This window comes from Niallia taxi (assembly GCF_032818155.1).
Lineage (GTDB): Bacteria > Bacillota > Bacilli > Bacillales > Cytobacillaceae > Niallia > Niallia taxi_A.
Window position 1 is genome coordinate 2,609,499 of sequence record NZ_CP102589.1, and the last position, 114,144, is coordinate 2,723,642.

Genomic DNA, 114,144 nt, shown 5'->3' on the forward strand with positions numbered 1-114,144 from the left:
CAGCTGATTAAACAATAACAAAACAGTTCCTGATACGAACAAGCCTGCCAACAAATTGACAGCGACAATATACGGCAGGTTAGTCGAAAGCACCGTCATAAATGGAGTAGTTGCCATTCCTATCGAAACAAGAACAAGCATTTTAGAATGGCTATGCTTTTCTGCCATCCTTCCCCACCATTTAAAGCTGACAATTTGTCCAATTGAATTGGCGACCGCAAAAAGGCTTACCCATAATCCTGTGGCACCAGCGTACTTGATTTGATAAATACTGAACAGTGACCAGCACATTTGCCAAGCAAAATTAAAAAACAGGCTGCATAAAAGAAAATATAAAAAAGGTTTATGCTTAAAAACAGACAAGCCGAACAATGAATTATTAGCAGCTGCCACTCTTGCCTTTTTCGGTTCAACATGTTTTTTCAAGTAGGTTATTTCTAATAAACCACACACAAAAGCAGCTATAAATAACAGCTGGTATGGCAATGGATTGCCTGCGTCAAATAGCTGCAGGAATAAACCGACAATAAAGGTTGAAATCATTGCTACAACGGTCATTACTTTATTACGTGTACTAAAAAACACATTTCTTCTCTGCTCCGAAACGATATCTGCAATCAATGCTTGCCAGCTTAGATTGGCAAAGGAAAATGGTAAATTCATCAGTGCCACAAGCAATATGAAAGTCCAGCTTTGCATAGAATCAGGCAGAAAAACAACAAGCGCCATGGCAAGTAAAAATATTCTTGCCATCAGAAAAGAATACACCGTAAACATCTTTTTACTTTGAAGCTTATTCATAATGATGGAACCGATAATCATTGCAAACATTCCAACAAATTGAGGCAATGATCCAATCAAGCCGAGCTCATAATTCGAAACACCAAGAACACTTATAGCGAAAAGAGGAAAATAATTATTAGATATATTAAGAATTAATGTTGTGTATACACCATTCTTAATGCTCCATTTTTCATTAGCGCTATTTACCTGTTCATGCTCATCCATTTGTTAATCATCCATCCTTTTATTCTTTTTTTCTTTATTAATTGAATAATACGAAAATTATTTCGAATTCTGAACTTTTTTCCAATAGTAATCTTACTCCCTTCTAGTAACGGTTACAAGCTTTTTTTTGAAAATTTACAGTACTTTTTTTCCGCAAATAAATCGGTCAAAAATTTAATAAAAAAGCTTTTTTAGTTTTAGATAAAGCAGCCTTAAATGTAAATAAACGAAATGGATTTATCGTGATAGGAACGCTTTAACTAAAAGTGCTAGTGCTTTTCTTTACGCTAGCTCAATAGCCTAATCTTAATGAAATTTCAATACGAAGGCTCGCCAATTTGCAGGCAAAAGAAAAGCTGCTTACCGAGTTGGTAAGCAGCTTCTTTTTATTCGCCAGATTCTGTTTCTGATTTTGTTTCTGTTTCTGTTTCTGTTGCAGGATCTGTTGTGGAGTCATCACCGTTTTTTACATAGCTGTAATCGTCTCGATTAATCGGTGTGAATCCTTTTGGTGTATAGAATCGAAGTAAATCTTTACTTACGATTGCATCAGATGTTTGCAGCTCTGCAGCAGCATTTTCAGCCTGCTTTGTACATTGAGCAGCATCTAACAGGTCACCATTGTTCGTATCATAGCAATTATCTCCGATTTTTGTTACTGTCGGAGATACATAATCTCCGTTACGGAAAGGAATTGTTTCACGATGATCTTTTGACAGCAAATCAGATCCGATTTGCAGATAATCCTTCGTATCAACACCTAACAAATGAAGAACTGTCGGCATCACATCGACGTCACCGCCGTACTCGCTGACAACCTTGCCTTCCATGCCAGGAACATGGATAAACAATGGAACACGTTGCAATTGAGAATTCATTAACGGTGTTATTTCATCAACACCCATTACCTTCGCCATTGCAGTATTGTGGTTTTCAGAAATTCCATAGTGGTCTCCATACATTACAACCATTGTGTTGTCATATAGGCCTGATTCCTTCAAGTAGCTGAAGAATTCCTTAATGGACTCATCCAGATAATGCGCTGATTGGAAATAGTCGTTTACAACAGAATCTCCAAAGTCACCAGCAGGGAAATCTGTATCCCCTTCATCCATTTCGAACGGATGGTGATTAGACAATGTTATGAACTTCGCATAAAACGGCTGTTGAAGTGATTCCAATAACGGCATACTTTCCTTGAAGAAAGGAATATCCTTCATACCGTAGTTCTTTGTGTTTTCTTCAGACATGTCATAGTATTCTGCATCAAAGAAATAATCATATCCAATTGATTTATACATTTCGTTTCTGTTCCAGAATGTTTTGTAGTTACCATGTAAAGCCGCAGACACATAGCCCTTAGTCTTCAGGATAGCTGGAGCAGATTGCAATGTGTTTTGTGCTTTATTCACAAAAACAGACCCTTGTGACATTCCGTACAAGGAATTATCCATCATAAATTCAGCGTCAGATGTTTTACCCTGACCCGTTTGGTGGAAGAAGTTCTCGAAGTAAAGTGTGTCTTGCTTACCTACAAGAGAATTCAAAAACGGTGTTACCTCTTCACCATTCAACTTGTAATTAATGATAAAGCTTTGCAGTGATTCAAGTGAAATATAAACGACATTTTTTCCTTCTGCCTCTCCGTAATAAACGGAATTCGGCTCTGCAAAATTGGCATTAATATAGTTTTGAACCTCTGTAATATCACTGCTGTCAGCAAGAGCTCGTTGGCTCTCAGAGCGAGCATTTTGCACGACATCATATACTGTGAAGTTGTATGCGCCCAAATATTTAACCAAATAGTTGCGGTCAAAAGATCTGCTTAATAGCTGTGGACGATCTGCTTCTGCAAGGCCAAGGTTAATGATAAACACAAGGATTGCTAATGCGAATACAGATTTAGCAGCTCTGCGATTTTTTTGCACTTTAGGTTTATAAACCTTCGTTGCCAGCAATACTATTAGTACGATGACATCAAGGAAATATAAAATATCGGTAAAACGCATTAGCGAGTTTATACTGTCGCTAAGCTGTCCGCCATTCACCTTAACCTGCATAACAACAGGAACAGTGATAAAGTCTGTAAAGAAGCGGTAATATACGATATTGGCATAAAGCAATGCGGACATGATTCCGCTTATGACAACAATCATGACCGATTGAGCCTTACCTTTAATAAACAAAGCAAGTCCAATAAAGAACAAGGCAGAGCTTAATGGGTTTAAGAACAGAAGGAATTGCTGAAGTGCACCTTCCACTCCAAGACTAAACTCAACCTTATAAGCAATATACGTTTTCATCCAAAATAAAATAATGGCGATTAAAAAGAAAGAAGAATGTTTAGAGAAAAATTTCTTCATTAATTCTGCTGTACCTTTCAATCAAATTCACCTCAATTCAAGTTTTAGCAAAAAATCCACCGATTTTTCATTTGGCTATCACAAATAGCCATCTTTTTAGTTTTATAGTTTTTGTGTTTTAATTCCTGTTTTAGTAAAAGCCAAGATTCGCCATAATCGAGATGTGTTTTGCCTTTACTTTCAAAATAACGTTTTAAATTATATCACAGGATGATTCAAAGAGAAATAAATAAATATGCCTCCATTTCCACATATAACCTCCACATAGTGTTTACAAAAAGCATATAAATTCTTCAAATTAAACCCATCTTACAATAATTACAAAAAAAATGCTAGTCAAAAACTATAAGTAAAAAGAATCAAAATCTTTATATAAATTAACTCTATTTCTTTTATTTAAAGAGACCAATTTCTCAAACTTTGTTTGCCCTTTTCTTTTCAAGTATAATAAAGGTGAAACCAAACAGGAGGAATTAAGCATGCTTAAATTGAATCAAACTGAGTTTTTGCAGTCCTTGGAGAGCTTACTGAACATCAGCAGCCCTTCAGGTAACACAGTTAATATTATTAACTACATAGAAGACCAATTAACTGGAGAAGGAATTGAAACAAGAAGGAATAATAAAGGCGGGCTTATTGCAACAATTCCAGGCAAAACCGCTGACAAGCAAAGAATGCTGACAGCCCATGTTGATACATTAGGAGCTATGGTAAAGGAAATTAAAGCTAACGGCAGACTTCGCCTCGATCTAATAGGCGGTTTTACCTATAACAGTATTGAAGGAGAAAATTGTCTGATTGAAACAACGAACGGAGACGTTTATACTGGCACAATCCTGCTTCATCAAGCTTCTGTTCATGTATACAAAGAGGCAAGCAAGGCTGAGAGAAATCAGGCAAATATGGAGGTCCGCATTGATGAGCGTGTCGCTTCTGCAGAGGATGTCAAGAAGCTTGGCATTGCAGTTGGTGACTTTGTTTCCTTCTATCCAAGAGTGGAACTAACTAAATCCGGCTTTATTAAATCACGGCATTTAGACGATAAAGCAAGCGTTGCAATTCTGCTTGAAGTGATGAAGGCCTTAAAGACTTCTAGTGAACAGCTTCCATATACTACACATTTCCTTATTTCCAATAATGAAGAAATTGGCTATGGCGGAAATTCTAATATCCCAAAAGAAACGGTTGAATATTTAGCAGTCGATATGGGGGCTATGGGAGATGGACAATCCACAGATGAATATACTGTTTCTATTTGTGTGAAGGATGCGAGCGGTCCCTATCATCTTGGCTTACGCAAAAAGCTCGTTAAGCTTGCTGCTGATAACAACATCCCTTATCAGCTTGATATCTATCCATATTACGGTTCAGACGCTTCTGCTGCCATAAGATCTGGTCATGATATTATCCATGGACTGATTGGCCCTGGAATTGATTCTTCTCATGCTTATGAAAGAACTCATTTCACATCTATTGAAGCAACTGCAAACTTGATTTATGCCTATGTATGGAGTGACATGCTAAAATAATTTCTATCAACAAAAAAACAGCGGCAATTTACGATTGCTGCTGTTTTTTATGGGCGTTCACCATTTTGGAGTTCCTTAATACTTAACCCGAAATCCATTTGGAAATGGGGGTAATCCTTAAAGCTTCTCCAATCTCCACCCCACTCAAATCCTAATGACTTAGCAATTTCGACAACTTCCGACCAATCACTTTTTGCATTGCCGTTGCCGTCATAATCCATGTCCCAAATAACTTCCCCGTTAAGATTCATAAGCGCAAAATCAATGGCGAGACCATAGTTGTGATAGGATTCTCCGCCCTTAGCATTTGTGACAACATCACCAGATGCTGTCCTACCTTGCGCATATAGCTTATCCTGTTCCTCTGAGCTTCTGAAATCTGCTGTTATAACTATATTAATACCTTTATCCGCAGCTAAGCTTATCAGCTCATCTCGTTTATTGGCAACCGTCTCATGAAGCTCTGTAGGCATAGGAGTATCTTGTTGTTGGTCAATTTTTTGTTCTTCTTTCCAATATGCAATAACAAAAATAGATAATATTAAACAAACTAAAAGGAAGCTAGCAACATTCCTTCGCTTTCGTTTTGGTGTCTTCTTCAATGAATCTCTCCCTATTTCTTCTATAATATACTTGCAAAAGCCCGATCGATAACTTTAACTTTCTATTTATACATGTCTGAGGAAGCAAGTTTTTTCGCCTCAAAGTATAAAACCTGAATAAACTTTTTCGTATGGATTTTGACTTGTTTTGGTGAAATGAATTCTTCATTACGCAGTTCCGTCATTTTACATCTTATCGTCGAAAAGTCAAAAAACTTTGTTGCGTAATTTTCAAATTTACCATTTGTTGACTCGCTCAAGCCAATGTTTGCCCAATGTGTTATTGATTGGTTGATTGCTCTTCTCACACGCTGTTCACTTGCTTTTGTTTCTCGATTCACTTCTAAAGAGGAAGCTGTATCTCCCAATCTCATGATGGAGAGCTTTTCAAAAAGCTCTTTTAATGAGGGAAAATGGAGGTCAAACCCATCATTTATTTCATGCTCATACAAGTATTGCACCATTTCGAGCAGATCTTTACTGCCATTTTCTCCTATTATACCAAGTTCTGACAACAAAAACTCAGCAGATTCGACAATTTTCACCCCAACTTGAGTAACACCATTGCTTTGTATGTCCTGCTTATGTGTGCCCATTAACCCATTTAGGGAGCGTCTGATATTATTTACGGTTTTTTCAAGTTGTATCGTTTGTATCACCTTATGAATTACCGCAACCAATTCTTTTTTATTAATCGGTTTTGTTACATAATAGTCGATACCTTCCGTATATGCAGCACCAATTAGTTCTTTTGCTTCAACCTGGGAAAGCATGATTACCTTTCCTTTAAACTCACCATTCCAAGATTTTATTGTTTCAATACCATCACTGTCCGGCATCAGCAAATCCATGATGACGATATCAATATCATAAAAACTTAGAACATTGCTTGTTACCTGACACCCTGACTCAGCTTCACTAACTACCGTTCCCAGCTTTTCACCTTCAATGATATGCTTTAATACAGAACGAACCGCCCCATCATCATCCACTAAAAAAAATCTCATTATTATGCCCCTTTTTCCATTTTACTAAAAAATGATTAGAAATTTCAGCTGTCAGCACTTCTAACCAATAGCCCATATAAACGCTTAAATTGCATATTCCTTATTCCACTAGCACAAACTTATTACAAAGCAAGGAATCATATAAGTCGCTTTTTATCAAAATAGTACTACAAATTTTCATTTTTTGGGTATTTTTTTATTTTTCACATAATTCAGATGGTAGCTATTTTTGCTTCCTGTTCATTATAACAGGGTATAAATAATGGGCATGTGCTAAATATCACACTCGTGATATAAGCCCCATGCCCATCTTACTCTTGAAAGCTTCTTTCTTTATTAGCAAAAGGTCAATAACGTGTGCAAGGAAGCATGCTGATATAGAAAGGAGTTCTCATTAAATTAGAAGAACGATTTTGCGCCTAAATAACGGCTTTTCCAATAGGAATTACTCATATCAGTAATTGTAACACCTGTCGATGATCCTGCATGAATAAACTTATTATTCCCCATGTAAATACCTGCATGGGAAGGACCTGATGTTGTTTCATAAAATACAATATCTCCTACTTCTGGTGTAGAGACTGCCGTCCCAGAGCTCCACATTGTTGCAACAGTTCTGGAAATGGATAAGCCTACTTTGCTGAAGGAATAATTAATAAATCCACTGCAGTCAAATCCAGATGGTGTACTTCCGCCCCATACATATGGAACACCAATATACTTTTGTGCTTCTGCAATCAAAGCAGATGCTTTAGAAGATTTATTTTGCGTTGGTGCAGCAGTCGTACCACCTGAAACAGGTGCTTTTACATTCAGAACTTGTCCAACGAAGATTGTATTAGTGGTCATATTATTCCATGTCTTTAACTGGTCTACTGTAATGTTAAACTTTGATGAAATGAACCATAAAGAATCGCCGCTTACTACTTTGTAGGTTGCTGAAGTTGAAGCCGTAGCCTTGCTTTGCGAACTAGTAGATGTAACAATCATCAACGATTGACCAACTTTAATTGTATCACTCGTTAAACTGTTCCATTCTTTAATTTTCGCAGTAGTTGTATTATATGCTACTGCAATTTTCGACAAAGCATCTCCACTCTTGACTGTATAATGGATATGCGCAGGAAGCAATGTTAATTCTTGTCCAACCTTAATAACTGTATTACTCAATTTATTGTACGCCGTAAGATTGGCAACTGAAATATTATTGGCAGCAGAAATCTTCGTTAATGTATCACCTGATTTTACAACGTACTTCTTTTCGTGAGCACTTGCAGTTGTCTGAAATCCGGCAAAAATAATCGTTGCTGTTGCACAAACAGTAAGCAGCTGTTTTTTCATGTAGTGGCATTCTCCTTTGTGTGTGTTGTACTGTCTCTGACTCTTATTCTAATAACTAGCTTGCTAGATTCCTATGCATAAAAGCTGGATGAATTGGTCTATTTTTCCTTATTAAAACCAAAAGACTTCATTCGCGCATAATTACCTATTAAATACAGTAGAATAAGCCTAGTTTTTTTCCATAACAATCATCTGTTTCCATATATAAGAATGGAAGCGGCAAACAAAAAAAGTAATCCTTTTAAACACAATGGTCCAAAAGGATTACAATCTATTAAAATAAATGATGAAATTGAGTCGTGCTTCCGTTTTGGCCTGATATTACTTCTAATTGCACATCAATTCTTTCCTTTAATTCAGGAACATGTGATATAATTCCGACCAATCTGCCTGTACTTTGTATTTCCATTAATGTTTCAATTGCTTGATCCAATGATTCAGGGTCCAATGTACCAAAGCCTTCATCAATGAACATCGTTTCTAATGAAACTCCGCCGGCATATGATTGAACCACATCTGCTAAGCCTAATGCCAATGACAAGGCAGCCTTAAAGCTTTCTCCACCAGATAATGTTTTCACATGTCTTTCTTGGCCAGTATATTGGTCAAAGACAAGCAGCTCCAATCCGCTTTGCACATTTCCCTTAGAGCGGTCTTTTTTTCTGATGAGCTTGTATCTGCCACTAGTCATCTTCACAAGCCTGCTGTTAGCTTCCTGTAAAATATCATCTAAAAATGCTGCTAAAACATATCTTTCAAACGTCATTCTATAAGTGTTTTGACCTCTAGTAATGTCGTATAAATGGCCAATAAGCTTATAGCTTTCCTCGAGCTCTTTCATATCGCTGTTAATTTTCTTTACCTTAGCCATTATTTCTTTATTGTCCTTTTCCTTAATCAGCAGGTTAGTATGCTCCTGCTGCATAACAGCAATTTCTTCATCAAATACTTTTCGTTGAGCTAATAATGATTCCATATCTGGCGTCTTCACATCTCGAAGTATCTCCTCTAAGTCGCTGTATCGATCAGAAATAGAACGATATTGTTCTTTATATTGCTGGATGCTGTTTTGCAGTGCTTCAATTTCGCCAGCAGGCAGCTTTGCTTGATGAAATTGTCCGTAAGTGGCAAAGCCCTCACTTGTCATTTTTTCCAAGAAAATTTTCCGTTCGGTTTGCAGGTTTGCAGCAATATCCGTATGCTGTTTTTCCAGGCTTTCCATTACACCAAGTTCCTTCTGCTGTTTTGTCTTTAGTTCTTGGAGTGCTGCCTGTGATTTGCTGTACAATTCCTCCAACGTTGCAAATTTTGACTTGGATGCAGCGAACTCCTGTTTAAAGCTTTCGGTATTTCGAAGATTTTCTGGAACAGCATTCTTCTTCGTGTTAAGCGCTGATTCCAATTCTGTCTTTTTGAGAATCAAATGATGGCTTTCTTCTATTGCTTTTTCAAGTTGGCCATTGTTTAATTCGATTGCTTGTTGCAATTCAACTGTTGCTTTATCTAACCTTTCAAGCCTGCTCGCAGCCTCCCCAAGGCTTCGCTGTACCTGCTCAAGCTCCTCTACCTCACGAGCAACTACTTGCTTCAACTCAACAGCAGACCAATTAGCAGCATCCGCTCTTATGGATTGCAGCTCTTTACTGCCTGTTTCCAGTTGTTCTGCTAAAAAGCTTATTTGAGAATTTATTTGAACTAATTCTGTTTCTGCAGCAGTCTTTTGCTTCTCGATGGTAGCTGCATCACCCTTGGCGCTTTTAATATCTTCCTGTGACGGGATATGAACATTCTTACTGCTTGCAGGAGCTGGGTGATGGTTACTGCCGCAAACAGGACATGGTGCATCTTGTTCCAGGCTTAAGGATAAATGGTAGGACTGTCCAGTAAACCAATCGTTTTCAAGCTTTTCCACTAAAGATTTTGCATCCTCAAATCGGGCAAGAATATTAGCTGAAAGCTCCTTTTTCTTACCAGCTATTTTTGTTTGTTCTGCTAGTCTTGTTTCGATTGAAATCTGTTTATCCAGCTTTTCCAGGACATGCTTTTTATCTGCCAAAAGCCCCTTATTTTCTAGTAAGGAGATTTTGCTGCTTTCAAGCTCCTGTCTGATTTCCTTATATCGCAGCAAATCCTTTTCGTGCTGTTCCTTGTTTTTCAAAATTGATTGCTTGTTTGCTTCTTGCTCCATTATTTGCGCAGATGTTTTAGCAACAGCTTCCTCAAGCATGGCAAACTGTTCAACATCTTTTTGAATAGTTTTCAAAAAGGAAATATAGTCGGACAGCTCTTTTCTTTCAAGCTCCTTATCTGCTTCACGTTGAAAAGCTTTTTCTGCTTCTACCATGTTTTCTGCGATTTTTTCCAACATTACAGCTAATTGCGTTTTTTCCTGCTCACATTTGTCCAGCTGCTTCTTCAAGTGATGGCATATTTCCTCCTGCTGTGTGAGCATTGCAGCTTTTTGGGCGAGAAGTGCTGCTTTTTCATTTGCATTCACCATTTCACGCTGTTCCTCAAGCCTATCCTTTTGCAGCTTCAGATCGTTCTTCAGCTTCATTTGCTTTAATACAGCCTCTGCCTCAAACACTTTATTATTAAGATCATCTCGGTCCTTATTCTTTTTTTCAAGTTCTGCCTTTAACTCTTTTGTTTTTTGTGCCATCATCTCGATTTCTTTTTCAAGCAAAGGCAAAAGAACAACATCGTTATCATTTCCTTCTTTTATCAGGTTGTAAAGCTCCTCGACAAATATACTGGAGATATTGGCTAAAGCAGATTTTCTCATTAACAGCTGCTGTTCCACATTTCTCTTCAGCTCTGATGATTGGTCTTTAAGCTTATCTTCCATGTATTTATATATTTCTGTGTGGAAGAGCTTCTGGAGAATTGCTTCCTTTTCCTTACTGTCAGAAGTCAAAAGCTTTCTAAATTCACCTTGAGGTATCATGAGAATTTGCCTAAATTGATTACTGTCTATTTGCATAATCTCTTTAATTTTTTCTTCCACATCTCTTATCGAGGAAGCGATGTTTTTTAATTCTCCGTTTCCATCATAAACATACAGCTCTGCTTTGGCACCGATTGTAGTGAAACCATCGCCTCTTTCTTTCTTCTTGTCTTGCTGCGGCGATCTTGTAATTAGATAGCGCTTGTCTCTTAACTTGAAATCAAGACTAACCTCTGTTAATAAGGAATCTGCCGCAAACTGACTTCTCAGCTCAGGTCCGTTTCTGTCTTCTCCACTTGCTTTTCCATATATCGCATAACTGATTCCATCAAAAATCGTCGTTTTTCCTGCTCCTGTTTTACCAGAAATCACAAACATTGTCCGAGTTCCGAGCTTTGTAAAATCAATTGTTTCTGTTTTAGCATATGGGCCAAATGCTTGCATCGTTAATTTCAGCGGTCTCATTTTAATGCCTCCTCCCTTCTGACTTTGTCGATAACATTACTAATTATTGTTCGTTTTTCCTCTGTGAAATCAGCAGTTGTCATTTCTTCATAAAAGGACATAAATAAATCCAGTTCTGTTTTGCGCTTATGATCTTTTTCTTCTAAAGATGTTTTTTTCTTCTTGTCGATATTTTCCAGTTTCCTTTCCAGATGCAGCACATTCGGATAAACCTGTCTCAGCTTCTGTATAGGATCAAGAATCGCACCCTCATCTAATATAGTAACTTTTAAATAGTCGTCTATTTTTTGCTTGTTATAAAATGCTGGATCCAGTAACTCGTCCATATATCCTTCAAGCTCTCTCATATCCTTTTTTGGTGTAAAGGAATGGTATCGCTCCGTGAAAGAACCTTTTTCATCTACTTCAATAATCGAAACTGATTTTCGTTGCTTTGCTTCTGAGAAGGAATATTTCATTAATGAGCCAGAATACTTTACGGTAGGATGATTTATGGCATCAGGACTATGAAGATGACCTAAAGCAGTATAAGAAAAAGGTGCAAATAACTCTGCTCCTACACATCCTGAACCTCCAACAGACAGGACTCTTTCTGAGTCAGATGTTTTGCCTCCAAGAACAAAACTATGTCCAATTAAAATATTGGGCTCATTCACACTAAGTTGATCTTCTATTTTGCCAACAATTGCTTTCATCGCATCATGATGACTAACGATGGATGAATCGCCAAGAAATTCTCTCACTGTTACTGGCTCACAATAAGGAACTAAATAAAAGTTAACGCCATTCATATTAATTGACGTAAGACTGTTTTCTATTTTTCCATTTAAGTAAAATTTATTTTGTTTATACCATGAGCTTCCGAATGACAGTCTTTCTGCACTGTCGTGATTCCCTGATACAGCAAGGATTGGAATATTCAGTTCTACGTTGATGGTATAAAGTATTTCATCAAGCAAGTTCACTGCATCTGTTGGTGGAATGGAGCGGTCATATAAATCTCCGGCAATTATAACAGCGTCTGGCTGTTCTGTTTTTACAAGTTCTACGAATTGATTAAGCATATGTCTTTGGTCCTCTGTCATATAAAGACCATGTACTAGCTTTCCAAGATGCCAATCTGCAGTATGAATAAATTTCAAAACTATCACCTCAAAAAATAAAATATATATATATATAAAGTCAATTATTTCAACAAAAGCATTGAGACTATTTATCATTATAGCAAACTATTATGTATAGAATGGAGTTTAGTTTTGATGATTCCAAAAAACGCCAAAAGGGATACCTATTTAATAGGTATCCCTTTTATTTATGTTGGTCGATTATTTTTTAACGACATTAGAAGCTTGTGGGCCACGAGCGCCTTCAACTACTTCGAATTCAACTTCTTGTCCTTCTTCTAAAGACTTGAAGCCTTCTGTTTGAATTGCAGAATAATGTACAAATACATCATTTCCGCCTTCTTGCTCGATAAATCCAAATCCTTTTTCTGCGTTAAACCATTTTACTTTACCGTTGTTCATGAAAATATCCTCCTATAAGCTAAAAAAAGCTTTACTTAAAATTACCATTTTATACCGCATTCTTATTACGATTGCCAATCTTTAAAACTATGAAAATAGGCAGTAACACTTAAATACGTTACCTAACGGTTAATGTAAATTTAACATTTTTAGTTATTATTGTCAATAGAAAACCCTTTCATTTTTCAGATAATTAGTTTTGTATATGTTATCCCTTCATTCTATCCGGCAAACTATCAATTGATAGAATCATTAGATCTAGGCGGGTTTCAATCCGATATAACAGATACAAGCATACGACGATTGGAAACCCTGCTTCGCTGATAAATGATAACCATTCAGCCATATTATTACTCCTTTTTTTGTTTTTTCAGTTATTTACTTAATAAAAGGGACAGCAGAAAAAACTGTCCCCCCTCTGCTTATAGTTCATATTCTGTTACATTTCGTTCAATTACACGCACACCCTTAGCAGCAATTAAATCACCATTAGCAGTTGTCAAAACATCTGCAGCAATGATTGTGTCCATAGCTGTTTTCATCGTTTCCATGTCAACTGGCTCTAAAGGCTCCCCCAACGTTAGTTTTGATTGTTTTCCGTTTGCAGCAATAAAGGTTAATTCCAGTGTTTTCGTCATTTAGTCCACCTCCTATTTTTTTAGCTTAGATTATCTCGTAATATCATAGCTCTCATGCTTTGTCACAGAATGAACAGGATATTTCACGATTGATTCAATGGAATCTGCAGCCTGGATAATTTGGTCTGGAGCAGCTGTTGCCTTGACTAGATTAAAGGTTTTACTGATAAGTTGCGGGTCCCCGTTCTCCTTCACACCATTTTGAAAATATAGCTTAATACTAGTCTCTTTCAATAGTGATTGTGCCATTTTCCATCACCTCCTTTCCCCTTCTATATAGAAAAGAAAAGAGATAATGGACAGGTAAAGACGAAAGGAAAAATGTATATTAAAATAAACTCTTACTTTAGGTATGCGAACATACGTATGAAAGCACTCTTTCATAGAATATATTATCAAAGGATCTAACGGAGGGAAGCAAACATGGAATTGGAATTGTTGAAGGCATATATTAATGAGAATTATTATATTTTTATACCAGTTCTATGGGTGATAGGATATGCTCTAAAACAAACACCGCTGATACCAAATTGGCTTATTATTTGGATTTTGCTGGCATTTTCCATTATTCTCGGTACTTGGACAAATGGTTTTCACCTATCAACTATTATTAACGGCATTTTAGTTACAGGAGTCGCGGTATTAGGACATCAAATGATGGCGCATATGCCATTTAAAAAATAATAATTATTTTAAAGAAAAAGAAGCCTTGTGCTTATTAGGAAATCTTTAAGCAGCACAAGCCTTCTTTTTTATATTATTCATGGTTATAGAACAATTGTTATAATAAACTTCCTTATCGATAAAACACTATCTTTGAAAGTTTTTTGTTTACCTTACATACCCATTTTATTTAATTGCTTTGCTAACCTTCATCTTCTTCCCTTTAATCGTTGCATTTTCCATCGCTTGGAGGACTAATGATCCTTTTCCATTTAAAATATCAACATAAGACATATTATCGTGAATCGTAATTATGCCAATGTCATCAACCGTAACACCAGGTATTTTCGCAATAGTTCCAACAAAATCTACTGGGCGAATTTTCTTCTTTTTCCCGCCATTAAAATGGAGTTTAATAATATCTTGATTAATTCTTGCAGTTTTATTATTCTTTACCACTCTACGGCCACTGATTTTCTCATCAAAAGCAGCTTGCCCGCTGGCAACTGCCTGTTTTGTTGGTGGTTCCATTTCAGTCAATTCAAAGCCAATATAATTTTGGATTGCTTTAAGGAATTTTCCTTCATATGGTGTTGTAAACGAAATGGCTTTCCCTTTTTTACCGGCACGACCAGTTCTGCCTGATCTATGGACATAGCTCTCTCTTTCCATAGGTATGTCATAATTAACAACTAGTGTTACATTATCAACATCAATTCCTCTAGCCGCTACATCTGTTGCGACAAGATAGCGGAAGTTCCCCATTTTGAAGCCATCCATTACCGCAAACCGATCTTCTTGCTCTAAGCCGCCATGAATTTTTTCACAGGAATAATTTGCTCTTTCCAATTCTGAGAACACAGTATCAACGTGCTCCTTTGTGTTGCAGAAAATAATGCAGCTATCAGGATTTTCAATAATAGTTACATCTTTAAGCAAGGAAAGTTTTTCTTCTTGCTTTACTTCTATTTTATAATGATCAATTGTGCTAGTTGTTACCTCATTTGAAGCGATTTCGATGTTAACAGGGTCTTTCATATATTTATGACAGAGGCCTTCCACATCCTTAGGCAATGTCGCAGAAAATACCATTGTCACTCTATTTGTAGGGAGTTCCTCCATAATTGCTTCCACTTCGTCAATAAAGCCCATATTTAGCATTTCATCTGTTTCATCAATAACAAGATACTTTATCTCGTCTAATACTAATGTTCCTCTTTCGATATGATCCATAACACGTCCAGGTGTTCCGACAACTACATGTGTTTTTTGCTTCAATTCTTCTTTTTGTTTGGCGAATGGTTCTTTTCCGTAAACTGCCATTGCTTTTATCCGTTTAAATCTACCGATATTAGTAATATCCTCACGAACCTGAGCTGCTAGCTCCCTTGTTGGTGTTAGAATTAAAGCTTGTGGCTTTTTTTCTTCCCATTTAACCATTTCACAAATAGGGATACCAAAGGAAGCTGTTTTCCCACTGCCTGTTTGAGACTTCACTACTAAATCATGGTCTTCTAAAGCAAGTGGTATTACTTTGTTTTGAACTTCTGTAGGGTTCTCATATTTAAGTACAGAAAGTGCTCTTTTTATTTCATCACTTAATTGATAGTTCTCAAAGCTTATATTACCCATAAAAAAACCTCATTCTTTAAATTATTCGATATATATATAGGATTCTCTTTAACAAATAGGTTATGCAAATATACATATCCTTTTATTATACTTGAAAGATGGGTGAAAAAGCTGCTATTTCCATTTTAAAAATAATCCGATTTAGTTCCTTTTGTTTTTTACATATATGATCAAACACTGAAACAAAACAAAATAGGTTCTATTTAAACAGAAAACACCAAATAAAAAAACTGAACTATGCGATAAACTAGTTCAGTTTCAACCTAAATTAACTTATTTTTGCTTCATCCTCTTATGTTGGTTATTTATTAAGCGTAGCTTTTTGTAATAATTGATCATACTCTTCCCAAAACTCTATATACATTTGTTTATCATAGTCATCAAAGAACGCTTTTGCTGGTGAAGTCTCAAACAGTTGTTTTGCTTGTAACGCAAACTGGAGTATTTGTTGTTTATAATACTCTTTATTTAATTCAATCTGTAAATTTGGATAATGTGTTGCTTCGTCGGAGCTTGTTGTAGTAACCTTAACGAAATCTGATAGTAGTACTTGGTCATTAGTATGCTTCACAGACCAATTGATAGAAATTGGACAGCCCATCATTAAGATTGCACCACATCCATGAAAAATTAGCCCTTCCTCATTATCCAGGTTATTTAAGTTGCAAATATAGTCTTTGTTAAGTGTTCTTAATAATGCTAGGGCAGATTCACTTACTCCCCATTCCTCATCTTCGCCAGATTGGGTGATTATGGTATCATTCACCTGTAAATATATTTCGCCATGAGAACATAAATCATAGTCGGACGAAGACTTATCTAGCCAATATTGATTCATAATTTTCAGCTGGAAATTGTTTTTCATATGGCACCTCTTTTTTCAGCTATTTCCTACCTATAATTATTATGTGTCGGGTTAAACACATCCTCATGTGTATATCTCACTAATGAGAAGTTATCGACGTTGTAATGACCATGCAATGTTTCGTTATGATGGAGAATTATTTGCTCAGCCGTCAGAATTGCTGAATCTGATGTAGAATGTCCGTCACCAACTAGCGTTACATCAAAGTGATTTACCGTTGCTGTTCTTACAGCCGTATCCACACAATGTTCTGTCTTACAGCCCATCATTATAATATGCTCCACCTTGTTTTCATTTAAAGAGTGCAGTAACGGAGTGTCATAAAAAGGGTTTGTTGCTTTTTTATCAAAAAGCAGGAAGTCGACAGGTAAATTAATATCTGTATGTATTTGAAAACCTGGTCCTTGTCCACCTGCAGTATCCATGTCTCTAATAAAAATAATTAATGCATTCGCATCAATAGCCTTGTTTATCACCGTATTAATATTATTGATAAGTAAATCTTTTTCCGGTACACCTTTCTCTACAAAAGATCCGTCTATTAATTCTTGTTGGGCATCAATAATAAGTAATGCTTGGTTCAATGTAATTCTCCCCCTTTAAAGGAATATATACTATTATTTTACAATACTTTTCTTCAACCTTACAAATTCTGTTAAAATATAATAAAAGTTTTTTAGGAGAAACAAATATGGTAAAAAGGAAACTATGCACATGCCTTATAACTTTATTAGCAGCTGTATTTTATTATTACTGCTTTTCAACCGCTTGATATATTGTTTTATGAGGAAGCTATTAAGCAAGACGATATTATTGGGGATCTCTTAACCTGTTTATTGTTTATTGGCTGTGGTTTATTATTTTATTGGTTACCTATTTCGATTCTAATAGAAAAAATTACTAATAAAATTCAAGAAGGAAGGATTGCTTTTTCCTTTGTATTGTATGCTTATTTTTGCTTTCTTCCATTTTTTATCTTATGGTTTTTCACATTGTTCTCCTTTACCATTTCCATTCTATTTTTCATTATTGGTGAGTTATTAAAATATTACGACAGAAAAAGACAGAAGGAGGTAAGTATGTTTTAAACACCAAAAAACCTTATCCATCTTTGGATAAGGTTTTAGCTTGTTTTTAATTGTGCAGCTAGTTTTTTATAATTAAGCAGCATTGCTATTCTCCATGGTACGATCATGGAAAAGGCAAGTATCCAGAACATACCGCTTAGTGCACCGACATCAATGGAGCTGCTTAATATTATTTTAGCAACGATGCGTACAGCAAGTAATCCAAATAAAATAAAAACAAACGCTTTTGATCGTTTTAAATAAATATCATTCTCTTTTATCTCAAAGCTTGATGTTTTAATCAGCAAGATGGAGAACAGCATTCCAATAATGCAGGATTCTAATATTTCCGTTTTCGTAACTGCAAATACTGGGAATATAAACATGAGTGCCCCAGTGCTCATCATGACTGGCGGCAAAATGATTTTTTTTGCTGATACTGGTTTTTTGGCTGACTTCATCCGGACAACCATTAGTAATGTCCCCATAAACACAGCTATAATTGATGAAATAATGACTGATGCCATTGCTCATCTCTCCTTTTATCTGAAGCAGTCTTGAAACTGCTGATGATCATTTTATCCTATTCTATATTAACAAAGTTTATCTATTTTTAAAAGAAATAAAAAACGGATATGATTTACATCATACCCAAAACTCTAAAACATTAGCTCAATACTCTATTAATAGCTTCTAATACCCTGTTTTCATCAAATGGTTTTACAATAAAATCTTTAGCGCCTGCTTCAATTGCTTCGACTACCATTTTTTGCTGTCCCATCGCTGAACACATGACGACTTTGGCATTTGGAAATTCCTTTTTAATTTCCTTAACTGCTTCGAGTCCGCTCATTTCTGGCATAGTAATGTCCATTGTGACAAGATCCGGGTCTAATTCTCTATACAGACGAATTGCCTCTAGCCCGTTTTCTCCCTCTCCAACCACTTCATGGTTTGCTTTGCTTAGTATGTTAAAGAGTGTTAATCTCATAAATTTTGCATCGTCTACAATTAATATTCTTGCCATAGCTGTTCCTCCTCAACAAAAAACGGACAAAATACTTTATCACCTATTTAAATGCACCTTAAACAATATAACGAAACTTCGTGATCTTTTCAATTACTATTTTGTTTAGTTCAGTGATGTAATTACTTACCTATTATTATACAGGAAAGTAAAAAATTTAAAAGCCTCGGAAGCCGCCAAAGATTGGCGAAAGCACTCGAATTATGACATTTAGCCCATTAAAATACAAAATAATTCCCATTATTATCATAAAAACTCCTCCAATTCTCATAAACGACCTGCTGTATCGTCTAATTAGTGGAGTGCTGCCAATGAAGAAGGATAGCAGCAGAAATGGGATGGCAAATCCTAAAATATATGCCGACATATAGAGAATACTAGATGCAGGATTTGTGCTTGCTAAATATAAAACTGCTCCTATTATTGGTCCGGAGCATGGTGTCCAGCCAGCAGCAAAACTAATCCCAATTAAAAAAGAACCGAAAAAACCTGCAGGTCTTTCCCTAAAGGAGAATCTCCGTTCCTTCATTAAAAATTTCGGACGAATAATCTCTAAAATTATAAGACCAAAAAGGATAATAATAATAGAGCCTGCTTTCCTTAAAAATTCCATATACTCTCCAAAAAGCGTCCCTATTAACGAGGTACTGAATGCCAATGCAAAAAATATCGTAGAAAATCCTAATAAGAAAAAGACTGTATGCAAAAGGCTATTTTTATGACGCAAAACAGCATTATTTTTTATACTGTCAACAGACATTCCTGTTATATAGGAGAGAAATGCCGGATATAGCGGCAGACAGCATGGCGAAAGAAAGCTTAAAAACCCCGCCCCTAATGATATGAACAAATTTATATCACTCATCTTATCCCTCCTCCTAACTCCATCCATATACTATATGACAAGCATTCTGTATTATGATATCTTTGCTTTTTTTGCATTTAATTCCAAAAGTCGTTATAATTAATTTATAGACATGCATAGTAATCAATATTTTTTAATAAACCGTTAAAAAATAGATGCTACTTTTGATGCCTAGATCCGCCGGCATATAAACAATCAACCTTTAAGTGCGACGAATCAGAAAGCTAGAAAGGACATATACCATGTCAAATCAACAGTTGATTTTTTTAATAGAAAAAAAAAGAGAAACCTTATTAGAAGTCGCAAAATTACATGGTTTTGCTTCTCCAATTGTGATAAAGTGCAGTCAAGAACTTGACGTACTAATAAATAAACTAATGGAGGATTCCCCTAAACAAAAGGAAACCGCCAATTAATAAATCCCCTTTCTAATATAGAAAGGGGATTTATTAATAACGTAGGCAATAATTCAGTAAGATTATTCCCCCGGCAATCGCATAATACGACAAAATACTTTACTATTTTTGTGACAATATGTACTTAAGAAAAGAAAAAAGAGGATGGGACAAAACAAAAGATAAACTTTCTAAACAAGAATAATAAAATTACATCTAAATTTGAAGCTTGTGACTATATATGATATTAGATTGTTTCATTACGCTACCGACACTCGCTTTCCGCGGGGAGGAACCTGAGCCTCCTCTATTTCCCTTAGTAGTCGAGTGTCCTCCGCTCCATTTCACTATGATTTTTAATTATAGTATTAATACTAAAAACGTAAAAAAAAGAACTATTTAATCGACGGTTGATTAAATAGTTCTTTTTTTTTAACATATTCACATAATTATGTCCCATTCTCTCAGCTCTTAAAGCGTTTCCAACAAATTCAAAAACACTACTTTTTCTGATTACCAATCGCTTGTGATTCTCTCTCTTTCATTCGGTGCTTCTTCAACAGAAAAACTTAAAACTTTATCAAAATTAAAGTACTCACCTGAAACCGAGTCTTGAATCCATTGATTCTTCAAAATAAAACCAGTGGCATTACTTAAATGATTATGTCTAATTATTAAGCTTCTTCTTTCATTATCCCCATAAGTAAAATAAACAATATATTCTTTCATATAGTTGAATACACCTCCTATACTATAACTATTCGGCAATATAACAAACAATTCCTTCTTAATAACGAACAAATCGATAAATTTGTTGGAGTTAGTGTACGGACGATTTATCAATTAATTGATCAAAAGGAAGTACTCGAATGACTATGGAGGGTGCTGCATGCAATAAAATATAGATGAAGAAAAAAGAATGGGTTAATACTCTCCTAGTATACCTTTTTAAGCAAAAAAACCACTTCTTCCAATGGTTTAGCCCAATAGAAGAGGTGGTTTTTAAATTGTTTCAATGATAGTTAAACCAAATCAAAGCTTTCTTTGAAGTAAGTTACAATCTATCTTAATGAAAATGATGAATCTCAAACACAAATCAAATACAAGTGGTTAAAACCCTAATATATCATCGGGTTTTAAGCGCTTTTATTTGCCTTGTTGTTTGTTCATAGCAGCCATCATTTGATTGATTTTCTTTTGGGATGGTTTCATTCCCATTTGCATCATCATCATTTTAAGCATTGATGCATAAGGGTTTTTAAACTAATTTAAAACTATTTACCTGTTGAGAAAAATATACCATTATTTTTAATGATTGTCTATTCAAATAAAGATAATTTGAAGTTTTTTGGTTAATCCTTTTTCCTTCTATATTAATAGAAGAAACTAGGTGTTGGTCTAATTATTCTACTTTCGGCTTACCTTTATCCTCCCTTTCATTTCCTTTGTCTTAAAGAGGAAAATAAGTTGATGATCAAAGCGAGATAAAAGTACTTAATATATAGTAACATTTGAAATATCTTATGTAAAAAGTCCTATCTATATTAATACTTTTTTGTATAATAAAGTAATGGAATAAGAGAATATAGAGATGGAGTAAATTATGAGTACTATAATTAGATGTATAAACTGTAACCGAAAAAACAGGATATATGATACTAAAAAAATCAAATCATTACAAAATATCAAATGTGGTTCTTGTAAGTACAGTATCTTCAATTTGAGAAAAAAGTTCACTAGATATTGCGAGTATTGTAAATCAAGGCATGAAGCCTTGGGAAACGGATATTATTCCAAATGTCTAAAATGTAAAATGCCACTTGTGGGCAATTACGCAAGTGAGGAAATAATTTGTGATACATCGTGTTATTACTGTATGAAGAAAGTAGAGTATACATCATATAGTTCATATTTAACTACTTTAAAAAATGAAAAATGTAAAATTTGTAGTAAGTATATATTTTATATAGAAGGTGAAAAAGAGATTTCGAAAATAGATCAAATGAGCGGTATTGAATTTGAGATTTTTTTACAAACTTTATTTATGAATTTAGGTTACCAAGTTGTGAGGACTAATTCTAGTGGCGATCAAGGGGCTGACCTAATTATAAATAAAAATGGAAAAAGGATAGCCGTCCAAGCAAAGAGGTATAAAAATAAAAAAGTAGGGAATAAAGCTGTTCAGGAAGTACTTTCTGGTAAGTATTATTATAATTGTGATGAAGCGTGGGTAGTAACTAATTCGAACTTTACTGATAGCGCATATAATTTATCTATAAAAACTAATGTAGAATTAATTAGTCGATTAAATTTAATGGAGTTAATGTTAAAAAGTGCAGATAAATAATCAGAAACTAATATCTTTTTATATCAACGAATGTAAACTATATTGGAACTTATTTCTATATGGTTTATAACATGAAAAGAGATACCATTTTAGAGGTATCTCTTTATTTTTTAGCTATTTAACTGTTACTGAAACAGCTTTACCTTTGTTACCTGCTTTATCCTGTACATAGACAGATAACTTTGTGTTTTTCTTTTGTGCAGCTATTTTAACAGTATAAGCACCTTTGCTATTTACTGTAGCTTTGCCTAATTGTTTTGATCCTTTGTATACATAAACAGTTGTGTTCTTCTCAGCTTTACCTGTCACAGATTTAGACTTACTTGTAACTTTGTTTACTGAAGCTTTACCAGGAGCAGACTTATCTATATTTGAAACTTTGACAGTCTTGGATGTCACGTTACCAGCTTTATCTTTTACTTTGAATGTATATGATCCATTTTTAGATACCTTGTACTTTGTACTGGAGCTTTTAACAGTTTTCTTATTAGGTAATGTAATATTTTCTATATTGGAGGAATCACTACTAGTTATTTTGACTTCAACATCTTTATTGGTTGCTTTAGTAGTAGATACTGAACTTTCCACTTTAGGAGCAGTCTTATCAATATTAGTTACCTTAACTGTTTTTGATTTAATATTTCCTGCTTTATCAGTAACCTTAAAGGTATATGAACCATTTTTTGTTACTTTATAGCTTGCTTTGTCGCCTTTTACCTGTTTACCATTTGGTAATAAAACATAATCAACACCTGTTTTAAAAGGGAAAGATGAAAACCCATTTTCTTCATCTTTACTTGTAACAGAAATAGTGATATCTTTGTTTGTTGGTTTACTTGTAGAAAGGCTACTAGTTATTGATGGAGCTGTTTTATCAATGATAAAATAAGCATCAGTCGCATTTCCTGCTTCATCTTCAACTACTAAATGGTATTTACCCTCTGCTTTCAAATTATAATTTTGAGGTAATCTATATTCAGCCAATACATATTCACCGTATCTGTAAAATGAAAGCGAAGCTCTATCTTCGCTAAAACTAATAGTTACATCTTTGTTGTATACTCCATTATTGACTACACCACTAAAAGTTGGGGCAGTTCTATCAATAGAAAAGGTAACGTTTATCCTACTACCACTAGGTTCATAAATTTTAAGTATATATTGACCTTCTTCAGTTATTGTTTCTCCACTTTCAAATTCATAACCATTTAGTAAAGCATTACCATTAAAAATAGGAGTTACGCTGGTAGTATATCCTTTGTTGCTTTCAACGTTCTTATATCCATAATCAAACGATACGTTATTTGTTATTCCAAGCTCATCTTTCGTATAAATTTTTTGATTATCCACTCTATCCATAGCAGACAAACTAACGAAATACCATTTTCCTCTTGGATCATAAGTACTTAAAGAATAACCGCCTTCGTAATATGCAATTTGTTCGTCTTTATCATACACAGCTTGCAATTTAATGTTGAAAGAACTTTCTAAGGGACCCTTGAAACGAGCATTTATGGTATCTACTCCTGATATATCATCAGTGACATTTGCTCTCACATGTATCCAATCACCATTATCAAGAACTTCCTTATCAGGTAATTCAATTTCAACATCACTAACTAGTGGTGCATTGACATCTGGAGCTGCATTTGAGCTATTTGGTTGTAAGAATATAAAAAAACATACTAAACCAAAAATAAAACTCATTAATTTAAACCTTGGTGATTCTCCCATAAATTGAACCTCATCTCTAATATTGTAAATGCATTAATATATTACCATTTTCACAGGAAATTGTAATTACTTTCCTTACAATATTTTTCTATATTATATTACATTACCAATTTCCTTCAATACATTCAATATCAATGGACTAACCTGAATCAACACATACCCTAATCCAGCCCTTGTAATCTGAGACCAAGCCTTATCAGCCTTATCAAACATGAAGTAAAAACAAGAACCTACTATTATTACTGAAGCAACTGGAAAGGACAATGCAACAAGTACATCTAAAATGGGATCTAAAATATGAGCTAATGCGGATATTGTTTGTTCGCCCATCCATTCACCTGCTCCTACGGGTATTGCTTCGGTTGAAGGTGACGCAGCGAATGCAGGTTTAGCCATAAATAACGGTATTACTATTGATGTCCCTACACGTTTCATTATCTTTAAAACTTTTCTTTTTTCCGTTTTTGGAAATAAGTTTTCTTTCTTCTCCTTATAACTTCCACTCATGAACTCATTAAATGCGATAGCTTGCATATTAATCTCTCCCTCATAGTTGTTATAAAACCTTGTTGAGCAAACATTATCCTGTATGGTAATCAACGATCAAATAAAATCAGCAACAGTAAACACCTGTATATTTAAACCTTTGTGAAGTTCAATCAATTCTTTCCTTCTATGTTCTGTAGTGGTAATCCATATGAAGTGTGGAGCCATCATTCCAAAAGAATTACGCTGTCTTAATATCCGATACTTTTCAATTTTCTTTTCATTCCGTTTCATTGTCTGAGTATTATCAACTTCTACAATACAATGAGCATCACCTTTCATGAAAACAGCATCTGCAACACATTTAATTTCTTCCTTACCAGATACACTTTTACTAATTATTCTTCGTTCATTCAGCCATGTTTTAGGGCATCTGAAAGCAATATACAAATGATTCCTCATGATATAATGCTGAACGTTACCTGTACGCTTTCTCACCTTATTACAGTCAACTAATTCCCTGCCCTTTGCATTTAAGTAATAAATGTATTCTCCATCCTTGATAACATTTAAGTACTCTTCCATCTGCTTTAGTACTCGTTGAGCATTCCTGTCACTCTTTAAATCATGTATTCTCTGAATCTGACTCCTAGTTAGAAAGTCCAGCATCTTCAAAGATCGTAATATACTTTCCTGTCGATTCATCTTCTCCAGTTGTTTTTGATTCATCTATGATTTCACTCCTTGATTTGAAGTTAATCGTAATATGTGGCTTTATTATGGTGTCAATGAATGAATTGTCTATATATGGTGACTGTACAATCCTTTCTTGGTCAGATTGATAAATTCCCCTACCTGGTATACCAACAGGTAAATCTTCAGCACCATTCTTATCTAATACAACTCCACTTTGAGTTGCCGTTTTTAATTTAAAACATAATGCGGCACTGGTATTTGCCTTAACTTGACTAGGAAAGACCGATGCTAAAGGATACTGTGTGCAAAATATTAAACGGAATCCAAGTCCTGCACCTATTCTTGCGATTTCTCCAACCAGATACTGTGCTCTGTCTCTTTGAACAGAATCAAATCCTGTTATTTCAGCTCCTTCATCAACTATTACCACATGGCGCTCTTTCCAGTTTGCTTCTTTAATGTCTTCCCAACCATTTCTTAAAAATAACTCCTGTCGTCTTATCAATTCCTTTTCCAATGCTTCAAGAGTTTCTAATGTTTCATTTGCATTTTTAGCTAAGGATTTGACTTGTTTGCAATTTCTATATCTCGCAAAGGACAACCCGCCTTTTAAATCCACTAAACTTAGGCTTAAATTATCTGGTTCATTATGAATTAAAGTTGTTACTACATTCTTTAGAAATACTGTCTTTCCATAGCGTGTCATTCCGGCAACAAGTAATATTGGCATCTTTTCAAAATCGTGTTTAATGAATTCCTTATGTGTAAATCCTATAGGTACTTCCCAATTCTTCACCCTTTTTAATATGGATTTATCGTAATCAACTCTATCCGCTATTCCGTGGTCAAACACTCTCATGCGTAACATTCCGTCATATTCCATTTCCAATTCTTTTTTTAAATCCATTCTATAATCCAAAATGTCCTTTATTTGTTTGGACAAAGTCTTATCAAATTTAAGTCCCTTGAATCTTTGTAATTCAATTTGTCTTTTGCTTTTATTATTAAGTCCATCCTTAAACACACTATAAGCCTTTTGGAAATCCTCAAATCCTAAACCATATGGAACTTTGAAAACATACTCAGTGTAATTGAACTCTTTATTTCTAGTTCGTCTGTAAATCCTAAGTTTTTCATCATCTTTGTACAATCCTACTCGATCAGCAATCAATAAAATCTTTTTAGTTTCATTAATCGAATTTGTTTTGTAATAATGACCTGCACCGGCTAAACACAGCATGATACTTGATGTTAATATCTCGAATAACATTTCCCCACTCTCCCTCTGATATCACCTAAGTGATAGTTGTAGTTGAGACGAATTTTGAAACGAAATCTAATAGTTTGTTATAACAGCATTATTGCAAGTACTTCATTGTTCGTAGGTCTGTTTTGTAAACGAAATGTGATGCGAATTGTAGAGTGTATTAGGGAACGACAGAAAACTTGCCTGTCTCTTAACATTTATTTTAACTTTTGTGATAAAATAAGTTAAAAGGTATTAACATCAATGTGTAGAATGTAATATATGGGTGAATATAATGTTTAAAAATAGAATAGGATATTGGGCTGATAAAAAAGGAGTTAAACATAAATTTTTGGCGAATGAGTGTTCAGTAACAATACAGACATTTTCACGGTGGGTTAATAATAAAAATCAACCTGATTTGAGACAATCCTTTATTATCGCTCGTATATTAAATATCTCATTAGATAAATTGGGGGAAATTGAAACTAATGAAGATGAAGAATAACAGATTAATACGCTGTATACGAGAGGATAACTAACATGAAACAAGAAATTATTACAACAATAAAGAATTTTTTACCTATTGCAGGTGTTTTATTGGGTTTTTTACTTGCAACAACTAAAGATTGGATTACAGATAAACCAAAAGTTAAGTTAAATTTAAAAGGAGGAAAAATTAACTACTTTAAAATGATTGAAGACGTTAAAATTTATGTGCATGAAGATGAAGCTGAATTCTTATTAATTGATCTTAAAGTTGATATTTATAACTATGGTAAAGGAAATACCGCAATTAAAGATGTCGTTATTGACATTAAAAGGGGAGAAAGAGTATTAGCTCTCCAACCAGAGATGCACATAAATAACAATAATAATGAGGATTATTCCTTTACTCTAGACAGCTCAAGTATAGTCACTATGAACCTTAAGTTAGTTGTTGATAGGCAAGAAGAGAATCGTGAATACATTTTTGAAGACTCCCCTATAAAATGGGACGGAAAAGATAGGCTGCTCTTTAATGTCCTTGCTACTGATATAAAGAATAAAGAGCACAAATTGAAAGTAGAACCCGCTTACGTATTAGGTGCGATTGAAGGTAAAACAGAAATCGCTGTAGAAAACTAAAAATTAGCCCTACTTGAAAAAAGAACGTATGTTCCTGTATATTTTAGTTATAGAAATTAAAGAAGGATTTAATATGACTAAAATTAATTATAAAGATCGTCTACTCATGGAAAAAGCAATTTACTATCCCCTCTTGCTCTCTGTGTTAGAGTACGATCGCAAAGTAACGGAAGTATCAAATTTTAAAATTAAAACTGTTTATTTAAACTTAATAGAAAATACTATGAACCTTGTACAAAGAGAGCTTAAAAAAGTAAATGACCAACTTAGAAAAGGCAACATGAAGGTTCAAAGAGAATTGAATGATGGGTTGTTTACAGAGTATAATTTCTATCACAAGGGTTACTTTGAGGTTCATCGATATTACAATGCGAATTTAAGAAATAATACAGAAAGGCTACTTGGTGAATTTTTACATAAAGGAAGGGAATCATGAAAGAGAATACACCCAGAAAAAAAGAGTTACTATCTGTAAAAGAAATTAAGGAAATTACAGGACTAGGAAGAGAAAAAGCATATGAACTAATGTATTCAGGCGAATTCACAGTTTATAAATTTGGAAATAAGTTTATGGCTTTAGAAAAGGATTTTTATGCGTGGTTATTTAATGAGAAAAAGAAGACAAGTAGGTATTTATTTAAAACAAAGGGACTCAAGTAGAGTCCCACAGAAGCAAAACGTGCAATCACCGCACTTGAGAATAATATAGCACACTTCATAGTACAAGGGAATAACCCCTGTTATTTTTGTCTTTTTTGTCGAATAACTCATGCATTCAAGAGATTAACTGTATGATAAAAGTAACATAGATTAATAGGAGTGATACTATGAAATTTTGTCCAGAATGTGGCACAAAAGCAGAAGGAATGAAGTTTTGCCCTGAGTGCGGTTATAAATTAGGGGAAGTTGCAGCAGCTATAGAAACAACAACTGCGCCAGTTGAGCTAAATAAAGAAGAAACTTTATTATTAACATTTCAAACGCATATGTTCGGAATGGAAAATAAAAAAGGTATGTTAGGAAAGTTTGAAATATCTATTCCTCAGTATAATTATGAGCTTACTACAGAGCGTTTGTTGATAAATAAAGTAGGAGTAATCTCCACAAAAAAAGATGAAATTGAACTGTACAAGATTAAAGATGTAACAGTGAAACAAGGTATGAAAGAGAAGCTTGGAGGTTTTGGAGATATTGAAATACAAAGTTCCGATACTTCACATCCTACCTACACAATCAAGCGAATTAAAGATCCCAACAACGTGAAAGAAACAATTCGCTGTGCTGTTAGAGAAATTAAGAATAAGATGAACATTAGCTATAAAGAAGAAATTTAACTATCGTGAAATTCAAGACGGTTAAAAGCCCAACTCAAAATTGAATTGGGCTATTTTTTTTTATTACTTATTCAATTGTTTTAACATTGCAGCACGAGTATTCTTACCGTAAATCCCATCAACAGGGTTACAATGAACACTTTGGAATCGCCTCAAAGCATCCTCAGTCTTAGCACCCCAGATACCATCAGCAGTCCCACATTTGAAGTAGAGTTTGTTCAATGCTTCCTGGATTTGTTTAACTGCTGTTCCTTTGCTTCCTTTTTTGTATGTACCAGTTGGTAATGTATACGTAGTCTTTTTTGTTTCTGTTTTTGTCTCAGTCTTTACTGTTGTAGCTTTCTTAGTAACTAGGGTAATTTTATTACCTTTAGTTTTGAAAGTATCAGTTCCATAACCTTTATAAGCATACTCCAGATGTGGTTTATCAACAAAACTAGACCAATCTCCACCCCATTCAAAACCAAGCTTCTTAGCGTATGAAATTGCCTTCTTAGCTTCTGCAGAACCATAACCATTCCATAATGTTGTTTTACCGTCCACAGGTACGAAATCTAAAGCTTGACCAACAATATGATAAGACTTCATTGTTTGAGAAGCACCTTTAGCAAAATTTGCTTTCTGAGTTGCTTCAGAACGAATAGTTTCATAGATCAATATGTCAATCTTATTTTCAATAAGGTATTGATACCATTCAATGGCTTTATCCTTTGTGTTGTCTCCAAGTTGGGCAATGTTCTCCAAGTTTCTTTCATGATATGTAGGTGTGAAATCCATTATTAAACATCTCCTTTTAAATTAGTTTGCTTTCTTACTGGCTTTTTCAAGGTTTCCTACACGCTCGTCAATGTTAATCATGTGATCCTGAATTGTCACAAGTGTTTTAGCTGTTTCCTCTTGAGCTTTATTTGAACGTTCTAGATGTCTCATCAACTTATCTTCACGTACTTTAGCCTCTGCCTTTGACTCATCATGCATCGAAAAGATTCTTTCTTCCCTAGATGTGTTTTGCTTGTACATTTCTCTAATGACATAGCCACCAAGTAAAATAAACAATATCGTCCACACGAACTGCGAACTTGCAATATCTGTGGTGATTTGAACAAAATCCATTTTAATTCCACCTCCTTGTGCAAATAAAAAAGAGCCCTATAAAGGACTCTGAAATTAAATCTTATCCATAAGCAATCATAGCATTTAGGTATTCTTCTCTGCTCTGTGCAAAAGGGTGGACTGGATCTGAAATATCATATTCATAGAAATTTGACTTCTCGATTTGTCCTACCTGTGTTGTATTGTAACTGTAATCTCTATTAAAATGAGCATATACAGGAACCAATTCAACATTCGATACAGTTGTTCTTATTGTCTCTACTTTGTTAATCAAATCTTCAACCAATACCATGTTTTCTAGATTTCTAGCATTACCGTATTCGTTGTTTGCGAAGGTCGGGGGAGGGATGACCCCTATTTTAATATTAGTATTCGCCAACTTGATTTGACTAATAACAAATTCAATAGCATTAGAGAAATTAGCATATGTCCATGTTTTATCAAGAGCTAAATCATTTGTACCCAATGCGATTGAAACAATATCAGGAGTTGTTAATGTATTTTTTGATAGGTAGTCCACGAAATCAAATATGTAAAAATCCCCGGTTTTATCCGTATCAGTTGTGTATGATTTTTCTGTCCCTGCGGTACTAGTACGTCTAAAGCACCAATTCGGATATTTAGTTTTATCAGCTTCGGTAGCCAACTTCATAAATGGTGATGCCCAATCTGTTCTCGCACCAATAAATTGTTTTAAGGCTCTTCCGCTATATCCTTCATGATATCCCGCGCCGAACTGATCAGGATTTGTTCCTAGAAGATTTGCTGTTACGTTGTATCTAACTAATCTTCTTTTTAAGTATCTTGGAACTCCACCCTCTGTAATTGAGTCACCCATGCAAATAACATTAACTGTTTTTCCACTCTTTGTTGCAGGATCTACAACAGTTAATCCGATATCAGATCTGTATATTTTAGATGTATTTCCTGCTGGTCTAACAGCAAGAGAAAGCTTACTATCTAAATTACTAAGTCCTTCTAATGTAGCTTGTCCGCTGAATGATTGGTATATCGGAATACCTACATATGAGTAAAGTGGCGTTTTCAATCCACCAGCATCATATGTAATCAACGTTAAATCATATCCTCCGTTTTTAGTGGAATCAAACACAATTGAATTTTTGTATATAGGCAATTTTTCACCCTTAATAACATACATTCTTTTTGGAGAAACCAAGCGTTGATTAACTTTGTCATATGCTGGAGCAGTTTGTATCGGTAAGAATGTTTGCAAGAATGTAGAGTTTACAAAACAACTTGCATGAATTTCTGTATCAGCAAACGCATAATCAGCGATACTTGGAGCTTTTGCCCAACTGATAATTGCATATCCCCTTACTACACCATCCTGGTCAGTCAACTGACATACTTCTTTTTCTGGATATATGAAATTCCCACTCGAATCATAAGTAGCTGCTGCGCTAAATTGTAATCGTTCTTTGCTATCCTTATCACGAATAGTTATTTGTCTATGCGAATCAGATGAATGTTTTCCAAAAATAGCATTTATGTAATATCGGTCATACTTTCCTACGAAAAAAAGTTGATGTATACAATCCCCAGCATAAATATTTTGTCCTCCTGTAGAAGCACGAAATGCATTTGCGTTACCAGCAAGCGGATAATTTCTTGCCATAGTCTGTAAGGCGAATTTGCGTGTTGTCATGCTATCATTAACAACTTGATCTGCGGCAACAGAGTTATTCGCCATTTTATCAATAGTGACAATTTTATCCGCTAACTTACTTGTGGATTTAACAAATCCGTCTGGGAGAAAGCTTGCAATCTTGTTGATATTAACGAAACAACTTGCGTGTAATTCAGTATCTGCAAATGTATAATCCGCAACATTGTCAACACCTGTCCAGCTAATTACAGCAAAACCTCTGACTTCGCCATTTAAAGTAAGTTGGCAAAATTCCTTGTCAGGGTAAACGAAATTTCCATCTGTATCTAACATCGGATCAGCATGAAACTTAAATTCTTCATTTCCGTCTTTATCTCTTATCGAAATTTCACGACTGCTATCTGAACTATGTTTACTGAAGAAAGAGCGAATATAATACCTGTCGTATTTACCTATGAAGAACAATTGGTGAATATTAGCTCCAGCATACATCTTTCCTCCACCATCGGATATCCGTAAACTGTTAGCATTACCTGCTAATGGGTAATTTCTTAACAGCTTACCTTGGCTAGAAAATGCATCCAGCCCTAATGTTCCATTGCCTAACTTTACACCTTGATAAATGCCGGCATCTGACCATGCGGTATCATTCCAATAATAGATATGCCCATCAGCTAAAACCAAGAATACCCCTTGTGTGCCTGTTGGAAATGCATTTCTTAAAGCAGTCAGAGTCGTATATACTCCCTTAGGAGCACCACTTACTACGTTTGCGAGCATAGTTTCCACAAAGGCTTGTTCTGCCTTAGTTGCTAATTCAGCATTGGTGTAATCTTTATCTACATTGTAATCGACCTTTTTAACAGCTTGATTATCAGTAATTAATGAGATGGTTTCTTCAGCTAAATCCTTCGCTTCCTCTAGATTTCCCTCGACAGTTCGAATTACTTCATAAGTTTCTTCTGCCATATCGATAATAGAAGCCTTTAATTCTTCAAAATCGTTGACGTAATACTCAGTTAGCACTGGTATGTCTTGATCTATTAATGCTTGTTCAATAGTAAAACTAAATCGATGGACAGAAATACTTTGTCCATTTTCATAGTTTAGATACAGTTCAGATACAACTACTCCATAATATTTTAATTGTTCTGTAGTTAATTTGTATTCCGCAATACCTTTAACTTTATCAACAATAGTAACTGTTACAACAAATTTACTTCCATCTGCCATTTTCATAACCATTTTGCCTGTAGCTGCATTTAACGGAAGTTCTACACCGTCTTTAAATAAAAAGAAGGTCAGCTTAGCTGAACCTTCATCTTGTGTGGAAAAACGTACATTAGTACCTGTATACTGTTGCGCTGTTACTGATATGTTAAATTTCAAATCTACATTTTTTTCCATAAATTCACCTTCCTACATAGGATGAACAAAACAAATGGCTACACCGTAACCCTTTTCTTCATCGTATGGTGTTGTAATTTCCATAACTTTATATCCTGTATCACTAAATGTTCCTATTCCTTCATTCGGCCCTATAAATCCATTTTCTTTAACAGTTTCGTCAATTCGAACCCTAATTTGACCTAACAATCCTACAACATGCCATTCATCACGATTTTCTCGTGAGATGTATTCTGCATTGCTGTCCCAAGCAGGGTTTTCCACTGGAAGCATGTGGTGCTCAAATATCACATCATCAGTTTCATCTTTCTTGATTTGAATAACCTTCTCTTCAAGAATCAATCCACCGAATTCATTTGTTAAATATCGGTTTTGCCAATAGAATGTTGCTTGACCTAAGATATTACCTGCAGTTTCAGAGATTACTCCTAAAGGCATTTCTCCATCATTAGCCTTCCGAATCTTACCGTTATCTAATGTGACAATAAAACCACTATCGATCTTTTCACCATTGGTTGATTCAAAATACTCAGCATAATCACTAAATGAAGATGCTCCAGTTACAGCTCCAGTAAACTTACCTGTTCCTGATATAGAGTCCAATTCCCATTTTGTATTTCCTGTTGAGGGATTGGTTGAATCTCCATATCCACCTCTCACAGAATAGTTGTTATCATTAACTACTCCATTACTGGCTAGGATAAGCTTACCGTTCTCTGCACTTCCTGTTGTCTTGGAGTTGTTTGAACCGATAATGGCATCACGACCACCTTCAGTTTTTGAATCACCACTAGAAGCGATGATAACACTTCCTTCACCAATAGCTTCAGAGTTAGAAGATGCTATTACTGCTGTTTTATCACCAGTTGCCTTGCTATCAGATGTGGAGGATATTACGCTTGATGTTTCTGTTTTTGCGTATCCACTTGTACTAGCAATCCTAGTACCACCTTTAACATTATTAGGTACGAAGTCAACATAATCGTTACCTGCAATAGATGCTGCTAATGTGTAGCCTTCAGCATGTACACCAACAATACTGTCCTGAGAATTTACACTCGATAAACCAACTTGTCCATTCTCACCGACCATTGTAATGTTTGTAAGGTTCACATGATAAATAGCTGACCCAATAGCGATACCTATCTTAGCAGATTTATAAATTTGGATATTGCTAATATTTATGTTGTCAGTTTTCTGATCTCCACCAATTAAACGAATATCGGCACTAGCTTTCTTAAATCCACGAATATTAAAGTTATGTAATCCAATGTTTCTTGACTTATATTGAACTGCTATTACCGGATTGTCTCCATAATCATAATTAGGATCTCCAATTGCAGTAAATCCTGATATGTTTACATTCACATATGCAGAAATAGTTAATGCTCTCGGTGTTAAACCTGCATACAAATCATTAAATACTGGTTCAATCGCTGTACAGTTAGTCATTTCAACATCATAAGCAGTTGTTGAATCCGGATCTTCTACAGTGTGATGCCCGATATGTCTAAAATCATAAGCTCGTACATCTTGATATGATATATGTCCGATGATATGAACATCTTGTGCTGCAGCCCATTCTGTATGAGCTTTAACTTCAACACCTCGGATGTTTCCACTTGTGAAGTTATTGATTACCCATACATGCTTAGAACCGTCATCAATTTCAATACCATTACTATTGGAAACACCGTCTTCATGAGCATCTCCTGCTGGCGCACTAAATTGGCTATTTGAAATCCAAATGTATTCACTATAATGAGTGGTAATACCATCATCACCGTATCCAGAACCGATACAATTATCTATCCAGACAAAGCGACAACCATCTTTTGTGTAGTCTGTATCCGGTAAATGGTCATATGTAGGTGCAGTGATATCAAAGCTATGTAATCCAGAGTTGATTCCCTCAACTTCTTTAATCCATGCAAATCTAACTTTAGCAAGAGTTAAGCAACTTGAATGTTGTCCACCTGTCGCACTTACTCCACCCTGCCTTGTTTTGTTCCAATCTAAGGTCATACCTTTGACGGAAATATTTCTATTGCCATTTACGTAGTCTTGGTTCGTAATTACCCATTCACTTGCTGGAGTATCTTCATGCAATATGATTATTGTTCGTCCAATACCATCACCAACAAGTTCAACCCAAGATGGAATTTTAAGTCCTTTTACAACATAAGTTCCTGCCGGTACAACAACTCTTACTTTACCTGTACCAAATGCTTTGCTGAAAGCTTCTGTACTTTCTGTTTCTCCAGTAGGGTCTGCTCCAAAATCAGTAACGTAAACTGTTCTTTTAATTTTTGAAAGCAATTTATTGTATTCTTTATCTAGACGTTCCTTCAGCGAAAGATTAATAACACCTTCTACATCCTGTCTTGCATCCACAATTTCAGGAAAGCTCGAACTACTCAAGATTAGATTTGATATACGTGTATTCGTGTTTTCAATGCTTTCAGATACAGATTTCATGTCGTCTTCAATATCACCAAAAACTTTATTAACTAAGTTCCTGAATACTCTAGTGGTCTCTGTTCCTATCTGTCCGTAATTAAATTTCAAGTTGTACCACCTCCATTTTCTAATGCTTCTAATCTTTCCATGAGGTTTTGCAGATCTACCACTTCCTCACCTACGATAATTTTGCTTATTTTTACAAAGTCCTCGCTGGATAATAATCCGTCTGAGGTTTCATCAGCTAACCCAGTAACACCAGCTGCTATTTCTCTTGGATCATATCCATCTTCAAAGATTGTTCCAGCTCCTATTCTTACTTTGTTTGCTGCTAATACCCCTATGGCATAAGCAAGATTAAATACCATCGTTCCACTTAAGGCAGACTCTTTAATCTGTCCTGTTTTTGAATCCACGACTTTACTAATGGTTTGTGAACTAGTGGATAGACTTGCTATAATATCCGTTCCCTTTTTCTTAATTGTTCCAAATGTAAACTTAGGTGAAATATTGGGATCGGAATAACTTTCTTTTTCTACAATACGTAACTGTAAATCCACGTTTAAAGGATCTAAAATACAGTAAGCATAATCTAATCTGTTGATATCTGATAAACCCATCTCAACCAATTCTTGCGCTGTGAGTGATAAAGAAATATCCCAAGAATCATAAAGTCCTTTTTTAAGTGTTTCGTATAAAACTGTTGCATTCGTAATAGTGTCTGAAAACAATGGCTCAGCTTCTACAATCCCATATTCCTCTGCTAAAGGAGATGTGTACTCTGTAACACAGGTATACTGTTCATCACCTTCCAACTGCCTAAATAGGGTAATGATGTTACCGTCTAATAAATAATTAAAAGGAATAGAGTTTTTAACTTTAGTGTTGGGATTGTCAGTGTCCTTTTTAAATGTTGCTTTGACGGAATACTCCTTACTTTCTAACCCTCTAACAACCTCAATTGTTTGTTCAGATGCTTCTTCTTTGGAATATGTTGTAATCGTTTTGTTCGTATCACCTATAGCGAATTCCCATTTACCACCCATTTTGTGGACGATTGTTCTAAAAGAAAAACCTGTACCAGTGAACTTGAAACTAAAAGTAGCTCCAATTTCCTTAGTAGCAGGTTTATTTTGAGTTGATTCTGTATAATAGGTTCCTGTTTTCGATTCATAAGGAATGGATTTATTAGAGCTAACATCTTTCTCTTCTTTTGGTTTTCCATATCCTCTAATATACGTAGCAAAGTTACTTGAGTCTGTATCTTCATTGATATCATTAATATTGAATTTATGTAGAAATTGCTTTTCTGTTACGATACCTAACTTCGATGCTATATGAACAACTCCAGATGTATAATCAAACTCGGCACCAAGATCACCAATAATTTCTTGAAACAAAGCTAAATTGTTATTGCCACCAAAGTCTTCATAATCGAGTAATTCAGGTAGTGTTTCCGGATTGAGCACGTATGTATAGCCAGTATCTTTAAATACCATATCAAGTAAGTAATAAGGACTAAATGAGCCTTTTATGGTTTCATAAATCCTTTTTCTTTTTAAATCATCGAAAAATCTATGTTCATTTGAACAATCAATCTTAACTCGTTCACCTGTTACTCTTCTGCCTACTTTTTTTATTATGTATTCCTCATTCTTATAAACGAAGTAATTTCTCTGTTGAATCATATCGAAACCAATTTCATTTTCCTCTGATTTAGTCCCAGAGACACTTAGTGTTTTTGCACCTTGTTCTCCTTCTTTCAAAGTACAAGTAAAGCCGTATAAAGGCTCTGTATTTCCTTTTCTGTCTTTTATAATTAATAACTCACTGTCCTTCATACCCTCACCTACTTGTACCAGAAATTAAAATCAAACGATATTTCAAACGCACCACTTGCTCCGACTAATTCAAATTCATTCCAACCGGGAGCTAATGTGATTCGTTTATGATTGGTATCAGCAAAAATACTTATTCCATTCTTCAAATGCCTTACTCGATTCAATTCAATCGTATCAGTTGCCTTTGTAGTTCCTTTATAACTAAACACATCACCAGTTGTCGTATTTTTGATTTGTAATTGATTAGATGACCCCTTAAAGGTAATCACTAAAGGTAATTGCTTTGGGTCAACAGCTATACCGCCATTAAAAACTTTGAAAGTGGAAGACTTAAATGTATACAGAGCATCATTTTCAAAGTCTATTCCTCCTCCAATTCCTTGCCACTCATCATTATTGAAATCAATTGGATTAGACAAGGTACTACCAAGAGATTTGCAAAAAGGTGATGAAGAAATAAAATCAATGGAAACTCTTGAAGTCTTATGGTTTATTACCTCTGGAATAAATTCACCATCAACCTTTACATACCATACTTTACCTGGTTGTCTACTATCGATTAAGCCTAACTCTTCTTCTGTTGAAAATAAATCCATTAACTCATCTGTTAACAAAACTAAATCAAGATGATCTGCCGCTTTAATGAGAAAGTCAGCTGTAAGCTTTCTCCCTCCCCAAACAGTTCCAGTTGAAATTAGTCCATGTCTACCTTCAACAGTTTCGTAATTATTAGTTGCACTTAAAGAAGATTTTCTGAAATCCAGCAATTCGACTCCGAAATCACGATGATCGATAGTGCGGTTTTCTTTCAAGATAGTTAAATACATTATCGATCACCCCCTTCTTCCTAATTTTCTTTGAGTGTTATCTTGTATCATGTCATCAATGTGTTCAAATTGAACCTGTGCAAGTTCATAACCATCTATGTATACCGGTGCTGGGTTAATGATAATCTGACTATTACCTTGTGAACCTCTATCTACAACTAATTGATCTCTGGTATTCCTTCCTGCTTCTCTTGCATAACGCATTGAAACATCATGAGGAACTACCTGTGCGCCATTAGGTAAGTTTACAAGTTCACCTCGTCCACCTTCATTAATCCGAGCAAATCCACCTAGCCAATCGTCTGTACCTCTTGCCAACATTGGAATATGTCCAATTTCAACTCCTGGAATCTTATTGATTAAGGAGACTGCGCTATTAATACCACCAATTACATCGTTAACAAAGCCTTTTACCTGTCCAACCAATTGACTAACTGATCCAGAAATACCACTGAATACACCACTAACGAATGCAGTCAATCCATTCCAAGCACCTTTAATAGCGTCGAAAACACCAATAATCTTATTGGAAACACTATTCATAATACTTGAGACTGTTGAAAAGATTGTGCTGAACACACTAGAAACTGTTGAGCTTAAACCACTAATAATGGAGCCAATTTTGTTTATTGCAGCTCCTATAAAGGTCATAATATTTTGGAACACTCCAGACACAACAGTGAAAACTGTACTGAAAATTCCTGCTACAACTGCAATAATCGGTGTTATTACCGCAATTATGCTAGTAATTATGCCGGCTATAAATACAACTATAGGAGAAATTACAGCTATGATTGCACTAATAATACCTGCAATAATAGCAACTATAGGACTAAGAGCAGAGATAATCGCTGCTACAACTTGCACAACAACAGTAACAATAAGCATAATCACAGGTAGTAGAGCCTGAATTACTCCGATAATTACTTGTATTATTGCAATAAGAGCTGGTGCAACAGATTCTACAATATTCATAAATGCCATAATTAGACTTTGCACCACAGGTAACAAGGCACTAATAATGACAGCTACTAATGGCATCAACTGCGCTACCAAATTAATCACGATCATTACGACTTGCATTATTATCGGAAATAACTGATTGAACAATCCGATAAGAATAGGTAAAACAGCACTAACAATATTCATAAATGTCATACCTAGTTGAATAACAACAGGTATTAAAGAAGCCATGGCTTGCATAATCAATGGAATAATTGCACTCGCAAGTTGTCCTATTGAAGTTCCTAACGTTGCCACTAATGGCAATACCAATGATGCTACTTGTTGGAACGCACTGGCAATTTCCGGACCGAAATTTTGAAACAGCATAATAACCATTTTTACAATTGGATTTAATCCTGCAAAAATAGAAATGAACTGAATAACAAATCCGCTACCGACTCCACCAGCTTGTTGGAATCCACTGAATAGGCTAGAAAAGAACGTTGAGACAATTTGCCAAACTGAAGTGAAAATTGGAATAAGACTGTCAATTGTACCTGTTATCGTGGAAAACACGGAACTAAATATTCCTGGTGCTGAAGCGACAACTTGTTTAATTACTTCTATGGCTGTAGAAACTGCATTTTGAATAAATGTAGCTATGTTACCTACCTTTGTAGCTGTACCTTCAGATATCCCAAGCGTTTGCATAAAATCAACATTGTCCTTAACACTCATTGAACCGAACCATATATCCCAAAAAGAAGTAATGATTCCACCCAATTGAGATGTAATTGTCATCAATCTACTTGCTATATCTGGACTAAAGCCCATGTTAACCAATAAATCAGGTTTTGCCAAACTAATAAATGCAGATCTTAATGTTGTACCTGCTTGGCTACCATCTAGACCAGCATTGACCATTAAACCAGTTGAAGCAGATAATTCTTCTATGCTAATTCCTAATGAAGCAGCAGGTGCAGCAGCATATTTAAAGGAGTAGCTCATATCACTAATTCCCGCTGCTGTTTTATTTGCAGTCATCGCTAAAATATCCGCAACTTTACCTGACTTATCAGCTTCCATCTGGAAGCCATTCAGAGCACTTGCAACAGTATTTGATACAAGAGCTAGGTCTTCACCACTTGCTTCAGCTGCAGCGATAACACCAGGCATAGCACTAATTACTTGATTAGCATCAAAACCTTTAGCAGCCATCTCAGTCATCGCTGTAGCAACTTCACTACTTGAAAGTGATGTACTAGCGCCTAAGTCTAATGCTGATTGAGTCATAGTATCTAATTCTTTTGAGCTTGCCCCAGCAATAGCCCCTGCTTTTCGCATGGCTGTATCGAAATCTGCGGTGGTTTTTATAGCTCCAATAAATGGTGTCGTAATTCCCGCAGTGATACCAGCTCCAGCTAAAGCCGTTTTCTGACCCATATCATTTATTTTTTGTCCTACACTTTTTACTTGTTCAGAAAGGTTGTTAAGAGACTCGTTTGCACTCTGGAAAGCCCTGGTAAACCCACTAGCATCACCAGTAATCCTTGCGCTTAACGTATAATCCGCCATCTATTTACCTCCCTTCTTTATGTTATTTGCTTTGAAAATCTTATCCACCCAAGATTTCCCTTTCTTAGATTCAACATCAAGAATGGCATTGACAGCATTTTCGTTATAATCCTTGTCCACTTTGTGTGCCTTTTTCCGGAATAATTCGAGAAACTTACTGCCTTTTTTCCGATTTGCATTCGCTTCGGCATTCAACATTGCGTTACGCATCCATGTAGTGTCATGAATGAATTTATTTTCATGCTCTTTCCTAATAAATAACTTTTCTGTTTCGGTTAATTGGTCAAACTCAGAGCGAGAAATGCCAATTCGAACAACAAAAAAAGCCAAGTCCATCTCATATAGATAGGGCTCAGCTAATTTTGCTTTTCTTATATCTGCTGGAGTTGGTTCATAATCGTTAGGCAGATCACTTTCGGTCAGCTCTAACGGAACATAAACCCCAAGTCTTCTTGTAATTTTTCAATAATCGCTGTATTTACAGTGAGTAGTCCGTTTTCTTCTACTACCTTATCGAACATTTCAACTGCGATACTTTGCTTCACCACTTCATTAGTGGACTCTTCTACTAAGGCTGCAGAGAAAAGTGTTTCAAGTGTTTGATATGGAAGGATACCGTTATTCTTAGCTACCTCTCCAATAATGCTTGTTTTTGTTACCAGTTCGATTGTTTTTAATTTTTTCTTATTGTATTTCAATGTGTATACTGTTTCATCTACTGTAAACATTTATTTTCTCCTCCTAAATTAAACTTCTGGTGTTTGTGGTGCATCTTCTAAGTCAACAAGTGCTCCAGTCCCTTGTAATGATGCTGTATATGTTACAGAATCATCATATGGAGCTTCGATTGGATAAGATGTTACTAATACAAGTCCGCCGAACATATCCGTTTTTGTTTTCTGATTTGAAACCTTTATTAAAATCGGTTCATCCTTTTCAAATGCTTCTTTTAAGAATTTATGAGAAGCATGATCTCTAACGTAAACCCCATCATTATCAATAGACCATTCTTTAAACCCAACTGCAAACTGTTTCCAGCCGTTTGAATCTTTCGATGTTACTTCAATGGTATCTTTATCACGATTAATCGTAAGACCTTGCTGTCCTGCAACTGCAAGTAATGTAGTTCCAGTAGAATTCCACATGGATAACAAGATATCCTTACCTGCAGTAGCTTTATTTAATTGACCTGTTAATTCCGTTTTTAGAGCTTCACTCATGATAGCCCCTCCTATATCTTCATTTTGTATCCTGAAAAGACTACGAAGTCATATCCTACAATTGCATGTTTCGTACCATCGGCTTCATTTAATATTTGAGAAACGCCATTTGGTACTTGTAGAGTTACTTTATAATCACCAGGTAAATTTATATCTTCTGTTAATGCTTCTTCTAGTTTCTGAATAGCTTCAAATACCTTTGTAGAACCATTTCCTTCTGTATGTACATGAATTACAACTTGATATCTGTCTTTCTGCATAGTTTTACTTTTCTCTGGAATAGAGCCGAGCATTTCAGCGTGGTAGTAAGGAACTGGGTTGTCTTTCGGTACTGCGTCATAACAGCGTAATCCTGTATTTTCTTCCACTTTCTGAATGACTCCAGCTAGAACAGAGATAAAGGATAATTTTTGTAACATTTTCATTACTCCTTTAACTTAGCAATTAAATCCTGTTTATAAATAGGTCGCTGAGTATCCACATTTCGCTTAAGAAAATACTGACCGGGAACATATCCCCCATTAGCTAAGCGATGTCCATATTCAACATGAGGAGCATAATGGACTCCATACCCTACCTCGTCACCTCTATATTGCGCTGACAATCTTAACTGAGCAGTATCAACAGGAGTTCCACCGGATCCTTGTGATCTTGTATAAATATCCCGTGCACTCTTCTGAGCAACAGATTCAAAGTCTGTTCTGCTCTTTTGTATCAATTTCTCTTCCAGTCTTTCTAGTCCATCGAATGTAATTCTCAATACTGCTCACTTCCATATCGATTAACAACTAATATTCGCCATCGACTGTAATCATCACCAATTATTTCCGTAATAGAATAGTAAAGCCCATCCATTTTCACTTTATCAACTTGTAACAATGTTTCTTTTTTAGCTTGTGTAATGATTTTTCGGTTGTTCACTGTTACTTCTCGATTATCTAAAGCAACTTCTTTCGCTGACCATGATGAAAAGCGACCAAGTGACTCACCTATCAGAACTTGTTCATATATAGGGTTATTCAACTGATCGCTTCCAATTTCTTGATTTCCATATAAAAAGAGTGGTAAGAATCTCATAAGAATCTCAACACTCCTCTGTTTGCGTTTTCCTGTTTCTTTTTCACTTCTAGGTATCTAGAAAAATCAGTCTTGTATTCTGATAAAATATCATCAAAAAATGTAACTTTGGATGTATCTACATTTTCTGACTTCATACCCTCATTACTATTCAACCATTTATTGTACATGGCACAGACAATATCAACAGCAACTGATTCCAATTCAACAGGTAAAATAGTTACCCCTAACCGTATATTAATACGATCAAGGGCAGTCATAACTAATTCATCAAGTAGAGCTTGATTGATTTCAGGTTTACGGATTAAAACTCTATCTCTAACAGCCATTTCACTCACCTTTTAAGGCGTTTTCGGCTTCGATAGCTGCTTCCTTACCTTTTACCTTTTCACCATTAGAAAGTTCATAATAAGCTCCTCCTGAATGCTGAGGATACTCAACTTCAACCTTTTCAATAAATACTTTTTTAGCTGTATTTTTTTCAGTTGAAAGAGCATTTAAACGACTTTCCGATACTTCTACACCTTCTCGTGGAAAAATATCTCCCACCTCGTAAACTCTTTTGTTATCCTCTAAATCACTGAAAATGGAAATTACTTTATACATTTAATCACCCTTTCTTACACTGCAGGAGCAATAGTAACTTTCACAACTCCATCAAGGTGTTCAGCGAATAATTTAACTCCAGATAGCGCCACTGTTTCAACAGTAAGAGTATTGATTTCATTACCATGAGTAACACCGATCAAACCTAGTTCTTCTGTAGTAAAATCAAATGCTCTTCCAAGTTCTCCACCACTGATTTGTACATAAGCTAGTACAATATTTTCTGGAGCAGTAGCGTAAATAGTTCCTTTTGGTACAGAAGCATTAATAAATACTGTATCAACACCAGCAAAGTTTTGAATGTATTGTAGACCGAATGTATTTTGCATTGATACTTCAGCTTTTGCTAAATGGTCTGCAATGTCTTCTGGATTAACAAAAACAACTGTCTGAGCTGCATCATCTTCAAACAGAGTTTGGATTCTTCCCCACGCACGAGCAAACGCACCTTGTAAATTAGTTGCAGTTGCAGTACCTGTTCCAGAAGCTAGGAAACCAAAGAATTCAGAACGAACACCTTTTTGAATCTCTCTCAATAATTTCTCATCTGTTTCAGCAACAGCTTGATTATAACCATGTCTTTGAATTGCTTCTGCGGATACTGCTTTGCGATACTTATTAAAAGTCAATTCAATAATTTTATCAGGCTCAGTATTCACTTTAGAAAGTGGAATGATTTCACCTTCTCCAATGTTTGCTTGTTCAGCCATAGTCACTGAAGATTTATAAGTTTTAATAGTCATACCGCTTGCTAGTGGCATAGTGCGTGTAACACCAAGAGCCTCTTTTAATTTGTTTAGGTTTTCACCAAATCTCTCTGCGAAGTCTACTGATTGTACCTTTGCCAAATCACCAGTTTTTTGTAAGTTTTGTTCTGCCATTGTTAATTCCTCCAGTTATTAAATAGTTGTGGATTTTCTTCAATTAATTTAAGACGCTTCGTTGTGTCTTTTTCTGCTAAAATTTCTTGCTTAGTCATTGCTTTGTTATTAGTTGTTACTTTAGGTGATGTACCTTTTAACGCTTTTTTAACGCCTTCTTCAACCTTTGCGTTAATCAATGTTACAAAAGAATTAACTGCTGCTTGTGTATCCTCTGCTGTTTCTTTTACTACAAAGGCAAGTAAATCATCATCTACACTAATTGCATTTTCAGATAGCATTTTTGAAGCTTCCTTAGACAATGAATAAAATGATTCTTTACGTTCATACTCAGCTAATTTCTTTTGAAGTTTTTCTAGTTCGTATTTTGCTTTTTCATCTTCATTCATCTTTGCTAATTTCTTAGCTTCATCAATTGCCTTTTCTGCTGCTTTCTTTTCTCGTGCAACACGATCCTTAACCATTTTCTGTACTTCTTCTTCTGAATAAGTCTTACCATTTTGATTTTTGTCTTCGTTTTGATTCTGATTTTCCTGATTGTCTTGATTATCGTTGTTATCTTGGTTATCAGTATCTTCTTCTGCGAAGAACTGTAGATTCAAAGGTAATAATTTTTCTAGTTTCATTGTTAATTCCTCTCTTTATACCCTTGGTGGGGTTATTACTCATGCAGTTTAATGTCACCAGCACGGTTATGGACAAAATAAAAAAGCCTAGATAACTATGACTTTTCAAATGACAATTTATTATCTTTTAGTACTTGGTACAAGACGATGCCTAAACGATTCACCATATCTTCATCTTGCGCATCAAATCCTGCTTCATTAAATATTGCATGGACTAACTCATGAACAAATACTTGTTCTTTTCTATTCTTACTTAGATTGTTAAGTACACTTATTTCACTTTCTTGATAACTACAAGAACCTTGATAATTTCTGTTACCATCAATTTCAATAAAATCTACAAAGTGAACACTATAATCAATTCCCGCAACATTAATTTTATTAGGTATCATTTTTTCTTCCTAACTTCCTTAATAGTAGTACCTACAAGTACAATGCTTATAGATAGAGCAATAGCAAGAATTACTGTACATGCTCCATATTGAAGTGCTGTTAAAATAGACAATTAATCTCCCCCCCTTAATTTTCAACCGGAATAACTGTTGTTCGACAACGAGCATGAAAAGGTGGATAATTTACCCCAACTTTCGCATTCTCCATTTCAAACTGTTCACCATCTAAATTTCTACAAGTTCTACTTGTCTTTTTATCCATTACTGCGGATATCTCATATCGAGTTACACCAGCATCCTTAAATGCTTGTTTATTAGCTTGATTCATTACAAAGTTATACTCTGTCTGAAGCAATCTTTTAGCATCGTTTTCTCCTACACCAGTTCGATGTTGAATAATTTTAGCCATTTGCCTATAATCATCACCACGAATAAACGCATCTCGGATTTCATTGTTGAGTACTTTAATTAACCTTTCTTTATTGCCCCATATTCGAGTAGAAAAGTTTCCTTCATCAATCCAATTTTCATTGAGTGTTTGAACCATTACTACAGAATTAAGCGTAAAAAAAGAAGGTGCGTTACTTAACCCCTTCATTGTTGTTAGATATCCATTTTCGTAGGTTTGTTGCAAAGCGAGTTGGAACTGTTCTTCTTCATATGCTCCTAATTCAAGTAAGTTCATTCTAATGTTTAACTGTAACCCTTCAAGTCTATTAAGCTTGTATATAGACTCACGAACAGGCATTAAATGAGCATATTTAGGATACTTCTTAGCAAATGTATCGTAATCCTGGTACAAGAGATTTCTTTCCCCATCTGTAAGGGATAAGACAAGTTTACGGTATTCGATAACATCATCTTTACTGTATTTCGTGTAAAAAGCAGCTATTTCTTTCTTAATTTGCTCCTCTAACCATAAATACTCTTTGTTTATCTTCTTCTCAAGCTTGGTATTCCTTTTATCCTGAGACAAAAATAACTGAATCATCCTTTGTTCCCAATAGGATTTTCTTTCAGCATCCATTATTCTTCACCAGTTGCAAAGTCACCATCTGAATCAACTGTATAATCAGTACCTTGGCTCTCCGTTTCAGCTGCCATTCTCTCGATTTCCTGTTTAGGATTATCTACAATTGAAAGTACACTTAATTGAGTTTCTTTAGATACCACACCTGCTAATTGAGCAGCAACTGTTGCTTCATCTGCGATATTGCGTGGAATGTTTCTTGTAAACTTATAATTCAAGTTTCTCCACTCGTCTTTCTTGCTAGCTTCCATATTCGTTGGTAAATTGAATACCATTTTAAAACGTCTGTTCATAGCTGATGTGAATTTTCTTTCTTTCATTGCTGCTAAATTCTTCATGGGCTGTAGTTTAAATTCAAGTGCTACTCCTGAAGCATCTCCAAATGACTCATCATTAATATTCGATACCATACTAATTTGATAAATAAGTCGCTCAAGTCTATCCAATAAATGTTCTTGGCTGGCATCTCCATTTGGTTTTTCCATGAATTCAACAATTAGTTTCGTAGCATCATCTTCTGAACCATTTAGATTTATAATTCGATTATCTCGAATTTTTTGTAAGGCTTCTTCATCAAGATCTATTCCTAATAATTTCAAATAAGCGTCAGCAAAGTAGTCTACATCATTACTTTTTTCTGAAATACTCTTGTCATAAGCATTAATCAATGATTCAACAGATTCAAATACTGATTTTCTTTCTTCATTCTCTATGTATTCAACAACTGGAACATCACCATAAAATCGAGCTTGATTATCAGATAAGATTAATCCATCTTTACCTTCTGAAATAGTTACTTCTTCGGTTGAGGTAAATAGTAATCCTTTGATGCCATCATCTGTTTTCTGATATCTAACCGCAAAAAATGGCTTCTGAGCAATGGTATCATCATAAACAATGAACATATCCATTGGAGAATTATAAGTACAACATGTCTCTGATTCCTCATTTTGATAAAGAATTTCAAACGCATGACCATAAATAGAAGTCATTTTAGATAATTCAGCTTGATTATCATCCATATCATTTCGTTTTAAGAAATTGTCTGTTCGTTCATTAACACCTTGGTCATCATGACTAACTTTGATGGGAATCCCAATGAAATAACCATTAAATGTATCTACAATGTATTTAGCAAAGTTAACAACTAGCCTGTTATCTGGTTTAAAACTGTCTTTAGCTTCTCTAGATAAGATAGGTGCTAGACTTTCGTATAGATTTTTAAGCTTGTTGTATCTTGGTAATTCAGCCTGGTGTAATTTGATAAACTTATTAACTACATCTGCTGTAATTTCTTCTTCTCTTGGGTGTATAAATACTACCAACTGTTATAACCCCCCTTTAAAAAATTTGACAGTAGCTGGTTTCTTCCCAATAATTTCAACGATACCTGTTAGAGCATCAACAGCATCATCGTTTTTATTTTTCTTATCCTTTTGATAAGTTGTTATCGCTTTGTAAAAATCCTTCCATTTAACATTCCAATCATGAGGAAAGTAAACGTGTTTCATTATGAAGTGTGAGTTTGAAAGTATACGAGCTTTCTTATTCTTAGATTGATGAAACCAACTAATAACAGGCTTACGAGTCTGATGATTATCCCATAATAGTCGTTCTACGTTACGAGCAAATCCACGTCCGCCGTTGTTAGACTCAATCTTTGCATAATCCACTTTATTCTTATAGAACAATTCAGCTGTGTTAGGCTCAGTTACTTCCATTCCATCCTTAGAGTAATAGACATCGAGTATGTAAGCTTCCCCTTTTCTAATACCAGCAACAATGGAGCATAGATAGTCGTTACCCAAATCAGCAGTATCAGTATAGGATATAATTTGTTCAAAGTCTGGATGTCCTTTGGAATCTGTTGGAACGTCATTGTATACTTGTATTTCCTTGTATAGTGAACCTTTAACATCAATTGGCTCTTGATGATAGTTAGACATGAATGCTAATGGATCAGTATTTCTTTTTAAATAAAAATAACGTTCCTTTGAAAGAACGTCTTCACATAACATTGTATCTGTTTTCTCATCATAAGCTTCCATTTTCAGTACATACCATTCGTCAGCATCTTCTGTTTGGAGTATCTTTCCACATGGGTCATCATTAGCCCATCTTGTCATATTCATTATTTCAATGGAATTAGACTCAGCACGAGAAATAAATGTACCTGTGTACCATTTCCATATCTTTTCTAAAGAATCGTCATTAGTTGCCACTTCGATATCTTTAACCAAGTCATCACAGATAAGAATGTTAGCACCCTTACCAGTTACACCTCCACCAATACCTACACCCTTATACGAGAAGAATGACCCTTCTAATGCCCATGTTTGAACACTTGCATTGCCATCCTTAATTCGAGTGTTAGGAAATACATCGTTATAGATAATATCAGTTGGGATATTCTTAGTTTCCTTGATTCCGTCACGACAATAACGTGAAAAGTCTGTTGCCATGTCATCGTTATAGGAAGCTGTGATAATCTTGTTTTGATTATTGATACCTAGTAACCACTTAGTGAAGTTGACTAATGAGCGTGATTTACCATGCCTTGGTGGTATGTTCATCATTAATTTCTTATATGGTTTACCTGTCTTATAATTGATCAATGTACCGTCATATAAGCCTTGTAGCGTGGTGCAAATTACTTTCAAGTATGTTCGGTCTTCCTTATAGAAATCAGGCTCTAACACCTTGCAGAACTCCCAGAATGATTTCCTAGCTATCCTTAGTTTCATCTCACGTTGTAATGCTAATTGCTGCTTTATTAATTCAACATCCACTGTAACCGCCTCCCATTACAATAAAAAAGACTGACCTATATTTGGTCAGCCTTCTTCTTTGCTCTTATTAATGTACTTTTACTAATACCTGTTTTCTCTGTTACTTCTTTATACGTATGAGTTGCTAATAATTCCAAAGCATGCTCAATAGCTTTCTTCTTATGTACAGATGGTCTACCTTCTCTGAAGTCCTCACGCTGCTTTGCTATTGCTTTACCTTCCTGTGTACGCATAACAATCATTTCACGTTCAAGTTGAGCAAATGTAAGCATCATACTTAGCATAGCATTCTGAATAGGATCTTTATTATCTGTAGGATCAATCCGTTTGAAATTACCCACATTAACAATGACACCTTTAGCCAACAGACTGTTTATTTCTCTTATCCCATGTTCAATTGAACGAGCAAACCTATCCAGCTTATTGACAATTAGTTCATCACCATGTTTAAGCTTACTCAATACTTCTTGGAATTGCTTTCTATCATTGTCCTTACCTGAAGCAACTTCCCAATAAATATTGTCAGGTGATACCCCTTGTTCCATTAACCAGGATTTCTGCTGATTTAAACTTGTGTTATCTTCCTGAGATTTCGTTGACACCCTTGCATATCCGTATTTCATATGTAGAACCTCACTTTTATCAAAGTATTTATGGTACTAAGTTACGACACCTTTTAATACCTTGATATTACTACACATGAAATTAAGTGTCAATACTTAAAAGATATGACACTATTTAATTGAGCTTATTCTTAAACGGTAATACATTTTGTTGATCAATCATTTTCATAATTTCTTCATCTGACATTTCCTCATATGGATTACCTTTTTCAGTCTTAACAATTTGCTTATCAGTAAACATTGCTTTATGTTGTCCCAGTAATTTTAAAGCTTGTAACTTTTCGCTATTTGATGCTTCTTCATCATCTGCAATACTAAGAATCTTCTCTAGAATACTTTCAACAGTAATCAAAGAAGCCATTTCAAATTCCTTCTCTTTAGCTTCAATTGCTTTCTTAATCTTAGGAAGTTTTAGTATTTGACTCGCTTGACTATCTGCACTCTTTTCACTATATCCTGCTGCTATTGCTGCGTTTCTACCGTTTCCATGCTTCAAGTATTCATTTACAAATTTCCTTTGTTGAAATGTTAATTCATCACGCTTACTCTTTTCTGCTCTAGGCATCAATACACCTCCTTTATGACTAAATTTATGAGTTAGATACTTTTGTATCACACAAAAAAAGACACCTCATTTTGAGGTGCCGAGTTTAAATGTGATTTTATCAAGTTATTATCCTTCTGTTACAAAAATTACAGGCATTTCTTTAGTGCTTCTTTTTTTATAGAATCTCTTCAATTCCTCTTGTTCTAAAGAATTTTCTTTTATGTCATATTTAAAGTTCAGTGCATTGGCATTAGGATTTACTACTATACATTCAATTTTTTCTTGGACAGCATAGCTTATCAGTCTTTCAATGTAATAACTAGCTATCCCTTTTTTTCTATGTGAATCTTCATGTAGGTAAAGTAAATTCAAATTGACTCTGTAGTCTCTTTTATAAGTACCTGCTTCGAAAGGTCTACTTATAAAAAATTCCATGGAAAACAATGCACTTTTATTAATTATGTCATAAAGACAAAATTTCACGTCACCATCCCGGCAATGGTATCCGGTTTCCCCAGTATTCAAAAGTTCTTTATTATCAAATTTAAATACAATATTTTCTTTGTTAATAATATCTGGCATACCCCAACTTAATATTAACTGCTTCATAATTTTGTCCTTATCATTCAAAAGATACTCCTCCTTTCTATTTAATTCAACAATATGAGTAAGTATCCTTCAAAACAATAAAAAGCACCCTTAAAGGATGCTCTTACCATCTGCCGCCTAATTTATTCACACCTTTTAACAAATCACCAGAAACTTTTTCTGTAACCTGTTTCTCTATAGCTTTATTATTTTCAATAATAACGTTTGCTATAGCTTGTCTTAGAGCAGATGATGATATAACTTCTCCATCACCTAGTCCATTTTGCTGTAGTGAATTTTCAATGTCTTGTTTTGTTAATCCAATAGCCATTCAGAATACCTCCTTTCCTAAAATTGCTAATTGTAGAAAATAGATAAACATTATATCGAATGTCTTTACTCACCTTCATGAGCTGCTGCTGTTTCTTGATACTCTTCTTCAGTAAGTTTCATGATATTCATAAATGTTTTTTTAGAAATGGCATCATACTTTTCTTCAAACAGTTCATCAAATCTTGCATCATCAATACCAGTACTTTCTTGAATAACACTTTTAAGGACTTCAATTTGCACTTTCGCTTTTATTAATTCGTAACCAAGTGTTACAAACAATTCCTCATTGTTTTCTACCATAAATATTCACCTCCTATACTGCCTTATTCGACAATATAACAGATAATTCCTTCTTAATAACGAAAACATTGAATTTTTTGTAGAATCAAAAGAAATTTACAGTTACCCTATATGTATAATTTACTTTATGTTTTGTATTTTTTTAATTTCTTTGACTTTTTCTTCTATGCAACAATCTATAATATCTTTAATTTCCAATCCATAATCTCCTTGGATTACCCCAACCAGCAAATTTTGATCATCATACTCAAGCTCTTCATATCCAGATGTAAAAATGGATTCATAAAACCCTTTTTCATTCTCTGTGATATCTCTCATAGCTTGATTCAACAGTCTATATACTGGTCTAGTTTCTTCAAAAAACACTCGATCACTTAAGTAGCCCATCATTTTCTCCTTTTACATTTTTGTAGTTAATATTCAAACAAATGTACTGAGCTGTTTGCCAGCAATTCATTCCTAATTCAGTTGCTGTAGCTTTATAAAATGCAATTTTAGGTTTACCACTTTCAACCCAATCCTTGTAGGACTTTCTTATTCCTATAACAACCTCATCTTTTAACCTTTTAGATTTTGGTGTGCTTCGATCAATCTTTTGATGATTTAATTTCTTAGTCACTAAAGACAGGTTATTGAACCTACAATCATGCTTCAATGAGTTTCTGTGATCAATTTCTAAATTCTTATTTAACCAAAAAGGTTTAGTGGGATTATCCTCAAATGCAGCTGCAAGGATAACAGTATGAACACTCATCGGAATCCAATCTCCATTATCATTTAAGAAGCTGCCATACACGTAACCTACATCATTAGGATTCAAATTCAGATAAAAACCTTCTTTAGTCGCAGTTGGCTTCTTATAAATTTTACCTGTTTCTAAATTTGCTAAATAAAGACTAAATCCAGGTATCTCCTTAATTAAATCCCCTGCTTTTACTAATTCTGTCACTATGTAAAACACTCCCTTATAAATAATAAAAGCCAAGGGAATAGTTATCCCTTGACCTGTAAATTGCATTTTATGTATAGCTCAATATGTATAAGTATGTATTTATGTTATTAATTTATTTGCACAAAAAACGAATTAAACCCAAACTAATATGTATTATGTATGTAAGGTAAATTTATTTTTTCCAATCTCCTTCGCATGTGAATTTGGAGGGCATTTCACCCCTCCGTTTCCTCACTGTGTTAAAGCTTTTCACCATTAACTTATTCACTGTTGAAGTTGTTTCGACTGGTAAGTAATCTGTATCATCACAGACATAATTAATGAAAGACAGTATTTCCTTTCATATAGTACAATTTTACCGAGAGTGCTAGAAACCTAGATGTACCAAGGGTTTCAGCGTTTTTCGTTTTCGCTACTATTGTTTATTTGTTTGTTTCCAGTTCCTTTTCCTAGCCTTTTCTCTATCCTTAGCGCATTGATCACAATATTTTTTTGTATTCGATGTCGCCTTAATAAGTGATTTGCACATATTGCATTCAATAATTCGGTTTTTACAATGGATGAAATCATAATAATGACCAATATCATCATAGCTCGAGATAGTAAGTAACTTATTTTTTTGATTATGTAAGGAATAAATAAATGATAGTTTAATATAACCTCTGCCACGAATCTCAACAATACCTAACTCAGCAAACTCTCTAATTATACTATGTATTTTCTTACTCTTCATATGAACTGTTGAAGCATCAATCAATTCTTTGTAGTTCTTATTTGTTCCACCAAAGAAATGCTCATCATTTAACTTCTCAGGATCACGTTGCTTCTGAACTTCTTTGTTCAACTTATCCAATATAAGAAGGGTAAAGATTATTTTCTTATAATCATGACTTAGATTAAGTTGATCTATGTAATTTAATTCTGTTTGATTTACATTTATTTTAGAAACTTCAATCAGCCGAGCCTCGTTTTTATTAGCATTATTTAATGCAGCGTTGATTTTCTTAAAGTATTCAACACGATCAAATGCCTCAAGATTTTTTTCACAGAATTCATAGAGAAGGTTTTCTCTTTCAGTTTCATTATAGCCCTGCTCTTTATAATGGATTGCAAGTAGCCTGATTTCATTATTTATGTGTTTGCCACTAAACCCATTCTTAAAAATGTGTTCAACATATTTCTTTTCATTGTATTTGTACATATTACAACTCCACCTTTTACTTGCTCCTTTAAAGGAGATTATCTCTAAATCTTAAAAAAGACCTACAAACCTTGGTATATAGGCATTTCTCAATGAATAGAACATACCCTTATTTGCATGAAACTTTAAAAGCCTTGGTATATCAATGTTTTACGAGGTTTCAGTTTCGCTACTACCTTCCTATTGCACACTTTCAAAACCCTTATGTATCAACGTTTTGATGGTTAATCGTCGGAAAATATATTAATTTATTTACACTACTAAATAGAAGAAAAAGGGATAGGGGAGAAAATTACCCTTTCACTTGTACATTAGCTTTTCCTCCTTTAAAGAAGTTTATCTCAAAAGTGCAACAAAGCCTTGGTACATTAACGTTTTTGGCATTTTTTAATTAGTTTATTTCCCTTAAAAACAACTCAGTCCTTACTCCCCCAAGGGTTCTAGCGTTTTTCTAATTGTACACGCTTTTTTTATTGCTAGTTAACACCCTGACCATTTTTGACCAATTATGTATATCTGTATAACCTTCACCCAAATATAGCTTCAATATCAGTATAGAAATCATCTTCTTCTCTTTTCGATACCTGGATTTTCTCGATATCAACGATCGTAGGAATATTACTTTCTTTTGGCGAATCAATGTCTATATCTTCTTCTATATTTAGCTTTTGTTTACTCGTTTTACGTTTATCCGCCCTTTTTACCAATCTATCCATATGCTCTTTCTGTTGTGCTAAGAAACGCTCAATTGATTCCTCGTTACATTTTGTAAGCAAATAATGTTCAAAACGATATCCATTACCAGCAGTTCTTGTTTTTCTATGTGATGATAATACATACTTTCGGTTCATTTCATAAATCGTCTTATGTATAGTGTCTTTATCAAAATCTAAACACTTTGCCATTTTCTCAATCTTCATATTCATCTTTCCATCAATGTATCCATGGCTCCATTTGGAAATCAGACAGTACATTGGATAATAACGCTCATTCAGACCTAACTCTTTATAATACTCAAGCATCGAAAACGAAACAGCTATGTAATAATTATCTTTATCTACAGGTTCATCATATTGCTGCTTCTTCCCATTCACTTCTTTTTCTTTTCTCACTGTAAGTGGTAGATCAGTAGCAACTATAACAAGGATATCTTTATCTCGGACATTTCCTTGTTCATCTAACAAATAGTCCCATCTAGATAAATTTTCTAATTTGATTACCTGTAGCTTTTTCATTAATTTCAGCAAGTTGAGTATTTCTACAGTTGAATACTTAGTGACCTTCCTTAATAAAGTAATGGAAGTAATGAATCTGTACTCATCTTCCTGACCATATAATCGAAACTTAAACAACTGGAAGTATAGATTCAAACCCTTATACGTTAACTTTTGGTATGTATTTTGCTTCCTATCAAGTAGGTCAAACCAATTTGACTTAATCTTAACGGAGCTGACTGTATAATTAAATTTCATATTAGAAGTATCATCTCCAATTTTCCCTCCCAACGATTCACTTTTTCGTTGGGAGAATATATTATCTTATTTATCTATTTAGTTATTAATTTATTAATATCTATCCCATTTAGAGGGATTTTGTATCATTTCTTGTAGCTTAAGAGTGTACCCTTTCAACAAAATATCATGGCTGATTTTCTCCAATTCAGCAACAAACCCTTATACAATAACGTTTATAGGTTATTTTTATTTAAACGCTGTATATCCCAAATTTGAGAAAAATATCATGTTTGTTGTAATTGAAATGCGTACCCAATAAACCAAAATATCAAGCTGATTGCAGATAATGTGTACCCTTTGGATAAAATGTAATAAGATGTGAACAAAAACGCCTATATAATAACCTTTTAATAATCGGTAAATTTAAACTTTATCAAGTTTCTCGTACTGTTTATAATCATCAATTGCCTTTTGTAAGTCTATACTCTTAATAAACATTGAATATAGCTTTTTGTTAGATGGATTAATACCTATAGTTATGTATGGAATATTCTTCACCTGGCGAATGTAAGTGAATAAACGCTTGTTGTAACAGAAAAAGAAATCGGACTTAGTCATAATTCTCACCTCCTTAAATTAATTTATTTTTATTGATAAACTGGTGTTAATTCTGCAACCTTCATTAACCCTTCAACCAATAGATTCTTCAACTCAAAAATAAAGCCTTGTGCAATTATGTATTTAAAATCTTCACCAGTATACTGATCAAATGCTTCACTCAATATTTTGTAGACCATCGTTTCTACAATGAAGCAAACCTGATACTGCGGCATTTCTCTTATGTAAATTTGAAGTCTCTCCTCATTTGAAGCTACCAGTTCACTAACAATATAATATGCTTTTTTTCTTTGACTAACTGATTGTTTATTTGCTTTAGCTTCAATTAAATTAACTAGATCCATTTTAGTTCCTCCTTAGAAATTGGTTTGGTAAATACAAAATCGGCTATTTCCTTAATTATTTGCTCATGTGATACCGTAAAGTAATTTATTTCATCATAAATCGCATATTTTAAATCTGAAATTAATTCTTCATATTCATTTTCAAATTTCTTATCTGTTAATACACCGTGTAAAAACTCAATATACTTTTCTTCATGCTTAAAGATAAACTCAGTTCTTATTATTTCTAACAACTTCAGATGTTTTAACTCTTCATAACAATTCATCTTTTCAGCTAATAGCAAAAGTCGAACCTCCCAATATAGTAATTTATTTCCCCTAAACCATTAACTGATCTTATTACCTCATCCAAATGGTAATCCGTTTCCAAAAAGGCGATGGAATTCCTATTCTATCGTTATTTTTTGTTGACATCACATTCTGAACACTGTATATTAGTCTTATACAAAAGATACCGATTTTGTAGAAATCAAAAATTGGTATGTTTCTATAGAAAACGAACCAAATAAATTATAAGAACATTTTTTAAAAACCAAAAAAGTATACACTTATTTAAGGCATCCCAAATTCGGTATGTCTATTACTCGTTTAATAAGTGTTCTGTGTAACCATCTTAAATTGTTTTACTAATTTTAGCAATAGATTTTTCAGATTTATTTATTTTTAATCTTCAATCCATTGAAACTCCTAAAAACTTTTTGAACCCTAGCCCGATAAGTGGAATTAGTACCAACATTATCATTGCAAAGAATAAGTATCCCATTATACAAGCCCTTCTTCTTTAATTGAAGATGCTTCTATTGCTGAGGATAACAGTTTATTTAAGCGAGCAAATAATTTATTAAGAAATGATTCTTCCTGTTGGAATTCTTCGTCACTTTCGATTTCTTCAAGCTCAGAATAAAAAGCCATCTTCATTTCTTCTAGCTCTAATCCCCAAACGTACAGCTCATCAGTGTTTAATCCTTCAAATGATTGAATATTGTTTAAGTAGTTTTTCATTATGTATCTCTCCCTTAAATTTTAATTTGTTAGGGGCGAACGACTTGTTTACCCTTTTATTACTTACCTTTGACATCTTCTGTAAGGTACAAATTATCTGTGTCTCTAAGTTGTTTATCTATCGCTGGTGAATTGATCCATTTGAATATTGGCTCATTTAACTTGAGTGCCATGTTATTTATGAACTCTTCTTCGTCCTCAAGATCATCTGGAATCTTTCCAAGGTTGTAATTTTCACCAACTTTGTAATACTCTCCGATAGGTTCTGCAAGTTGTTTTGTGAAATGGAGTTCGTTTTCGCAAATGTATAAGCAATTTTCTTCGTTAAAATTATATCCTTTTACTATCCAACCTCCTATATCAAAAAATGATTTATCTTCTCGCTGTACTGAAACGTCTACAATTAGCTTTATAACCTCTGCCATGACTATCAGCTCCTTTTGACTACGTTTCGTTGTTTCTGTAACCTTATAATACCCTATACTACATTTCGTAGTCAACTACTTTTTGTAGTCATTTTGTAAATTTTTTGCTATAATTTTAAAAAAAAGAAGTTAGTAAGGGGAAATGTAATGACAAAGAGAGTTAAATCTAATCTCAAAAAAATAATTGATTCTAAAGGAATTACGCTAAGACAACTTGAAGCAATGACTTTGTTCCCTGGCGATGAAAAACCCAGAGTTAAATTTGAAACAATTAGAAGGCTATACCATGACACAACAATGCAATATCAAAGAGACTCCATAGGGATATTGTGTGAAGTCCTGAAGGTTGAATTATCTGAGTTGCTTGTACTAATTGATAAAGAAGAAACTCCAGCAGAGAATTAGTAACTCTGCTTTTTTTATTGCTCAAATACATAGTCAAACAGTGAATTAAGCTTGTACTTCAGGAATATTCGTTTCACGATTCCATTAAAGAATCCATTGATTGACTGTATGTTATTGCGACTTCTTTTAATCTTAGCTATAAGCACTTTCAAAGCTTCCAGTGAAGCCATATGAAAATGCACAGTGGATAATTGTGAAGTTCTATGGTGTATGTATGCAATTCGATATAATTCGCTGATTTGACTTGGTGTAAAGAAATAAGATGCATAGTCAGCAAAGTTTTCAGCTACGAAATTAGAAATAACTTTAGGTTCATTACGAACAAGTTCTTCTGTACGTATATTATCTGTTAAAATATTGTTAGTTTGATAATTGTTAGTTTCATGGCAGGTCAATTGTTCCTGTTTAAGTGGTTCAAAACGGTTAAACACGTATACATTGCTTGATTGAGATCCATTTTTACGCTCTGTTTCGTGTACAACTAATAAGCCAATTGATGCTGCTTTAATCACCATACGCTTGAATGTGGAGCGGCTAATAGCATACTGATCTAATTCATGTGTAGCCTTTGTAACCGTAGCTATTTTTGCATTACTAACACCAGCTACACGAGCACAGAAACGGATAAGACGTTTAAGTCCGATTAATTCTGATTTGGTGAATTTCTCTTTTATATCCAACATCCATTGTTCTATATTATTATTAAAATCCTTAATATCTCTAAATTGTGATAAATGTTTAAATTGATCAATATTACCTTGTTGCATGACAAATAACCTCCAATTTTTATTTGAAGGCATGACCAAAGAAACGTATGCTTGTCCTTGATTTTTTTAAGGAAATAACATACAATAAAGATACCTAATAAGTGTTTCTTCGGAACACGCCAAGATCTAACTATTCGCAGTAGTTGGATCTTTTTTTATTTTGTTTTATCTCATATTCATTAACGGGCTACTTGATATAGCTTTAATTTGTAATTGCTCATGACTCATTGAAGCTAAATAACGTTGTGTAGTTGATACTTCACTGTGACCAAGCAGCAAACTTAATGAATGAAGATCAAGATTACCTTTTGTCAGAGTTTGAACAGCGAAGAAATGTCTTAAAGTATGTGGACTAACTCTTACACTTTCATTTTTTATTTTCGCTCGTCTACCAGCTTCTTTTATGATGTTATCTAAAGCTACATGAGAAAGGCTTGTCCCTGTGTATGATAAAAAATAATGATCTGATGACAACTTATCCTGGAAATATTCCCGTTTAAACCTTTCGTACTTAATTAAAATCCTTTTCAGTGCTGGTGATATGAAAACATTTCTCTCTTTATTCCCTTTTCCATTGACCAAAATAGTAATACCATTTACATTTTTGCTTAATAATCCACGTATCTCGATTGATCTCAAACCACAATCTGCAAGCATAGCCACTATTGCCTTATTTCTCGTTTCGAGATAGTTCTTATAGCTATAAGCATCGATCATTGCTTGAACTTCAGCTACAGAAAATCCTTGTATTAACTTTTTAGGCACTTTAGGAGTATCGACTTTCTTCGCTATGTTCTCCTTTATGTACCCTTCTTTTTCACACCAACTAAAGAAAGCTGAGACCATTTTAAACATAGACACTATACTCTGTGGCTTTAATCCATCCTTCTGTTTTAATCGTACATATGACTTTAAATCAAATACTGTTATGTTTTCTAATTGATCAATTCCACGCTTTTCATTTAGGTACTGTTTTAGTTGTTTGTACTCTTGACGTTTATTTTTCATGGTTTTAGGAGTAAAACCCTTTGCTTCACAATGATATAAATACTCGTTTAATACATCTTCAAATTCCAATGAAAAAACCACCTTCCCCATGGTTAAGTTTTCACAGGAAAAGTGGTTTTAAATTAGTTTGATGAAAGTTACACCAGAAGGTTAAACCAACTGCGATGCAAATTCTAGATGAAAGATTCACTCAACAAGGCATTTTATGGAAACCTTTATCTATTAAACGCTATGTAACAGCGTAGAACCTACAACCACAAAGGTTTATTTGCCTTGTTGTTTGTTCATAGCAGCCATCATTTGATTGATTTTCTTTTGGGATGGTTTCATTCCCATTTGCATCATCATCATTTTAAGCATTTGCTCGTTAATTGGTGGGTTGTTCTTCAAGTAAGTCATCATGTATCTACGTGCGATGAAGAACCCAATAGCTAGTCCAGCAATCAATGCCAAAACACCAATTAGAATATAAAGCCATAGCATAATTTCTTTTCCTCCTTCATGTTGTCTATTACTTAGTGTACTAGACCAAAGAATATTATACAATATTTGTCCGTTAATTTCTCATGTTCATATCAAATTTCTTTCTTTTATTGGCTTTAGCCATCCAAATCGCGCATTTTCGATGTCTATCGCCAAAAAGGACGGTTCGTTTTTCCTTAATATTTCAAAGAAAATTGACTCAGCATCATAATACCCTTCTGCTTCAATTATTATGTATTTTGACGTTAAGCTCAACTGGGCACTGCTTAAGTTTCCATTTTCTATGTAATAAGTATGGTTGTCCTGCTGCTTAAAGCTTTTAATTTTCTGTAAATCGTTAAAAAGCAGCTTTTGAATTTTCCAAACTGATATAGGAAGTGTGATAAAGTCTATTTGTTTTTCTGTCTCCACTTTAAGCAAGGAATCGTCTGTTTTAGTATGCTCAGAAAATAATTTGTAAAACATTCTTTCTTTCCCATGATAATCTGCAGCAATATCCTCTTTTATTAAATACAAATAATATTTTCTCATACTCTTTGCACACCCGCCTATTTGCATCTTTTCTTCTATTATAAGGAAGCAAATGTACAAGTTGTGTCTCAAGCTGTTAAAAAAACAGACTAGTTTTGTCGAATCCTTCATTTATTGGAATATTGTTAAGCAATCAAAAAGAGAAGAGCCGTCAGCTCTTCTCTTTTATGCAGAAATTAGTTGTTATCCAACACAGCTTTCAAGCGTGCAACTACATTGCTTACTGTGAAGCCATACTCTTCCAAGATTTTGTTTCCTGGTGCAGAAGCGCCGAAAGTATCAATTCCTAATACTTCACCTTCATCTCCAGCATATCGATGCCATCCAAGTGAGCTACCCATCTCAAGTGCAAGACGTTTTTTCACTGATTTTGGAATAACGCTGTTTTTGTATTCAGCTGACTGTTGTTCGAAGCGATCCCATGATGGCATGCTGACAACTGATACAGAGATTCCTTCTGTTTCTAATGCTTTTTGTGCTTCAACTGCTAGGCCAACCTCTGATCCAGCTGCTAAAAGAAGTGCATCAGGAGTTTCTTTACTTGCAGGTGAGATTACATATGCACCTTTAGAAACGCCTTCGTATGCGTTAGTGTCAGTTCCTTTAATAGTTGGCAAGTTTTGACGAGTCAAAACTAATGCTGTTGGTTTGTCAGTAGATTCTAAAGAAAGCTTCCATGCTGCAGCTGTCTCGTTTCCGTCTGCTGGACGGATTACAGAAAGATTTGGCATTGCACGCAATCCAGCAAGCTGTTCAACAGGCTCATGTGTAGGACCGTCCTCACCAACCGCGATGCTATCATGTGTAAATACATAAGTTACAGGCAATCCCATAATTGCTGCAAGTCTGATTGCTGGTTTCAGGTAATCAGAGAATACGAAGAACGTTCCTCCAAATATTCTTAAACCGCCATGTAGCGCAATACCGTTCATTGCAGCACCCATTGCGAATTCCCTTACACCGAACCAGATGTTTCTGCCTTCATAATTTTCAGGAGTAAAGTCTTTCTCACCTTTAATCATTGTGTTGTTGCTTCCTGCCAAGTCAGCAGAACCGCCAATGAATGAAGGAAGGTTTTTAGCGATACCGTTTAGCACTTCACCAGAAGATGCACGGCTTGCAAGGCTTTTGCCTTCTTCATAAACAGGAATATCTTTATCCCAGCCTTCTGGCAGCTCGTCTGAAATTGCAAGCTTGAATTGCTTAGCCAGTTCAGGGTATTCGTTTTCATACTGTGCAAGAAGATCTGTCCATTCTTGTTCTTTCTTGGCTCCATTATCAGCAATTGTTGCTTTGAAATGCTCATAAACCTCTTCAGGAACATAGAAATCTTCTTCGAAAGTCCATTTGTATGCTTCTTTCGTAAGTTTGATTTCATCTGCACCAAGTGGAGCACCATGTGAAGCAGATTTACCCGATTTGTTTGGTGAACCGTATCCGATCACTGTTTTTACTTCAATAAGTGTTGGATGGTTTTCGTCTGATTTTGCTTCCTCTAAAGCAGAAGTCAATGCTTGCAGATCGTTTCCATCTTCTACACGCAAGTATTGCCATCCGTATGACTTAAAGCGTTGCTCAACACTTTCAGAGAAGGACTTGTCCAAATCTCCGTCTAATGAGATATCATTAGAATCATAAAGAACAACTAATCTGCCTAACTTTAAGTGTGCTGCTAGAGAAGCTGCTTCTGCAGAAACACCTTCCATTAAATCGCCATCACCGCAAATGCCGTATGTAAAGTGGTCTACAACTTGATAAGAGTCTCTGTTATAAGTAGCTGCCAAATGTCTTTCAGCCAATGCCATACCAACAGCCATAGCGATACCTTGACCAAGTGGTCCAGTCGTTGCATCAACACCAGCTGTATGCTTGTACTCAGGATGGCCAGGTGTTTTACTTCCCCATTGACGGAATTGCTTCAAGTCTTCGATTGATAAATCATAACCGGATAAATGCAGCAAGCTGTATAGCAATGCAGAACCGTGTCCTGCAGAAAGAACAAAACGATCGCGGTTAAACCAAGTTGGATTTTTTGGATTATGGTTCATGAAAGAAGTCCATAATTTATATGCCATCGGAGCTGCCCCCATTGGCATTCCTGGATGGCCGGAATTAGCTTTTTCGATACTATCAATCGCTAATGTGCGAATTGAACTAATAGATAAGTTATCAATTGTTTCTGTCATTCACTAACATCCTCTCATTTATAAATCGTACATACTTATAATAAATGTCTCGGCTTTATAACACAACTCATTAGATTATAAGATGTCTGACTTTTATAGTATAAACCCATTTCGAACAAAAAAAAATACCGCTATCATTAATTAATGCACTATTCTTAGCAATTTTCCTATAATAGCTTATCCAATTTCACTAAAAATGCTTATAAATTTATTATAATGATAGTAATATTTTTGATTTTAAGTTATTCCCACCATAAAAATTAGCCTATAAGTCATTATCAAGTTCAGCTTTTATACTAGGTGTATATTCATTTATAGCAGTATCTAAATCCAGTCTTTATGTAACTCTAAAAATGTTTTCATACCAAATTCCTTTACAGCAAATTACTGTATAAAAAAAATCATGGCAATTCATTTGCCATGATTTTTTAATGAAGCTTTTTCTTTTCTTGAATGTCCTTAATTTTTTGAGGAGTAACATCGTCCCCATTTGGATCATAAATCTTAACATTTTCAAGTGTGTTTAACATGGAAGAACGGAATGACTTTAAATATTCTGCACGTAATTTTGTTTGTTCTTTTGCTTCCGTTTCCGTTAAACCTTGTTCTTTTTTCTTCTTTGCTAATTCATTTATACGATTAAGCTGTTCATTTGTTATCATTGTTTTTCTCCTTTTCCACCCATTTTTTTTGATACTACCGTGTTTATATGGGACAGAATCTATCTTATCATGAAGTAACTATTATAACATAAACGCTCATTCTTTACATTTTATTCGTCTTCCATGGAAGCAACTTCATTTTCCTCCATGTATTCCTTATATCTGCGATGGACAGTCGCTTTAGAAAACTCATAACCTAACCCACGAAGTGTTGATGCTATCTCAGAAAAAGTTAACCCGTTTTGTTTTAGCTTCACTACTTCCTCAACAGGAACCTCCAATCGACTTCTGCCAGAGTGGACGCCTTGGTTCCTTAAGTTTTCTGCAGGATTGTAGCCTTTTTCAATCGCTCTGTTCATCCCTCTTTTTATCTTAATATTATGTATTTTCCTTTGATATTCTTCGACTAGACTAACGATTTGTAATACCATTGAGTCAGCATCTGACAAGAGAAGCTTACCAGAGTGGGATATGCTATACAGCTTTACATTTTCTCTAAGAATACAATGAAGTATTGCTATTTTCGCATTACCTCTACCAAGCCTAGTTTCATCCTGTATTAATACAGCTGAAATATGCTTTTCTTTAATGACTTCAAGAAGCTCTAAAAGTCCATCTCTCTCCAAGTCAAAACCGCTCGCTTGCTCTTTAATGATAGTACATACCCGAAAACCTTTATCTTTTGCCAATTGCAGGAGTTCTTCTTCTTGTCTTACAAGTGAGGTTGCCTGCTCCTCTTTATCTGTTGATACTCTGCAATATATTACAACGTCCATTTCATAACCACCATATACTATTATCTGACAAGAGGCTTGTCTCTGTCATAAATATTAACATAAAAATTTCTCAACCGCTTTTAGTCTGCCGCAAGCATTGTGTTCTGCCTTTCCATCAGCACAGGAATGACAATCTCCTGTCCTGTTTGAATCTGATTTCGGGAAATATCATTATGCTTTTCGACCCAACTCATGAATTCTTCTTTTGGCATGCTGTATAAATTTTCGTATTGATTGGAAATTTCCCATAAAGAATCTCCTTGGCTAACTGTGACTTTAATGTATTTTTGTGTATCCTCATGACCGGATTTTAAAGCAATCACCAAGCATGTCATGAAGCTTAATATTATTAGAATGATAGAATATGAATGTTTTCTCCAAATTTTTTCGACCATTGTGAACCACCCTTTATTTAGAATATACGTTCGCTTATATCCGCATTTTAATACGAACAGATGTTTCGTGTCAACAAAAAAAATCAGAACTTATGTTTGTATCACTAATTATTCCATGTTATACTAGCTTTAAGAAAATATAGTCGAGGTGCATACAATGCAAAAGCTATCTAAAAGACAACTAGATATATTGGAATACATAAAAGAAGAAGTCCGCCTCAAAGGCTATCCGCCATCTGTAAGAGAAATAGCGGAAGCTGTTGGGCTTGCGTCCAGCTCCACTGTTCACGGGCACTTGGCAAGGCTTGAAAGCAAAGGGTTAATTAGAAGAGACCCAACAAAACCACGGGCGATTGAAATACTAGATTTGGAAGAAAACAGTATACCAAAATACAACATTATTAATGTTCCTGTTGTCGGTAAAGTTACTGCAGGTTTGCCGATTACTGCCATTGAAAATGTAGAAGAGTATTTTCCGCTTCCTGAAAGGCTCGCTCCAAGTGATGAACAAGTATTCATGCTTGAAATAATGGGAGAAAGTATGATTGAAGCCGGAATCCTTGATGGTGACTACGTTATCGTAAGACAACAAAATTCCGCTAACAATGGGGATATTGTTGTTGCAATGACAGAAGATGATGAAGCGACAGTCAAGCGGTTCTTCAAAGAAAGAGATTCCATTCGTTTACAGCCTGAAAACTCCACAATGGAGCCAATTATCCTGCGCCATGTAAGCATACTAGGAAAAGTTATTGGTGTTTACCGTCATATACAATAAAAAAAACTGTCGATTCTACAATCGACAGTTTTTTTTATGATTAAGTCTTGCTTATAATAGCGTTTAGCTTGATAAATTCAGGGTAAATTTATACTAACAAAATAATAAAAGGTGATGCAATGCATGATTTAGAGTACAGGATGTTCATTAACGAGCTGCAGCATCTGAACAGCGAATATTTATACTGTGAAAACCCTAAGATTAAAAAGATGATATTGTCCGATATCCTTCTGTTGCTATCTGTCCTTCCTGCATATTTGCAGTAAGTTAACAGATCCTCTCGACCATTTCCCACGTACAAATAATAAAAAAGATTAATCCATTCTAAAGATTAGGTTTGCCAATAAAAAACAAAAATGGTGTACCTCCGTGTACAGGGAAATAATAAAGTATTATAGGCGACAGTCCTTTACTCCAAAAATGTAAATGGACTGTCGCCTATTTCATTGTATTACTGCTGGCAATCATAGAGATTGAGCATTTTTCTAAAGAAGCTATCTAATGAAAGCGTGATTTCTCTCTCATTAGATATACTAATAGACATGCCATGACCAACACTTTGAAGCTGAACTAACTCATCATCCATAAATTTCCTGAGATTATTTAATTCAAGATCTTGATTCGTCCCGCTCTTTTTTTGCTTTATCAGAAGGTTTACTTCCATGAGCAGTTCTGCAGGAATATCAGCATTTTCTACCAGTTGCAGGATATCATTTGGCGGCATTTGTTTCCACTGGTAAATCCAGTTGCACGCAAGAATGGATTTCAAGGAGTAATAATAAATTTTAGGATTTTTTTGTTTGCGTTCATACGCTAGCCAATTTTTTTTCGCGAGCTGCAGATGATGATAAAACGCAGTTTTAGCATTAAAAGCAGATTTATATAATTGCAGTAGCTCTTGAGCAAAATTCGGCACTTCCTGATAAACAATCTTTGACTGCAGCCACTCTGACAGAGAAATATTTGATTTCCGTAATAGCCTTAAAGCTTTGGCAAGCTCCCAGCCGCTAATATCAAGCTTGTCTTCCTGCAGTTCTATTGTGTCTTTCTTCTGATCCAGTGACAAATACCAATCCTTTTCATGCATATAGATGAATCGGACATCAAAATCACTATCAGGAGTCGATACACCTTGTGAACGGCTGCCTGCCTCTATTGCATAGAGAATTTTAACAGTGTGGTTGCGTTCAATCTCCTTTAGTTTAGATATAATCATATCGTTCATATGTCTTGCCATCCCTTGCAGACGTCCACCCATGCTTTTCCGTTTCCATATTCATATAATTCCTCACATGTTAGCTCTATTGCTGAATTACTGCTGCCGCATGCAGGGAACACAGTTACAAACCGCTTTAATGATTCATCAAGATAAACGTTCATCTCTGTAGTCAATCCAAATGGGCAAACACCGCCAACCATATGACCGGTTTTCTCATATACTTCCTCTGCCGAAAGCATGCGCGGCTTTTCTTCAAATATCGTTTTAAATTTCTTATTATCTATTTTAGCGTCTCCTGCCGTAACAATCAGAACTCCTTCCTCGCCCTTGCGGAATGACAATGTTTTTGCGATTCTTGCAGGCTCCACCTGTAAAGTGTCCGCTGCCTCGAGGACCGTCGCACTTGATGTTGCAAATTCCATAATGTCTTTTTCCTTTTCCCATTTGGCAAAGTGTGTAACGACATTTTCTAATGACATATTAAGCCTCCAAAATATTTTCATTTATCAATTAATTCAAATATACCATCCTCTCCCCCTTATTTTCAAACAACAAACTTATATAATAAAAAAGGGCGCAGCGTACTTCAGCTCCGACCTTTGCCTATTTCTTTATGATTTAAATACATTGTAGATATTTTCAGATTCTTTTCTTGTTGACTCATAAAAGGAGTGGAGCTTTAATCTGCCAACATTGGGCTGAATATGATTATACAAAGTTTGCGGACAATCTCCAGTCGAACGAAAATACCAAAGACTAATTTTGCCGGCCAAATCCTTTCACTTTTAACGCTCTCCAAGCAAGTCTGCACTCACTTTCTCTAGCCCTTTGATAAAACTCATATCCATGTGGTTGGTAGACCATTTCAGAAATAGTGCGCAAACCTTTGAAATCAGAGCAATTAGATCTTATTCGATTGATTCCATCGTTGCCTACCCTTCGCATCTCTTGCTCCACTTTCCTTCTGCTTCGCCACGGAGCAGTCTTGCCAACAAATCCAATTTTGCTGATGTTGCTTTTACTACCATCAAGACACCCACCTCCTATATCTCGTCAAATTAGGAGGAAACTCATTCCATAACAGCCAAGTGAGATTACTTGGGCATTGTAGTATCCTTACAATCCAAGAACCTCCTTAAAGTCTTTAAAGCCAATAACATAGCTAAGAATGATGATTGATCCCATAAACATAATAAAAAAAGCGCCTTGTAAATAAGTCATCATTTGTTTTCGTTTCTCTTTTTTCATTTTCTCACTCCTCTTTTTTTGCATATCTTTTCCAATTGTATTTTCCTCTATGCGACTAATCTAAATTCTTCAAGTTATTAATAATTTATGGAAAGAGTGCAATAATAATAAAATCTCAAAGAAAATGTCTGTTGTAACGCTTATCAAGCTAAATTCAGGCTTTCATTTACTATGAACGATAATGAGCATCTGACTTACTAAACTATACGAATGGTGAGTGAACATGATATTCCTTATTCAAGGTATGGCGACATCTTCAGAAATTATGGAAGCGAAAAAGCATCTCGTCGAACTGACTATCAATCATTGGCTTTATTATGATTTATTCTCCATACAGTGGTGGATTCTTGTCGGTGCAACCATAATTCCTTATTTCATTTGGTGGAAACTAGTTAATAAAAAGCGGTTTTACGAAATTTTTACATACGGGCTACTTTGCGGCTGTTTTTCGATCGTTTTGGATATTATCGGCACAGAAATGCTGCTTTGGAGCTATCCTGATAAGCTTCTACCATGGATTCCTCCATTAATTCCTGCTGATCTGGTCATGATTCCAATTACTGCCATGCTCGTATATCAATATACAAATAAGTGGCAGACCTTTATTATTGGCACAATCCTTTGGGCGGCATTGTTTTCTTTTATTTTTGAACCGTTATTTGTGGAATGGAAAATGTTTGTGCTTGGTGACTATTGGAAACATTCTTATTCCTTTATTGGCTTCATCCTACTAGGCATTGTATTAAGAGTAATATTTAAAGGGATTAAGCTTGGATTATTGCACAGCTTAAAGGACACCACATAGTTAAGTGCATATATTCACTTTTTCCGTGGCATCTTATATGGGAGGTGATTACGCTTGGAAAACAATAAACAAAATCAAAATCAAAAAGAAGAATTAACGAAGAAACTGGCAGCGCAGCAGGCAGCATTAGGTGTAGATTTGGATGAACAAGAAATCAACGGATTATGGGGCATGCTCGAAACCCAGGAAGAGGATGACTTGCACCAAAAAGAGAATAAATAACAATAATACGAAAGAAACAGGAGTTCTTGTCATTGACATAGGGACTCTTGTTTTTTTCTATCCCTTTTCTTTCGCATTTAGAAGGGTTTATACTGACTTATAAAGAATAGTAAGAGGGAAACGTTTTTTCTAAGAATTAAAATGAATAGGAGCATATGTATTACATGTCTAAATTAAAACTTTACTTTGTCCGTCATGGAGAAACTCAATACAATATTGAAAAAAGAATGCAGGGATTTTGTGATTCACCACTCACTGATAGAGGGGTACAGCAAGCAAAAGCTGTTGGTGCAGGTCTTGCTTCCATCGACTTTGAAGCGGTTTATGCGAGTGAAAGTCAACGGGTGCAGGATACTGCTAAATTCGCACTAGGCGAAAAAGCACTGCCAATTAAAACAGATGCTCGATTAAAGGAAATGAATTTTGGTGTATTGGAATCATTGTTACAGGAAGAAATCATCTCAGAGCATGGAAATATATTAGAAAAAATCTTTTCCATGTCTGATATTGATTTTAAAGTTCCAAAAGGAGAGTCTTTCACCGATTTATTAACAAGAACAAAGGCAGCTGTCGATGAAATAATCGCCACCCATAAGGAGAGCGGCGGAAACATACTGATTTTTTCGCATGGTGTCACAATCGGTTACTTGATCATGTCCCTTGCAAAAATGGAAACATTTCCACATCATGATAATTGCTGTGTTTCAGTTATTTCCTATGAAAATGGTAAAATTACAGTCGAAATGGCAGCAGATCCCTCATTCCGGGATAAAGGTATGGAATTGCTTTCATCTGCCAATTAACTACTTATAGGCCAGCATTTATTTGCTGGCCTATTCGAGGTTTTCTAATTGCTGTTTTAATAATTCTGCTACTTTCTTAAAGTAAGCCTCCTCATGCGGAACAAAGCTGTTTTTTCCAACTTGTGTTTCTTCGTCGCAATATACAATACCGTCTCGCCAAGGATAAATGACTAATTCATCCCTTTCTGCCATACAAAATGGATAAAAGGCAGTAAACTCTGATACAACGATGTCAGATACTTCCTCTTCCTGCAAACGAAAAGAAATATCTTCATTCACTATATACAAATAAATATGACTAAACTCATTGTCTACTAACTTATTTGTATGGATTATGTTCTTCACGATTCCAAGCTTGTACAGCTTGTCCATCTCAATCGAAGGAAGCCCCAATTCTTCCTGCAGCTCTCTTATCCCGTCAGTTGATGTTTCTGTTGCCAATAAATGGCCTGCTGCAGTTATATCAAGGAGAGCTGGATAATCCCTTTTACTTTTGCTTCGTTTTTGTAGAAACACATAATGATTGCCGTTCATTTTTGTCATTAACCAGAAATGAACTGTTTCATGCCAAAGGCCTTCTACATGGATTTTTGTTCTCGGTGCTTTTCCAATAGGATTAAATTGTGCATCAAATACTTTTAACAGTTCATCTTCCATTACATACTCTTCCAATCTTCATACTTTTTGCATCTATTATATCATTGATTTCCATTTATTTACTAGATAGAATATAAGTAGTAAATAACTAGGAGGTCTTCTATGAAAAAAAGCTGGAAACAAGAAATGTATTCTGTACTGAAATGCATTGTTTTTGCCTTTATTCTTGTTCTTATATGCAGAAATTACCTATTTTCCCCGAGTGTTGTACATGGTAATAGCATGTCTCCAACTTTTGAGGATGGCAACAAAATCATTCTCAGCAAAATTGCCGATATTCAACGCTTTGATATGATTGTATTTCATGCACCAGACAGCGATAATAATTACATAAAAAGAGTGATTGGACTTCCAGGTGATACGATTTCTGTTACGGATGACATATTGTATGTGAATGGCAAAGCCTACAAAGAGCCTTATTTAACAGAAAACAAAAAAGAAGCTTCTACTCCTAAGCTCACTGGCGACTTTACGCTTTGGGAGCGTACAGGTAAAACAACTGTTCCAAAGGACAGTTTGTTTGTTTTAGGTGATAACCGTTTATACAGTAAAGACAGCAGAATATTTGGTTTCATAAACAAAAACTCTGTTATCGGCAAAGTTGTTTTACGCATTTATCCACTTAATGAAATTGGACTTCCATAAATAAAGGGAAGAGGTTTGCCCTTCCCTTTTTACTTATTCAATTTCCCCATCGCTTCAAGTACGGCATGCTCAATTTCTTCATAGCTCGTGCACCTGCAAATATTGGAGGACAGCCATTCACGAATCATTTCTTTATCTGCGTTTGGAATCTTTGTTAATGCATGTGCATTAATAATAAACCCTGGCGTGCAGTAGCCGCATTGGAAGGCAAACTGCTCGATAAAGGCTTTTTGTATCGGCGCTTCAAACAAGCCTTCAACGGTAACAACTTCCTTATCAATAGCCTCAACCGCAAGCATTAAGCATGATTTCATCGGTTCATTGTCAACAAGGACAGTACACGCACCACAATCACCGTTTAAACAGCCTGGCTTGCTCCCTGTTAAATGCAAATCTTCCCGTAAAACCATCAGCAAGATTTTGTTTGGGATAACAGCCACTTGTTTTTCTTCCCCATTTACAAACAGCTTTATCTGCGTTTTTTTTGCTGGTATATGCATGCTACACCCTCTCCAAGCTCACTAAAATTTCCTCGAGCAAATTCCTTAATACAAATAGGCGGTACTCCTTTGAACCTTCCACGTCATCAAGGATTTCACCAGGCACTGCAGCAATTGCCCTGTTTAGCTTTTCCTCTTCACTTAAACCTGTTTCATTTAACACAGCCTCCATTTGTTTGGAGCGGAATGGGAAGGCGCATAATCCGCTAAAGGCTAACCGAATGTGATTGTCTATTTTTAAAGCTGCAGCTGTTATAAGTGGATACCCTGTATCCCATTGCTGTCTTTTCTTTCGGGCTATATATGGAGCATGCAAATATTTTTCCTCAATGAATGCCTGGACAAAAATCTCCCCATCATCCAAAAGCATTTTTTCATTAAACTTCGAGGTTAGCTGGTTCATGTTGATGTCCTTTCCTCTTGCTGTGACAATGAGACTGTCTGATAGAAGAAGCGGAAGGACAGCTTCCCTGTAAAAGATATTTCCGCATATATTTCCGCCGAGCGTAATCTTGTTTCGTGCTGTCCTGTCAGCCACTTCTTTTGCCACCTCTGTTAACAGGGGGAACTGATTTTTTGTCTGAATCTCTGTAAGCGTAACTGCAGCACCAATCGCAAAATAGCCTTCAACCATATCATGTATTCTGACTGCATCGATAGCCTTTATATCAATAGCAGTGTCCAGGCTGATTTCCTGGAGACGAAAAAGGGTGATGATTTCCGTCCCTCCACCAAAATACAGCGGCTTTCCTCCTTCAACCTGCTTTGATCTAAAAAGCTCTGTCGCCTCAAGCAAACGAGTTGGTTTATAATACTCATAAATCATGTTTGTCTAACTCCTTTTTGCTTCTCCAAATTTCTTCGGGAATCAACGGCAGTCGTGTTAACTCTACCTCTGCTGCTAGTGATAATGCATTAGCCAAGGCGGCAGGTATTCCAATAAGCCCATGCTCACCAGCACCTCTCGCACCATATGGAGCTTCTAAATGAGGTGTTTTGACAAAATCAGCGATGTATTCAGGATGTTCTCCAAATCGAATCGGTCGATATGTCCGCAGCTGATGATTAAGGACTTTTCCGTTTTCATCAAAGTAAAAACCCTCCCTTGCAGCCCATGACAGCCCCATGCTCATTGCTCCTTTCACTTGTCCTACTGCTGCCTTATAATTCAATATTTCGCCAATATCCATAACAGTTATAGCTTTTCTTATCCTGTAGGTAAAATCTTTCGTATTGAAATCCACCTCTATCCCATGTGCCCCAACAGCCCATTCAGGGCCTGGATTACCTTCACCTGTTTCCGGGTCAAGATTAGTTAGGCCTCTCAGTATATATTTGCCTCTTGCAACAATCTGCCCGCCGATTGCGTTCCCATTCGGATACACATAACCATAAACAATATCCTTAAATGGCAAAAAGCTAGCAGGATCATCACGTAAATACACCCGTTTATAGCCAACTTCAAGATCATCAACAGGGACTCGCATCACAGTAGAACCAAGGGACTTTATCTGGTTAATGGCATCGTCTGCAGCATCAAGCACGGCTCTTCCCGCCATTAATGTTCCCCTGCTTGCGACTGTCTTCCAGTGCTCTGGCTCTGTTTGTGTATCCACTGTCATGCGTACATGAATATCATGGATATCCATTTTCATCTTTTCAGCTAGTATTTGCGCAAGCACTGTTTTTGTACCAGTTCCAATCTCGACCAAACCAGACATAAGATTGATGCTTCCATCAGAATTAAATGTTAGCACAACGCCTGAACCGGCATCTGGACCAATCGTTGAATTCTTCCAGCTGCAGCTGACGCCTTTTACTCTTAGCACATGCTCTCCAATTCTTTCGACCATACCCTTTTCCCAGTCAAACAGTGGCCTCAGCTTGTTTATACATGCTTCCACATTGCCAACATTGCTTTTATTTAAAACAACTCTTGTCGGTGTTTGGTCACCTGGATGGATTGCATTTATTTGTCTAAAATGAAGTGGGTCCATATTCAGTTTTTTTGCCATCATATCCATCGTTCGTTCAAAGGCAAAATGAACCTCTCCATGGCTGAAGCCGCGAAATGGTGCTGCATATGGATGATTCGTGTACACGCATAAGCTGTCGCAAAATAAATTTTCTAATTTATACGGTCCTGTGCAGTCAACTGCTCCTGCTGTAGTCAAATGCGGAGATTTATCTGCATATGCACCTCCATCAAAAATATATTCCAGCTCAGCAGCCGTTAATTTGCCGTCGGAGGAACAACCAAGCTTAACGTTTGCATTTAGACCGATATGGACTGGTGACACAAGGAGGTCGTCTTCTCTTGTATTGACTATTTTTACAAGCCTTCCGCCAACTGCCTTACTTGCAAGATAAGCAAATATCTCTAGCTGTACAGAAGCTTTGCCGCCATAGCCTCCACCAACAAACGGTGTTTTGACAATGATCTTGCCTGTAGGGATATGAAAGTCTCTGCTCAGAATTTTTTTCACCATAAATGGTGCCTGTGAGCTTGTTGTTATCAGCACCTCACCGTCAGGCATTATTTCACAAGTAGCACTTCTTGTTTCCATTGCACTATGGTCTGCTATTGGCAGAAAGTATGCTGCGTCCACAATCACAGTAGATTCTGACCAGCCTTTTTCCATATTACCTTTTCGAATCTTGGTTTTGTTGATGATATTTGTTCCTGTTATCGGATAAATTCCTGGGTCCTTATCATATTCATTTATCCGCTCATGTAATAAAGGAGCGTCCTTTTGCATTGCCTGTATTGGTGAGTTAACGACAGGCAGCACCTCATACTCTATTACAAGCAGCTCTTCAGCAGTTTGGGCAGCATCATAAGAATCAGCAACAATCAGTGCGACTATCTCGCCAATGTAGCGGACCTTTGTATGTGCTATTGGGGGTCTATCCCGAACCTCCTCCCCAACATATGGCAAGCCTTTGCCAAGGACTACTGCCCGCACTCCTTTTTGGTGCAGCGCTTTTGTTTCATCAATCCGAAGAATATTTGCATGTGCATGCTTGCTTTTAACAAGCCTCACAAATAGCGCTTCCCCTGTAGTCGTATCAGCAGTATAGTGGGCATAGCCTGTTACCTTGCTTTTTGACTCCTTCCGCACAACGCTTTTCCCAATAATATGCAAGTACAAAAACCTCCTCCGAGAAAACAGATAATCCGATTTTCGTTGTTCTAGTCTTTTATGTATATGAACAATATTCTAAAAAAATTAATGCAAAAGCCAATGATTTTTAGCCATCGAGTCTATCAGTGGTTAATATTGACGTTAGTGTGATTTTGCTATAATATATGGCTGTACATGATAGCTTAACAAAGCTAAGAGGTTCATAGCAGATACCCTCTATAAAAAACTATGGATACAGGTGAACAACTGCCATGTCCATAAATCAGGATGTGGCTTTTTATTTTGTAAAAAAACAGCCATATCTATAGATTGCTATTCTCATATGTAACGATCAAATGAAATGGAGAGATTAAAATGTCAGGCAGAAAACACGAAGAAGGTCTTGAGGATTTAACATTGCTCGGGAACCAAGGAACAACCTACCTATATGAGTACAATCCAGAAATATTGGAGTCTGTTGACAACTTGCATGTGAACAGAGATTATTTTGTTAAATTTAACTGTCCAGAATTTACCAGCTTGTGTCAATAGGGCACACTTCAGTGGAGACACTGTCGCTTAAACCTCGTGAACTCAGGGAAGGAAGGAAATTCTAATCCTGAGCCAAGCCTCTAACATATTAGAGGAAGGTGCAGAGACTATCGAAACCATGCAGATTAAGAATCGGGTAAAAGTACTAGTTTGCAGAAGGGAGTAGAGTACATCCATACTATTGGGTGGAAGCGCGAGGATGCTTATATTCGACCGAAAGAATATATGTATATGATATAGTCCACCTGCAAATTTTGCAGTGCCAATTACTGGACAACCGGATTTTGCTACAATGTATATCAGCTATATTCCGGACAAGAAAATCGTTGAAAGTAAATCTTTGAAGCTATACTTGTTTAGCTTCCGTAATCACGGTGACTTTCATGAAGATTGCGTGAATATCATCATGAACGATCTTATTAAATTATTAGATCCTAGATATGTAGAAGTATGGGGTAAATTCACACCAAGAGGCGGCCTATCAATTGATCCTTATTGCAATTATGGTAAGCCAGGAACTAAGTTTGAAGAAATGGCTGCACACCGTCTTATGAACCACGATTTATATCCAGAGAAAGTGGATAATAGATAATCGAAAAAGAGGCTGGGACATAAGTATGTGAACCAGCGTAAAGACCGAACTACTTAATCAACTATTAATTAAGTAGTTCGGTATTTTGTTTTTAGTTTAAATACAAAAAATTAGAAATTTTAGTGGAATGGAGCGGAGGCCACTCGACTCCTAAGGGAAATAGAGGAAAGGATGAGACCCCGCAGGCGAAGACGAGGAGGCTCCATACCTCCCCGCGGAAAGCGCGAGGACGAGCGCGCAATGAAACGAACTAACTTTAACTCAACATTCTATTTAAACACAATCTTCACTTTTCAATTTTAGTTGTAATTCTATTATTCGTGTTTAGAAAGCTTATCTTTTGTTTTGTCCCAGCCTCTTTTATTTCCAGCCTTTTCGATCACAAAGGCTTGTTATATGGGCAAGATGGTGACTACCATGCCAAGCATAAATCCCAATATTTCTTTTGAGCGCAACAATCCCGGATTCCGGATGAACGAATGTCGTATTTAATTGCTCTTGTGACAATGACCGCAGCAATGAAACAAGACGGGCATGCAAGGAGTCAAGGAGCTGTAAGGAAACTTCCACAGCCATTTGCGAATCAGGCAGGCTAGCCCATTTGTCCTCAGCATATGGCTTTATTACTGGACTTTCTTCTGTTAAAGCAAGCTTGAACCTTGTATAGGCATTAATATGGCTATCGGCAACATGGTGGACTACCTGACGTATCGTCCAGCCTCCATCACGATAAGGAGTATCCAGCTGCTCTTCAGACAATCCAGTCACAGCTTCTCTCAGATTGGCAGGCAGTTGTTCTAAATCATGTAACCATGAAGCAAGAACATCCTCCGTATATTCACCCTCCCATTCAAACTCCCCAATTGGGTATCTTAAGTCTTTCATTTTCCCGTTCCTCCCTTTATGTTTGCTTCTCGGTTATATATGTCTTTATACTCGGTGGTTGATATGTATGAAACCTGTCTAGCATGACTGCAGGGTTCTCTTCTACAATTGCAATACTTCTGTATTTTTCTTGGAGAAATTCAGCATCTGCCATATGATTGATTAGATTCACCAAAGGATCATAATAATGATTTGTATTCAATATACCGCACGGCTTTTGGTGGAGGCCGAGTTGGGCCCATGTGAAAATTTCAAAAAACTCTTCCATTGTTCCTGCACCGCCAGGCAATGTAATGAAACCATCTGCTAACTCAGTCATTTTCGCCTTCCGTTCGTGCATCGAATGAACCGTAATCAATTCCGTCAAACCTTTATAAGCAATTTCCTTATTTTCGAGGAATTGCGGAAGCACTCCTGTTACTGCTCCACCTTCCTCCAAGACAGCACTAGCAATGCTGCCCATCAATCCTATGCTTGAACCACCATATACTAACCCAATCTTTCTTCTGGCAAGTTCTTTCCCCAATTCTCTTGCTGCATCCATATAAATAGGAGAACTGCCTGTGCTTGAACCACAAAAAACGGCTATTCTTTTCACTATAAATCCCCCTTGTAATAAATGCCATATATCTCTTCTTTTATTATAAAATGTTCTGCTTCTTTTAGGAACCAAGTTTGCTAATTTTACAAAAAACGTTCATTTTTTACATAAAGAAGGCCCTCCTTACAAAGCCTATAGTATGAATAGAAACTTAATTATCAATGAGTCCAACATTATTTTTGTATGAAAAAGGAGTCGTTCCACATGCTCACATTTTTAATAAGATGCGGCTTGATTCTTTTATCATGGTCGACGATCTTTTTATTGCCGAAAAAATCATTTCTTAAATTCTTGCCTGTAACGATATTCTCTACTGTCATTCTGCTGGTGGAAGACATGATTGGGAGAACCTATAAACTATGGAAGGTAAAGGGTGGAAAAAGAGGTGCGACAAAGAATGCATTAACCTTTATCTTTGGACCTTTTTTCGTCGCTAATTTATGGACCTTCCATTTTACGTACGGACGATTTTGGGTTTATACAATTTTTAATTTATTATTTGATTTAGTATTTGCTTATCCGCTGCATTATTTTTTGGACAAGCTCGGGTTATACAAATTGAAGAAAGTAAAGCCGATTTTTTTGTTTTACACTGCCTTTGCTTATTCTATGCTTAACTATGGTTTTCAAATGTTTCTCGATAAAAATTTTATTATAAAAGAAAAAGACCACAAATAAGCAGCAAGAAGAATTTCACTTGCTGCTCTTTTTTACGATTAGTGGATTAACGACTTTAAAAAGTCGACATGTTCTCTGTCATTATTTAATATTTGGTGAACTAAATCCATGCTTTCATCATCGAGCTTATCTCTGACAAGCTGCTCAGACATTTTAATTCCATATAAATTTTCTCCCTTAATCGCATGTTTAATGATTACTTCATCCCCTTTGTCAGGATCAAAAATATTGCCAATAAAGGATTCTGTCTTACCGATTATCCCCTCACTATCAGCCGGTTCCCCGCCTAATCGAGTAATTCTCTCGGAAATTAGATGGGCATTTTTAGTATGATCTGTTAATATGTCCGTAAAAGACAGCTTTAAGGACATATCCTCAAGATTTTGTATAAAATGTTCATACGAATGTATTCCCATATATTGACCCTGCAGAAATTTATTTAATGTTTTAATCGATTGATCTGTATTCACTGTTTTCACATCCAATTAGAAATTTGCAACATTTGAGAATTTGCCTGTTCACTCTAAAATATAGCATCTAGTTAGAATGCTCATTTTCTACTTTTTTCATGCTCTCTGTATTCTTGTCCATTCCCTCTCATGTAAATCATCATATGATGTTGTATACCTGATGAGCGGAGGTGAGAGACATGTCAAGAGGTTATGAAGAAAATGGCGGCGGGTACTCCAACAGCTTTGCATTGATTGTTGTTCTATTTATTCTATTGATTATCGTAGGTGCGTCTTTCCTATACTAATTTTTTAAAATGAAAACGCCCTGGTCAAAATGACCGGGGCATTTTCATTTTACATGGAATATTTCCATTCCTCTGTTTGTAATAGCGCTTGGATGACTTCATCAAGCTCGCTAAAACCTTGTTCCATCGCATATTCTTTCACCATATTACCGACAGCTGCAAACGAAAGCTTGTTGAAATCTCCCAGCTTCATTACATGCCAATACTTAATAAAGAAGTCAACAGCTAGTTTATTGGGAAAGATTACAGTATTCCAACAGTCTTTCTTTAATATGATGCGCATTTCCTCTAAATATTGCTCATCCACTGCTAGTTTATGGGTAATAACAAGCTGAACATCGTCTGAATAATGGTTTAGCTTCTGCTGATCATGACCAAGTAAGCTGGCCGAATCTTGTCCATAACGTGCAGGCATACAAGGTATTCCCATTTGCTCAAGAAGTTTTTTTGATTTTCCTGATACATATTCGATTTGTAATGGAAATTTGAATGAAAGTTGCTTTTCAGCCATTTGCCGAAAAAAAATGGCAATGCTTGTTGGGTTTAAGAAAATCAATCGTTGGCCTTTCATAATTTTCTCCAAATCATCATCAGTTAATTTAATCTCTGTCCCTTTTAAAATGGGGAAGGATATTGTCCTAGCACCAATTGCTTGGAAGTAGATCTCCAGCTTACTGCGCTGTTCTCCTCCTCTAGCAATGATAATATGTTTATTTATCATGTCGTCTCCTTATAACTAATACTGTTCTATTATATCAAGCCAAGCACAGATTTTAATTACCGAAGCAAAGAAAAAAATCAGCCCTAAAGAGCTGATTTTGTTTCCATTAAGGTGCACGTTTTACCACCTCTACACTATCTACCTTGTCACCAGCAAATGTGATATATACTTTATCCCCATTTTTCCATGTTGTTTCCTCTGACTTATCTAAAACGACAATATCTTTGTCATCATAATTGTTGACTGCTGAATATTGCTTACCATCAGGTGTTTTACTTATAATAGTTGCCGAAATTGTCTGTTTTGCTTCATCATTATCTTCAATAACCTTCCTGTTGGCTTCTGTGATTATTTCAGGTTCTTTATAAACTGACTCTGCTGTTGTTTTAGGAGTAGAGTTAGAGGATAAAGTGAGTACAGCTATAATGACTAATGCCGTAGAAATGCCTGCTACTGCGTAATAGGAACGATTGCTTTTCAAATTCATCCTTAAGACTCCTTTTTGTTCCTTAAATACCCGCTAAGGATTGGACTAAACAGGTTTAGGCATTTTTTGCGGAACAATTGGAGCCTTAATACTTTTCACTGTATTTTTCGTAAAGCATTAGAGATGTATGCGGTAGCCATTTACGCTTTTCAGGGTCTGCATAATAGTGCATAAACGCTTGTTTTTCCTTTTCGCTGAACGCTTTTGCAGCTCTCAGGTGCTCGCTGCAAAACCAGTTTACCTTATCTGGCTTATCCCATGCACTAAATGGAAAAAGCTTATCAGCACCGCGTACTTTACAAGCAAGACCTTCACATTTTTCTGCCTTTACTATCTCCATCAACCCCTCCAATGCAGCTTACTCTTTACCTTGTCTCACTTAAAAGAATATATGCAGTTAAGGAATGGAACTTGCTGTCACATTAACAACACTAAGCAATATATTGCCTCATTACTTGTTAATTCTTTTACTAATTTTTCAAGTTTTTTTAACAAGTTGTTTATATTCACCGCATAGAATGAAATTAAACTATTTAGGGCGGGTGATTTCCATGAAGCTTAAAAGCATTATTTGCTTTTTTAAAAGGAACCACAAGTATAGCTATTATTCGGACAAATGTGTTAGATGCGGCAAAGAAAAACAGCATTATTGACTAGTCAGATTACGCTACAGCATATATTTTGGACAATAATAAAAGAGGCATTTTCTAAAATGCCTCAGCTTCCTAGTAGTTATATGTATTTGTTTTTGTATTAACCTGTCATTTTGTTCATTAGCCTTTATATTTGATTATATAGTTGTTCATTTCTAGCACAATAAATAAAATCCCCTTCTAGGCCTACTAGCGAACATTTCAAATTTTTTTATTATTCCTGTTTTTGATGTTTGTAAGTTTTTGAATACCTTTGATTATTTCGACTTTTTCATTTGGATACAGACTAACCCAACCTTATTCCCATGAAAAAAGAACAATGACAATTGCTCGACAATTATTTACTTAACTTTCAGTACTTGAAAACAACCTAGTAGCTAATCAATCATTACTGTAATAACGTGGAAAACAAATTATTAAAAATAACCATGCTCTGCTATAAAAAAGGAGGTATTTCCATGCAGATGGATTACATATCAGCACTCCTATATTAGGTCTATTTTTCTTTAACATAATTCCTTTAGTCATTGCTGCTATTGCCGTAGTATATTTGTTCAAGCTTATGAAGGAAAGAAATCATCTTCTTAAAGAGATAGCGCGAAGGCTTGAAAAATTAGATAAAGATTAAATGAGCTACCTTTATACGAAAAAAAAAGCAGATGACACATCTGCTTTTTTCAAGTGGTTCATTATTTTGCAAGAAACTGAATTAATTCCTTATTAAATCTGTCTGCATGTGTTGCGTTAAATCCGTGTGGAGCTCCTTCGACAACAACTAGCTCAGAGTTTGCAAGCATATTGTGAGCTAGCTTACCGCTTGCTTCTAAAGGAACGACACCGTCTGAATCACCGTGGATAACCAATGTCGGGACAGTGATGCTAGCTAAATCATTGCGGAAGTCCGTTCGGCCAAATGCGCCAATGCAATCAAGCGTGCCTTTTGGTGATGCGAATGCAGCAATATCACGATTGTATAATCGTAGTGGTTCACTGACAAGGTCCTTATTTTCACCTGCCGTAAAGAAATTATGCGTAAAATCTTCAAGGAATGCGATACGATCTGTTTTAACACCATTTTCAAATTCAGCGATTGTTGCATCATCGAGTACTCCCTCTGGATGATCAGCTGATTTATACATGTATGGGGGAACAGCACCAGCTAAAACAGCTTTTTCGATGCGCTCCTCTCCATATGTACTAATGTAACGGACCACTTCTCCGCCTCCCATAGAGAAACCTACAAGTGTTACATCTTGAAGCTCCAGATGTTCTATTAAAGTGTGCAAGTCTTTGGTTAACGTATCATAGTCATAACCTTCATATGGTTGTGATGATTGACCAAAACCACGGCGATCATAAGCAATTACTCGATATCCAGCATCAATTAACGCAGGAACTTGAGCTTCCCAAGAACGAGAGCTTAACGGCCATCCATGAATCAGAACAATTGGTTTCCCACTTCCATGGTCCTCATAGTATATTTTAACTGGTTCATTATTTACTGTGTCGACTGTTAATTTTGGCATTTTCTCCAACCTCCAATAATAATTTTTTAGCAAAGCACTTTAGGCTTTTATTTAAGACAACCTTTCAGTACTATACCCAACAATTTTTCTCGGTAATCGCCAGGTTTATATTTATACCATTCTATGACTATCATAAGCCTTGCTTTTTACATAGCTGTTAAAGCTTATTAAAAAGCAAATAACACAAAAGATGCCCCCCAAAAAGGAAAGCGTCTCTGTAGTAAAAACCTTTATTAAAACTTTCAACTGAAAAACGGCTCTTTTTCAGTTGTAATGAGGGACTGGGTTGTTGATGTGTGTACTTCCTCTAATAATGCTGGGTTTTCCATTAAAGAAAGTCCATAGGAAGGAATCATCTCTTTAATTTTCGGCTTCCAATCTTCTATATGCTCAGGGAAGCATTTGCCGAGTACCTCAAGCATGACCTGAACTGCTGTAGAAGCACCTGGTGAAGCGCCAAGCAGTGCTGCAATAGATCCGTCACCTGCTGTTATAACCTCTGTGCCAAATTGCAGTGTTCCCTTTCCACCAGCCTCTGTGTCTTTAATAACCTGCACTCTTTGACCAGCAACTACTAAATCCCAATCCTCCATTTTTGCATTTGGAATAAACTCACGCAGTTCTTCCATACGCTGCTCCTTTGACAACATCACTTGCTGGATCAAATATTTAGTTAATCCCATGTTTTTTGCACCTGCTGACAGCATGGTGAAAATATTATCTGGTTTAACAGACGTGATTAAATCAAACATAGAGCCCGTTTTCAAAAACTTCGGCGAAAAGCCGGCGAAAGGTCCAAACAGCAGTGATTTTTTATTATCAATAAAGCGTGTATCCAAATGAGGCACGGACATTGGCGGTGCGCCAACCTTAGCCTTTCCATACACTTTAGCATGATGCTGATTGATAATATCAGGATTTTTACACACCATGAAAATACCGCTTACTGGGAAGCCACCAATATGCTTGCCTTCTGGAATACCGGATTTTTGAAGCAAATGCAAGCTTCCTCCTCCGCCTCCAATAAAAACAAATTTTGCAGTATGGCGTTCAATCGTGTTTTTTTGAAGATTACGAACCGTCAGCTCCCATAAACCGTCCTTAGTCCGCTTTAAATCCTGAACACTATGCTTATACTTAATTGTCACACCATTATCTTCAAGATGGTTAAACAGCATCCGTGTTAATGCACCGAAGTTTACGTCTGTTCCTGAATCAATTTTCGTTGCTGCAATCGGCTCATCTGCATTTCGGCCATCCATGATAAGGGGAATCCATTCTTTCAGTTTTTCAGGATTATCGGAAAATTCCATTCCTTCAAACAAGGGATTGTTTGACAGCGCTTTAAATCTTTTCCTTAAAAAACTAACATTTTCTGCGCCTTCTACTAAACTCATATGAGGTAATGGCATGATAAAATCCTTTGGGTTATGTATGCGCTTACTGTTAACGAGATAAGACCAAAACTGCATAGAAACTTGAAATTGTTCATTAATATTAATTGCTTTGCTGATATCAATCGATCCGTCTGGTTTTTCAACAGTATAATTCAGCTCACACAACGCAGCATGACCTGTCCCCGCATTGTTCCATTCGTTTGAGCTTTCCTCTCCTGTGTTTGCAAGTTTCTCAAATACTGTAATCTTCCAGTCAGGCACTAATTCTTTCAGAAGCGTCCCCAATGTTGCACTCATTATTCCGGTACCAATTAAGAAAACATCTGTGTTAGTTTCTCTTTTGCTCATATTAACCTTCCCTTTACATTATTGTATTCGCAGAAAGGATGCAGACGCTCTTTATGAACACACCATTTCTGTCTTCGTTTTTGATACTCTCTTAAATTATTATAATTATTTACAAATAAAAATATCTACCATTATCTGATAATTATATACTATTTACAGCATTTAAAAAAGGATAAGTTCTCTTTGAACGACTTTTATAAGTATAAATCCCCATTTAAAGCACTTTTCGTCAGAAAAAAATGCACTTACTCTTTAAAATTAAAGATGCAATATGTATCTCCACTTTCCACATTGTATGCAAAAAGAAAGTATTTTATTAAAACCGCATACATCCATTTAGAAAAAGCAACAAGAATAACTCTTCAAGAATACTATTTTAGAAAAATATACATCTATAAAATATTGTTTTAAGACAAGACGAATTGTCTAGCTATTTATAAACATAAAACAGTAGTTAAACCCTTCCAAATCCCTTGTACGTTAACCCTTATTGGATTGTTTTTACTCATGCATATGACTCTAAATAATAAGGAATCCAATAGTAATAAGTTCAACGCTTTCTTTGTTATAATAATTATGAAGCGTTAATGTAGAAAAGTTATATTTAGCTATATAAATCAAGAAGGCCACAATTATGTGACCTTCTTGATTTATTGTGTTTACTTTAAATGACACCTTGCTCGAGCATGGCATCTGCAACCTTTTTAAAGCCTGCAATATTTGCTCCGGCAACAAAATTCCCTGCCATTCCATATTCCTCGGCTGCTTGCATGCTTTTTGTATAAATGTCCTTCATAATAGCTTGTAATTTACTATCTACCTCTTCTTTTGACCAAGCAACCCTTGCACTGTTTTGTGCCATTTCCAATGCAGAAACCGCAACACCACCTGCATTAGCTGCTTTTGCTGGTCCAAATAAAACGCTGTGCTCCATAAAGTAATCAACAGCACCTTGTGTTGATGGCATGTTAGCACCTTCTCCAACTGCTTTTACACCATTTGAAACAAGTCGTTCTGCAGCAATCTTATCGATTTCATTTTGAGTTGCACTTGGTAATGCAATATCACAAGGAATCGACCAAATCCCTGTACAGCCCTCATGATAATGTGCCTCAGGATGGACATTAACATACTCAGCAATTCTCTTTGACTCCATTTCCTTTAAGCGCTTAACAGTTTCAAGATTGATTCCATTGCGGTCATAAATATATCCACTTGAATCACTGCATGCAACTACTTTTGCACCTAATTGCATTGCCTTTTCAATTGCATAAATGGAGACATTACCTGATCCAGAAACAACTACTGTGCTACCATTAAAGCTTAAGCCTTTACTTTGCAGCATTTCCTCAACGAAGTAAACTAAGCCATAGCCCGTTGCTTCTTTTCTGCCAAGGCTGCCGCCATAGCCAATGCCTTTTCCTGTCAGCACTCCTGCTTCAAAGGCACCTTTAAGCTTTTTATATTGACCAAACATATAGCCGATTTCCCTTGCACCAACACCAATATCACCAGCAGGCACATCAATGTCAGGTCCGATATGTTTGCTTAGCTCTGTCATGAAGCTTTGGCAAAAACGCATAATTTCCATATCTGATTTTCCCTTAGGATCGAAATCAGATCCACCTTTGCCTCCGCCTATCGGCTGTCCTGTTAACGAATTTTTAAAGATTTGCTCGAAACCAAGGAATTTAATGATACTAGCATTAACAGTTGGATGAAATCTCAATCCACCTTTAAACGGACCAATCGCACTATTGAACTGAACTCGGAACCCTCTGTTCACTTGAATAGTTCCATTATCATCAACCCATGGCACTCTAAAGCTAATCATACGCTCTGGCTCTACTATTCTATCTAATACTGCCTGATTAATGTAAACAGGATTTTTTACAAGTACAGGAACTAAAGAATCCAAGACCTCTTTAACAGCCTGGTGGAATTCAGCTTCATTTGGATTACGAGCTTGCACCAATTTATATAAACGATTTACATATTCTTCTGCATTCTCTCTATCTTTAATATCAGTATTTTCCAATGCTTCGACAACTTCCATAATAATTCAGCCCCTAAAAATAATTTAAAGTTTAGAAAATTCCTTTTCTTTTAAGTGGTTTCATTTTATAATTTTGTAATTGATAGTTCCAATATTAATTTCGGATGAAATTCATGCGTTAAACGCATTAGGAGAATGGTAAACATGGAAATGCGACAAATTCAGTACTTTCTCGAAGTGGCAAAACGAGAGCATGTCACTGAGGCAGCAGATATATTACATGTTGCTCAGTCCTCTGTCAGCAGACAAATTTTTAACTTAGAAAGTGAATTAGGCGTTGAGCTTTTTATACGAGAAGGCCGCAGTGTTAAGCTGACACCACTCGGAAGAATCTTTTTTGAACGAATGAAGCAAGTGTGGAACATGATGGAGGATGCAAAACGAGAAGTGAAGGAATATTTAGACCCTGAAAAAGGCACGGTAAGGATTGCTTTTCCCATTAGTATGGCAGCACATACGTTACCATCGATTATCTATGCTTTTCGCACAAGATATCCGGAAGCCAAATTTCAAATGAGCAATGCTCTTTATTATGATTTAATTGACGGAGTAATAAACGGAAGCTTCAATTTGGCGATGATTGCCCCAATGCCCAATCAGGAAAAGGAAACGAAAATTAAAGGTGCAACGCTTTTTACTGAAAATATTGTCGCTTTGGTTCCTAATCATCATCACTTAGCTCAAAAACCGTCCATACGACTGCGTGATTTAAAGGATGAGCCTTTTTGTGTCCTCCCAGAGGGCTTTGTTTTTCGTGAACAAGTTATACAAGCTTGCAAAGAAGCACAATTTACACCACGGATTGCTTTCGAAGGCAAAGATATCGACGCACTTAAAGGTCTTGTGTCTGCAGGATTAGGTGTAGCATTAATGCCAGAAATGACTCTCGTTGATAACACCCCCCGTTCGACTGTCATTGTGCCTATTGTTGATACGAACTTAACGAGAACAGTTGGTGTCATATATCCAACCCAACGGAAGCTGCTGCCGACAGAAGAATTATTCTATGATTTTCTGCTAGAAACGTATGAACGGTTGAATGAATTTAAACAATAAAGAATGGATCTGTGCCTGTTTTCTATAGTGAAATAGTTTGCCAGTGATAAGTTTGGGTAAGAATAAAGTATCCTATCCAAATGAAGAGGAGGCTTTACAATCATGAAAGCAGTCACTTATCAAGGAGCAAAAGATGTACAAGTAAAAGAGGTGGCAGATCCTAAGCTACATAAAAAAGATGACATTATTGTCAGAATTACATCAACAGCGATATGCGGTTCTGATTTACACATTTATCAAGGTGCCGTACCAGCTGAAAAGGACTATGTAATAGGACATGAGCCGATGGGTATTATTGAAGAGGTTGGGTCTGAAGTAACGAAGGTGAAAAAAGGCGACCGTGTTGTCCTTCCTTTTAACATTTCTTGTGGCCATTGCTATTACTGTGAACATGAAATGGAAAGCCAATGTGATAATTCCAATCCAAATAAACAGCTTGCAGATACAGGCGCATACTTCGGATTTACAGAGCGATATGGTGACTATCAAGGTGGACAGGCAGAATTACTTCGCGTTCCATATGGAAACTTTATGCCATTTGTCATTCCAGAAAGCTGTGAATTAGAGGATGAAGCACTACTGTTTATGTCTGACGTTCTTCCGACTGCATATTGGAGTATAGAAAATTCCGGCGTAAAAAAAGACGATACAGTCGTCGTATTAGGAAGTGGACCAGTTGGCTTAATGACACAGAAATTCGCTTGGATGAAAGGCGCTAAACGTGTTATCGCCGTTGATAATGTTCCATACAGATTAAATCATGCGAAAAAGATGAACAAAGTGGAAACAATCAATTTTGACGAGCATGAGGATGCTGGGTATTACATTAAAGAAATTACTGGGGGCGGCGCAGATGTTGTTATTGACTGTGTTGGAATGGATGGAAAAAAATCAACGATGGAAGCAATCGGACAAAAGCTAAAAATCCAAGGCGGAACCTTAAGCGCCATCCAAATCGGCCTTAACGCTGTCCGCAAATTCGGCACAATCCAATTAACAGGCATTTACGGCTCCAAATACAATATGTTCCCACTAGGACAAATTTTCGAAAGAAACATTACCGTAAAAGCAGGCCAAGCCCCTGTCATCCACTATATGCCAATGTTGTTTGACAAAATTACAAACGGAGAAATCGATCCAACCGAAATCATCACACACCGCGTATCACTTGATGACGCAAGCAATGCATATAAAATGTTTAACGACCATGAGGATGAAGTGATTAAGGTTATTTTAAAGCCTTGATAACAGGGCAAGGCTCGGCAAAAATTTGCTGAGTCTTTTTTCTTTTTCCTTATGAAAAAAGAACTCCTTTAGAAATTCTCACATATATACGAAGTTTAGTTAAGGATGTCGACATTTTATTATTATTCTTAAACCATCTCTTTATAATACATTCACATTCCCCATATAAGAAGAAGAATATTTTTAGCCAGTATTCTATCATGCTGGCCTTTTTACCTATACCTTAGCCATTTGTAGAGAAAAAATATTTGATAAGGTATCTTTTACAAACTAAATAATAGGAACGGAGGAGAAGGTGGCATGAGTCTTGCAGAATATAAGGAGATTAAATTGAGATATTTAGTTTAGGAGAAAATTTCATTCCAGCTTTAAAGTAAAAAGGTAATATAATCTGAGAGATAGTAATATTGGTCCTTGTAACTAGGTTAGCTTTTTTAGTTTTTTTGCAAAAGAATGTTTTTCCTATTTCTCCATTTTGTGAAATTTCCGGAAAATATTTTTTTAAACAATGCTAAATCCTGACAAGCCTTTTTCGTAACATGACAGTTGTCAAGATTCATTTATTACAGCATGTTCATTACACTTCATAAAATCACTTGTGACAAACGATTCTTTTTCCCCACCTTCTGTCTCTGCCAATCTGGTAGTTGCCTATCCCCTCCCTTTACTGACGACGATAATTCTGCATGTTTACGTATCCCTTAAATTGGATTATAGAAGTGACAGATAAGCTAACGATTATACCCGCTAGATTCCAAATATAATAATCTGTCAACTAATAAGAAGCATAAATACTGCTGCACTGTTAAATTCACCTTTCCAATCAAGTTCATGTAAATCTAAATGCCTAGTAAAATTCATTTAGACTCTAGTGGATTTATAGAAAAAAGGGTACAAACCTAATGCCTGTCTTACTCTAGATACATATAAATATAGTACAACATGACATATGGGACAGATGAAACGGAGGGACATTAGTGGAACTTCTTATAAACGGAGCAAATGCCGTTTTTACAATATAACCTTAATTGTCACTTGAAAGGAGTAATATTATGACCGACTTTACCGTTTGGATAACCATTATTACTTTTTTGGTTACCCTGGGATTAATACTTTGGAGACCTAAAGGATTGAATGAAGCAATACCTGCAACTGGTGGAGCAGTTATTATTGTGCTTTGCGGAAGTGTTTCATTCGCTGATTTAGGAATCATATTAAACACCATCAGTGGTGCTGCAATTACTATCATGGCAACCATTGTAATGGCGATTGTTTTAGAAAGCTTTGGATTTTTTAACTGGGTTGCAGAAAAATTGGCAGCTATGGCTAAAGGATCAGGTATTCGATTATTCTGGTATGTCAATTTATTATGCTTCCTAATGACACTCTTCTTTAATAATGATGGAAGCATACTTATTACCACGCCTATCCTTCTCATGCTATTAAACAATATGCGCTTAAAAAACCATCAAAAAATTCCATATTTACTATCAGGAGCCTTAATAGCAACTGCCTCTAGTGCTCCAATTGGTGTCAGTAATATCGTCAATTTAATTGCTTTAAAAATCGTTCATATGGACTTATGGCTCCATACAGCGATGATGTTTGTTCCTTCAAGCATCGGATTATTACTGCTTACTTTCCTGCTTTTTCTACGTTTCAAGAAAGTCTTACCGAAAAAAGTTCCCATCATGGTTTCCGGTTTAACTAGGTCTTCGTATCACCCACTAAAATCAGTAATTCACCATGAATCAGAAAAAGCTCGTTCCAAATTCATGAGAAATATTCTGTTATTTGTACTTGCGGTTCGATGCAGCTTGTTTCTTGCATCCTACCTGCAAATCCCGATTTCTGTTATGGCAGTTATAGGGTCCCTCATTCTTTTAGCCTGGAGATGGATATATTTAAAAATATCCCCTGCTGATATGTTGAAGAAAACGCCCTGGTATATCATTATTTTCGCCTTTAGTATGTACACAATCATCTATGGACTCAATAATATCGGCTTGACAGAATGGCTGATTGGTTTTATGGAGCCAGTTATTTCAGGAAGTCTCCTTCATGCGAGTATTGTTATGGGCGCATTACTCACAGTTCTATCCAACATTTTCAATAACCACCCTGCCCTTATGGTTGGTACCCTTACGTTGACACATATGAATCTTAGTGTGCTGGAATTAAAGGTTGCTTACTTAGCGAACGTTATCGGCAGTGATATGGGAGCTTTATTGCTGCCAATGGGAACACTAGCCACCTTAATGTGGATGCATATCGTGAGAAAAGGCAAGGTCATCATAAGCTGGTGGGATTATATCAAAATAACAGCAGTAGTCATTCCTCCAGCAACACTTTTCACACTAATTATATTATATTATTGGGTTTCCTCCCTTTTCGGTGGAGTACTTCAACAATAATGCCAACGAACTGTGAGATAACAAAGGCTGCTGAGATAAAGGATGAAATTCTTAATGTATAGAGGAATACCAGAAAAAAAGAGTAATCCTTCCTAATTAACTAAGGTTGGATTACTCAATAAACATCACTAATTTTGACCTTGTTGGTCATAACATGGTCATTTATTTTTCTTGCCTAATTTCAGGAAATGTTTCTTAATGTACAATTGTGAAATATGTTTTCCTTCAGCTTTACATCTGAAGCCCTTTCCATTCTTCTGTCAAAAATAAATGCTGAACAGTTGGACAAGTACATAACTCCTTGTTCATTTTTCACATATATTACTATGTAAAAGGAATGGAGGTGAATAGGCATGACTGATGAAATAAATTCCACATTTGGTTCTACGAACGGTGCAGATGATAAAGTGAAGGACAGAAACAAAAATTTGAATAAAAACAGCAATAATCTTGCTAATAACGGTGGGGTGGCAGGAGTTACATTAACTGCTGAAGGCGGGAGTCAGGTCAGCGGAAAGCATGGAACAAACGTCAGCCAAGGTGGACAAATTGCTAAAAAATATGGACAAAACGCTAACCAAATGGGACAAATCGCTAAAAATTTCGGGAAAAATAAAATCAAAGATGGCGTTATTAATGCTGGCTCCAGTGAAACGGATGAAGATACGGAATCAGCTGAATAAACGTTAGTTAATCTGAATTTCGCTAGTTAACTTGGCGACCTAAGTACTTCTCGAAGGTCGTCTCTTTGTCCCTAATTTTATCAACGCAAGGCAGGTGAACAAAATGCCACATTCAAAAAAACATGACATTCATTCCAAAAACCACGTAAAACATTCCAAAAAAAATGAAGATACTTTAATTAAATCCAATAAACATGACAAAAATTATGAGGAACACTCACAAAACCACCAAAATCATGATAAACATAATGAAGTAAACAAAGCTTCTTACAAGTTTGAAAAAGAAGGAGTTACCATCGAATTCAACATCTACATTAACTTATACAATACTAATGACAACAACAATAATTTAGCCAATCAGCACGGGAAGGCTGGCGTATCTGTAACAGCAAGTGACAACAGCCAAATCAGTGGCAATCATGGTAAGAACGACCAACAAGGTCTCCTTACCGAACAGATTACTGAGCTTCTCAATGACAAGGGTCAACTAATCAGAAGAGAAAAAGACTCTGATCTCCATGATGGTCCGATTACAGTAGATTTCTCCATTAAAGAACGGGAATAAAAGCATTGAAAACTATTTACATGTATAAATATGTCAAATATAGCAATATGCTCCCTTCATGGAAGAACAGATAAAAACTATCTGTTTTATATGGAGGGAGCTTTTCACGTTATTTTCGAACAAAATATTGAACTTTTTCTGTCTATTCAATCTAAAATGCATAAAAGATATTAATTTCTGATATATCACATACCAGTTTTATATTTTTTTTCACTCGAAGAGGTGCTTTTCGTATCATGTTTAGCTTTTTCTTCGCGCCATTCCTCTTTTACATCCTCCATTGGTATTGCATCAACGGTTTGTTCACTTTCAAACATGTCAAAAAGGCTTTCGTTTTCTGTCGGATACTGTTCAGGGTTGTCCATGTTTGTACGAGCATTAGTTAATCCCTTAGATTTTTTATTGTCTTCCATATCCAATCACCTCATTATATTCGTTCCCTTAATGACAGAAAAAAAACGATTAAGATCCTTCCAATATTTTCTGACAAACAAAAAAGCATCCAACAATTTTGAATGCTTCGCAAGAACTCTTCCTTTATGTACTTTTGTTTTTTCTGCGGCTAATGAACATATGCACCATAGAAACAATAAACATTACGGCACCAATAAGCACAATAATATCTGCACCTAACTGCAAGCCGCCACCGATTGAGAAATCTGTAAAAACCCTCATACATAAGTAAAAAACAGCTACTATAAAAAATACTAAATCAGAGTATTTTTTCATAAATTCCATACTGATAAAAGGACGTGGTTTAAGCTATTATGTATATTCAGCTTGTTGTGCTTGGATCTAATTTATCTATTTAAAAGGTATTATCCTAAACTAAATAAAATGTGAAGTCACAAATCAATTTAAATAGCCAACAGCTATTAAACTAACCACACCTCTTTTCACCTCCTCTGTATAGTAACAATAACACGTCTTTTCATTTACGTAAAAGCTATATCCAGATGAAATTGACCCAAATGACAAAAAAAAGCGCCAATCTAAGGCCATATATCATTCAGCAGTAATTTACCTATTTTGAGTTGGTTGAACATCACTTAAGGTTTCTACAAAATTAAGGACGAGAATATAAAAAGGATACATAATCAAGCCGCCTATTATAATAAAACCAGTCGCAGGATTTGGAACATCACCACCATATGTTATAGGAAACAACGAGGCAATTAAATAAATAAACAACAAAAGATAAGGTATCCAAAGAATAGTTGTCCAATATTTTACGTTTCTCCCTTTAAACCAATTCCTTGTTAGGAAAAACAGCAAAATCATTCCGCCAATAATATCAAGCATTAATATTGTTTCTGTATATAAATTAACTTTTTGTATATCCCAGTTTGTCAGTCTGCTGATTCTATATACGTTTGCCATTAACTCAAAAGGAATCAGTATTAATAATGCATAAACACAGGCAACTGCATTTAATTTTAAAAAACACTTCATATTACAGCCATCCTCCTAAATATGCACTACGACCTATTTTGTAGCTTAGTATGAACAAGAATCATCGTTACGTTCAATAATATTGTCCCGATAACAAGTATTGCTGAAGCTCCTGCCACTGCACCAATCGTGTCTAAAAGTGCAGACTAGTCCTCCCTTTTTACTAAATTGTAGTTATAAAAAATTTGAAAACAAAGAGAAATCGCGCAAGCTGCATAGCTAATACTGCTAAGCACTATACTATTTTCATGCTTTTTATTTATCAGACAATATGTAGGAATGGCCAAAGCGATTAATCCTAAAACGATGCTACCGATATTAAGCAAACCATAATCAAACATGCCTACCTCTCCTTTAATCAATAGTAATTTTCTAACCGAAGGGTTGCGAATTATGACAGAAATGCGGGATAGCTTGACTAATTTCAGTCCCTTTTATTCCGAATAAAACAGTGGAATTGGTGGTGGCATGCCTGCTTCTGGTAACAGATAAATAAAAACAAATAGGAAAGTAATCAATATCCCCAATGCCATTACAAAAAACGAAAGGATCCTATGAGCTTTCTTTACCAAGCCAATTAATCCGCATATAAAACTTGCTGCACCAATAAATAACTCAAAAAAAGCAATGGGATATAACGAGAATTGCTCCATAACCTGTATTCTTACAAAATTAAAAACGGTTATAGACAGTAAATATATTAATTGTAGAATAAGACCAAAAAGAGAATAAAACAAATTATAACTCCTTTTCCATATAATGTTTTATTTAATCATTATACATAGTTATTCTATGTATGCATACTTTTTTATGTAATTATTTTGTATTTTCTTACCAAAAAAAAAAAAAAACAAAACTGCTGGAGTTTTGCTTTTCATAACAAAATCACTCATTAATATTAAGACGAATTTCTTCCAGCTCCTCCTGGATTTGCCCGATAAGCGAAATACAAGAGCCTGTAGCTTGTATCCAGCTTCCGATAACGCCAATTTGTCCATCGTTCTGATGATTGCCATGCAACACTCGATTCCCACTTATCGCCTGCATAGAGTTACCAATACCCTGCAATAGATTGCCAGTAATATTTTCTGCTCTTCCATCCTCCGTACTGTCAAAAAATTCATCTGCCAGACCGACAAAGCTGCCTAATGCCTGCAACCAGTTTCCCGTTATAATAAGTCGCTGCTCTGTATCTGTATTTGATGTGCCATAGAGTACTAACCCAGTTATGACAGTTGAGTTGCCTACAGCTTGAATTTCATCCCCTAACTTTTCCAGCGATACTGTTCCTTGACCATCGGCTGACAACGCACTCCCAGACGCTTGCAATACATTGCCTACAAGTCTAAGCTGATAGCTTTGATCTTTATCTAAATGAAATTGAGGTGTACTGCCAATAGCAGCCTGTATTGTCCCAATTGTAGAGAAAAGGGAACCAATAATTTCTTTCCAATGACCATTCATCATAAATCAGTCCAAATCAAGTTGATTATGTTTATAGTATTCTATAATTAGTTTATTGGTCCTGATTTTATTTGCATTCCATGAAGAGCAATAGCACTTGCTTATTTGAGAACCCGTTTAACTGCACTTTTAAGCGAAGTTGTATATTTTTCAATATCAGTTGTTTTCATCCATGCAGATTATTTATGTATTTCGACGTGCAAAAAGGTCAGAAAAATCCCTACAAATAAATACAGGGATTTTTTTGACTACTTTAAGAAGCTCCTATTTCATTTAATGCTCAAGCTATTCTCTTACATGTATTTGTGTGCATATCCAATCTATGCTATTTGTAAAAGCTTCCTTACCACCAAATTGGATAAAAAGGACCAAACCTTCTTATTCCGAAAACAGGAAATCCGAACAGCCCAAAGCCTCCAAAAGGAACAAATAAGCGACTATTATCATTGCCACCTTGGCTTGGTACTAACAAATAAACATTCTCATCATCAAAACTGTGAAGAATACCTTGATGAACCTCATCATCCTTTGTCTCTATTTGGACAAATTGAAATAAATGCTTCGTACATTTTTGCTGAAACTTATGATGGTGATGACTCATTTTATGATGATGCTGACTTGATGAAGATTCTTCATAACCTCTAACATTTTCCATACCCAAATTCCCCCTTAGTTAAACTCAAGGGCATATTATTCAGTGGTATGAAAAAGGTGACCAGAAAAAATGAATAATAATTTGGCTTTATTGAGGAAATTTTAAGGTGACAAGAGTTAACCTGAATATCTCTAATGATGCTTGTGATTATTCATCTACTGGAAAGTATATTAAGGATTAACTAATTTTTTATTTTGGATCTAATAAAATACACCAATAAAACAAGCAAAGAATCGCTCCAATTACTAAAAAAGATAATTTGTTCAAGAAGTTTTCGATTGCTCCCTTGTATAATCGTGTTCTTTTTAGAGAAGATAAAAATATCACAAGGAAGGAGGGTAAATTTTGTTTAAAGACAATAATATTTTTGGGATAGGAGTTTTAGCTATTCTTTTAACAACTGTATATACTGCTGTCTTAGCATCCCAATTAATGGCAACAAAGCATAAAGTTGATCACTTATATTTTAAAGATAAATTTAGTAATCAAAAATGAGCCTCCAATTATTAATCAGGATAACTATTACTGTTGTAAAGGTTTAAAATCACTATCCTTTTTATACCGCGATGCAACAATATCATTTTTCTCATCTAGCAAGTTTTTTGAATATACGCCAAATTCCTTCCAATTTCTTTGTGCTTCTCTAAGAGATTCCACATTTGCTCCGCCAGCAAAATCAGGTTCATCAGATTGTAACGGATCATCCTCCCACCTACATACAACACATATCTCCCAAGAATTTAGTTCAGACAAAGTTTTATATCCACAACAAGGACATGTCAATAGCTTCCTTCCCATATTTCGCCTCCATATTTATCTTTTTGCGTTTACCAGTAAGTTATCTACTGCCATTATAGTATAATCTGTTGTATTACCTCAGATTCTATTAAATTCGCTTCTTCTGTATTAACTTCTTAACTTCCGGATACCACTAGCTATTGGGTATACAGTTATTTCAACTGGGATTTATATATTTGTGTCAATTAGAACGGATAAAGAAAAAGAAACAAATAATGAACTCTATTTTGAAGATAATGAAGCGAAATTAAATGACTTAAAAATCAATATCACAGAAACTTAAGTTATTCAACCTGGTGAAAAGGGAAATGAGTATGGAGAAAAACCTGTATTTGCAATTTGGTATGAAACAACTAATTTAAGTGATACAGACATTAACCCTACTTCTGGATGGATGACAGTATTTGAAGCTGTACAAGATAATGATCCTGATGCAGTCAATACTCTAGAAGTTGCTGGACTTCCAGATGACCAATTTCTTGATTCTCAATTAGAAACAATAAAAAAAGACGGGACAGTTAAAAACGCAGTAGCTTATGAATTAGATGAATTAGATGAATTAGAAACTCCTGTAACATTAATAGCTTCACAAGGTATAGGTGGCGATAAATTAGGTGAAGAAAATTTTAATATTAAATAAACGTTTTTTTAATAGAAAAAGCCCTTCTCAAATAAGTTGGGCCATTAAGCTCTCTGAACATATAAAATATCCATAAATTTAAGTTTAATTGTTTCAGTGTAATTTTCTATATGTATTAATTTTGTATTACCATCCATCTTAACAACTTTGCCCCTAACAGGATCTTCTCTTTTCCACACGGTTAGTCTAAGTTCATTCTTTTCCTGCAATGCTTCTGTTAAGGTATTGGCAATTTCCTCTAATTCAAACTCATCTCTTGTCGGTCTTGCTGGTTTCTTAACCTTCTTAGGCTTTGCTAGTTCCATAATTATGCACATCTCCTTACTTTTTGTGTTGGTCCCATTGATAAAATGTTAGAGAACTTAAAAGTGCGTTGCTGTTTACTAGTAAAACAATAGACACTAAAGAACTCTTCATTCACTTTAATAACCTGAATCCTGCGTTGACTGATTTCCCCTTTATTGTTTTGATAGATTATTTATAACCTCGTTACTTTCTATAGCCTTCTTAAGAATCCATTCATCAATAAGACCTCCCTTTTGAAATACATTATATAAGAACAATTGTTCTAAATCAACACCAAATACGAACAATAGTTCTTATGTATTTTAAATATATAAAGGAGAAGGATGTCATGATTAGGGACCGTAGGAATATTAAAAGGACAGCAATTGACGCTTTTGATATACTTTCACTGCTGCTTCAGTTTTGGTTCCATATTCTTTTGTTTTTCGATATCATGAAGCATTTGGAAAAGATGAACTATTCCTTCTGCATCCTTTTCTATTGAAACACAACTCTGTATGCTTTGTATTGCTTTAGTTGACAGGCGACTACTCTTCTAATCTTTGTCGTCCATATCTGAGAATAAAGACTGTTTCAAGACGCCCCACCATTTATGACATGATTGACTTACTCGAATTAATTGAAGCTGGGAAAAATCCTGACTTTTCTTTTTTATAGTAAGGAACCACCTATAACAAGCAATTCAGCTTTATCTTTGTTGAATGTATCAATAACTTCGATTATAGGGATAAGTTGCCCACCTTCACCTGGAGACCTACTGAATTTAATTAAAACATAATCCCTGTCACTTCCGTCATTTCTTCTTTCAAACTTCTATGATTTTCTTCTGCACCTTACTCATATAAATCACCATGGCTTGCTTTTTGAAGGAGCTTTAATTAATGCATAATTTGGTTCGTTTACTTCGAAATATTTCATTTTTCTTCACCCTTTCATCAATAAATCTCTTATTTATTTTAAAGTTGTCAACATTTTGCCGATATTCATAAAGGAGGTGAGTTTTTTGGATATTGCAGCTTTATCAGTTAGCATGCACCAAGCTTCACTTGGTCAAAGTATAAGCATAGCTTTAACTAAAATGTCTTTGGACAGTACACAACAATCTGCAACACAAATGATGGAAATGCTTCAGGCTCCACATCCAACATTAGGTAACTCTATCGACCTAAAAGGATAAACACAGAAAAATGTATTCTCAATAGGATGCATTTTTTCTTTTTCTTCAAATATACATCACTTCTTCTCTTGATGTCTGAAACCCAAATAAATAACCAAAAACACAAATATTGACCGAACCAATAACCTATGAAGAATTACCTGTTAACACCCTGTATTTTGTCGTTCGTGATCCACTTAGTTCATGTTGTTTTTTGTCGAATAAATAAAGGATTTGTTAGTTTTTTTTGATTTTTATACACTATTCAAATCCCAGTATTTGTTATACTGTAAGTATTGCTTATTACATTTAAAAAAGGTGGTGAACCTATGAAAAAAAATCTATTAAAATTTACACTGGCTCTTGGATTAGTTTTCTCAATCTCATCACCAGTAACTGGAGGAGATGTAAAACCGTTGATTTCTGACTGCGGTGGTTCAGAACATCCAGTTCCTTGCTGGTCATACTAAAAATTGTGTAATAACTCATATGAACCTTAATTGGTTCTTTTTTTTATGAAATATAATAAAAAGTGAATTGAATAATTTCTACAGTGATTTGGACCTTGATAATTGATTCTTTCTCCTTGTAGCTTTTGTGTTTCAGTTAGATTGATCAGCAATCCTCCCTAATTTATTGGTTTCACTCCCTTCCCGGTCTTGCCATCTGTTTTACCTTCCAATCCCTGTGTAGCTAGTTGTTCTTTAATTAAGCCTGTTATTTCTCTTGCAAATTCAATTCGATCTTCTAATTCGTCACCTTCATAAGACTTGTCCATCATTTTTCTAAGCAATCATGAACTTGGAAAACTAAATCAGAATGTTCAGCAGCAACATATCAATTAGCAATTGATTTAATATATATTGTTGAAGTTCTTTGAGAAAATTTTTCTGAACACCTCAGCATCTCCAACTGTTTTACCTATACTGTTAATGTTTATAAAAAGGTAATTATATGATTAAATCGACTCTTGCGAATGCTTTTCAGAGGATTTTAAAAAATGATGGGTTGCCTCCCCTTCCTATTCACTCAACCCGTCACACACACGCTGTATTACAAATGGAAGCTGGTGCGGATATGAAATACATTCAGGAACCTTTGGGGTATGGAAGTATAAGTAATACCTCTGATGTTTATTTCCACATCAGTAAGAAGATTGAAAAAGATAGAATGAACAAATTTGAGGAACATATGAAAAATGTACTTGAATAAAAACCCCTTACTCGTCTTCTTGTTCTTTGTAAGCCAGGGCAATATCTACAATTTCTTCTGGTGTTAATTCTTTATCACTCCAGAAAATTAAATCACTCGGTGCTGGGTGTGGTACATTCTTTTCAAGAATATCAATATACTCACTTACCTCTTCGTCAGAAAGTAATGGGTTTATTATCTTATTTACTAATTGAACTAATTCTTCTTTTGACATTTTATTTTCCATGTTATCCACCATCCTTAATTAATTCCCTTTCTTTCCAAAGTGATATGCAGGATCCAAAATAATTTGATGCATTCTTGGAGAAGTAATCATTAAATTATCTAGATTATACACTTCTCCACCTTTATCAATTGGTTGTTTATGGGGCAAGATATATGACTTATGCTTACCGTAATGTTCAACCTTTGGAGCAATTGGAGCATTCCCGCTGCCATTCTTGCAACGTTTCTTGGATTGAATTCACTTGCAAAACTGGAATTAGCAACAGATTTCCAAAATTCATTTCGGAAATCATCAAATGAATAAATTCTTTCCCTATTAATTGGTCTCTTACTTCCTTCGGTATAACCCCTATGGATGCTTGATTATACATTAGTTTAGTTTGACCTTCTAGAGCTTTGTCAAAATTAAAGATTTCGTTTACAATCCCTGGTCTATATCTGGCACTTCCTCCATTGCCACCAGAGAGCATACTTAATAGTTCTACTTTGTCTCTGCTCTCAGGTTTAGTAATGCTATTTATCGCTCCTGAATCAGTATTAACGCGTACCACACCGCTATCGGCTACTAGTCGATTATATGGATTAATATTGTATGCAACATCATCAGCCCATGCCCTAGTAATATCCATACCCTGCTACCAAGTTGTACTGTCTATTAACAGCCTCTTGGCTTAGTCTATCTGCTTTCTTCATCATTCCTGGTAGATGTGGCGCGAAAGGTAAACCGGCAAATATCCCTTGAGATAAACTAGCATGGCGTTGTTCATCTGTTAATTCGTTACCCAACATATCTTTTCCTGTTAAATATTCAGATAAACCATTTGCAGAAATCAGGCCATAAATACCCATCTCCGTTTTTTCCAATGTAGAAAAAGAACGAACATTCTTGTAAGCACTCATTGCGTGTTCAGCTGCACTAACACCTTTGGTAGCGGAGTAAATAGCACAAATATTTCTAATTAAGTGAAAAATTACGGATAATTCATGCATAGCAATATTTAAAATTTGATACAATTAAAAATGATGATTCAGAACTACTAATATCAATGAACGTAAACACGGTCCCAACCTAAATCAAGAGAAAAAGAATGAATAAACTCAGCTAAATCATAATTGATGTCACATCAAACTTATTAACGGTGTTTGATTTTACATTCCAAGCAAACTTACTCTTATCTAAAGTAGTTTCATCTATCCATTTTACTTCAGACTTGTCATAATCCTTACTTAATGTCGTATCGTTGATTTGATAGCCTTTATACTTAAGGTAGTTAACGAATTCTCGATGCTTGCCCTTCATGGACTCGTTTCTTCTCAGCATATCTCGATGGTAATCGTGGTCTTGTTCATGGAATATATCAAAGTAATGCTTTAATTTTTCATCTGCAATTTTTACTTCGTCACGATAAATAATCCCGTCAATTTCTATTTCCTCTGGTATAGCAACTTCATATTCAGAATTACGTATCTCAGAAGTGGGTGTGTTTAAGTATCGATATATGTCCTTCACAAATTTAAATGTGTCTCTATTTAGAACGGCTCCAGACGAGTAACTTTCAAAAGACTTATCCTCTTTAATGATTAACCACTCATCACCGCCACCTACCTGCTGTATAAAGCAAAGATTCTTATAGTAGAAGGCAGTACCAAGTGCCCAACAACCTCCTTGTAGCTTCGTAAGCAAATTTTCTAGTGTCTTACACTCTGAAAAAGAATCCATTGTGAATGGCGGGTCGTATGCAAGTGGAATCCAGTGGTTGTTCAATCCAATCTCATACCACTTAGCTAACCAGGTAGTATCAATTTCAAAACTACTAAAACTGACACATATTAACCCGGAATAAAAAAAAGCCCTGGTATTAAGATATACCAAGGCTTCTTCCTCTTAATACATTTCCATGTATTGATCTCTCTCCCATGGATGCACTTGTGTGCGGAACATATCCCACTCAATCTCTTTAGCTTCTACAAAGTGTACGAAAATATGCTCTCCTAAAGCGTCAATCATTGTTTGATCTTGCTTTAGTTCTGTTAATGCGTCTGCAAGTGTTGATGGCAAATCAACGATGCCTTCTGCAAGGCGTTCTTCTTTGCTCATGATGTAAATGTTGCGGTCTACTGGTGCTGGCGGAGTCAATTCGTTTTTGATTCCGTCAAGGCCTGCTGCTAGCAATGCTGCCATTGCTAGGTATGGGTTAGCTGCTGGGTCCACGCTGCGTACTTCAACGCGTGTGCTTAGTCCGCGTGATGCTGGAATACGCATTAATGGTGAACGGTTACGAGCTGACCATGCTACATAACATGGTGCTTCGTAGCCTGGCACTAAGCGTTTGTAAGAGTTTACAGTCGGGTTAGTGATTGCTGTGAAGCTTGTAGCATGCTTAACGATACCAGCGATGAATTGCAGGGCTGTTTCGCTCATTTCAAGCTCTGTGTTTGGATCGTAGAATGCGTTCTTACCGTTATTAAATAGGGAAAGGTTACAGTGCATTCCAGAACCGTTAACGCCGAATAATGGCTTTGGCATGAATGTTGCGTGCAGTCCGTGTTTGCGTGCGATTGTTTTAACGACTAATTTAAATGTTTGGATTTGGTCACATGCTGTGACTGCGTCCGCATATTTAAAATCGATTTCGTGCTGTCCTGGAGCTACTTCATGGTGAGATGCTTCAATTTCAAAGCCCATTTCTTCTAGCTCTAACACGATGTCGCGGCGGCAGTTTTCGCCAAGGTCTGTTGGCGCTAAGTCGAAGTAGCCTCCGTTATCGTTCAATTCAAGGGATGGTTGCCCCTTTTCGTCCAATTTGAACAGGAAGAATTCTGGTTCAGGTCCTAAGTTGAAATCAGTAAAGCCGAGAGCTTCCATTTCTTTAAGAACGCGACGTAGGTTGTTACGCGGATCTCCTTCAAATGGTGTGCCATCTGGATTGTAAATATCACAGATAAGTCGTGCAACCTTGCCTTTTTCTGCTGTCCATGGGAAAACAACCCATGTGTTCAAATCTGGATATAGGTACATATCAGATTCTTCGATTCTTACAAATCCTTCGATGGAAGAGCCATCAAACATCATTTTGTTGTCTAGGGCTTTATCAAGCTGACTGATTGGAATCTCAACATTCTTGATTGTTCCTAAAATATCCGTAAATTGAAGTCGAATGAATTTTACATTACTTTCTTCTGCAAAACGTTTGATATCCTCTTTTGAATAATTCTTTGCCACGGCTATTTCCTCCTCTTAAGTCCCTTTAATATCTATCTCTGAAAAAATTGAGATCCTCCCTGTCCCATTGAATTGCGGCCATTATTGTTAAAACGTCCTGCATTCAACAGCTCCTTGCGCAAAAGTTTACGCAAGTCTTCATCTGTAAGCTCTCTGCGAGCCTTTTCTGCTTCTTTCTTTACATCTTCTGTTATAACTTGCTTTTCCTTCACTGAGAATATTTGTTTAATTCCAGCGAGGTTAACACCTTGATCGATTAGATCCTTAATTTCCAATAGTTTGTCAATATCAGTTAAGGAAAACAGTCGCCTGTTGCCATCCGTTCTTGCTGGAGCAATTAATTCGTGCTCTTCATAGTAGCGAATTTGTCGAGCGGACAGCTCTGTTAACTGCATGACAATACTAATTGGGAATAGAGGCATCGACCGACGAATTTGACTACCAGACATAGCGATTCGGCTCCTTTAGATTGATTGTATTTACCCAACTTCATTATAGTTTTGGATAGATTTATTGTCAACAAATGTTACAATTTCTAACCTCTGGATGTAGATTTTTTTATGCTAACGTAATTAGCTTTTGTTCCAATAGTCTGTCAATTGCCATACATACAGCGATTTTTACGTGAGAATACGTTAAACCACCCTGTACGTAAGCGACATATGGCGGTCTGATCGGACCGTCGGCAGTAAGCTCGATGCTTGCACCTTGAATAAACGTTCCTGCTGCCATAATGACATCATCTTCATAGCCTGGCATATAATTAGGATATGGTGTGACATGGGAATTGACTGGTGATGCGTACTGCACAGCCTGGCAGAATGCGACCATCTTTTCTTTATCATCAAATTGCACTGATTGAATCAAGTCTGTGCGCGGCACATTCCATTTCGGCGATGAATTCATCCCAAGCTTTTCAAGCATAGCTGCAGTAAACACAGCACCCTTCAAGCTTTGTCCGACAACATGTGGTGCAAGGAAAAATCCTTGGTACATTTCCTGCAGGCTGTAAAGAGATGCTCCAGCCTCCGCTCCAATGCCTGGAGATGTCATCCGATAGGAGCATGCTTCCACGAACTTCTCTTTCCCAACAATATAACCGCCAGTTTTAGCAATACCGCCGCCTGGGTTTTTTATAAGAGATCCTGCCATTAAATCTGCCCCAACATGACATGGCTCAAGGTCCTCTACAAATTCTCCGTAGCAATTGTCCACAAATACAACAACATCACTTTTTAATTCCTTGACGAAATCAATCATTTCCTTGATTTCTGCAATGGTAAAGGAAGGTCTTGTTGCATAACCCTTTGAGCGCTGGATGCCAATCATTTTTGTATTGCTCTTAATGCTTGAAGCGATTTTTTCGAAATCAGGACGTCCGTCCTCTTTTAGGGCGACACTATTATAAGAAATGCCGAATTCCTTTAAGGAGCCTGTGCCATTCCCTCTAATCCCGACGATTTCTTCTAATGTATCGTATGGTTTTCCTGTAATATACAGAAGCTCATCTCCAGGACGCAGCACTCCGAATAACGCAATGCTGATTGCGTGTGTCCCTGAAATGATTTGCGGGCGCACAAGTCCTGCCTCTCCGCCGAACACTTCTGCATAAATTCGTTCAAGCGTATCTCTTCCTAAATCATCATAGCCGTAGCCTGTTGTTGGAATGAAATGAGATTCGCTCACCTTATTGTTTTGGAAGCTTTTCAGAACACGAAATTGATTTTCGTCAATTCGCTCGTCGATTCTTTTATGAACTTCCTTCACTTGTTCTTCTACCTCTCCGACAAGAACTCGGAGTTTATCACCAAATGTTAATTGATCGTACATACTGTTCTCCTATCGTGTTGCTTTATAAGCTTTCAGCTGTCCGGAAAGGCTTGTGTCATGTAAACAATAGCCTTTGCACGTATACTGCTGTTCTTCCTCTTCGAAAACAAGGCTTCTAAGTATACTTTCATTTTTAAGCTGTGCCAGCAGCTTACCATTGCTTGCTGGAACGACAACCTCATAATATTCCATATTCTCAATCATCGTGTCTTCAATTTTTTGCTTTAGTTTCATTCTGTCATCTGCGTTTAAAGCACTGATTTCGATACTGTCCAGCTTTGAGGACGGCACAAAGTCTGCGTGCACAAGGTCGCGCTTGTTATAAACAGTAATTTGCGGAATTGCCGGAATTTCCAGGTCTGCAAGCAATTTATGCACTGTTTCCTCATGCTGATAATATTCCTCGTTTGCCATATCGACAACATGTAATAGCAAATCTGCTTCACGTACCTCCTCTAAAGTAGAGCGGAACGCAGCAACGAGCGTTGTCGGCAAGTCTTGGATGAACCCAACAGTATCCGTAATAAGCGCACTGAATCCACTCGGCAAAATGACCTTTCTTGTCATTGGATCAAGTGTCGCAAACAAGATGTTTTCCTCAAAGGAATCTGCTTCTGCCACGCGGTTAAACAGAGTGGATTTACCTGCGTTTGTATAGCCTACAAGCGCAATTTGGAATGTTCTGTTGCGCTTTCTTCTTTCTCTGTATCTGTCACGGTGTTCAACGATGACATTCAATTGGCTTTTAATATCATCGATTCTGCGGCGGATATGACGTCTGTCTGATTCCAGCTTTGTTTCACCAGGACCTCTTGTTCCAATACCAGCACCTAGTCTGGAAAGCTGAAGACCTTGTCCACCAAGCCTTGGCAGCAAATATTGAAGCTGTGCCAGCTCAACCTGTAGCTTCCCTTCCTTTGAGCGTGCTCTTCCTGCAAAGATATCCAAAATCAATTGTGTTCTGTCTATGATACGTGCTTCAATATTTTTGGAAAGATTGCGTACTTGGCTTGGGGACAGCTCATCATTGAAAATGATTATATCTGCGTCCATTTCCTCTGCCAGTACTTCTAATTCTTCCACTTTCCCTTTACCTATGTATGTTGAAGGATGAATCCTGTCTCGATTTTGTGTGATGGAAGCAACCACTTGACCGTGTGCTGTTTCCGTTAGACTTGCGAGCTCTTCCATGGAGTATTCAAATCTTGCAGTGTCATCTGTCGTTTGACAGCCAACAAGGATTACTTTCTCTGTTGATTCTTTTGTTTCATTCAAAAGAAAACCCTCTTTCTACTCTTTGTCTATATTATAGCAAAAATAACGCTTTCTTCACTATTTCTACAATAATAGTATGTGATTATTTTCTATTAATAATCACGCTACTTGCGACTCGCGTTCCTTTACAGTAGCATATTCCATGTGAGAAAAACAGTATTTTTTCCCGTCCTAACAATTCCTATTAAAACATACGGAAAAATACAAAAACTTGTCTTATACAAAAAAACAGGAACACAGAAAATTTTAGTGTTCCTGCCTATTATAAGCTGTTAAAAGCCATTGTTCATTGTTGGTATTTCCTCATTTGGCTTTGACGTGCTTTCATAAATGAGGTCATTGCTTCTTAATGTCATTAACTCGTGTTTGTCATAATTACCTTGCATAAGCAAGCGCATGCTCTGTGCACGAATGGATTTCTCTAAAACATTGCGAATATACCTGCCATTTGAAAAACTGCGCATATTTTGCCCTGTACGGACATAGGTCAAATGTGTTTTTAGCGATTTCTCTGCTTCATGACTTAAAGTATACTCTCGCTCAATAAGCATCCTTTTGCCAATTTCCATCAACTGGTCTGTCGAGTAATCAGGAAAATCGATGACTAGTGGAAAGCGTGAGTGAAGTCCAGGATTTAAGGATAAAAAGAAATCCATTTCCCTTGAATACCCTGCTAGTATAAGAATAAACTCATGCTGTTTATCCTCCATATGCTTTACAAGTGTATCGATTGCTTCCTTGCCGAAATCCTTTTCGCCGCCCCTGCCTAATGAGTAAGCTTCATCAATGAACAGGATGCCACCAAGCGCTTTTTTTACTAAGTCTCTCGTCTTTTGGGCTGTATGCCCAATGTATTCGCCAACTAAATCAGCCCGTTCTGCTTCAATCAAATGTCCCTTTGACAATACATTCATCTTTTGAAACAACTTGCCGATTAAGCGGGCAACTGTCGTTTTGCCTGTGCCGGGATTCCCCTTGAACATCATATGTAGAGCTTGTTTGCCAGCCTTTAAGCCATGCTCCTCCCTTTTTTTGTTCACATATATCCAGGCATATATTTCCTTAATCATTTTCTTCATTTCATCCATGCCTACAAGACTGCTAAGCTCTTCCTCTATTTCTTTAAGTGCGCTATGTTCACTTGTCATTTTTTTCGGGATTGATTCAGCTTCTGGCAGTTCTTTTGGAAGAACCTTCTTTTTCTGCGAGTTGATTACAACACTTATCTGTCCATTATTCTTCATCCGGATCGGATGCTCCAAAAGCCACACCTCCTAACGTGGATATGCCGAATACGGCATAAGGCATGTTTGCCTGTTTCTTTTCACTCCATTAATAATGTATATTCAATAACATCTTCAATCATTAGTGAAAATTTTAATTTTACATATATCAAAAAAGAGCGCAAAAAAAACTCCAGGCCGTCTGCCTGGAGTTTTTGATTATGCTTGTGTGCCTTCTAAATCAATTTGAACATTCTTTTGCGGAGCAAAAGTGGAAATCGCATGCTTGTAAACCAATTGCTGCTTGCCTTCTGATTCAAATAAAACTGTAAAATTGTCGAAACCTTTTATAAGTCCGCGAATTTGGAATCCATTTAATAGGAATACTGTGACACTAGTACCATCTTTGCGTAGTTGATTTAAAAATTGGTCTTGGATATTAACTGATTGCTTCATGAAAATCCTCCTCTTTTCTCTCTGCTATTATGTATTCGATTAATTCTTAAGCATTCCTTCTAAATAACGCGAAATTTCCTTTATTTTTTTAGAAATGTCATTAGATTTGACACTATCTGTCATATCAAACCATTTTACACTCATTTTATTGCGAAACCAAGTTAATTGCCTTTTCGCATATCTTCTTGAGTTTTGCTTTAACTCTGCAACAGCGTCCTCTAATGAAGATCTGTCTTCAAAATATTTATAAATTTCCTTGTAGCCGATTGCTTGAATGGATTGGCAATCCTTTAAGCCGGCATCAAAGAAATGCTTCACCTCAGGGAGAAGTCCTTCCTCCATCATCTTGTCGACACGGAGGTTTATTCTTTCATATAATAAATCCCGATCCATCGTTAAGCCAATGATGGCTGCGTCATACAGCATTTCCTCACTTTGGTTCTCTTGGAGCTCAGACATTCGTTTTCCTGTCACATGGAAAATTTCCAGTGCCCGAATAACTCTGCGAACATTATGGTGATGAATGCTTGCGGCTGTTATAGGATCGATTTGCTCGAGCATTTTATGAATCTCTAATGTGCCTTTTTCATCGGCGAGAGCTTCTAGTGATGCCCTGTAGTCTGCATCTGCTGTTGGTGCTTCCTGGAATTGATAATCATACAGCACGGATTGAATATAAAGGCCAGTGCCACCGACAATAAATGGCACTTTGCCGCGATTAGTAATATCCTTGATTTTGCTGCGGACTAATGTTTGAAATTCAGCTACAGAAAAGGCCTCATCTGGATCAACAATATCAATTAAATGGTGCGGTATTCCTTCCATTTCATCGTTTGTGATCTTAGCTGTCCCAATATCCATCCCTCTGTATATTTGCATTGAATCCCCGCTGATGATTTCTCCATTGAATTTTTTTGCTAATTCAATGCTCAGCTTTGTTTTTCCAACAGCTGTTGGACCGATTAATACAATAACTTTTTCCTTATCTGTCAAACCATTCAACTGCCTTTTATAACTTTTTAGCACAAGTAATCTTGACTTTTTTTATTGTACCATAAATACATGATTACGTTTAACATCTAACAATTATTGCCCTGTTTTTCCCGAATTATACACCTTATCCCTTTAATCTGTATCTATTTCTTGATTCTTATTATCTCTGACGATGATTTCGTAAGGATTGTCTTCCGTTATTTCTTGTATTTCGCTTGTTTCTAAAAATCTCGTGATGCTTCTTTTTACCTCTCTTGCGATGACTTCTGCATCCTTGTCTGTTTTTAACAAGTAAAGCCTAACATCGAACTTCATAACACCATCGTCTGGATCTGCAAAAAGTGCCTTAAATGTATAATTTTCTGAGCTTGCCAAGGCAGAATTAATATATTCTATAACATTGCCCCAAGTGTAGGTTTGTTCATGATCTTTATATCTGTATTCTTCCACAAATAATTTGCGATCGTCCTTGTACTCATCAAGGATAGCTTGAGTTATATCCTCTGCTTCTTGTTTCTTGCCAATTTCTTCAGGAATCTCAATACTCCATGCATCTGTAGACCAACTTACGAATAGAGGATAAAATAGATTACTATTAACCTCAAATTTATCCATTATTTTTTTGGATAATTGATTATTTATTTTTTCAAGTATCTCATTTGAAATAGCTGTTTCCTCATCCATTTCCACTTCTTCCATTGGTGGACTTTCTTCTGGTATATAAAAGTTAGTTTCGATAAAAAAATCTATATTCCGCTTCTGCATCTCAGCCTCTACCAATGATTTAATCTCTTCCTGCTTGGCTTCGTTGTCTTTCCCTTCTATTTCCAAATAGGCATATTCTGCATTACTATCCACTGAAAAATAGACATCCTGATAGCCTGCATTTTCAATTGCAGCGCGTACTTCATCTAATGCTTTTTCTTGCTCTATCGACTCTTTAAATATGTCCATAATATCGATACCAGGATTAACCTCTGCTTTAGCTTTTAATGCTTGGCTGCCTGCTCCGCCAATTAGCAAAACCAATAAGAAGGTTATAATTGACGCAAATCTCTTGATATGGAAGGGACGCTTAACCTCAGGGGGCTCCTCCACATCAATATAAGCCAATTCTTTATGAAGCTGCTGTTTTAATTGCTGCAGGTCTGCCCCTGTTTGACTAGAGGTCCACTGCAGCAAAGCATCCATCAGCATTTGCTTCGCTTCTTTTTCGCTACAACCTATAATTCTTGCACTTTTCTGGATACTGTAGCCCTTATAGTAGTGCAAAACAAGCAGCAGCCGTCCCTGTTTATCCACTTTTCTCAAACCATTTAGGAATTTATTCTGCACTGGATAATATTGCCCTGCACTTGGCAGCTTTTCTACTTGTTTAGCGAGCAGCTTTAACAGTCTGCGCTCTGACTTTATCGGAATAATAGCATTTAATGCTTCCTTTTTTGTTTCTTCTATTAAAAAGGCTGCCTCTTTTTCATTATTTGCAACGATGCTGGCAATCCTCATAAGCTCTTGATTTAAAGCGATGATATTTTTTTGATTCTTGTCTGCCAATAACCGTCTTCCCTTCTATTATCCCACTGTATATATTGAAAACTAGTTTAGAATAGAATTCCAACAATACCATTTTATAGGGTAATAACTGAAAAGTCATTAAATTAGGACAAGTGCAATGTAAAAAATCTGTTTCCTTTTCATATTTTTTATGTAAAAGGAAACAGATTATGAGATTGCAAGGATTATTGCTGCAGCATTTTGTTAAGGGAGAGTCTCGCTTTGTTTGCTATCGCCTCTTCGACCATGATACGATTGCTGGCAAAGCCGTCCTCAAGGGATTCGAGACACCACACTAAATGAGGTAAATCAATACGATTCATTGTCAAGCATGCACACATATAAGGATTTAAGCTGATTATATGCTTATCAGGATGTTTTTGAATCATTCTGTTGACGAGATTCATTTCGGTTCCCACTGCAAAGGAAGTGCCTGGTAAAGCTTGTTCAATCTCCGTAATAATAAAATTGGTGGAGCCAGCCATATCCGAGAGTGCAACAACCTCGCGACTGCATTCGGGATGAACGATAACTTTCATGTCAGGATGTTTTTTACGGATATTTTCAATATTGGCTGTCGTGAAGTTTTCATGCACAGAACAATGTCCTTTCCATAAAATCACCTTCACCTTTTCCAAATCTTCATCAAACAGTAACTCATTTTGAATAGGGTCCCAGATAGCCATATGCTCAAGGGGGATGCCAAGCTTATAGGCGGTATTTCTGCCTAAATGCTGATCTGGGAGAAACAAAAGCCTTTCCTTTTTGGTAAGCGCCCATTCAACCATTTGCTCTGCATTGGAAGACGTTACCGTCGCACCACCGTGTTCGCCGACAAATGCCTTGATGGCTGCAGTTGAATTAACATATGTTAGTGGGATAATCGTCTCTCCGAAGGTTTGAGTTAACGCATCCCACGCCCGATTTGTTTCGTATATATCGGCCATATCGGCCATCGAGCAGCCTGCCCTCATGTCAGGCAAATACACCTTCTGTTCATTCGTTGTCAGAATATCAGCTGTTTCTGCCATAAAGTGTACACCGCAAAAAACAATAAATTCTGCTTTTCTGTTTGCGGCAGCAATCTGGGCCAACTGCAGGCTGTCACCTGTTGCATCCGAAAATTGGAAAACCTCATCCTTTTGATAATGATGGCCAAGGATGAATAATCTGTCGCCAAGCCTGCTCTTTACTGCTTTTACCCGCTCCTCTAATTCGTTGATCTCCATAGTCAAATAATGCACAGGAATCTGTCTAACGCTTTCTAATAAGTTCACCGCTCAAGTTCCCCCTCTTCATTCCTTTATCTAAAAGCTAGCTTTCACACTTATATCTAATGCCGTTGCTGAATGGGTTATAAATCCTAAAGAAATATAATCGACACCACAATTTTTATAAGCAGGTAAATTTTCCAGTGTGATTCCGCCAGACGCTTCTGTTGTCACCGTTTCAGGAACATGCGGTATCCATTTTGCAATGTCTTCTGGTGAGATGTTATCAAACATGATAACATCTGCCCCTGCTGCTAAAGCATCCTGCATTTGCTCGAATGACTCTGTTTCTACCTCTACTTTAATCATATGGCCTATTGATTCTTTGACTGCACGAACTGCCTCTTTTATTCCTCCAGCGAAGGAAATATGATTATCCTTAATCATCACAGCATCGTACAAACCAAACCGATGATTAAACCCGCCTCCCACGGTTACTGCATATTTTTCGAGCATGCGCAGCCCTGGTGTTGTTTTTCTTGTATCACAGATTTTTGTATAGCTGCTGTCTAATGCTTCGACTGCTTTATTTGTTAATGTGGAAATCCCGCTCATTCTCTGGATAAGATTTAAGATAACCCGTTCTCCCTTAAGCAGGTTCTTAATATCTCCTCTAACAGTGGCAATCGTTTGGCCAGGCTCGATTCTTTCTCCGTCCTCCAAATGGACCTGAACATCTATTTTGCCATCGAGAATGAAAAAGCCTTGCTTAATAATGTCCTTTCCGCAAAAAAGCCCTGTTGATTTTGCAAGGAAGATAATTTCGCCTTCCTGGTGATTTGGAAAAATTATGTCTGATGTTTTATCACCATCGCCGATATCCTCGTTAAAAAAACATTCAAGTTGCTGCCGCAATTTTATTTGGTTCATCGCTTACACCCTCATTCCTTTCGATTTTCTGAAGAACTATCTGCTTTCTCCAGCTTTCTGCTTCTTGGGGGAAATCGCTTCTAAAGTGCCCGCCCCTGCTTTCTGTTCGACTAAGGGCCGCTATTGTGACAAGATAGGCTGTCAGCACCATAAAATACGTTTGCCATGCTTCCTTTTCAGAACAAGCTGTTTGTACTTCCCATTTTTCCCCATTCAAATAAGACTCTAACCATAATTGATGCTCCTTCATTGTTTTTTCTGTCCTGACAATTCCAACTGAAGCCATTGTTCGTTGTTGTAGCTCCTTTATGCTTGGGAGACTTTTGAACTTCTTTTGTATATGTATCGTTTTTGCTTCTGTGGTAGTTTCTGATTTTTGCTTGCTTCTTTCATTCAAGTATGTAGCTAGCTCGCTTCCCATATACAAGCCCTCAAGCAAGGAGTTACTTGCAAGCCTGTTTGCTCCATGCAATCCAGTGCAGGCTGCCTCGCCAATGGCATACAATCCGTCGACTGACGTTTTCCCGCAAAAGTCTGTCTCAATGCCACCCATTAAAAAATGACAGCCTGGAGCAACAGGAATTTTATTGTTATGGAGATTAATGCCATGCTTTTTGCATAATGCTGTAATACCGGGAAAGCGGTCCACAAAGTTTTCCACCTTCGAAATATCTAAATAGACAGACTCGCCTTTTTTCCAATATTGGTAGATTCTTTGCGCAACGATATGACGTGGTGCCAAGTCCTTATATGGATGAACATTAGCCATTATTGGAACTCCACTTTCATTAACAAGAAAACCTCCTTCGCCTCTGACTGCCTCTGAGACTAGTCCTACTGTTTTTCCGTCAACATACAGCAAGGTAGGATGAAATTGCACAAATTCCATGTTAATAATGTTTGCTCCCGCCAAATAAGCAAGCGCGATGCCATCGCCAGTGATTGTTGCTGCGTTTGAAGTATATTCATAGATTTGCCCGCATCCTCCTGTGGCGATAATTGTATGATTGGCTATAAAGCACTTTTTTGTACCGTCTGCCATAATAGCTTTTGCACCAATACATCTGCCTTGAATTGAAAGGATCAGCTCATACACAAACACGCCTTCTTTTATTGTTACATGAGCAGGCATTGTGGCTACAAGGAACTCTATCACTTTTTTTCCTGTCTCATCCCCGCCGCTATGGACAATGCGATTTTCTGAATGTGCACCTTCCATGCCAAGGCTCCAGTTGCCGTTTTTCTCTTCATCAAATGCACATCCTGCTGCTGCTAAATCATGTAAGAGGACAGGAGCCATTTTAGTGATGTTCTTAACAGCACCTATGTGGTTGTGAAATCGGCCTGCTTCTAGTGTGTCAAGGGCATGCTGTTCATAGCTGTCTTTAGAGCTGAT

At 36.0% G+C, this 114,144-nt stretch carries 133 protein-coding genes and 4 pseudogenes (2 of these 137 running past the window's edge); 30 read left to right on the forward strand and 107 right to left on the reverse strand.

All coding sequences use genetic code 11. From position 1 onward, the window contains the following. Both NQZ71_RS12920 and NQZ71_RS12925 read right to left on the reverse strand, forming a co-directional pair. On the reverse strand, positions 1–1,008 hold the 5' portion of the coding sequence (locus NQZ71_RS12920; protein ID WP_317010771.1) for an MFS transporter. The gene continues 246 nt to the left of window position 1, outside the view; only the first 1,008 of its 1,254 coding nucleotides appear in the window; its start codon is at positions 1,006–1,008; its stop codon lies beyond the left edge, outside the window. 386 nt (positions 1,009–1,394) lie between these two features. After that, complete coding sequence (locus NQZ71_RS12925) at positions 1,395–3,371, reverse strand: lipoteichoic acid synthase (RefSeq protein WP_275005614.1); 1,977 nt, start codon at positions 3,369–3,371, stop codon at positions 1,395–1,397. Between the two features lie 479 nt (positions 3,372–3,850). On the opposite strand from NQZ71_RS12925, the gene NQZ71_RS12930 reads away from it, so the two are divergent. After that, complete coding sequence (locus tag NQZ71_RS12930) at positions 3,851–4,900, forward strand: M42 family metallopeptidase (RefSeq protein ID WP_144454811.1); 1,050 nt, start codon at positions 3,851–3,853, stop codon at positions 4,898–4,900. A gap of 47 nt (positions 4,901–4,947) precedes the next feature. Here the strand turns inward: NQZ71_RS12930 and NQZ71_RS12935 are convergent, their stop codons facing one another. From NQZ71_RS12935 to NQZ71_RS12975, 9 genes are all read right to left on the reverse strand, one after another. Continuing rightward, positions 4,948–5,502 carry a M15 family metallopeptidase gene (locus NQZ71_RS12935; RefSeq protein ID WP_394374107.1) on the reverse strand — a complete coding sequence of 185 codons (555 nt, stop codon included), beginning with the start codon at positions 5,500–5,502 and terminating at the stop codon, positions 4,948–4,950. 62 nt (positions 5,503–5,564) lie between these two features. Next, positions 5,565–6,509 carry a response regulator gene (locus NQZ71_RS12940; RefSeq protein WP_144454810.1) on the reverse strand — a complete coding sequence of 315 codons (945 nt, stop codon included), beginning with the start codon at positions 6,507–6,509 and terminating at the stop codon, positions 5,565–5,567. A 399-nt stretch (positions 6,510–6,908) separates the two neighbouring features. Then, positions 6,909–7,850: a C40 family peptidase gene (locus NQZ71_RS12945; protein WP_144454809.1), complete on the reverse strand. Its 942-nt coding sequence runs from the start codon at positions 7,848–7,850 to the stop codon at positions 6,909–6,911. Between the two features lie 274 nt (positions 7,851–8,124). After that, positions 8,125–11,262, reverse strand: coding sequence for an AAA family ATPase (locus NQZ71_RS12950; RefSeq protein WP_317010772.1), 3,138 nt, complete (start codon positions 11,260–11,262; stop codon positions 8,125–8,127). Continuing rightward, positions 11,259–12,404, reverse strand: a complete 1,146-nt coding sequence (locus NQZ71_RS12955; RefSeq protein WP_260053998.1) for an exonuclease SbcCD subunit D — start codon at positions 12,402–12,404, stop codon at positions 11,259–11,261. The genes NQZ71_RS12950 and NQZ71_RS12955 overlap by 4 nt, the downstream gene beginning before the upstream one ends. Before the next feature lie 183 nt (positions 12,405–12,587). Continuing rightward, the gene (gene cspD / locus NQZ71_RS12960) at positions 12,588–12,788 is read right to left on the reverse strand and encodes a cold-shock protein CspD (RefSeq protein WP_127741325.1); all 201 of its coding nucleotides are present in this window, start codon (positions 12,786–12,788) and stop codon (positions 12,588–12,590) included. A gap of 208 nt (positions 12,789–12,996) precedes the next feature. After that, positions 12,997–13,134 (reverse strand): YvrJ family protein, encoded by a 138-nt coding sequence (locus NQZ71_RS12965; RefSeq protein ID WP_144454806.1) that lies wholly within the window; start codon positions 13,132–13,134, stop codon positions 12,997–12,999. A gap of 76 nt (positions 13,135–13,210) precedes the next feature. After that, positions 13,211–13,426, reverse strand: coding sequence for a DUF2922 domain-containing protein (locus tag NQZ71_RS12970; RefSeq protein ID WP_144454805.1), 216 nt, complete (start codon positions 13,424–13,426; stop codon positions 13,211–13,213). 30 nt (positions 13,427–13,456) lie between these two features. Continuing rightward, on the reverse strand, positions 13,457–13,675 hold the full coding sequence (locus NQZ71_RS12975) for a DUF1659 domain-containing protein (RefSeq protein WP_127741331.1): 219 nt from the start codon (positions 13,673–13,675) through the stop codon (positions 13,457–13,459). A gap of 174 nt (positions 13,676–13,849) precedes the next feature. On the opposite strand from NQZ71_RS12975, the gene NQZ71_RS12980 reads away from it, so the two are divergent. Beyond that, complete coding sequence (locus NQZ71_RS12980; protein WP_260054000.1) at positions 13,850–14,110, forward strand: phage holin family protein; 261 nt, start codon at positions 13,850–13,852, stop codon at positions 14,108–14,110. 165 nt (positions 14,111–14,275) lie between these two features. On the opposite strand, the gene NQZ71_RS12985 is transcribed toward NQZ71_RS12980, so the two are convergent. The 6 genes from NQZ71_RS12985 to NQZ71_RS13010 all read right to left on the reverse strand — a co-directional run bounded on the left by NQZ71_RS12985 (position 14,276) and on the right by NQZ71_RS13010 (position 19,545). Beyond that, entirely contained in the window at positions 14,276–15,721 is a 1,446-nt protein-coding gene (locus NQZ71_RS12985) for a DEAD/DEAH box helicase (protein WP_144454804.1), read from the reverse strand. A gap of 301 nt (positions 15,722–16,022) precedes the next feature. After that, entirely contained in the window at positions 16,023–16,586 is a 564-nt protein-coding gene (locus tag NQZ71_RS12990) for a hypothetical protein (RefSeq protein WP_394374108.1), read from the reverse strand. A gap of 26 nt (positions 16,587–16,612) precedes the next feature. Next, a complete protein-coding gene (locus NQZ71_RS12995; protein ID WP_275005394.1) occupies positions 16,613–17,170 on the reverse strand; it encodes an isochorismatase family protein in 558 nt (185 codons plus the stop codon). A 539-nt stretch (positions 17,171–17,709) separates the two neighbouring features. Then, positions 17,710–18,180 (reverse strand): CcdC family protein, encoded by a 471-nt coding sequence (locus tag NQZ71_RS13000; RefSeq protein WP_144454802.1) that lies wholly within the window; start codon positions 18,178–18,180, stop codon positions 17,710–17,712. Positions 18,181–18,320: 140 nt separating this feature from the next. Then, positions 18,321–18,680 carry a response regulator gene (locus NQZ71_RS13005; protein ID WP_127741339.1) on the reverse strand — a complete coding sequence of 120 codons (360 nt, stop codon included), beginning with the start codon at positions 18,678–18,680 and terminating at the stop codon, positions 18,321–18,323. Positions 18,681–18,837: 157 nt separating this feature from the next. Then, positions 18,838–19,545: a cytochrome c biogenesis protein CcdA gene (locus NQZ71_RS13010; RefSeq protein ID WP_275005391.1), complete on the reverse strand. Its 708-nt coding sequence runs from the start codon at positions 19,543–19,545 to the stop codon at positions 18,838–18,840. A gap of 242 nt (positions 19,546–19,787) precedes the next feature. Between NQZ71_RS13010 and NQZ71_RS13015 the strand changes: the two genes are divergently transcribed. After that, entirely contained in the window at positions 19,788–19,961 is a 174-nt protein-coding gene (locus tag NQZ71_RS13015; RefSeq protein ID WP_317010774.1) for a Spo0E family sporulation regulatory protein-aspartic acid phosphatase, read from the forward strand. Between the two features lie 492 nt (positions 19,962–20,453). Here the strand turns inward: NQZ71_RS13015 and NQZ71_RS13020 are convergent, their stop codons facing one another. Further along, a complete protein-coding gene (locus NQZ71_RS13020; RefSeq protein WP_127741345.1) occupies positions 20,454–20,669 on the reverse strand; it encodes a hypothetical protein in 216 nt (71 codons plus the stop codon). 417 nt (positions 20,670–21,086) lie between these two features. Next, positions 21,087–21,188 (reverse strand): annotated as a pseudogene (locus NQZ71_RS13025) (YneF family protein); the annotation flags it as partial. Between the two features lie 628 nt (positions 21,189–21,816). Between NQZ71_RS13025 and NQZ71_RS13030 the strand changes: the two are divergent. Next, on the forward strand, positions 21,817–22,287 hold the full coding sequence (locus tag NQZ71_RS13030; RefSeq protein WP_317010775.1) for a restriction endonuclease: 471 nt from the start codon (positions 21,817–21,819) through the stop codon (positions 22,285–22,287). Positions 22,288–22,401: 114 nt separating this feature from the next. On the opposite strand, the gene NQZ71_RS13035 is transcribed toward NQZ71_RS13030, so the two are convergent. The 4 genes from NQZ71_RS13035 to NQZ71_RS13050 all read right to left on the reverse strand — a co-directional run bounded on the left by NQZ71_RS13035 (position 22,402) and on the right by NQZ71_RS13050 (position 26,473). Beyond that, positions 22,402–24,021 (reverse strand): Ig-like domain-containing protein, encoded by a 1,620-nt coding sequence (locus tag NQZ71_RS13035; RefSeq protein ID WP_317010776.1) that lies wholly within the window; start codon positions 24,019–24,021, stop codon positions 22,402–22,404. Positions 24,022–24,114: 93 nt separating this feature from the next. Then, positions 24,115–24,555 carry a TrbC/VirB2 family protein gene (locus NQZ71_RS13040; RefSeq protein ID WP_317010777.1) on the reverse strand — a complete coding sequence of 147 codons (441 nt, stop codon included), beginning with the start codon at positions 24,553–24,555 and terminating at the stop codon, positions 24,115–24,117. A 69-nt stretch (positions 24,556–24,624) separates the two neighbouring features. After that, positions 24,625–25,236 (reverse strand): replication-relaxation family protein, encoded by a 612-nt coding sequence (locus NQZ71_RS13045; protein ID WP_317010778.1) that lies wholly within the window; start codon positions 25,234–25,236, stop codon positions 24,625–24,627. Next, positions 25,157–26,473: an FtsK/SpoIIIE domain-containing protein gene (locus NQZ71_RS13050; RefSeq protein WP_317010779.1), complete on the reverse strand. Its 1,317-nt coding sequence runs from the start codon at positions 26,471–26,473 to the stop codon at positions 25,157–25,159. The genes NQZ71_RS13045 and NQZ71_RS13050 overlap by 80 nt, the downstream gene beginning before the upstream one ends. 271 nt (positions 26,474–26,744) lie before the next feature. On the opposite strand from NQZ71_RS13050, the gene NQZ71_RS13055 reads away from it, so the two are divergent. The 5 genes from NQZ71_RS13055 to NQZ71_RS13075 all read left to right on the forward strand — a co-directional run bounded on the left by NQZ71_RS13055 (position 26,745) and on the right by NQZ71_RS13075 (position 28,911). Continuing rightward, complete coding sequence (locus NQZ71_RS13055) at positions 26,745–26,957, forward strand: helix-turn-helix transcriptional regulator (protein ID WP_317010780.1); 213 nt, start codon at positions 26,745–26,747, stop codon at positions 26,955–26,957. A gap of 35 nt (positions 26,958–26,992) precedes the next feature. Further along, a complete protein-coding gene (locus tag NQZ71_RS13060; RefSeq protein WP_317010781.1) occupies positions 26,993–27,577 on the forward strand; it encodes a hypothetical protein in 585 nt (194 codons plus the stop codon). A gap of 73 nt (positions 27,578–27,650) precedes the next feature. Continuing rightward, positions 27,651–28,013, forward strand: coding sequence for a YhjD family protein (locus NQZ71_RS13065; protein ID WP_317010782.1), 363 nt, complete (start codon positions 27,651–27,653; stop codon positions 28,011–28,013). Beyond that, complete coding sequence (locus NQZ71_RS13070) at positions 28,010–28,237, forward strand: helix-turn-helix transcriptional regulator (protein WP_317010783.1); 228 nt, start codon at positions 28,010–28,012, stop codon at positions 28,235–28,237. Before NQZ71_RS13065 ends, NQZ71_RS13070 begins: the two co-directional genes overlap by 4 nt. A gap of 167 nt (positions 28,238–28,404) precedes the next feature. Continuing rightward, a complete protein-coding gene (locus NQZ71_RS13075) occupies positions 28,405–28,911 on the forward strand; it encodes a PH domain-containing protein (RefSeq protein WP_317010784.1) in 507 nt (168 codons plus the stop codon). Between the two features lie 63 nt (positions 28,912–28,974). On the opposite strand, the gene NQZ71_RS13080 is transcribed toward NQZ71_RS13075, so the two are convergent. The 35 genes from NQZ71_RS13080 to NQZ71_RS13250 all read right to left on the reverse strand — a co-directional run bounded on the left by NQZ71_RS13080 (position 28,975) and on the right by NQZ71_RS13250 (position 57,714). Continuing rightward, positions 28,975–29,688, reverse strand: coding sequence for a peptidoglycan-binding protein (locus tag NQZ71_RS13080; protein ID WP_317010785.1), 714 nt, complete (start codon positions 29,686–29,688; stop codon positions 28,975–28,977). Between the two features lie 21 nt (positions 29,689–29,709). Further along, complete coding sequence (locus tag NQZ71_RS13085; protein ID WP_317010786.1) at positions 29,710–30,024, reverse strand: hypothetical protein; 315 nt, start codon at positions 30,022–30,024, stop codon at positions 29,710–29,712. A 61-nt stretch (positions 30,025–30,085) separates the two neighbouring features. Beyond that, a complete protein-coding gene (locus tag NQZ71_RS13090) occupies positions 30,086–33,058 on the reverse strand; it encodes an SGNH/GDSL hydrolase family protein (RefSeq protein ID WP_317010787.1) in 2,973 nt (990 codons plus the stop codon). A 12-nt stretch (positions 33,059–33,070) separates the two neighbouring features. After that, positions 33,071–35,626: a peptidase G2 autoproteolytic cleavage domain-containing protein gene (locus NQZ71_RS13095; protein ID WP_317010788.1), complete on the reverse strand. Its 2,556-nt coding sequence runs from the start codon at positions 35,624–35,626 to the stop codon at positions 33,071–33,073. Then, complete coding sequence (locus NQZ71_RS13100) at positions 35,623–37,359, reverse strand: phage tail protein (protein ID WP_317010789.1); 1,737 nt, start codon at positions 37,357–37,359, stop codon at positions 35,623–35,625. Before NQZ71_RS13100 ends, NQZ71_RS13095 begins: the two co-directional genes overlap by 4 nt. An 8-nt stretch (positions 37,360–37,367) precedes the next feature. After that, positions 37,368–38,186, reverse strand: a complete 819-nt coding sequence (locus NQZ71_RS13105; RefSeq protein WP_317010790.1) for a phage tail family protein — start codon at positions 38,184–38,186, stop codon at positions 37,368–37,370. Between the two features lie 6 nt (positions 38,187–38,192). Beyond that, positions 38,193–40,706 carry a phage tail tape measure protein gene (locus NQZ71_RS13110; RefSeq protein WP_317010791.1) on the reverse strand — a complete coding sequence of 838 codons (2,514 nt, stop codon included), beginning with the start codon at positions 40,704–40,706 and terminating at the stop codon, positions 38,193–38,195. Further along, on the reverse strand, positions 40,707–41,036 hold the full coding sequence (locus NQZ71_RS13115; protein WP_394374109.1) for a phenylalanine racemase: 330 nt from the start codon (positions 41,034–41,036) through the stop codon (positions 40,707–40,709). Between the two features lie 95 nt (positions 41,037–41,131). Continuing rightward, positions 41,132–41,434: a segregation and condensation protein B gene (locus NQZ71_RS13120; RefSeq protein ID WP_317010793.1), complete on the reverse strand. Its 303-nt coding sequence runs from the start codon at positions 41,432–41,434 to the stop codon at positions 41,132–41,134. Positions 41,435–41,452: 18 nt separating this feature from the next. Beyond that, on the reverse strand, positions 41,453–41,926 hold the full coding sequence (locus NQZ71_RS13125; RefSeq protein ID WP_317010794.1) for a phage major tail protein, TP901-1 family: 474 nt from the start codon (positions 41,924–41,926) through the stop codon (positions 41,453–41,455). An 11-nt stretch (positions 41,927–41,937) separates the two neighbouring features. Continuing rightward, positions 41,938–42,345 (reverse strand): tail completion protein gp17, encoded by a 408-nt coding sequence (gene gp17, locus NQZ71_RS13130; RefSeq protein WP_317010795.1) that lies wholly within the window; start codon positions 42,343–42,345, stop codon positions 41,938–41,940. Positions 42,346–42,350: 5 nt separating this feature from the next. Continuing rightward, positions 42,351–42,686, reverse strand: coding sequence for a hypothetical protein (locus tag NQZ71_RS13135; RefSeq protein ID WP_317010796.1), 336 nt, complete (start codon positions 42,684–42,686; stop codon positions 42,351–42,353). Continuing rightward, positions 42,683–43,003, reverse strand: a complete 321-nt coding sequence (locus tag NQZ71_RS13140; RefSeq protein ID WP_317010797.1) for a hypothetical protein — start codon at positions 43,001–43,003, stop codon at positions 42,683–42,685. Before NQZ71_RS13140 ends, NQZ71_RS13135 begins: the two co-directional genes overlap by 4 nt. Then, positions 43,000–43,332 (reverse strand): head-tail connector protein, encoded by a 333-nt coding sequence (locus NQZ71_RS13145; RefSeq protein ID WP_317010798.1) that lies wholly within the window; start codon positions 43,330–43,332, stop codon positions 43,000–43,002. Before NQZ71_RS13145 ends, NQZ71_RS13140 begins: the two co-directional genes overlap by 4 nt. 1 nt (position 43,333) lies before the next feature. Next, on the reverse strand, positions 43,334–43,609 hold the full coding sequence (locus NQZ71_RS13150) for a hypothetical protein (RefSeq protein ID WP_317010799.1): 276 nt from the start codon (positions 43,607–43,609) through the stop codon (positions 43,334–43,336). Positions 43,610–43,623: 14 nt separating this feature from the next. Then, on the reverse strand, positions 43,624–44,490 hold the full coding sequence (locus NQZ71_RS13155) for a phage major capsid protein (RefSeq protein WP_317010800.1): 867 nt from the start codon (positions 44,488–44,490) through the stop codon (positions 43,624–43,626). A gap of 2 nt (positions 44,491–44,492) precedes the next feature. After that, positions 44,493–45,116, reverse strand: a complete 624-nt coding sequence (locus NQZ71_RS13160) for a DUF4355 domain-containing protein (RefSeq protein WP_317010802.1) — start codon at positions 45,114–45,116, stop codon at positions 44,493–44,495. Positions 45,117–45,211: 95 nt separating this feature from the next. Further along, complete coding sequence (locus NQZ71_RS13165) at positions 45,212–45,508, reverse strand: ImmA/IrrE family metallo-endopeptidase (RefSeq protein ID WP_317010803.1); 297 nt, start codon at positions 45,506–45,508, stop codon at positions 45,212–45,214. 127 nt (positions 45,509–45,635) lie between these two features. Then, a complete protein-coding gene (locus NQZ71_RS13170) occupies positions 45,636–46,535 on the reverse strand; it encodes a minor capsid protein (RefSeq protein ID WP_317010804.1) in 900 nt (299 codons plus the stop codon). Further along, the gene (locus NQZ71_RS13175; RefSeq protein WP_317010805.1) at positions 46,535–47,863 is read right to left on the reverse strand and encodes a phage portal protein; all 1,329 of its coding nucleotides are present in this window, start codon (positions 47,861–47,863) and stop codon (positions 46,535–46,537) included. The genes NQZ71_RS13170 and NQZ71_RS13175 overlap by 1 nt, the downstream gene beginning before the upstream one ends. A gap of 3 nt (positions 47,864–47,866) precedes the next feature. Further along, complete coding sequence (terL, locus tag NQZ71_RS13180) at positions 47,867–49,327, reverse strand: phage terminase large subunit (protein WP_317010806.1); 1,461 nt, start codon at positions 49,325–49,327, stop codon at positions 47,867–47,869. A 35-nt stretch (positions 49,328–49,362) separates the two neighbouring features. Beyond that, a complete protein-coding gene (locus NQZ71_RS13185) occupies positions 49,363–49,950 on the reverse strand; it encodes a recombinase family protein (protein ID WP_317010807.1) in 588 nt (195 codons plus the stop codon). 115 nt (positions 49,951–50,065) lie between these two features. Next, a complete protein-coding gene (locus tag NQZ71_RS13190; protein WP_317010808.1) occupies positions 50,066–50,515 on the reverse strand; it encodes a terminase small subunit in 450 nt (149 codons plus the stop codon). Between the two features lie 108 nt (positions 50,516–50,623). Continuing rightward, positions 50,624–51,127, reverse strand: coding sequence for a GNAT family protein (locus NQZ71_RS13195; protein ID WP_317010809.1), 504 nt, complete (start codon positions 51,125–51,127; stop codon positions 50,624–50,626). An 82-nt stretch (positions 51,128–51,209) separates the two neighbouring features. Then, complete coding sequence (locus NQZ71_RS13200) at positions 51,210–51,416, reverse strand: hypothetical protein (protein WP_317010810.1); 207 nt, start codon at positions 51,414–51,416, stop codon at positions 51,210–51,212. Positions 51,417–51,481: 65 nt separating this feature from the next. After that, complete coding sequence (locus tag NQZ71_RS13205) at positions 51,482–51,718, reverse strand: hypothetical protein (protein WP_317010811.1); 237 nt, start codon at positions 51,716–51,718, stop codon at positions 51,482–51,484. A 120-nt stretch (positions 51,719–51,838) separates the two neighbouring features. Beyond that, a complete protein-coding gene (locus tag NQZ71_RS13210; protein ID WP_317010812.1) occupies positions 51,839–52,108 on the reverse strand; it encodes a hypothetical protein in 270 nt (89 codons plus the stop codon). Beyond that, the gene (locus NQZ71_RS13215; RefSeq protein WP_317010813.1) at positions 52,089–52,667 is read right to left on the reverse strand and encodes a hypothetical protein; all 579 of its coding nucleotides are present in this window, start codon (positions 52,665–52,667) and stop codon (positions 52,089–52,091) included. Before NQZ71_RS13215 ends, NQZ71_RS13210 begins: the two co-directional genes overlap by 20 nt. A gap of 418 nt (positions 52,668–53,085) precedes the next feature. Beyond that, positions 53,086–53,871 carry a hypothetical protein gene (locus tag NQZ71_RS13220; protein ID WP_317010815.1) on the reverse strand — a complete coding sequence of 262 codons (786 nt, stop codon included), beginning with the start codon at positions 53,869–53,871 and terminating at the stop codon, positions 53,086–53,088. A gap of 527 nt (positions 53,872–54,398) precedes the next feature. Next, positions 54,399–55,055, reverse strand: coding sequence for a hypothetical protein (locus NQZ71_RS13225; RefSeq protein ID WP_317010816.1), 657 nt, complete (start codon positions 55,053–55,055; stop codon positions 54,399–54,401). 693 nt (positions 55,056–55,748) lie between these two features. Then, positions 55,749–55,943: a hypothetical protein gene (locus tag NQZ71_RS13230; protein WP_317010817.1), complete on the reverse strand. Its 195-nt coding sequence runs from the start codon at positions 55,941–55,943 to the stop codon at positions 55,749–55,751. 29 nt (positions 55,944–55,972) lie between these two features. Continuing rightward, positions 55,973–56,287, reverse strand: a complete 315-nt coding sequence (locus NQZ71_RS13235) for a hypothetical protein (protein WP_317010818.1) — start codon at positions 56,285–56,287, stop codon at positions 55,973–55,975. After that, positions 56,278–56,571 (reverse strand): hypothetical protein, encoded by a 294-nt coding sequence (locus NQZ71_RS13240; protein WP_317010819.1) that lies wholly within the window; start codon positions 56,569–56,571, stop codon positions 56,278–56,280. The genes NQZ71_RS13235 and NQZ71_RS13240 overlap by 10 nt, the downstream gene beginning before the upstream one ends. A gap of 478 nt (positions 56,572–57,049) precedes the next feature. Continuing rightward, complete coding sequence (locus NQZ71_RS13245) at positions 57,050–57,289, reverse strand: hypothetical protein (protein WP_317010820.1); 240 nt, start codon at positions 57,287–57,289, stop codon at positions 57,050–57,052. 59 nt (positions 57,290–57,348) lie between these two features. Continuing rightward, positions 57,349–57,714, reverse strand: a complete 366-nt coding sequence (locus NQZ71_RS13250; protein ID WP_317010821.1) for a hypothetical protein — start codon at positions 57,712–57,714, stop codon at positions 57,349–57,351. A 147-nt stretch (positions 57,715–57,861) separates the two neighbouring features. Between NQZ71_RS13250 and NQZ71_RS13255 the strand changes: the two genes are divergently transcribed. Continuing rightward, positions 57,862–58,119: a helix-turn-helix domain-containing protein gene (locus NQZ71_RS13255; protein ID WP_317010822.1), complete on the forward strand. Its 258-nt coding sequence runs from the start codon at positions 57,862–57,864 to the stop codon at positions 58,117–58,119. 14 nt (positions 58,120–58,133) lie between these two features. Here the strand turns inward: NQZ71_RS13255 and NQZ71_RS13260 are convergent, their stop codons facing one another. From NQZ71_RS13260 to yneA, 8 genes are all read right to left on the reverse strand, one after another. Further along, positions 58,134–58,886 (reverse strand): hypothetical protein, encoded by a 753-nt coding sequence (locus tag NQZ71_RS13260; protein ID WP_317010823.1) that lies wholly within the window; start codon positions 58,884–58,886, stop codon positions 58,134–58,136. Between the two features lie 165 nt (positions 58,887–59,051). Further along, positions 59,052–59,963, reverse strand: a complete 912-nt coding sequence (locus NQZ71_RS13265) for a tyrosine-type recombinase/integrase (RefSeq protein ID WP_317010824.1) — start codon at positions 59,961–59,963, stop codon at positions 59,052–59,054. A gap of 195 nt (positions 59,964–60,158) precedes the next feature. Next, positions 60,159–60,377, reverse strand: coding sequence for a YneF family protein (locus NQZ71_RS13270; protein ID WP_127741347.1), 219 nt, complete (start codon positions 60,375–60,377; stop codon positions 60,159–60,161). An 87-nt stretch (positions 60,378–60,464) separates the two neighbouring features. After that, on the reverse strand, positions 60,465–60,908 hold the full coding sequence (gene sirA / locus NQZ71_RS13275) for a sporulation inhibitor of replication protein SirA (protein ID WP_144454798.1): 444 nt from the start codon (positions 60,906–60,908) through the stop codon (positions 60,465–60,467). 176 nt (positions 60,909–61,084) lie between these two features. Further along, the gene (tkt, locus tag NQZ71_RS13280) at positions 61,085–63,094 is read right to left on the reverse strand and encodes a transketolase (RefSeq protein ID WP_127741352.1); all 2,010 of its coding nucleotides are present in this window, start codon (positions 63,092–63,094) and stop codon (positions 61,085–61,087) included. 428 nt (positions 63,095–63,522) lie between these two features. Next, complete coding sequence (locus NQZ71_RS13285; RefSeq protein ID WP_127741354.1) at positions 63,523–63,756, reverse strand: DUF896 domain-containing protein; 234 nt, start codon at positions 63,754–63,756, stop codon at positions 63,523–63,525. Positions 63,757–63,866: 110 nt separating this feature from the next. Then, the gene (locus NQZ71_RS13290) at positions 63,867–64,532 is read right to left on the reverse strand and encodes a YneB family resolvase-like protein (protein WP_317010825.1); all 666 of its coding nucleotides are present in this window, start codon (positions 64,530–64,532) and stop codon (positions 63,867–63,869) included. A gap of 80 nt (positions 64,533–64,612) precedes the next feature. Next, entirely contained in the window at positions 64,613–64,927 is a 315-nt protein-coding gene (gene yneA, locus NQZ71_RS13295; protein WP_260054003.1) for a cell division suppressor protein YneA, read from the reverse strand. 157 nt (positions 64,928–65,084) lie between these two features. Here yneA and lexA point away from each other — a divergent pair, with 157 nt between their 5' ends. Then, positions 65,085–65,705: a transcriptional repressor LexA gene (gene lexA, locus NQZ71_RS13300; protein ID WP_127741360.1), complete on the forward strand. Its 621-nt coding sequence runs from the start codon at positions 65,085–65,087 to the stop codon at positions 65,703–65,705. A 451-nt stretch (positions 65,706–66,156) separates the two neighbouring features. Here lexA and NQZ71_RS13305 read toward each other — a convergent pair whose 3' ends face one another. The 4 genes and pseudogenes from NQZ71_RS13305 to NQZ71_RS13320 all read right to left on the reverse strand — a co-directional run bounded on the left by NQZ71_RS13305 (position 66,157) and on the right by NQZ71_RS13320 (position 68,172). Next, a complete protein-coding gene (locus NQZ71_RS13305) occupies positions 66,157–66,930 on the reverse strand; it encodes a nucleotidyltransferase domain-containing protein (protein WP_317010826.1) in 774 nt (257 codons plus the stop codon). Next, on the reverse strand, positions 66,927–67,403 hold the full coding sequence (locus tag NQZ71_RS13310; RefSeq protein WP_275005378.1) for a YbaK/EbsC family protein: 477 nt from the start codon (positions 67,401–67,403) through the stop codon (positions 66,927–66,929). Before NQZ71_RS13310 ends, NQZ71_RS13305 begins: the two co-directional genes overlap by 4 nt. Positions 67,404–67,535: 132 nt before the next feature. Next, positions 67,536–67,955 (reverse strand): annotated as a pseudogene (locus NQZ71_RS13315) (cell wall hydrolase). Positions 67,956–68,040: 85 nt separating this feature from the next. Further along, entirely contained in the window at positions 68,041–68,172 is a 132-nt protein-coding gene (locus NQZ71_RS13320; protein ID WP_259347222.1) for a hypothetical protein, read from the reverse strand. A gap of 223 nt (positions 68,173–68,395) precedes the next feature. Between NQZ71_RS13320 and NQZ71_RS13325 the strand changes: the two genes are divergently transcribed. From NQZ71_RS13325 to NQZ71_RS13335, 3 genes are all read left to right on the forward strand, one after another. Continuing rightward, positions 68,396–68,977 (forward strand): CBO0543 family protein, encoded by a 582-nt coding sequence (locus NQZ71_RS13325; RefSeq protein WP_186304032.1) that lies wholly within the window; start codon positions 68,396–68,398, stop codon positions 68,975–68,977. A 54-nt stretch (positions 68,978–69,031) separates the two neighbouring features. After that, the gene (locus NQZ71_RS13330; RefSeq protein WP_260054005.1) at positions 69,032–69,199 is read left to right on the forward strand and encodes a DUF4021 domain-containing protein; all 168 of its coding nucleotides are present in this window, start codon (positions 69,032–69,034) and stop codon (positions 69,197–69,199) included. Positions 69,200–69,363: 164 nt separating this feature from the next. Further along, positions 69,364–70,002, forward strand: a complete 639-nt coding sequence (locus NQZ71_RS13335; protein WP_186304031.1) for a histidine phosphatase family protein — start codon at positions 69,364–69,366, stop codon at positions 70,000–70,002. A gap of 30 nt (positions 70,003–70,032) precedes the next feature. On the opposite strand, the gene NQZ71_RS13340 is transcribed toward NQZ71_RS13335, so the two are convergent. Further along, entirely contained in the window at positions 70,033–70,659 is a 627-nt protein-coding gene (locus NQZ71_RS13340; protein WP_144454792.1) for an NUDIX hydrolase, read from the reverse strand. Between the two features lie 102 nt (positions 70,660–70,761). Between NQZ71_RS13340 and lepB the strand changes: the two genes are divergently transcribed. After that, positions 70,762–71,304, forward strand: a complete 543-nt coding sequence (gene lepB, locus NQZ71_RS13345; RefSeq protein ID WP_144454791.1) for a signal peptidase I — start codon at positions 70,762–70,764, stop codon at positions 71,302–71,304. Between the two features lie 29 nt (positions 71,305–71,333). Here the strand turns inward: lepB and NQZ71_RS13350 are convergent, their stop codons facing one another. From NQZ71_RS13350 to NQZ71_RS13360, 3 genes are read right to left on the reverse strand one after another with little or no spacing between them, the layout of a single operon-like run. Next, entirely contained in the window at positions 71,334–71,804 is a 471-nt protein-coding gene (locus NQZ71_RS13350; RefSeq protein WP_260054007.1) for a (2Fe-2S)-binding protein, read from the reverse strand. A 1-nt stretch (position 71,805) separates the two neighbouring features. Then, positions 71,806–72,630: an FAD binding domain-containing protein gene (locus tag NQZ71_RS13355; protein WP_144454789.1), complete on the reverse strand. Its 825-nt coding sequence runs from the start codon at positions 72,628–72,630 to the stop codon at positions 71,806–71,808. Continuing rightward, positions 72,620–74,950: a xanthine dehydrogenase family protein molybdopterin-binding subunit gene (locus NQZ71_RS13360; RefSeq protein ID WP_260054008.1), complete on the reverse strand. Its 2,331-nt coding sequence runs from the start codon at positions 74,948–74,950 to the stop codon at positions 72,620–72,622. Before NQZ71_RS13360 ends, NQZ71_RS13355 begins: the two co-directional genes overlap by 11 nt. 354 nt (positions 74,951–75,304) lie before the next feature. Between NQZ71_RS13360 and NQZ71_RS13365 the strand changes: the two genes are divergently transcribed. Beyond that, positions 75,305–75,481 carry a tunnelling fold family protein gene (locus tag NQZ71_RS13365; RefSeq protein WP_375545205.1) on the forward strand — a complete coding sequence of 59 codons (177 nt, stop codon included), beginning with the start codon at positions 75,305–75,307 and terminating at the stop codon, positions 75,479–75,481. Positions 75,482–75,743: 262 nt separating this feature from the next. After that, positions 75,744–76,073 (forward strand): annotated as a pseudogene (queF, locus tag NQZ71_RS13370) (preQ(1) synthase); the annotation flags it as partial. 360 nt (positions 76,074–76,433) lie between these two features. Here queF and NQZ71_RS13375 read toward each other — a convergent pair. Then, on the reverse strand, positions 76,434–76,958 hold the full coding sequence (locus NQZ71_RS13375) for a YfiT family bacillithiol transferase (protein ID WP_317010828.1): 525 nt from the start codon (positions 76,956–76,958) through the stop codon (positions 76,434–76,436). A 16-nt stretch (positions 76,959–76,974) separates the two neighbouring features. Then, positions 76,975–77,556, reverse strand: a complete 582-nt coding sequence (locus NQZ71_RS13380) for an LOG family protein (protein WP_144454786.1) — start codon at positions 77,554–77,556, stop codon at positions 76,975–76,977. Between the two features lie 207 nt (positions 77,557–77,763). Here NQZ71_RS13380 and NQZ71_RS13385 point away from each other — a divergent pair, with 207 nt between their 5' ends. Then, positions 77,764–78,237, forward strand: coding sequence for a hypothetical protein (locus NQZ71_RS13385; protein WP_144454785.1), 474 nt, complete (start codon positions 77,764–77,766; stop codon positions 78,235–78,237). 38 nt (positions 78,238–78,275) lie between these two features. On the opposite strand, the gene NQZ71_RS13390 is transcribed toward NQZ71_RS13385, so the two are convergent. Next, on the reverse strand, positions 78,276–78,707 hold the full coding sequence (locus tag NQZ71_RS13390; RefSeq protein ID WP_317010829.1) for a DUF2383 domain-containing protein: 432 nt from the start codon (positions 78,705–78,707) through the stop codon (positions 78,276–78,278). Between the two features lie 179 nt (positions 78,708–78,886). On the opposite strand from NQZ71_RS13390, the gene NQZ71_RS13395 reads away from it, so the two are divergent. Next, positions 78,887–78,994 (forward strand): YjcZ family sporulation protein, encoded by a 108-nt coding sequence (locus tag NQZ71_RS13395; protein WP_127741386.1) that lies wholly within the window; start codon positions 78,887–78,889, stop codon positions 78,992–78,994. A gap of 49 nt (positions 78,995–79,043) precedes the next feature. Here the strand turns inward: NQZ71_RS13395 and NQZ71_RS13400 are convergent, their stop codons facing one another. From NQZ71_RS13400 to gdhA, 6 genes are all read right to left on the reverse strand, one after another. Then, a complete protein-coding gene (locus NQZ71_RS13400) occupies positions 79,044–79,715 on the reverse strand; it encodes a hypothetical protein (RefSeq protein WP_317010830.1) in 672 nt (223 codons plus the stop codon). A 106-nt stretch (positions 79,716–79,821) separates the two neighbouring features. Then, positions 79,822–80,202, reverse strand: coding sequence for a hypothetical protein (locus NQZ71_RS13405; RefSeq protein ID WP_144454783.1), 381 nt, complete (start codon positions 80,200–80,202; stop codon positions 79,822–79,824). 85 nt (positions 80,203–80,287) lie between these two features. Next, positions 80,288–80,542, reverse strand: a complete 255-nt coding sequence (locus NQZ71_RS13410) for a hypothetical protein (RefSeq protein ID WP_144454782.1) — start codon at positions 80,540–80,542, stop codon at positions 80,288–80,290. 1,002 nt (positions 80,543–81,544) lie between these two features. Then, a complete protein-coding gene (locus NQZ71_RS13415) occupies positions 81,545–82,381 on the reverse strand; it encodes an alpha/beta fold hydrolase (RefSeq protein WP_144454781.1) in 837 nt (278 codons plus the stop codon). A 242-nt stretch (positions 82,382–82,623) separates the two neighbouring features. Continuing rightward, positions 82,624–84,126: a malate:quinone oxidoreductase gene (locus NQZ71_RS13420; RefSeq protein ID WP_144454780.1), complete on the reverse strand. Its 1,503-nt coding sequence runs from the start codon at positions 84,124–84,126 to the stop codon at positions 82,624–82,626. Positions 84,127–84,790: 664 nt separating this feature from the next. Further along, positions 84,791–86,182: an NADP-specific glutamate dehydrogenase gene (gene gdhA / locus NQZ71_RS13425; protein WP_317010831.1), complete on the reverse strand. Its 1,392-nt coding sequence runs from the start codon at positions 86,180–86,182 to the stop codon at positions 84,791–84,793. A gap of 144 nt (positions 86,183–86,326) precedes the next feature. Between gdhA and NQZ71_RS13430 the strand changes: the two genes are divergently transcribed. The 5 genes from NQZ71_RS13430 to NQZ71_RS13450 all read left to right on the forward strand — a co-directional run bounded on the left by NQZ71_RS13430 (position 86,327) and on the right by NQZ71_RS13450 (position 92,145). Beyond that, positions 86,327–87,238 carry a glutamate biosynthesis transcriptional regulator GltC gene (locus NQZ71_RS13430; protein ID WP_260055986.1) on the forward strand — a complete coding sequence of 304 codons (912 nt, stop codon included), beginning with the start codon at positions 86,327–86,329 and terminating at the stop codon, positions 87,236–87,238. Positions 87,239–87,340: 102 nt separating this feature from the next. Further along, positions 87,341–88,483 (forward strand): zinc-dependent alcohol dehydrogenase, encoded by a 1,143-nt coding sequence (locus NQZ71_RS13435; protein WP_144454777.1) that lies wholly within the window; start codon positions 87,341–87,343, stop codon positions 88,481–88,483. Positions 88,484–89,535: 1,052 nt separating this feature from the next. Continuing rightward, positions 89,536–90,897 (forward strand): arsenic transporter, encoded by a 1,362-nt coding sequence (locus NQZ71_RS13440; protein WP_186304029.1) that lies wholly within the window; start codon positions 89,536–89,538, stop codon positions 90,895–90,897. A gap of 353 nt (positions 90,898–91,250) precedes the next feature. Further along, positions 91,251–91,580 carry a hypothetical protein gene (locus NQZ71_RS13445; RefSeq protein WP_317010832.1) on the forward strand — a complete coding sequence of 110 codons (330 nt, stop codon included), beginning with the start codon at positions 91,251–91,253 and terminating at the stop codon, positions 91,578–91,580. Positions 91,581–91,683: 103 nt separating this feature from the next. Further along, positions 91,684–92,145: a hypothetical protein gene (locus NQZ71_RS13450; RefSeq protein WP_144454775.1), complete on the forward strand. Its 462-nt coding sequence runs from the start codon at positions 91,684–91,686 to the stop codon at positions 92,143–92,145. 185 nt (positions 92,146–92,330) lie between these two features. Here NQZ71_RS13450 and NQZ71_RS13455 read toward each other — a convergent pair whose 3' ends face one another. The 6 genes from NQZ71_RS13455 to NQZ71_RS13480 form a co-directional block, all read right to left on the reverse strand. After that, positions 92,331–92,558 carry a hypothetical protein gene (locus NQZ71_RS13455; protein ID WP_144454774.1) on the reverse strand — a complete coding sequence of 76 codons (228 nt, stop codon included), beginning with the start codon at positions 92,556–92,558 and terminating at the stop codon, positions 92,331–92,333. A 124-nt stretch (positions 92,559–92,682) separates the two neighbouring features. Next, the gene (locus NQZ71_RS13460; RefSeq protein WP_144454773.1) at positions 92,683–92,874 is read right to left on the reverse strand and encodes a hypothetical protein; all 192 of its coding nucleotides are present in this window, start codon (positions 92,872–92,874) and stop codon (positions 92,683–92,685) included. A gap of 291 nt (positions 92,875–93,165) precedes the next feature. After that, positions 93,166–93,597: a hypothetical protein gene (locus tag NQZ71_RS13465; protein ID WP_317010833.1), complete on the reverse strand. Its 432-nt coding sequence runs from the start codon at positions 93,595–93,597 to the stop codon at positions 93,166–93,168. 146 nt (positions 93,598–93,743) lie between these two features. Continuing rightward, positions 93,744–93,938 (reverse strand): hypothetical protein, encoded by a 195-nt coding sequence (locus tag NQZ71_RS13470; protein ID WP_317010834.1) that lies wholly within the window; start codon positions 93,936–93,938, stop codon positions 93,744–93,746. A 544-nt stretch (positions 93,939–94,482) separates the two neighbouring features. Further along, complete coding sequence (locus tag NQZ71_RS13475; protein ID WP_260055991.1) at positions 94,483–95,061, reverse strand: DUF6944 family repetitive protein; 579 nt, start codon at positions 95,059–95,061, stop codon at positions 94,483–94,485. Positions 95,062–95,404: 343 nt separating this feature from the next. Continuing rightward, entirely contained in the window at positions 95,405–95,716 is a 312-nt protein-coding gene (locus tag NQZ71_RS13480) for a hypothetical protein (RefSeq protein WP_144454769.1), read from the reverse strand. A 345-nt stretch (positions 95,717–96,061) separates the two neighbouring features. Here NQZ71_RS13480 and NQZ71_RS13485 point away from each other — a divergent pair, with 345 nt between their 5' ends. Beyond that, positions 96,062–96,211: a hypothetical protein gene (locus NQZ71_RS13485; RefSeq protein ID WP_186304027.1), complete on the forward strand. Its 150-nt coding sequence runs from the start codon at positions 96,062–96,064 to the stop codon at positions 96,209–96,211. 27 nt (positions 96,212–96,238) lie between these two features. On the opposite strand, the gene NQZ71_RS13490 is transcribed toward NQZ71_RS13485, so the two are convergent. Further along, positions 96,239–96,514, reverse strand: a complete 276-nt coding sequence (locus NQZ71_RS13490) for a CPCC family cysteine-rich protein (protein WP_144454768.1) — start codon at positions 96,512–96,514, stop codon at positions 96,239–96,241. 286 nt (positions 96,515–96,800) lie between these two features. On the opposite strand from NQZ71_RS13490, the gene NQZ71_RS13495 reads away from it, so the two are divergent. Beyond that, on the forward strand, positions 96,801–97,154 hold the full coding sequence (locus NQZ71_RS13495; protein WP_317011752.1) for a DUF5067 domain-containing protein: 354 nt from the start codon (positions 96,801–96,803) through the stop codon (positions 97,152–97,154). Between the two features lie 44 nt (positions 97,155–97,198). Here the strand turns inward: NQZ71_RS13495 and NQZ71_RS13500 are convergent, their stop codons facing one another. After that, positions 97,199–97,459, reverse strand: a complete 261-nt coding sequence (locus tag NQZ71_RS13500) for a YolD-like family protein (RefSeq protein ID WP_144454767.1) — start codon at positions 97,457–97,459, stop codon at positions 97,199–97,201. A gap of 329 nt (positions 97,460–97,788) precedes the next feature. Between NQZ71_RS13500 and NQZ71_RS13505 the strand changes: the two genes are divergently transcribed. The 3 genes from NQZ71_RS13505 (at position 97,789) to NQZ71_RS13515 (ending at position 99,086) form a co-directional block, all read left to right on the forward strand. Then, the gene (locus NQZ71_RS13505; RefSeq protein WP_186304026.1) at positions 97,789–97,944 is read left to right on the forward strand and encodes a hypothetical protein; all 156 of its coding nucleotides are present in this window, start codon (positions 97,789–97,791) and stop codon (positions 97,942–97,944) included. A 519-nt stretch (positions 97,945–98,463) separates the two neighbouring features. Next, positions 98,464–98,637: a YjfB family protein gene (locus tag NQZ71_RS13510; RefSeq protein WP_144454765.1), complete on the forward strand. Its 174-nt coding sequence runs from the start codon at positions 98,464–98,466 to the stop codon at positions 98,635–98,637. A gap of 308 nt (positions 98,638–98,945) precedes the next feature. Then, positions 98,946–99,086 (forward strand): hypothetical protein, encoded by a 141-nt coding sequence (locus NQZ71_RS13515; protein WP_186304025.1) that lies wholly within the window; start codon positions 98,946–98,948, stop codon positions 99,084–99,086. Between the two features lie 158 nt (positions 99,087–99,244). Here the strand turns inward: NQZ71_RS13515 and NQZ71_RS13520 are convergent, their stop codons facing one another. Further along, on the reverse strand, positions 99,245–99,397 hold the full coding sequence (locus tag NQZ71_RS13520; RefSeq protein WP_317010835.1) for a hypothetical protein: 153 nt from the start codon (positions 99,395–99,397) through the stop codon (positions 99,245–99,247). A gap of 173 nt (positions 99,398–99,570) precedes the next feature. Between NQZ71_RS13520 and NQZ71_RS13525 the strand changes: the two genes are divergently transcribed. Then, a complete protein-coding gene (locus tag NQZ71_RS13525; protein WP_317010836.1) occupies positions 99,571–99,828 on the forward strand; it encodes a tyrosine-type recombinase/integrase in 258 nt (85 codons plus the stop codon). 7 nt (positions 99,829–99,835) lie between these two features. Here NQZ71_RS13525 and NQZ71_RS13530 read toward each other — a convergent pair whose 3' ends face one another. The 15 genes and pseudogenes from NQZ71_RS13530 to nadB form a co-directional block, all read right to left on the reverse strand. Beyond that, positions 99,836–100,054: a bacteriocin immunity protein gene (locus NQZ71_RS13530; RefSeq protein WP_237943016.1), complete on the reverse strand. Its 219-nt coding sequence runs from the start codon at positions 100,052–100,054 to the stop codon at positions 99,836–99,838. An 18-nt stretch (positions 100,055–100,072) separates the two neighbouring features. Then, positions 100,073–100,493, reverse strand: a pseudogene (locus NQZ71_RS13535) (hypothetical protein); the annotation flags it as partial. A 175-nt stretch (positions 100,494–100,668) separates the two neighbouring features. After that, positions 100,669–100,953, reverse strand: a complete 285-nt coding sequence (locus NQZ71_RS13540; RefSeq protein WP_317010837.1) for a hypothetical protein — start codon at positions 100,951–100,953, stop codon at positions 100,669–100,671. Positions 100,954–101,155: 202 nt separating this feature from the next. Continuing rightward, positions 101,156–101,818 (reverse strand): hypothetical protein, encoded by a 663-nt coding sequence (locus NQZ71_RS13545; protein ID WP_317010838.1) that lies wholly within the window; start codon positions 101,816–101,818, stop codon positions 101,156–101,158. 120 nt (positions 101,819–101,938) lie between these two features. Further along, a complete protein-coding gene (gene glnA / locus NQZ71_RS13550) occupies positions 101,939–103,276 on the reverse strand; it encodes a type I glutamate--ammonia ligase (RefSeq protein WP_144454764.1) in 1,338 nt (445 codons plus the stop codon). 32 nt (positions 103,277–103,308) lie between these two features. Continuing rightward, on the reverse strand, positions 103,309–103,725 hold the full coding sequence (locus NQZ71_RS13555) for a MerR family transcriptional regulator (protein WP_127742842.1): 417 nt from the start codon (positions 103,723–103,725) through the stop codon (positions 103,309–103,311). A 109-nt stretch (positions 103,726–103,834) separates the two neighbouring features. Beyond that, complete coding sequence (locus NQZ71_RS13560) at positions 103,835–105,106, reverse strand: methionine gamma-lyase family protein (protein WP_275005272.1); 1,272 nt, start codon at positions 105,104–105,106, stop codon at positions 103,835–103,837. 9 nt (positions 105,107–105,115) lie between these two features. Next, positions 105,116–106,381 (reverse strand): GTPase HflX, encoded by a 1,266-nt coding sequence (gene hflX, locus NQZ71_RS13565; protein ID WP_144454762.1) that lies wholly within the window; start codon positions 106,379–106,381, stop codon positions 105,116–105,118. Between the two features lie 272 nt (positions 106,382–106,653). Continuing rightward, the gene (gene spoVK / locus NQZ71_RS13570; protein WP_127742848.1) at positions 106,654–107,643 is read right to left on the reverse strand and encodes a stage V sporulation protein K; all 990 of its coding nucleotides are present in this window, start codon (positions 107,641–107,643) and stop codon (positions 106,654–106,656) included. Positions 107,644–107,823: 180 nt separating this feature from the next. Further along, the gene (gene hfq, locus NQZ71_RS13575) at positions 107,824–108,060 is read right to left on the reverse strand and encodes an RNA chaperone Hfq (protein ID WP_127742850.1); all 237 of its coding nucleotides are present in this window, start codon (positions 108,058–108,060) and stop codon (positions 107,824–107,826) included. 39 nt (positions 108,061–108,099) lie between these two features. Further along, entirely contained in the window at positions 108,100–109,062 is a 963-nt protein-coding gene (gene miaA / locus NQZ71_RS13580) for a tRNA (adenosine(37)-N6)-dimethylallyltransferase MiaA (protein ID WP_375545270.1), read from the reverse strand. Between the two features lie 123 nt (positions 109,063–109,185). Then, positions 109,186–110,607, reverse strand: a complete 1,422-nt coding sequence (locus tag NQZ71_RS13585) for a hypothetical protein (protein WP_317010841.1) — start codon at positions 110,605–110,607, stop codon at positions 109,186–109,188. Between the two features lie 185 nt (positions 110,608–110,792). After that, entirely contained in the window at positions 110,793–111,884 is a 1,092-nt protein-coding gene (gene nadA / locus NQZ71_RS13590; protein ID WP_317010842.1) for a quinolinate synthase NadA, read from the reverse strand. Between the two features lie 30 nt (positions 111,885–111,914). Next, positions 111,915–112,748, reverse strand: a complete 834-nt coding sequence (gene nadC, locus NQZ71_RS13595; protein WP_275005262.1) for a carboxylating nicotinate-nucleotide diphosphorylase — start codon at positions 112,746–112,748, stop codon at positions 111,915–111,917. Next, positions 112,717–114,144, reverse strand: partial view of an L-aspartate oxidase gene (nadB, locus tag NQZ71_RS13600; RefSeq protein ID WP_317010843.1) — the 3' portion only. The gene runs 150 nt beyond the window's last position; only the last 1,428 of its 1,578 coding nucleotides appear in the window; the start codon falls outside the window, past its right edge; it ends in the stop codon at positions 112,717–112,719. The genes nadC and nadB overlap by 32 nt, the downstream gene beginning before the upstream one ends.

What these genes read in the sequence shown, in the direction of transcription:
- NQZ71_RS12930 (WP_144454811.1), top strand. Translation starts at nt 3,851, where the DNA reads ATGCTTAAATTGAATCAAACTGAGTTTTTGCAGTCCTTGGAGAGCTTA.
- NQZ71_RS13285 (WP_127741354.1), bottom strand. Translation starts at nt 63,756, where the DNA reads ATGATAACAAATGAACAGCTTAATCGTATAAATGAATTAGCAAAGAAG.
- NQZ71_RS13455 (WP_144454774.1), bottom strand. Translation starts at nt 92,558, where the DNA reads ATGGAAGACAATAAAAAATCTAAGGGATTAACTAATGCTCGTACAAAC.
- NQZ71_RS13350 (WP_260054007.1), bottom strand. Translation starts at nt 71,804, where the DNA reads ATGCATATACCAGCAAAAAAAACGCAGATAAAGCTGTTTGTAAATGGG.
- NQZ71_RS13420 (WP_144454780.1), bottom strand. Translation starts at nt 84,126, where the DNA reads ATGAGCAAAAGAGAAACTAACACAGATGTTTTCTTAATTGGTACCGGA.
- NQZ71_RS13000 (WP_144454802.1), bottom strand. Translation starts at nt 18,180, where the DNA reads ATGGCATCAGTCATTATTTCATCAATTATAGCTGTGTTTATGGGGACA.
- NQZ71_RS13085 (WP_317010786.1), bottom strand. Translation starts at nt 30,024, where the DNA reads ATGGATTTTGTTCAAATCACCACAGATATTGCAAGTTCGCAGTTCGTG.
- NQZ71_RS13120 (WP_317010793.1), bottom strand. Translation starts at nt 41,434, where the DNA reads ATGTTTACAGTAGATGAAACAGTATACACATTGAAATACAATAAGAAA.
- NQZ71_RS13560 (WP_275005272.1), bottom strand. Translation starts at nt 105,106, where the DNA reads ATGTACGATCAATTAACATTTGGTGATAAACTCCGAGTTCTTGTCGGA.
- NQZ71_RS13170 (WP_317010804.1), bottom strand. Translation starts at nt 46,535, where the DNA reads ATGGATGCTGAAAGAAAATCCTATTGGGAACAAAGGATGATTCAGTTA.
- NQZ71_RS13185 (WP_317010807.1), bottom strand. Translation starts at nt 49,950, where the DNA reads ATGAAATACGGATATGCAAGGGTGTCAACGAAATCTCAGGAAGATAAC.
- NQZ71_RS13430 (WP_260055986.1), top strand. Translation starts at nt 86,327, where the DNA reads ATGGAAATGCGACAAATTCAGTACTTTCTCGAAGTGGCAAAACGAGAG.
- NQZ71_RS13520 (WP_317010835.1), bottom strand. Translation starts at nt 99,397, where the DNA reads ATGATGGACAAGTCTTATGAAGGTGACGAATTAGAAGATCGAATTGAA.
- NQZ71_RS13005 (WP_127741339.1), bottom strand. Translation starts at nt 18,680, where the DNA reads ATGGCAAGAATATTAATTGTAGACGATGCAAAATTTATGAGATTAACA.
- NQZ71_RS13100 (WP_317010789.1), bottom strand. Translation starts at nt 37,359, where the DNA reads ATGAAGGACAGTGAGTTATTAATTATAAAAGACAGAAAAGGAAATACA.
- NQZ71_RS13540 (WP_317010837.1), bottom strand. Translation starts at nt 100,953, where the DNA reads ATGAGTGCTTACAAGAATGTTCGTTCTTTTTCTACATTGGAAAAAACG.
- NQZ71_RS13460 (WP_144454773.1), bottom strand. Translation starts at nt 92,874, where the DNA reads ATGAAAAAATACTCTGATTTAGTATTTTTTATAGTAGCTGTTTTTTAC.
- NQZ71_RS13555 (WP_127742842.1), bottom strand. Translation starts at nt 103,725, where the DNA reads ATGTCTGGTAGTCAAATTCGTCGGTCGATGCCTCTATTCCCAATTAGT.
- NQZ71_RS13310 (WP_275005378.1), bottom strand. Translation starts at nt 67,403, where the DNA reads ATGTCATTAGAAAATGTCGTTACACACTTTGCCAAATGGGAAAAGGAA.
- NQZ71_RS13335 (WP_186304031.1), top strand. Translation starts at nt 69,364, where the DNA reads ATGTCTAAATTAAAACTTTACTTTGTCCGTCATGGAGAAACTCAATAC.
- cspD (WP_127741325.1), bottom strand. Translation starts at nt 12,788, where the DNA reads ATGAACAACGGTAAAGTAAAATGGTTTAACGCAGAAAAAGGATTTGGA.
- NQZ71_RS13400 (WP_317010830.1), bottom strand. Translation starts at nt 79,715, where the DNA reads ATGATAAATAAACATATTATCATTGCTAGAGGAGGAGAACAGCGCAGT.
- NQZ71_RS13065 (WP_317010782.1), top strand. Translation starts at nt 27,651, where the DNA reads ATGACTAAAATTAATTATAAAGATCGTCTACTCATGGAAAAAGCAATT.
- NQZ71_RS13055 (WP_317010780.1), top strand. Translation starts at nt 26,745, where the DNA reads ATGTTTAAAAATAGAATAGGATATTGGGCTGATAAAAAAGGAGTTAAA.
- NQZ71_RS13190 (WP_317010808.1), bottom strand. Translation starts at nt 50,515, where the DNA reads ATGCCTAGAGCAGAAAAGAGTAAGCGTGATGAATTAACATTTCAACAA.
- NQZ71_RS13470 (WP_317010834.1), bottom strand. Translation starts at nt 93,938, where the DNA reads ATGTTTGATTATGGTTTGCTTAATATCGGTAGCATCGTTTTAGGATTA.
- gp17 (WP_317010795.1), bottom strand. Translation starts at nt 42,345, where the DNA reads ATGTTACAAAAATTATCCTTTATCTCTGTTCTAGCTGGAGTCATTCAG.
- NQZ71_RS13200 (WP_317010810.1), bottom strand. Translation starts at nt 51,416, where the DNA reads ATGGCTATTGGATTAACAAAACAAGACATTGAAAATTCACTACAGCAA.
- NQZ71_RS13290 (WP_317010825.1), bottom strand. Translation starts at nt 64,532, where the DNA reads ATGGACGTTGTAATATATTGCAGAGTATCAACAGATAAAGAGGAGCAG.
- NQZ71_RS13145 (WP_317010798.1), bottom strand. Translation starts at nt 43,332, where the DNA reads ATGGCTGTTAGAGATAGAGTTTTAATCCGTAAACCTGAAATCAATCAA.
- NQZ71_RS13060 (WP_317010781.1), top strand. Translation starts at nt 26,993, where the DNA reads ATGAAACAAGAAATTATTACAACAATAAAGAATTTTTTACCTATTGCA.
- NQZ71_RS12940 (WP_144454810.1), bottom strand. Translation starts at nt 6,509, where the DNA reads ATGAGATTTTTTTTAGTGGATGATGATGGGGCGGTTCGTTCTGTATTA.
- NQZ71_RS12980 (WP_260054000.1), top strand. Translation starts at nt 13,850, where the DNA reads ATGGAATTGGAATTGTTGAAGGCATATATTAATGAGAATTATTATATT.
- NQZ71_RS12970 (WP_144454805.1), bottom strand. Translation starts at nt 13,426, where the DNA reads ATGACGAAAACACTGGAATTAACCTTTATTGCTGCAAACGGAAAACAA.
- NQZ71_RS13015 (WP_317010774.1), top strand. Translation starts at nt 19,788, where the DNA reads ATGTCAAATCAACAGTTGATTTTTTTAATAGAAAAAAAAAGAGAAACC.
- NQZ71_RS13365 (WP_375545205.1), top strand. Translation starts at nt 75,305, where the DNA reads ATGTCAGGCAGAAAACACGAAGAAGGTCTTGAGGATTTAACATTGCTC.
- NQZ71_RS13530 (WP_237943016.1), bottom strand. Translation starts at nt 100,054, where the DNA reads ATGGAAAATAAAATGTCAAAAGAAGAATTAGTTCAATTAGTAAATAAG.
- NQZ71_RS13050 (WP_317010779.1), bottom strand. Translation starts at nt 26,473, where the DNA reads ATGTTATTCGAGATATTAACATCAAGTATCATGCTGTGTTTAGCCGGT.
- NQZ71_RS13445 (WP_317010832.1), top strand. Translation starts at nt 91,251, where the DNA reads ATGACTGATGAAATAAATTCCACATTTGGTTCTACGAACGGTGCAGAT.
- NQZ71_RS12950 (WP_317010772.1), bottom strand. Translation starts at nt 11,262, where the DNA reads ATGAGACCGCTGAAATTAACGATGCAAGCATTTGGCCCATATGCTAAA.
- NQZ71_RS13165 (WP_317010803.1), bottom strand. Translation starts at nt 45,508, where the DNA reads ATGATACCTAATAAAATTAATGTTGCGGGAATTGATTATAGTGTTCAC.
- NQZ71_RS13490 (WP_144454768.1), bottom strand. Translation starts at nt 96,514, where the DNA reads ATGGGAAGGAAGCTATTGACATGTCCTTGTTGTGGATATAAAACTTTG.
- NQZ71_RS13220 (WP_317010815.1), bottom strand. Translation starts at nt 53,871, where the DNA reads ATGTACAAATACAATGAAAAGAAATATGTTGAACACATTTTTAAGAAT.
- NQZ71_RS13505 (WP_186304026.1), top strand. Translation starts at nt 97,789, where the DNA reads ATGATTAGGGACCGTAGGAATATTAAAAGGACAGCAATTGACGCTTTT.
- NQZ71_RS13040 (WP_317010777.1), bottom strand. Translation starts at nt 24,555, where the DNA reads ATGCAAGCTATCGCATTTAATGAGTTCATGAGTGGAAGTTATAAGGAG.
- lexA (WP_127741360.1), top strand. Translation starts at nt 65,085, where the DNA reads ATGCAAAAGCTATCTAAAAGACAACTAGATATATTGGAATACATAAAA.
- NQZ71_RS13245 (WP_317010820.1), bottom strand. Translation starts at nt 57,289, where the DNA reads ATGAAAAACTACTTAAACAATATTCAATCATTTGAAGGATTAAACACT.
- NQZ71_RS13045 (WP_317010778.1), bottom strand. Translation starts at nt 25,236, where the DNA reads ATGAATCAAAAACAACTGGAGAAGATGAATCGACAGGAAAGTATATTA.
- NQZ71_RS12925 (WP_275005614.1), bottom strand. Translation starts at nt 3,371, where the DNA reads ATGAAGAAATTTTTCTCTAAACATTCTTCTTTCTTTTTAATCGCCATT.
- NQZ71_RS13010 (WP_275005391.1), bottom strand. Translation starts at nt 19,545, where the DNA reads ATGAGTGATATAAATTTGTTCATATCATTAGGGGCGGGGTTTTTAAGC.
- NQZ71_RS13515 (WP_186304025.1), top strand. Translation starts at nt 98,946, where the DNA reads ATGAAAAAAAATCTATTAAAATTTACACTGGCTCTTGGATTAGTTTTC.
- NQZ71_RS13320 (WP_259347222.1), bottom strand. Translation starts at nt 68,172, where the DNA reads ATGAAAAAAGAGAAACGAAAACAAATGATGACTTATTTACAAGGCGCT.
- NQZ71_RS13105 (WP_317010790.1), bottom strand. Translation starts at nt 38,186, where the DNA reads ATGTATTTAACTATCTTGAAAGAAAACCGCACTATCGATCATCGTGAT.
- NQZ71_RS12985 (WP_144454804.1), bottom strand. Translation starts at nt 15,721, where the DNA reads ATGGGTAATATAAGCTTTGAGAACTATCAATTAAGTGATGAAATAAAA.
- NQZ71_RS13375 (WP_317010828.1), bottom strand. Translation starts at nt 76,958, where the DNA reads ATGAAAGACTTAAGATACCCAATTGGGGAGTTTGAATGGGAGGGTGAA.
- NQZ71_RS13405 (WP_144454783.1), bottom strand. Translation starts at nt 80,202, where the DNA reads ATGAATTTGAAAAGCAATCGTTCCTATTACGCAGTAGCAGGCATTTCT.
- NQZ71_RS13090 (WP_317010787.1), bottom strand. Translation starts at nt 33,058, where the DNA reads ATGGAAAAAAATGTAGATTTGAAATTTAACATATCAGTAACAGCGCAA.
- NQZ71_RS13500 (WP_144454767.1), bottom strand. Translation starts at nt 97,459, where the DNA reads ATGGAACTAGCAAAGCCTAAGAAGGTTAAGAAACCAGCAAGACCGACA.
- NQZ71_RS13355 (WP_144454789.1), bottom strand. Translation starts at nt 72,630, where the DNA reads ATGATTTATGAGTATTATAAACCAACTCGTTTGCTTGAGGCGACAGAG.
- NQZ71_RS13160 (WP_317010802.1), bottom strand. Translation starts at nt 45,116, where the DNA reads ATGAAACTAGAAAAATTATTACCTTTGAATCTACAGTTCTTCGCAGAA.
- NQZ71_RS13385 (WP_144454785.1), top strand. Translation starts at nt 77,764, where the DNA reads ATGCTCACATTTTTAATAAGATGCGGCTTGATTCTTTTATCATGGTCG.
- NQZ71_RS13030 (WP_317010775.1), top strand. Translation starts at nt 21,817, where the DNA reads ATGAAGAAAGTAGAGTATACATCATATAGTTCATATTTAACTACTTTA.
- NQZ71_RS13440 (WP_186304029.1), top strand. Translation starts at nt 89,536, where the DNA reads ATGACCGACTTTACCGTTTGGATAACCATTATTACTTTTTTGGTTACC.
- NQZ71_RS13525 (WP_317010836.1), top strand. Translation starts at nt 99,571, where the DNA reads ATGATTAAATCGACTCTTGCGAATGCTTTTCAGAGGATTTTAAAAAAT.
- NQZ71_RS12965 (WP_144454806.1), bottom strand. Translation starts at nt 13,134, where the DNA reads ATGGCTGAATGGTTATCATTTATCAGCGAAGCAGGGTTTCCAATCGTC.
- NQZ71_RS13150 (WP_317010799.1), bottom strand. Translation starts at nt 43,609, where the DNA reads ATGTATAAAGTAATTTCCATTTTCAGTGATTTAGAGGATAACAAAAGA.
- NQZ71_RS12990 (WP_394374108.1), bottom strand. Translation starts at nt 16,586, where the DNA reads ATGAAAAACAATTTCCAGCTGAAAATTATGAATCAATATTGGCTAGAT.
- NQZ71_RS13075 (WP_317010784.1), top strand. Translation starts at nt 28,405, where the DNA reads ATGAAATTTTGTCCAGAATGTGGCACAAAAGCAGAAGGAATGAAGTTT.
- NQZ71_RS13480 (WP_144454769.1), bottom strand. Translation starts at nt 95,716, where the DNA reads ATGGAAAATGTTAGAGGTTATGAAGAATCTTCATCAAGTCAGCATCAT.
- NQZ71_RS13465 (WP_317010833.1), bottom strand. Translation starts at nt 93,597, where the DNA reads ATGAAGTGTTTTTTAAAATTAAATGCAGTTGCCTGTGTTTATGCATTA.
- NQZ71_RS13155 (WP_317010800.1), bottom strand. Translation starts at nt 44,490, where the DNA reads ATGGCAGAACAAAACTTACAAAAAACTGGTGATTTGGCAAAGGTACAA.
- NQZ71_RS13475 (WP_260055991.1), bottom strand. Translation starts at nt 95,061, where the DNA reads ATGAATGGTCATTGGAAAGAAATTATTGGTTCCCTTTTCTCTACAATT.
- NQZ71_RS13255 (WP_317010822.1), top strand. Translation starts at nt 57,862, where the DNA reads ATGACAAAGAGAGTTAAATCTAATCTCAAAAAAATAATTGATTCTAAA.
- NQZ71_RS13110 (WP_317010791.1), bottom strand. Translation starts at nt 40,706, where the DNA reads ATGGCGGATTATACGTTAAGCGCAAGGATTACTGGTGATGCTAGTGGG.
- NQZ71_RS12975 (WP_127741331.1), bottom strand. Translation starts at nt 13,675, where the DNA reads ATGGCACAATCACTATTGAAAGAGACTAGTATTAAGCTATATTTTCAA.
- NQZ71_RS13325 (WP_186304032.1), top strand. Translation starts at nt 68,396, where the DNA reads ATGATATTCCTTATTCAAGGTATGGCGACATCTTCAGAAATTATGGAA.
- nadC (WP_275005262.1), bottom strand. Translation starts at nt 112,748, where the DNA reads ATGAACCAAATAAAATTGCGGCAGCAACTTGAATGTTTTTTTAACGAG.
- lepB (WP_144454791.1), top strand. Translation starts at nt 70,762, where the DNA reads ATGAAAAAAAGCTGGAAACAAGAAATGTATTCTGTACTGAAATGCATT.
- gdhA (WP_317010831.1), bottom strand. Translation starts at nt 86,182, where the DNA reads ATGGAAGTTGTCGAAGCATTGGAAAATACTGATATTAAAGATAGAGAG.
- NQZ71_RS13450 (WP_144454775.1), top strand. Translation starts at nt 91,684, where the DNA reads ATGCCACATTCAAAAAAACATGACATTCATTCCAAAAACCACGTAAAA.
- NQZ71_RS13140 (WP_317010797.1), bottom strand. Translation starts at nt 43,003, where the DNA reads ATGAGATTCTTACCACTCTTTTTATATGGAAATCAAGAAATTGGAAGC.
- NQZ71_RS13205 (WP_317010811.1), bottom strand. Translation starts at nt 51,718, where the DNA reads ATGGTAGAAAACAATGAGGAATTGTTTGTAACACTTGGTTACGAATTA.
- NQZ71_RS13270 (WP_127741347.1), bottom strand. Translation starts at nt 60,377, where the DNA reads ATGCTATGGCTTTATATTCTAATTGGTGTTTTGGCATTGATTGCTGGA.
- NQZ71_RS13080 (WP_317010785.1), bottom strand. Translation starts at nt 29,688, where the DNA reads ATGGATTTCACACCTACATATCATGAAAGAAACTTGGAGAACATTGCC.
- NQZ71_RS13260 (WP_317010823.1), bottom strand. Translation starts at nt 58,886, where the DNA reads ATGCAACAAGGTAATATTGATCAATTTAAACATTTATCACAATTTAGA.
- NQZ71_RS13230 (WP_317010817.1), bottom strand. Translation starts at nt 55,943, where the DNA reads ATGACTAAGTCCGATTTCTTTTTCTGTTACAACAAGCGTTTATTCACT.
- hfq (WP_127742850.1), bottom strand. Translation starts at nt 108,060, where the DNA reads ATGAAGCAATCAGTTAATATCCAAGACCAATTTTTAAATCAACTACGC.
- NQZ71_RS13415 (WP_144454781.1), bottom strand. Translation starts at nt 82,381, where the DNA reads ATGCCAAAATTAACAGTCGACACAGTAAATAATGAACCAGTTAAAATA.
- tkt (WP_127741352.1), bottom strand. Translation starts at nt 63,094, where the DNA reads ATGACAGAAACAATTGATAACTTATCTATTAGTTCAATTCGCACATTA.
- NQZ71_RS13250 (WP_317010821.1), bottom strand. Translation starts at nt 57,714, where the DNA reads ATGGCAGAGGTTATAAAGCTAATTGTAGACGTTTCAGTACAGCGAGAA.
- NQZ71_RS13125 (WP_317010794.1), bottom strand. Translation starts at nt 41,926, where the DNA reads ATGAGTGAAGCTCTAAAAACGGAATTAACAGGTCAATTAAATAAAGCT.
- NQZ71_RS13070 (WP_317010783.1), top strand. Translation starts at nt 28,010, where the DNA reads ATGAAAGAGAATACACCCAGAAAAAAAGAGTTACTATCTGTAAAAGAA.
- NQZ71_RS12945 (WP_144454809.1), bottom strand. Translation starts at nt 7,850, where the DNA reads ATGAAAAAACAGCTGCTTACTGTTTGTGCAACAGCAACGATTATTTTT.
- NQZ71_RS13395 (WP_127741386.1), top strand. Translation starts at nt 78,887, where the DNA reads ATGTCAAGAGGTTATGAAGAAAATGGCGGCGGGTACTCCAACAGCTTT.
- NQZ71_RS13235 (WP_317010818.1), bottom strand. Translation starts at nt 56,287, where the DNA reads ATGGATCTAGTTAATTTAATTGAAGCTAAAGCAAATAAACAATCAGTT.
- NQZ71_RS13410 (WP_144454782.1), bottom strand. Translation starts at nt 80,542, where the DNA reads ATGGAGATAGTAAAGGCAGAAAAATGTGAAGGTCTTGCTTGTAAAGTA.
- NQZ71_RS13340 (WP_144454792.1), bottom strand. Translation starts at nt 70,659, where the DNA reads ATGGAAGATGAACTGTTAAAAGTATTTGATGCACAATTTAATCCTATT.
- NQZ71_RS13435 (WP_144454777.1), top strand. Translation starts at nt 87,341, where the DNA reads ATGAAAGCAGTCACTTATCAAGGAGCAAAAGATGTACAAGTAAAAGAG.
- NQZ71_RS13020 (WP_127741345.1), bottom strand. Translation starts at nt 20,669, where the DNA reads ATGAAAGAATATATTGTTTATTTTACTTATGGGGATAATGAAAGAAGA.
- yneA (WP_260054003.1), bottom strand. Translation starts at nt 64,927, where the DNA reads ATGGTCGAAAAAATTTGGAGAAAACATTCATATTCTATCATTCTAATA.
- NQZ71_RS13035 (WP_317010776.1), bottom strand. Translation starts at nt 24,021, where the DNA reads ATGGGAGAATCACCAAGGTTTAAATTAATGAGTTTTATTTTTGGTTTA.
- sirA (WP_144454798.1), bottom strand. Translation starts at nt 60,908, where the DNA reads ATGAGAAAATATTATTTGTATTTAATAAAAGAGGATATTGCTGCAGAT.
- NQZ71_RS13210 (WP_317010812.1), bottom strand. Translation starts at nt 52,108, where the DNA reads ATGATGGGCTACTTAAGTGATCGAGTGTTTTTTGAAGAAACTAGACCA.
- NQZ71_RS13305 (WP_317010826.1), bottom strand. Translation starts at nt 66,930, where the DNA reads ATGAACGATATGATTATATCTAAACTAAAGGAGATTGAACGCAACCAC.